Origin of the sequence: Streptomyces sp. NPDC049915 (assembly GCF_040656475.1) — a bacterium.
In the GTDB taxonomy this organism is placed as follows: domain Bacteria; phylum Actinomycetota; class Actinomycetes; order Streptomycetales; family Streptomycetaceae; genus Streptomyces.
On the sequence record NZ_JBFAMH010000006.1, the window covers coordinates 170,701 to 281,299 of the forward strand.

The window sequence follows — 110,599 nt, forward strand, 5'->3', positions numbered from 1 at the left end:
CCCGTCCTGCCTCGGGAGTGTGACGCAGCTCTCCGGTAAACGGTGACATGACGTTGTCGCGGACGGCTGCGAACCTGGGCGGCATGCTGATCACAGACGAGGACTGCCGCACCGAAACCCTCGTGTTCAACGAGAAGTTCGAGGCCCGTGCCGCGAGCCGGCCGAGCCGCGAAGGGGCTTGGGACGCGGCTCTGTCGGCCGCCCTGCGGCGCAACCGGCTCGGTGGTGACACGCCGCCGGTGAGACTGCCGTACGGCCGGGACCGGTACGTGGACGACGGCGTGAAGGTACGGGTCTTCGTACCGGACCACGTCGAGGGCGTGTACCTGCACCTGCACGGCGGGGGCTGGGCGTTCGGTTCCGCGGACGGGCAGGACGAGAAGCTGTGGCTGCTCGCCCGGCGGGCTCGGCTGGCCGTGATGAGCGTGGACTACCGGCTCGCCCCGGAACACCCCTTCCCCGCCGGCCCCGACGACTGCGCGGCGGCCGCGCGCTGGCTCGTACGGCACGCCGCGGTCGAGTTCGGCACCGAACGGCTGCTGATCGGCGGCGAGTCGGCCGGTGCCCACCTCGCCGTCCTGACCCTGCTGCGCCTGCGCGACCGGCACGGCATCACCGGCGCCTTCCGCGCGGCCCATCTGCTGTTCGGGCCATACGACCTGTCCATGACGCCGAGTCAGCGATCCTTCGGCTCCAGGCGGCTGCTGAGCAACACCGACTCGCTGCTGCGGACCTATGAGCTGTTCACCCCGGGCATGACGGCGGAGCAGCGCCGAGACCCCGAGATCTCCCCGCTGTTCGCCGACCTCACCGGTCTGCCGCCCGCACGCATCGTCGTCGGCACCGAGGATCCGCTGCTGGACGACTCGCTGTTCCTGGCGGCGCGGTGGCGGGCGGCCGGCGCGCCGGTGCGGCTGGGTGTCGTCGCCGGCGCGATGCACGGCTTCACCCTCTTCCCGCTGACCGTCACCGAACGCGAACAGCGCCGCGAGCTGGACTTCCTGGCCGCTGCGGGACGGTAGCGTCAGCCGTATGAACCGTACCGCCCGGCTCTACGCCCTGGTCGAGGAGTTGCGCGCGGCAGCGCCGCGACCGGTGACGGTCTCCGCGCTCGCCGCCCGGTTCGAGGTGAGCGCGCGCACGGTGCAGCGTGATCTGCAGGCACTCATGGAGTCCGGGGTCCCGGTACGCACCACGCCCGGGCGAGGCGGCGGCTGGTCGATCGACCCGCGGATGACCCTGCCCCCGATCCACCTCACCGCCGACGAGGCCGCGGCGCTGACCGCCGCGCTCGCCGCGGCCGACGCCCGGGCGCCGTACGCCGGTGCGGCCCGCACGGCGGCGCAGAAGATCGCGGCGGCGATGACCGGCCCGGCCGCGACGGCGGCACGGCACCTCGCCGAGCGGATCGTCACGCTGCCCTCGTCGGCCGACACCGCCGTCCGGACCGCGGTGGAACGGGCCCTGTCCACGCGCACGGCGCTGCGGCTGTCCTACGCCGACGCGGCCGGACGCCACAGCGAGCGTGTGGTGGAACCGGCCGGGCTGCTCACCGCCGACGGCCGGTGGTACCTCATCGCCTGGTGCCGCACGCGACAGGCCGGACGGGGTTTCCGGCTCGACCGCATCACAGCGGCGGCTACGACGTCCGAGCAGGCGGAGCCCCACGATGTGGGCGCACTGCTGCGCGGCTCGGCCGGGGCCGACGCCGTCCGGCCCACGACGCTGGCCGCCCTCGGCCGTCTGCCGTGACCGCCGGCGGCGCGCTTTCGCGGTGGCGTACGGGAGGAGGCCGGCCCGGTGCGGTAGAGACTCGCAGCGCTGAGGAACCGGCCGTACTCAGTGCGAAGAAGTCCGCGCTGTCGGGGGACAGCCCGTCGTCGACCATGGCGCACAGACGAGGGCTGCTTCTGCGCACCGCCGTCAGCCGTGCGCCGTGCTCACTGTCCCACGCGTCCGTCCACGCACTCGCGCAGCAGGTCCGCGTGGCCGCAGTGGCGGGCGTACTCCTCGATCCTGTGGACCAGTAGTTCCCGTACGGCGATCCGCTCCCTGCCCACGTGCTCGCCCAGGTTCGGATACTCGGCCAGCACGGCGTCGGTCGCGGCCTGCTCACGCTCCAGGTCGGCGAACGCGGCGTCGATCACGGCCTGTTCGCCGACCGCCTCGTCGAAGTCGGCGTCGCGCTTGCCGTACAGCTTGGGCAGCGGGTCACCGTCGGTGATCCAGTTGCGCCAGTCCCGTTCCACCTCGGCGACGTGCCGGACCAGGCCGAGCAGGGACATCGTCGACGGCGGAACGGAACGGCGGGCCTGCTGCTCCGGGCTGAGTCCCTCGCACTTCATGCGCAGGGTCAGGCGGTAGTTCGTCAGGAAGTCCTGCAGCGTCGGCAGCTCGCCGTCCGGGGTGGGACCTTCACTGTTGCGGGGATCGTCGTCGGGATTCGCCCACATGTCGGGGTAGACGGTCGCCTGGGTCCATCGCGCGGGTCGCTCAGTCATACGTGTCATGATCCTCGACAACTGCCCCGGATTGCCACCGAGTTGTCCCCTCCTCGCGATCGGCGCGGGCGCGCCGGCGGTCGGCTGGTTGCTGACCCCGGCTGAATCACCAGTCAGTGCGCACAGTCATTGACAGGGGGGCGCCCTCCGAATATTGACTGGTGATTCAGTAAGAGGTATCCCTTTGAGACCCTCGAGATCTTGAGACCTTGAGATGCTGAGACGTCCCCCCTTACTCGTGTCTGGAGAGGTCATGTCAGAGCTGCCCACCGAACTGCTCCCACTGACCCGGGAACAGCGGGACATCATCGATCTCGGCCACTACCGACCCCGGCGCGGGCTCCGACGCCGCCTCCATCACCTCCACGGCCACCCGCACCGCCGGCGGATACCACCTGAACGGCCAGAAGGCCTGGATCTCCAACGCGGGGGAGGCGGAGCGCTACGTCGTCTTCGCGAAGACCGACCCGGCGCAGCGCTCCCGCGGCGTGACCGCGTTCCTGCTGCGCAAGGGCACGGACGGGATGGAGTTCGACGAACCGATGCGGAAGATGGGCCAGCGCGCCATCGTCTGCCGGGAGATCTTCCTGAACGACGTCTCCGTACCCGAGGAGGGCCGGCTGGGGAGGAGGGGCGTGGCTTCCCTGGCCTGATGCGCACCTTTGACATCGGCGCACGCGCAGACACACCCGACGCACTCGCAGACGCACTGCGTCAAGCCCTGACCACCCCGGTCCCACCCTCATCACCGTCCCCCCAGGAGCCCTCGCGATGACCACGCCCCCCACCACCTCGCCGTCCGCAGCCGGAGACACGGCGGGCGGACCGCAGCGGCCGGGGCCGGACGCGCCCGCCCCACTCGTCTCGCTCACCTGGACCGACCATGTCACCGGCCGCCAGGGGTTCCTCGTCATCGACCGCCTGGTGCGCGGCGTCTCCAGCGGCGGCCTGCGCATGCGCCCCGGCTGCACCCTGACGGAGGTCACGGGCCTGGCCCGTGGCATGACGATGAAGGAGGCGCTGCACTACAACCCGCAGGGCTGCTACATCCCGCTCGGCGGCGCCAAGGGCGGCATCGACTGCGACCCGCGCGACCCCGCCGCCTACGCCGTCCTGGTCCGCTACCTGCGCGCCGTACGCCCCTACATCGAGCATTTCTGGGCCACCGGCGAGGACCTCGGCCTCACCCAGGACCTCGTCGACCGTGCCGCCTGTGACGCCGGGCTGGTCTCCTCCATCCAGGCCGTCTACCCCCTCCTCGACGACGAGGACGCCGCCCGCAAGCGGCTCGCCGACGCCTTCGCCATCGACGTCGACGGCATCGGCCTGGACGAACTGGTGGGCGGCTGCGGGGTCGCCGAATCGGTGCTCACCGCGCTGGACCGCGCCGGCGTCCCGCACCGGGGAACCCGGGTGGCGGTGCAGGGCCTGGGCACCATGGGCGGGGCCACCGCCCGCTTCCTGGCCCGCGCCGGACTGCGGGTCGTCGCGGTCGCCGACATCAAGGGCACCATCGCCAATCCGGACGGCCTCGACGTCGAGGAGTTGCTCGCCGCCCGCGACGGCCACGGCAGCGTGGACCGCGCCGCGCTGCGCCCCGAGGACCGCGAACTTCCGGCCGGCGCCTGGCTGACCACCGACGCCGAGGTGCTGGTGCCGGCCGCCGTCTCCCACGCCGTGGACACCACCAACCAGGCCGGCATCACCGCCCGCTGGATCGTCGAGGCCGCCAACATGCCGGTGCTGCCCGAGGCGGAGGCGCTGCTGGCCGAGCGGGGCATCACCGTGCTCCCGGACGTCGCCGTCAACTCCGGCACCAACGCCTGGTGGTGGTGGACGCTGTTCGGTGACATCGGTGCCGACGCGGACGAGGCGTTCGCCCACACCCGGCGCTCGATGCGCGCCCTGGTCGACCGGCTCCTGGCCCGTGCCGAATCCGAAGGCTGCACGCCCCGTGCCGCCGCGCACGCCCTGGCCGCCGACCGGCTGCCGGTCATCGCCGAGCGCTTCGGAGTCTTCCGATGACGGCCGCGGACATCGAGCCGGCCACCCGCTCCGGTGGGCTCGCCCCGCTCTCCGACCTGGCCCGCCCCACGCCGAGTGCCGCCACGGCCGAGCAGTGAGCGCGGTGCGACCGGACCCGCCCGTGCCGCCCCGAGTTACTCGTCACCGGGGCGGCGGGTAGACCAGGTGCCCGTCGCGGACCTGCACGTGCTCGTTCAGTACGGCCGGCTTCGCCGTCGTACGGGACATGATGTGCACCACCTGCGCGCCGGCGACGATCAGGGCGTCGGTGATGAGTCGCCGGTGGCAGCGCCAGGGCACCGCCTCGCTGCACATGATCGCCGGCCGTTCGTCCTCGGCCAGCCGGAGGAGTTCGTCGAGGCCCGCCGCGAACTCCTCACCGGCCATGTAGTCGGCGTAGTCGCGAAAGGCCTTGACCTGCCACGCGCCGTTCTCGCTCGGCACACCCTTGGGGGTGTGCCGGCGGCCGCCGAGCGAGCGGATCCAGCGGTATGCGATGCCGGACGGCAGGGACTCCTCGATCGCGGTCCGGTTCCACTGCGGGTACGTCCGGGACGACGGGAACGAACAGACGTCGACCAGGCAGGTGACGTCATGGGCCCGCAGCATCTCCATCACCTCGTCGAAGCCGCGCGTCGAATGCCCGACGGTACAGATTTGGTTGGTCATCCGGCCGCCACACCTTCGTCAGCGATCCTCGTGTCCTGACCTGACACAGGTACCCCATCGACCGGTGCCGCGAAGACCAGAGGATGCAGCGGCCGGGGGATGCGGATGCGTGCCGCGTCGGGTCCGGGGACGCGCGACCCTTGTCAGCGAACGTGGGTCCTCCCTCCGCCCTGCCGCCGGCCTGGGCCGAGACCCGCTTGACCGCGATCGGCCCGGGTACCGCACTCCGTGGAGACACACGCCGTACGAGCAAGGAGGCTGAATCGAGGCGGCCCCGGCCACGGCGGCGGACCTGGGCGACTGAGGCATGATGAGACCACCAGGTAATGGGGGGACTCGAGTGGCTTACGAGTTGCAGGCAGTGATCGCGCAGGACGACGCGCGTGTGCGCGTACGATGCCCACCGCCAAGCCCGGAGGGCAGTCACCCGGCGATGGTCGTGAGCCCCGCGATGCCGAGGGCGTACAGCACCAGGACCGCGAGACTGTCGATGCCCATCCGCAGGTACTGGCGCCGGGGCCTGAAGATCAGCCCGGCGATGTACACCGTGGTCAGCACGATGCCGAGGGCGGTGAGATAGATGTCGGTGTGGTGCGCGCCGGGCAGGACCGGCTTGCCCGAGATGACCGTGGCCAGCAGGAACAGCACCGGCAGGAAGGCGTTGCCGCCGAAGATGTCGCTGACGGCCAGCTGGTAGTCGCCCAGCCTCGTGGAGGTCAGCCCGGTACTGACCTCGGGTAGCGAGGTCGCCACAGCCAGCACCGTGGCGCCGAACAGAATGCCGCCGAGCCCCTGCCGGGCGAAGAACTCCTCCCCACTGCGCTCGATCACGACACCGGCCACCAGCGTCGCCACCGCCGCGCCCCCGAACACCAGGGCCGCACGAGCCGTACCGACACCCTGGTCGGTGGCCGCCTTCTCCTTCTTGCCCTTGGAATGGCCGCGCGGCTCCGGCTGGGCCCCCGGCGCGTCGCCGCCCTCCCGCCACGGCAGTCCCTTGCCCGCGCGGTCCAGCAGCACCAGGCCGATCACCCACAGCGCCGCGATCACCAGCGGCGCGGGTCCGAGCCGGGCGAAGGACAGATGACCCGGCAACTGGGTGCCCATGACCACGACCGCAAGTATCGCCACCACCAGCGCGCCCTCCAGGACGAGAACCAGACTGGCGGCCAGGCGGGTGAGCGGCGCGCGCGGCCGGACTCCGGCGGCGTCCAGGACCACCAGCACGACGGTCTGCACCGCGATGCCGCCCAGGATGTTGCCCACCGCCACATCGAGCTGCCCGGCCATGGCGGCGCTGGCCGTGATGGCGATCTCAGGGAGGTTCGTGGCGATGGCCAGCAGGATCAACCCGCCCAGGGCGCTGCCCAGATGCAGCCGTTCGGCCAGCACGTCGGTGGTGTCGGACAGCTTGACGCCTGCGTACCAGATCACCGCCGCGCTCCCGAGGAACAGCACCAGCAGCACAGGTGAACTCAAAGATCCCATGGCTCGCGTGGTACCCCGAGTGGCCGTGCGCAGACCCCGGAAGGCTGCCGCACAGCCGCTGCCGCCGCCGAGATCAGCCGAGTTCCGTGCCTGTCTCCTCGACCAGGGCCCGCAGGAGACGGTCCTGGAAGCCCACGTCGTGGACGGCGCGATGCGGCTGCCGGCGCTCACGGTGGTACCAGTATCCGCCGCTGGTCAGGGCCTCGGGTTCGTCGCTGACGGCGAGCCACTCCTGGGTCCGGTGGCCCAGCTCGAGATCGTCGGGGGCGCTCGGTCCGCCCATCTTCGTCGGCACCCAGCCCGGATCCACGGCGTTGCTCAGCACCCCGGGGCGCAGCCGGGCCACCGCGGCCATGAGCGTCGTGACGTACAGCTTGCTGTCGGCGTACGAGCCCGCGCTGCGGCCCTGCCAGTCGACTCGGGCCGTCGAGTCGCGCCCGCCGAAGTGTGAGCCGCTGCTGAGGTACACCAGGCGGCGCGGCCCCCGCAGCAGGGCCGTGAGCAGGTACGGCGCGATGATGTTGACCGGCATCACGGCCGGACCGCTCCACACGCCGGCGTTGTGGATGACTGCGTCGAAGGGTGGCGCGTCGTTCAGCTCGGCGGCCGACCGCCGTACGGCGTCACGCTCGGTGAAGTCGCACACCATCAGGCCCGCCCCGTGATCGACCAGCGCCCGAAGCCCCGCCGCCCGCGCCGGGTTCCGGGCGTGCACCACGACCTCGTGCCCGGCGGACAGAAGGGCGTCCGCGGCGGCACGACCGAGACCGTCCGCGGAACCGGTCACCAGGATCCGGCTCACGACCGCACCGCCTCCGACGTGGCGGCCAGGGAGGCCAGCAGACGCAGGCCCTCCTCGGAGGCGGATCCCGGCTCGGCGGTGTAGATCGTGAGGGTCAGCCCGGGCTCGGCGGCCATCTCCAGCCCCTCGAAGGCGAGCGTGAGGTCTCCGACGGCCGGATGGTGGAACCGCTTGATGCCCGTGCCGTGGTGCCGCACATTGTGCGCGCCCCAGCGGACGCGGAACTCCGCGCTGCGGGTGGACAGCTCCCCGACGAGGTCGTGCAGGTCCTTGTCGTGGGGGTTCCGGCCGGCCTCCGTGCGCAGGATGGCCACGGCCATGTCGGCGAACAACTCCCAGTCGGGGTAGAAGCGCCGGGAGGCGGGGTCCAGGAAGTTGAAACGGGCCAGGTTCTGCTGGTTGTCCGCGTTCGCGAGGAGGTCGGAGTAGAAGGCGCGGGCGAGCCGGTTCGCCGCGAGCAGGTCCGTCCGGCCGTTGCGGACGAAGGCGGGACCGGCGGTGATGGCGTCCAGGGTCCATTGCAGGCTGCGGTGCGGGGTCCACTGCCGTTCGGTGCGGCGGCGCCGGGGGCGGGTGAGGACGTCGGAGCCGTCGGCGGCCTGGGCCAGATGGAGGAGGTGGGCGCGTTCGGCGTCGTCCAGCTGGAGGGCGCGGGCGACGGCTTCGAGGACGGAGGGGGAGACACCGGCGAGGTTGCCCCGCTCGAGTTTCGCGTAGTACTCGACGCTCATGTCGGCCAGCGCCGCGACCTCGCTGCGGCGCAGCCCGGGGACACGCCGCCTGCTCCCGGACGGCAGCCCGGCCTGCTCGGGGGTGATCTTCGCTCGCCGCGAGGTGAGGAACTCGCGGACCTCGTCACGATTGTCCACACCTCGACCGTAAGCCCTGCGCGCCGCCGGAGGGGTGTACCAGCGGTACACCCCTCACCAGTGACTCGCTGCCCGCGCGGAAGGCCGGTCACCTGGAGGCGTGGCGCTCACCGGCCGCGGCTGGGCGTACGGCCTTCATACGGCGCGGACCGCCTTCCGGCACGGCAGCTCTGCCGCACGGGACCTCGCCGAGCTGCTTCCGCTCACACTCGACCTGGAGGATGTCCACCGCACCGAACGCATCGGCTACCCGCCGCGCGAGCTGGACACCTCCGGCGCACCCGAGGCGGCCAAACCCCGTGTCGGTGACCTCGCTTACTACTCCCCGTGAGGCAACCTGGCCTTCAATTACGGCGACTTCGGGGCCTCCCCGGGCCTGGTTCTCCTCGGCCACTTGACCGACAGCGACGACAACGATCGGCTCGCCATGGCAGAACGCGTCGGCATCGAAGCGGCCTGAGAAGCCGGTAGCGTGGCTGCCGTGAAGGTGGGCACCGAAGAGTCCCGGTTGGTCGTGCTGCGCGGCAACAGTGCGTCCGGGAAGTCGTCCGTCGCGGCCGGCCTGCGCGAGCGGTTCGGCCGCGGGCTTGCCTTGGTCGGGCAGGACAACTTGCGCCGCGTCGTGCTGCGCGAACGCGATCGGCCGGGAGCCGCGAACATCGGCCTGATCGAACTGACCGCCCGTTACGCGCTGGACGCGGGATTCCATGTGGTGGTGGAGGGCATTCTGTACGCCGACCACTACGGCGGCATGCTCGCCCGCTTGTGCGCCGACCACCGTGGAAGCACCCACGCCTACTACCTGGACGTCCCGTTCGCCGAAACGCTGGCCCGGCACGCGACCAAGCCACTGGCGAACGAGTTCGGCGAGACCGAGTTGCGTACCTGGTATCGGGAGAGGGATCTACTGCCCGGCGGCATCGAGACCGTCATCGGCGCCGAGAGCACGCTCACCGCGACGATCGAGCACATCATGCGCGACACCGGCCTGGCCCACCTTCCGCCCGCGGATCGCTGACCCGGACGCCTTCGAGACGCTGTCGGGGCGCAGCGCAGGTCGCATCCGCCGTCCCACAGCCAGCCGTGAGCCCGCGGCCGTACCTCACCTCAGCAGGCTCGCCCACTCCGCCAGGCGAGCGAAGTCGTCCCGGGTCAGTCCCGTCCTGGGATCGACATGGTGCAGGAGCGCCGGACCACGGTGGTGGGCACCCCGGCTTCCCCTGTCACATCTCGACGCAGCAGCGCGGGCGGTTTTGCCGCGCGCACCCTCCAGGGAACTGTGAATTCGCCCCTCCAACCGCTCGTAGAGGCCGGAGCGGCCCAAGGCGTGCCGCGTCCTCATCCGAGCAGCATAGAGTGCACGCGCCGTCGGGACCGTCCGAATTCCGGCCGCCACCGCGCCGATCAGCGCGAGTCGACCACAACTCGCCCCTGACGCAGTGCGCGAAGCCTGCCCGAGATGCATGGACGTCGGCTCTCGGTCACCCGCCGCAGTTCACGAGAGCGCCGTGAAGCCGGTGCAGAGCAGGCGGATGCTCCGTGCGAACTTCTCGTCCGGGTCCAGGCGGGGGATCAGGGGGCCCATCACCAGCGGGAACTGCGCGCACAGGTCGGCGTAGAGCTCGGCGGTCACGTCCGGCGGTGCCGTCGGCTGGTTCTGCTCCTGGAGCACGAATCCGGTGACGTGGCTGAGCAGGGTGTCGGCAGCGATGCCGCAGTGGCCGGCGGGCAGGCCTGCGTCGAGGAGGGTGCGCAGCAGGCGTTCCATCAGGGAGAGCGCGCCGGGGCTGAGCATGCCGGGGCTCTCGGCGAGGAGTTGGGCGCCTCCTCGATGCTCCTTGATGCTCAGGCGCAGGGCGGTGGCCTGGGCTTCGACGCGGTCCTGCCAGGCGGCGGTGGGCGGGAGGGCGGCGAGAGCGGCGGTTGCGGCGTCGTACGCCTGGCGGCAGACCCGGTCGGCCATCAGGGCGAGCAGCTCCTCCTTGCCGCGCACGTGGTAGTACAGGCTGCCCGCGTGGGCGTCCAGGCGGTCGGCGACCTGGCGCATGGACAGGTTTTGGTAGCCGACCTCGGCGAAGACGGCCATCCCCGCATCGACGATGCGCTCCCTGGTGAGCTTCATGCGTCCCACCGTACAACGCTTTCCAACACCGTTCGAAAACCGTGCTAGCTTTGCGCCATCAGATTTTCGAACGGTGTTGGAAACACCGCGAACGGGGGAAGGGCCAGACAATGGGGGCGATCGTCTTCAACGTGACCACGGCCGCGCTGATGGTCATGATGCTCAACTGCGGGCTGGGCGTCGTCGGGCGCGACACCTTGCGCGGACGGCCGCTGCCGTGGGCGGCGATCGCCCTGACCGCGCTCGCCGTCGTCGGCGTGGCGCTCCAACTGGCCTGGTCCGGCGCCATGGACGCGCTGGACGCGGACCCCGCCAGGTCGGGGTGGTGGCGCGAGTTCACCTCGGTCTTCATGCAGAACGGCGGCCTCTTCGGCGGTCTGTGGAACCTCGTCACCCTCGCCGCCGTCGCCGCACTCGCCCAGTGGTACTGGGGCGGCCCGCTCACTCTCGCCTTCTTCCTCGCCGGCATCCTGCTCCCGGGCCGCATCGACACGCTGCTCGGCTTCGGTGACGGACCCAGCACCGATCCCCGCAACTTCGCCGGCAGTTCCGGGGCCACCTACTTCCTCGGTGCCACCCTTGCGCTCGCCTTCCTCACCAGCACCCGCCTGCCCAAGGAGATCGCCCTGGCGATCGGCGTCCCGCTCCTCGGCCTCGGCATGTGGCTCGCCCAGGACAACGGCCACGGGCTGGTGTCCGTCTACGGGTTCGTCCTCGCGGCGATGGTGTGGGCCGTCCGCCGCCGGGCCCGCCGGTTCTGACCCGCAGCACTCCGCGACCGCCCGGGCTGTTCATGCACGCCCGACGGACATCATCAACGGCCGTACCTGCGACGCTTCTTCGCGTCCATCTCCTCGTTGGAGCGGCGTCGCAGCCCGGCGTAGAGCAGCGTCGCGGTGGTCACGCCGAACAGGGCACCGGTCGCCGACAGGCTCAGGGTGTCGAGGGTGCGGTCGTCCGTGGCCTCGATCCATGGGTCGAGACCACCGAGCGGGTCCTTGAACAAGACGACGTGTTGCCGGGGCTTGAACTGACCGCGGCAGTTGTCCACGTCGTCAAGGTCTTCGACCGCGCCCGAGGTGTCGACCACGCGGCAGAGGTACAGCTCGGTGCCCTTGCTGTTGACATGCTTGGCGGTGTCGACCACCAGCGCGTCGGCCTTGTCGCCGAACTGCTTGCCGTACGCCTCCTGCAGGGTGGGCCCCGAGAAGATCCCGAGTGCCATGGTGGTGGCGGTGGCGAGGACCGCGGCGCCCGCCCGGTTCCACACGCCGCCGGCCATGATGGCGGCCGCGGCGGCCGCGGCCAGGGTGAGGACGATGCCCAGCCAGACCCACAGGTAGAGGCCGATGACCGCGCTGAGGACCGTCACCAGCGGAACCATGACAGCCCGCACCAGAGTGCAGGATGCGGGGAGGGGACGGGGGAGCGGCTGCCCCATGACCGGTTCCGGTAGCCCCGTCCGCCGGGGCCGTCTCGATCGTACCCACGCAGGATCCCCCTCCTCACGCCTGACTGACATTAGCCGGCAAACCCTACGTGACGGTCGTGTGGCGCCGGCGGCCTGCCGGCCCGTCCCGCACCGGACCTAGCTCTGCGGTATGTCCTTGACGAACATCAGGCCGTCGATGTCGGCCAGGTGGGCCGGGTCGAGCGGGGCGTAGCCGAACCACGGGGAGGTGCGGTGCGGGGGTGCGGTGTCACGGAGGGCGATCGCCAGCCGCGGGGCGTCGATGACGTAGCGGTCCTCGGGGAGTGCGTACAGGAGCCCTTCGACGGTGTCCGGCGGGGGTGTGCCGACTCCGTGGTGCCGGATCGTGCCGAGCGCCGTGGCCACGAAGGCGTAATCCTCGCGGAGTCGCGCGCTCACCAGCGCGCCGGCGCTCCACCACTCCACCGGCCCCTCCCACATCTGCATCGTGCTCTTCGGCCGCTGGAGATGGCTGTTGTGGGCGTGGACGAGCACCGGGCCGCGTTCGGCCAGGGCGAGGAGGTTGTGGGCCATCATCTGATCGCGCGCGCTCACCAGCCGGGTCATGCGGGCCGGTGAGGTGTCGGCCATCCAGTGGTGGTAGCGCAGCAGGCCGGTCGCGGTACGCCCGTACAGGCGGGCCCGGTCCCATTCGTCCGGGGAGGCCGCCGCCATCAGGTGCGGCGTGTGCTCGTCCAGCAGCGCCACCAGATCGCCCGCGATCAGCCGCAGCTCACCGGCCTCGGCCGACTGCCCGACGGACTGCGCCGGGTCCATCATCCCGGCGGGGTTCGTCCACCGGTCGTCGGCGCCGAGCAGGCGGTCGAGTGTGTGCGCGGTGCACGGCAGGAGTGCCGCGTCGACGTGGGCCGAGAGGTAGTCGTGTAGGGCGGTGAGGGCCCGGCGGGGGCTCGCGGCGGCGGTGATCTCCAGGGGGCCGTCGAACCCTGCGAAGTGCAGCCGGTCGGAGGCCGGGCGGCCGTCGTTGTAGTCGCGCATCCAGCGCACCAGGTCACGGTTGGCCGCATGGGCGCCCCAGCCGTGACTGAACCCGTGCTCCATGACCTCGTCGAGCGTCCCCGTGCCCGAGGTGACGTAGGCATTCACGGCCAGGCCCATGAGGCAGTCGCTCTCGATCGCGATCGTGCGGTAGCCCTCCTGCTCGACGAGCTGCCGGAAGACCTCGTTGCGCAGGTCCAGCAGAGTCTCCTCACCGTGGGTGGGCTCGCCCAGGGCGAGCAGGCGGGGGCGTGCGGGCAGGAGCCTCATGAGAGCGGCAGCTTCGACGGTGTGGGTGATGTCCCCGATGTCAGTAGCCATGCCCTCAACGCTATCGTTGAACCTTCGATGCAAACCTTGTCGCGATACCGTCGGCTCCATGGGGCGAAACCTTCAAAGCGGCGAGAAACTCCGGCCGGTCGATCTGGCGCGCGGCCACGGTCTGTCCACGCAGGCGGTCAGAAACTACGAGGAGGCCGGCATCCTCCCGGCCGCCGCTCGCACACCCCACGGCTACCGCACCTACACCCCGCTGCACGCGGCAGCCCTCCGCGCCTTTCTCGCCCTTGTGCCCGCCCACGGCCATCGGACGGCGACGGCGATCATGCGGGCCGTGCATCATGGCGCAGCCGATGAGGCGTTCCGGCTGATCGATGAGAGCCACGCCCAACTCCTCGCCGACCGGCAGACCCTCAAAGCGGTGGAAAGCGCCCTGCGCGACCTCGCTCCGAGTCCCCCAACGGTGCCCGAGCCCGCCACGACGCCCCGGCCGGGCGGCACGTTCATCGGGCCGCTGGCGCGGCAGCTCGGGATCCGGCCCGCGACGCTGCGCAAATGGGAGCGCGCCGGGCTGGTACATCCCCGCCGCGATCCGCTCACCGGGTACCGCGTCTACGACGACGCCGACGTACGGGATGCCCGCCTGGCCCACCAACTCCGGCGCGGCGGGTACCTGTTGGAGCAGATCGCTTCGGTGATCGCGCAGGTGCGTTCGGCCGGCGGGCTGGAGCCGCTCCAGGGCACCCTGCGCGACTGGCACGATCGTCTGTCCGTCCGCGGTCGGGCGATGCTGGCCGGGGCGGCAGAGCTGGAGGCGTACCTGCGTCAGCGCGGTTGAGACGCTGCGCGCGGGCGGCGACGCGGTCGTCAGAGGACGTCGTAGAGCAGGTGTGTGGCCGTCGAGGTGGAGGTCACACTCCGCTGCACCAGCGTGCGCGGTGCTGTTCCGGTGAACAGCGGTGTCCCGGAGCCGAGCACGACGGGCGCGAGGTGCAGGCTCAGCACGTCGACCAGCCCGGCGTCGAACGCCGTGCCGACCGTGGTGCCGCCGCCCATGATGATCACGTCGAGGTCCTTTCCGACGGCGGCCGATGCCGCCTCGGCGCGCTCGCGGGCGGCGGCCAGGGCGTCGGCCATACCGGTGGTGACGAACGTCCAGTCGAAGTCGGTGAGCCGTACCGATTCCGGCGGCGAGCCCGTCACGACGACGAACGCGGGTTTGGCGGCCTCGCCGGCGCCGTAACCGGTCGTGTCGTCCCAGCCGTTGGGCCCGTCGACCAGGTCGAACAGACGGCGGCCGAGGACGACGGCGCCCGAGCGGGCGGTCGCCTCGTGCAGGAGCCGGCGGTCGTCGGGATCGTCGGAGAAGGCCCAGGTGTGCAGGGCCTCGCCGCCGGTGCCCAGACCTTTGTCCTGGCTCGGGTCGGGCCCGGTGACGAAGCCGTCGAGCGAGATCGAGATGTCAGCGATGATGCGGGTCATACCGGAGCAGACCCCGTACGCCGCCGAAAGTCATCGCTCCCGCGGGAGAAGGCGTGCCGGATGCGGTCGCGCCGGGGGAACGGGCGTCAAGAGGGCGGCGCAGGTGTTTCGGCGTCGAGGGCCGCTGCACGGAGCGCCGCTGCGACCCGGACGCTCGGGTCGGTCGGGGGGTGGAGAAGCCGGGCGAGGAGCAGGCGCCGCTGCTCCTGGGGGCCACCGCGCACGGGCAGGACACGGACGCCCGGCGGTACGGCGGACACGAGGACGGCGGGGACGGTGGTCAAGCCGCAGCCGGCGGCGACGAGCTGGAGTTTGGCGAGCCAGTCGCGGGCGGTGTGGGCGATCTCGGGCCGTTCCTCCAGGCCCGGCCACACGCCCATCAGCCGGTCTTCTCCCGAGGAGGGCCCGGTGATCCAGCGCTGCCCGCGCAGATCGGCCACGTCGACATAGGCACCGCGCGCCAGTGGGTGGGCCGCGGGCACCGCCAGGCGGAGAGGCCGCTCGGCGAGCGTCTGCAGCGCGAGCGGGGGTGACTCGGTGTCCGGCGGTCGGAACGGTGGCGCCGAGGCGAGCAGGGCGAGGTCGAGGCTGCCGGCCCGCAGGGCGCGCACCAGTGCCGGGGTGGTGCCCTCGCGGCCGACGACGTGCAGGCCGGGATCCGTGCGGCGCAGCGCGGCGAGGGCGCGCGGGATCAGGACGGCGCCAGCGCTGGGAAACCACCCCAGACGGACCGTGCCGGCCTGTCCGGGCAGGCCGGACAGCTCACGGGCCGTCGCCTCGATCTCGTCGAGCACGGTCGTCGCACGGCGCATGACGACGTGGCCGGCCGCGGTGAGCCGTACACCGTCGCGTCGCCGCTCCAGCAGCTGGGCGCCCGCGGCCCGTTCGATCGCGGCGATCTGCCGGGACACCGCCGACTGGGTGTAACCCAGTGACGCGGCGGCCGCGGTGAAGGTCCCCTGCTCGGCCACCGCCCGGAAGACGCGCAGCGCGGTGAGTGACACATCGGTGAAGTCCATGACGTTTGCGCATACTAGCCGTGCGGAACTTTCGTTGGACTCATGGGTGCCGGGTTCCTAGCGTGGCCTGCATGAACGCTTCTCGCATCGCCCTGGTCACGGGCGCCAACCAGGGTCTCGGCCGCGCTCTCGTCGAGGGGCTTGCGGCCCGCATGAACGCGGACGACCTGGTCCTGCTCACCGGCCGCAATCCGCAGCGCGTCACCGACGCCGTCCGTGAGGTCCGCCGGCTGCCCGGCACACGCGCCCGCGTCGAGGGACAGGTCCTCGATGTCACGGACACCGACGCGATCACCCGCCTCGCCGAGGACCTGCGGACCCGGCACGCGGGGGTGGACGTGGTCGTCTCCAACGCGGTCGCCCGCGTCCTGCCAGGAGACTCGCAGGCCGAGCGGGCCGACGAGTTCATCGACGTCTCGAACACCGCCACGCACGCGATTCTGCGCTCCTTCGGCCCCGTCCTGCGTCCGGGCGGCCGGCTGCTCGTCGTGGCCAGCAGTCTGGGCACCCTGGGCCACCTCGATCCGCGACTGCATGAGCTGTTCGACGGAGCGAGCCTGGAGCAGGTCGAGTACGCCGTGGAGTCATGGCGCAGCGCCATTCATCGCAAGACGGCGCAGGAAGCGGGCTGGCCGGTCTGGCTGAACGTGCCGTCCAAGGTGGCTCAGGTCGCCGCCGTCCGCGCCGTGGCCGCGCAGCGTCGTGAGGGCGACCTCGCCGTCGGGACTCTGATCGCGTCCGTGTGCCCGGGCATGGTCGACACCGCCACCTCGCGTCCCTGGTTCAGCGACTACAGCCAGGCACAGCCGCCGGCCGAGGCCGCGTCGGCCGTGCTCGACCTGGTCTTCGCCGAGGGAGTCGATCCGGCGCTGTACGGCGAGCTGGTCCGCTTCGGCGCGGCGCTGGACTGGCACGGTGGCACACCGCTGGTGGAGCAGGACCGGATGGTCACGCCCTGACGGGAACGAAGAACATCCGCGGGTGAGGGAAATCCGTTTGCATATATCTGCGCAGCCGGGGCAGCGGCGTATGCAGACGTGCTCGGGGGAGTTGGTCCCCCCCTCCAGCCCCGGGCACTCCGCGGTCCCGCCACCGATTCCCCCCGACGGTGGCGGGACCGCCTCACCCCTGCCTCGGGGAGCGGTGTCAGGCGGCCCCTCGGCGCTGCTGCCTGATGGGCTCACCCACCCGGTGCAGGTGGGTGAGGGCCTCCCGGTACGACTGGATCAGGCCGGTCTCGTGATAGGGGACGCCGATCTCTGCGCAGTGGGCGCGCACGACGAACTGCGCACGACGCAGATGGAGCGTGGGCATGCTGGGGAACAGGTGATGCTCGATCTGGTAGTTGAGCCCGCCGAGCAGCACGTCGGTCAGCCGGCTACCGCGCACGTTGCGTGAGGTGAGCACCTGGCGGCGCAGGAAGTCGGGCCGCTCATCGCCGCGGAACGTGGGCATGCCCTTGTGGTTCGGTGCGAAGGTGCAGCCGAGATAGACGCCGAAGAGACACTGGTGCACGGCGAGGAACGCCACCGCCTTGCCGGGGGAGAGCACCAGGAACAGCGCGGACAGATAGGCCGCGAGGTGGAGCATCAGCAGCGTCGCCTCCAGCGTCCGGTGCTTCAGGCCCGGCGAACGCAGCGCCCGCAGGCTCGCCACATGCAGGTTGAAGCCCTCCAGCGTCAGCAACGGGAAGAACAGCCCGGCCTGATGACCACCGATGAGACGGGCCAGCCCCCGGCTGCCACGGGCCTGGTCCGTTGACCACACCAGAATGTCCGGGGCGACGTCCGGGTCGAGTTCCTCGTGGTTGGGGTTGGCGTGGTGGCGGGTGTGCTTGTTCATCCACCAGCCGTAGCTCATGCCGATCCCGAGATTGCCGAAGAGGCGGCCCCACATCTCGCTCGGCCGGCGTCGCCGGAACACCTGACGGTGCGCCAGATCATGTGCCAGGAGGGCGATCTGCCCGAACATCAGCGCCAGGAAGGCGGCCGTCGCCATCTGCCACCACGTGTCTTCGAGCGCGACGAAGGCTCCCCATCCGCCCGCCGTCAGCGCGATCACCAGACTGAGCCGCGCCGCGTAGTAGCCGGGACGGCGTCTCATCAGTCCCGCCTCGGTGATACGACGCGACAGCCGGGCGAAGTCACTGCCGGCTCCGGAGTCGGACGGACGAGGTCGCGCTGCGGGCACGGTGGCCGCGACGGCGGCCTGCGGGGAAAACGTCATGCCACCGAGTCTCTCGGCGTCCGACCAGCCGAAACAGCCAGCCAGTCACCGTCTCGGAGAGGGGGTTTCCCCCAGGGCGGCGTGGGTGCTGTCACCAGGTCACGGGTGACCCGAGACCCTCCAGGGCCTTCAGCGTGGCCTCGACCTCCTCGATCAGCGCGACGGGGGCGGTCAATGTGTGATGGTCCCTTTTTTGGGGCATGGCTACGCTGTCCCGATGATCGCCAAGTTGCAATGTGTGGTCCTGGACTGTGCCGACGTCCTCGAGCTGTCCGGTTTCTATCAGGGGCTGCTCGGCGGCGTGGTGAACCAACCGGATCCACGGTGGTCGCTCGACGACGGCTGGGCAACGCTCCATTCCGACAGCGGGTTCGTGTTCGCGTTCCAGAGGGTGGCAGACCACCGGCCGCCGCAGTGGCCGGATCCTGCTCGGCCCCAGCAGTTCCACCTCGACCTGGAGGTCGAGGACCTCGACCAGGCCCAGGAAGAGGTGATCGCAAGGGGAGCCACACTGCTCGATGCGGGTGACGGAAAGCGGAGTTGGCGCATCTTCGCCGATCCCGCCGGCCACCCGTTCTGTCTCGTCCGGCACTGATCGGTGAGCATGGGGCTCGTCACCGTTCATGGCGCGCACGGCGGGCCCTCCGTGCGGCTTGACCGGTTCTCGTCGTAGGCACCGCAGACCAGTACCGCCTTCGGCTCGTCGCCGAGTTGGCGCAGGATCACCAGTGTCTTGTCGACGGGCGGTGCGTTGCCGCCCTGGCCGTAGGAGACCTCCCCCGTCGCGCCGTTGAAGTGGACACCGCCACTGAGCGCGACCAGTACCGAGCTTCGCTTGATCTCCTTGTCGCGCAGCCACGCCTGGGCCACCGCCTGCGACAGGACGTGGAAGGCGTCGTAGGACACCGCGGAGTGGCCGTCCTGCCGCCACGGGTCGATGCCGCGTGCACCGGCCCGTACGAAGTCGTCGTAGGCCGACACGAACAGGCGTGTCCTGTCGCTGGCGTACTCGCTGGTGACCGGCAGCCGGTGCGCCGAGTAGTACAGGCGCAGCCAGTTCTTGTTGGCGAAGGCGCCGGTCTGCGCCACGTTGGTCAGCTCGTTCCCGCCGAGCACGGTGATGGGACGGTCGATGCAGGTGCCGCGGGTGTCCATGGCGGTGATGAACGCGGCGAAGTCCTTGGCACGAGCCGACCAGTACACGACCGACTCCGGCTGCTCGGCGAGCGCCTGGCAGAGCTGCTCGGCGAGTACGTCGGCGCTGGACAGGTTGGGCGCGCCGCCCGGCGGCTGCGGGTCGAAGTCGCCGTCCTGGTTGAAGTTGAAGATCCGTGTGGTGCCGGGGAAGGCCGCCACGAACCGGCCGGCGAGACTGCGGCTGTACAGGTCGGCGGAGGCCTCGATGACGATGGCCTGCCGGGCGGGGGAGCAGCCGTCGCCGTCGTCGGGCCGGGCGATGATGTTGGCGCTGTGTGCGAAGTCCGCCTCGATACGGGCTTCGCGGCCGTTGTCCGGCGTGAAGGGCCAGTAGGTGACGCTCGCCGCTCCGTCCAGCATCTCGTTCGCCGTGGCCGTGGTGCCGACGGTCGGGATCCGGCCCTCGCCGAGCACCTGGAGGGCGGCCCGCGTCTCGTCGCGACTCTGGGCGTACGCGAGAACACCGACCACCTTCCTGTAATCCTCCGCCTTGCTTTCGGCGTCGGCCTCGGCGACCAGCTTCCGCGCCTCCGGCACGGCGTTGCGGTACCCCTCTCCCGTGGGGCGCACGTCGACGCGCAGCGGCACGAGGTTCTGGTCGGAGGAGGCGTCGGAGTTCAGCTTCTGCTGCCACATGGCGATCCCGCGCAGTTCCGGGATCGTGCCGTCGAACCGCGTCTCGTCCTCGGTGCGTGGCCGGCTCGAGACGAACGCGACGACGGTGCGCACTCTGCGGCCCTGTCGGGCGTAGCCCTCGGCGCGCTTGTTCTGCGCGGTGATCGCCTGGAGCGCGGCGTCGTACCAGCCCTCGGGGTCCAGCGGGACGGGGCTGGTGCGGGCCGCCGTGGCCACGGACTCGCTGCCGCCGAGACAGGTGCGGTCACCGCCGTCGCGGATGCGCTCCGCGGTGATGCCGCCCGCGATGAGGGCGAGGGCGGCCGTGGCGGCGAGGAGGGAGGCCGTGGTGCGCCAGCTGGTGCGGAAGGGGCGGTGCGGTTCGACGTGGGCGACGGGCAGGCCGGGGCCGGTCAGGGCGGGCTCGCGGAACACGACCGTGACGGGGCCGCCGTCCTGTGCCCCGAGCGCGCTCGCGGCTTGCGAGAGGGTGCACTCGCGTGGCTGCAGCTCGGCGAGCAGTTCGGGGGACGGCTTGCCCACCGCGACGACGAGCGGTCCCGGGCGCGGGGCGGTGGCCTGCAGCTGGTGCAGGGCGCGCAGGAAGCGCTCGGCGCGGCGGGCGCCCTCCGAGCCGGGCGGTGGCACCTCGACGAGCAGCACGGGCCGTGTGGTGCGGCGGCGCCGCTTGGGCAGGTACCTGCCGATCTTCGGAGTGGCCAGGTCTTCGAGGAGCGCCCGCAGCAGGATCCTCTCCAGGGCCTGCAGGGCCTCCTCGTGGCGCGGCTCGCCGGGTGTGCCGCGCAGCCGGGGGCCCTGCATGGTGGCGACGTGGGCCATCGCCCGGTACAGGTCCCTGCGGCCCCCGGCATCCGGCATGCCGCCGAACCAGCGCCGCATCACCTTCCGCGAGATCCAGCGGGACCAGGCCCAGCGCGGGAGATAGCAGGTGAAGGACAGCCAGAAGACCCTGACCAGCCAGCCCTTCAGGTCGGCACCGTCGGGGGAGAGGCTGGTGGAGGCAGGCCGCGGCAGGTGCCCCAGCAGGCCACGGCGCTCGGCCTGCTGCCGGTCGCAGGCGTGCCGGCGCAGCTCGTCGGCGAGCCCGCCGACCGGCTGCCGGGGATGGTCCAGGACATGGGTGACGAGCGACCGCACCACGTCGAAGTGCGGGTACCGGTCGGGCGTCATGTGGCGCGGGGCGCCGTCCGCCAGTGCCAGACCGGCCGCCTCGGTGAGCAGCACTGGCTCGTCGGCGGCATGGACCAGCGCGTACGGGACGAGCTTGCCCCGGTCGTCGAGGGGCCTGCGTAACGCCTCCAGGATGCGCGCGGTGCCGTCCTCGTACACGCTGCCCTCGGCGTCGACCCGGAAGACGAACAGGGGCGGCCGGGTGGTCAGCCGGGCGGGGTCGGAGGGCCCGATGGTGGTCGGGTACTCACTTACGAAGGCGTCCGCCCTCGCGTTGTCCGGGTCGGGAAAGAGCTCGTCGGAGTCAGTCCGGAATGGCGTCATGCGCACGGCCCCCGTTGCCAACTGCTGTCGCCGTCATAGCAGGGGGGACAGGTTACGCGCCCAACAGGACTGGTAACAACGGGTGTTCACAGGATGCTCGAACTGTAACAACGGTTGCCCGCGCGAGCAGGTGCCTTCCTCCGGTCACCGGGCTGCGTCTGTCGGCCCCGGAGCGAGGACGCCGAGCGCACGCCTTGCGGGAGAAGCTGCAGCCGTACGACGACCCGGCCCAAACCAACCCCGGCTCGCAGTGGTGATCCGCTGGCACACGTATCACGGGCCGGCTTGCTGTGTACGTTCAGAACGTCGCTCACGAACGGACCGAAAGGGCGAAGGTGCCGGAGAGGAATCTCGAGTTCGGGAGATACGGAGCTCGCGGCATCAAGGGGCACGAGGCCGTGGCCCGGCAGCTCGACGCTCTCGCCGGTTTCATCGCGCCCCCCGTCACGACGTGCCGCGGCCTCCTCGCACGTCTGCACTGCCTCACCCGCAGCGACCGCGCGCGTCGGGCGGCCCGAGAGGCCGGCCTGACCGTCACCGACCGCACCCTGAAGGCATGGCTGGACGGCAGGCGGGCCCGGTCGAAGAAGAACCTCGAGCGGATCGAGACGGCCTACCGGATCGTGCGCCGCCACAACGTCGCCCGCTCCCTGCTCGCCCGTCTCAACCGTGCCGGGCGCGGCACCCGGGTGGAGTTCCATCCGCTCAATCAGTCCCAGGTCGACCGGCCCCGCCAGCGCGCCGTCTCCTTCCGCACGCTCAACGTCCGCCATGGGGACCGCATCGTCGAGGCCTGGGCCGACGACGACCCGGCAGCCCTGGACGACGCCTGGATCAGTGACGCGGTGGTGGACCTCGGCTCCGAATGGAGCCAGGACGAGTACGTCACCAACATCGGCTTCGCCGCATGAGGCAACGGGCCGCAGCCCCTTGCACACAACCGACCACGTGTGGGTGGCCTTGCCGGCACGCTACGCCTGCTGTCCCGTAGCCACTCCCCGCGCCGCGGCCGAAGCCAGCAGGCGCAGGACGTCGCCGAGTGCCCGGCGCACCTCAGGATCGTTCACGACGCCGCTCTCGTCGACCGTTTTGCGGTCCACCGGAATCCTGGCGCAGGCCGACTCCACGATGTCAGCGCCGGTGTATCCCAGTACCGTCCGCAGCGTTGTCTGCGCGCCCTCACCCCGGCCCGGGGCCGCCGCGTTGACCCAGGCGACCGGCTTGTCGCAGATCTCCGTTCCGCCGACCGTCCAGTCGAGCAGGTTCTTGAACGAACCCGGCAGTGTGCCCGCGTACTCGGGCGTGCAGACGAGGATCCCGGCGGCGTTGTCGATCGCCGCACGCAGTTCGGCCACCGGCGCGGGCAATGGGTCGGTGTCGTCGTCGGGGTTGAAGTGCGGCAACCCCGCCAGGCCGTCGTACGGCAGCGCTTCCACCTTGGCGGACGGCGCGACGTCCTGCGCGGTGCGCAACACGGCCTCGTTCGTGGAGCCGCTGCGCAGGCTCCCCGACAGCAACAGAATCACCGGTAGTGCGGACATCCGTCCAAGCTACCGCCTCTGTGACGGGATCGGCCAAGGACTGCCGGCCACCACCGGCGCGCGGGCGGGCGGCACCCGGAGGAAGCCCCGGATGCCGCCCGTCACGCGTGCGCTGTCAGCTGACGTTGACGGCGGTCCAGGCGGCGGCGACCGCCTTGGACTCGGCGCTGTCGGCGCCGTAGAGATCGGCGGCCGCCGAGAGGGTGCCCTTGCGGGCGTCGGCGTAGCTGGTGGTCGACGTGAAGTACGTCGTCAGCGCCTTGTACCAGATCTGCAGCGCCTTGTCCCTGCCGATGCCGGTGACGGTGGAGCCGTCCTGGGTGGGGGAGTCGTAGTCGACCCCGTTGATCGTCTTCTTGCCGCTGCCCTCGGCCAGCAGGTAGAAGAAGTGGTTGGCGACGCCGGACGAGTAGTGCACGTCCTTGTCGCCCACGGTGGAGGACCAGTAGTCGGCCGAGCCGCCGTCCTTGCTGGGCTTGTCCATGTAGCGCAGCGGCGTGCCGTTGCCGTTGATGTCGATCTTCTCGCCGATGAGGTAGTCACCGACGTCGCTGGAGTTGTTCGCGGCGAACTCCACGCCGGTGCCGAAGATGTCGGAGGTGGCCTCGTTCAGGCCGCCGGACTCGCCGGAGTACTCCAGGCCGGCGGTGTTGGAGGTGACGCCGTGGCTCATCTCGTGGCCGGCGACGTCGAGCGAGGTCAGCGGGTCCTTGTCGGCTTCCCCGTCGCCGTAGGTCATGCAGAAGCAGCTGTCGTCCCAGAACGCGTTCACGTACGCGTTGCCGTAGTGGACGCGCGAGTAGGCGCCGACGCCGTCGTTCTTGATGCCGTTGCGGCCGAAGGTGTTCTTGTAGAAGTCCCAGGTCTGCTGCGCGCCGTAGGCGGCGTCCGCGGCGGCGGTCGCCGCGTTGGAGACGGTGCCGTCGCCCCAGGTGTCGTTGTCCTGGGACAACAGCGTGCCGGTGCCCGAGGAGCCGTGATTCAGGTTGTACGTCTTGTGACCGCCGCGGGTCGCGTCGGTGAGCGTGTACGACGAGCCGGACTGAGTGCTCGTCAGGTCGACCTTGCCGCTGTACTTGGTGTTTCCGACACCGGTCTCGATGCCCTGGTACTGGAAGAGCTTCTTCCCGGTGGCGGCGTCGGTGATGACGTGCAGCTCGTTGGGGGTGCCGTCGTCCTGGAGGCCGCCGACGACGGTCTCGTAGGCGAGGACGGGCGTGCCCGATCCGGCCCAGACCACCTTGCGGGGCGCCCGGTCCGCACGGGACTTCGCCGAGCCGGCGGCCTTGGCCAGGCCGAGCGCCTGCTGTTCGGCCTGGGCGGGGGCGATGTCCGGCGCCAGTGAGGCGAGCTTCAGCGCGCTCTTCGACGCTCTGGTCACGCCCTCGGTCCTGCCGGACTTCGCGGTGTGCACGATCAGGTCGCCGCCGAGCACGGGCAGGCCGGCGTAGGTGCGCTCGTAGCGCGTGTGCACGGTGCCGTCGGCGTCCCGGACGACGTCCTTGACGACCAGCTTCTCCTGGGCGCCGAGTCCTATCGCCTTCGCCGTACCGGCGGCCTCGGTCCTGGCCTGCTGGATGAGGGTGGTGCGGGCCGTCGCGGACAGGGCGGCCGGTGCGGCGCCGGACCGGTTTGTGCCGGTGGGCTGGGCCGTGGCGGCGGTGCTGAGCGTGGTGCTCATCAGCGCTCCGGCTGCGACGGCGGTGGCAACGGCCAGCAGGGTGTGCTGGTGACGCTTGGAACGGGAGTTCACGCAGACTCCTTGTGTATGTGTGGGGGGTGGTCCGGTCGGTATGGGGCCGACCGGTTGTTCGTGGGGGGTGGTGGAACCGCGCCGCAGCCTGACAGACGGTCAATGTCATGCGCATGACATGAAGCGCGCTGGGCTGCGGCGGCAGTGGACGCTGACGGAACAGCCCGTCGCGTACGCAAGGAATGCGGACGCCCGGCAGGTGCGGGCGGCGCGACTACGGTCTCCGGGCTGGGCCGAGGCTTTCCGCGAGCCGGGCAGGCACACGGGCGGCGGGCAGCCTGAAGGCGGCGCGGCACATGAAGTCTCCAAGAAGTGTGGGGGGTTGGAGAAGTGAACACGACAAAACCGCAGACGTGACACCGAGCGCCATGCCCGACTCCAAGATCCGACAACTCCCCCACGCCTCCTTCACCGACGGGACACAGAACGGCGGCCTGGACCGTACCTTTCGCCCTGCGACCGGCATGATCGGTCAGGCGGTGCTGAGCGGATGTGCCGCCGTGGTGGAGCGGGGCGGCCAGGAGTGCGGGGCGAGGATGCCGAGCACGTAGGCGCGGGCCACGAGTGCCGGTCGGGTGGCGGCTCCCAGGAGGCGCCTGAGGCGCGCGAGATGGTAGTCGACCGTCTGCCGCGACAGACGCAGTGCCTCGGCGATGCCGGCGTTGGTGTAGCCGGCGGCCAGCAGGGCGAGTATCCGTACCTGGGCGGCGGTCAGCGCGAGCTGCGGCTCGTGACTCAGGCCGGGCCGGGTGACGACCGCCCACACGCCCAGGTCCCGGCCCCGGGCGCGGCTGACGACGCTCAAGTGGACCCACACGCGGCGGCGGCGCCGGTCCCCGTCGACGAGCACGGCAGTGGACTGCGCGCTTCTGCGCCGGCCGCCGGTGAGGTCGTCCCAGATCGCGTGCAGCGCGGCGCGTTCCGGTGTCTCGGCCAGCAGGGCGTCGGCCGGGGATCCCAGCAGGTCGCGGAGCCGGACGCGCAGCAGTTCGGCGGCGGCGGTGCTCGCCTCCCCGACCACCCCGTCCGCGGACAGGCGCACGCAGGGCAGACCGCTGTGGTCGCGCAGGGCGCGCAGGTCCTCCTCGGCCCGGCGCCGCTGGTCGAGCGCGTGCGTGTACTCGCTGACGTCCACGTAGATGCCCGCCACGCAGCGCAGCGCGCCCCAGGTCACGGGGAAGCGGTAACCGGCTGCGTGACCGGGGGAGCCGTCCGTACGCCGGTAGACGAGCGTGTGCCGCACGGAGTGGCCGCCGGTGAGGACCTCGTCGTCCAGGGCCAGGAACCGGGCCGCGTCCTCGGGGCCGTCGAACTCCGTCAGATGACGGCCGATCAGACGGTCCCGCGTGGTCCCGTACAGGTGGGCATAGGCGTGGTTGGCCCAGACGTAACGCCCGGCTGGGTCGCGCACGAACAGCGCGGCCGGGCTCAGGTCGGCGAACGACGTGTACGCTCCGGTGCCCGCCGGGGCGCCGCCCACCTCGACCGCGACTCCACGGCTGCGGCGCCGCCGCTCGCCCTCGCCCGGGGCCCACCAGTTGACGTCGAAGGTGCGGCCTTCGAACCGCGCCTGGTAGGGGCCGTCGTCGAACCGGGCCGACGGGCCGCCGAGATCGGCCCGCAGCGCTTCCAGAAACCGACGGACGGCGCGCTCGTCGGCGAAAGCGCCACCCCCGCTCTCGACCGGTCCCGAGCCGTCGTCGGCCTCCCACCAGGACACCGGGAGAGTGGCGAGCAGCGTCTTGAAATCGGCCTCGTCCACGGCTCAACTCCTTCAATCTTCGACGAATGTCACTGTGCGTGACACCTCATGCGTGTCCGGTAGGTGCCGGGACATGCCGGGAGGGGCGATGTGGACCGACCGCCGAAGACGTGCTCACGAACCGGGCGCCGACGCATCACCGGACCTTCACAAGACGCCAACTCCCCTCCGGACTCAGGCATTCGCCTGATGGGTCCGTGGTCGGCACGGCGAGGGGCGGGCAACCGGACTGCTTCGCTGGAAGAGACCGCGAAACGGCGGGAGCGCCGGTGAACCCCGGGCGCCGCCGCTTCGCCTGCCGTGCGAACCCTGGCGCGGCATGGACAAGGACCCCCGGAGCAGAAGGAGTTGGAGTCCCGTGGCGAAGGTGCTGTACGTGCATGCCAAGGGCGGACCCCCGGTCGGGTACGCCCTGCCGAGGGTGGCCGCGAGGTCCGAGGTGCACCTGCTGGCACTCAGCGAGCTGCCCGCCGGCCATCCGTTCGCGGAACTGTGTGCCTCGGTCGTCGCACGCGGGGCCGCGGGCGAGGACGACCTGGTCGAACTCATCGTCTCCCGTGCCCGCGAGGTCGGTGCGGACGCGGTGGTCACCTTCTCGGAGTACGCGGTGGTCGCGGTCGCCGAGGCCTCGCACCGGCTCGGGCTGCGCGGCGCCGGTCCTGCCGCGGCCCTCGCCCGGGACAAGCGCCTCATGCGCGCGGCCTGGGAGCGCCGGGGAATACCGCAGCCCCGGTTCCGGCCCGTCGCGACGGCGGAACAACTCGCGACGGCAACACAGGAGTTACGGTGCCCACTGCTGCTGAAGGCGGCCTGGAGCGCCGGATCGACCGCGCACCAGATCATCGCCACGCCCGCGGACGCCCCCGCCGCCTGGGCCCGTTCGTACGCGGTGATGACCGAGTCGGCGCGCCTGGGATACGCCGAACTCCATGTCGCGGGCGCCGGCGAGGACTTCATCGTCGAGGAGATCGTCAGCGGCTGCGCCGAGGAGTGGTTCGAGGGACCGGGCTGGGGCGATTACGTCAGCGTCGAGGGCGTGGTCGTCGAGGGTGCCTTCCGGCCCGTCTGCCTGAGCGGCCGCATGCCGACCGTGGCTCCGTTCACCGAACGCGCCGGCATCACCCCGGCCGCGGTCGGGGACGAGGCGCAGGCCAGGATCGTGGAACTGGCCCGGCAGGCCGTGGACGCCCTCGGCCTGGACAACTGCGGCACCCACACCGAGATCAAGCTCGGTGCCCACGGCCGCATGTGGGTGATCGAGACGGCGGCGCGCTTCGGCGGCGCGATGACCGTGCCGCAGATCGAGGATGTCTTCGGACTCGACCTGGTCGGCACGTTCACCGACCAGTTGCTCGGCGGCTCGCCCGACTGGCCGTCCGAGGCGCTGACGCCCGCGGACGCCAAGGGCGCGGCCGGAGCCCTCGTCGTCCTCGCCGTGGACGGCTCGGGCGACCCGTGGCGCCACCGGCACGTGTGGGACTCCGCCTCGCTGGTCCGGTCCGCTCCGCTCGGCGCCGGCAGCACGCTGTCCGTCGTGGAGGAGAGCTCGCTGCCGGACGGCACACCCGTCCCGGTCTACGACCCGGCCGCGGGCGCCAACACCATGGCCGGGCTGTGCCGGCTCTCCGCCGACCGGCCGCAGACCGTCGTCCGCGACTTCACCGCCCTCGTGGACGCCCTGCCGGACATCCTGCCCGTGTACGCCGCGCAGGAGGTGCGGGCATGACCGTCACACTGGACCGGGCCGATGTGCCCGAGGCCGGCGGGGACCGCACCGTCGTCGGCGCCAACCTGTCGCTGCCGCTGTTCCGCACGCTGTCCGGGGTGCTCGCCGGACACCCGTACCTCAAGGTCGTGGTGGACCGGGTCGAGCACACCTGGCACCTGCTCGACACGCGGGTCCACCCCTTCCACGTCAACTACATCGCCACCCGCGTCCTCGGCATGACCCTCGACGAACTCGACGCCGACCTCGACGCGTTCAACGCCTCCGTGTACACGGACCCGGAACGCCGGTTCCTGCTGGGCGTGCTCTCCCTGCACACCGACCGGGCGGCGGACGGCTCCGAGTGCCCCTTCCTGGTGCTGGAGACCACCGAGGCGGACACCATGCACGGCGCTCTGCTGGAGGAGTTCTACCTCTATGTGCGCGGACGGGTGGACGGACGGCTGCCGCTGCTGCTGAAGCCCGCCAACCACAGCCAGGAACTGGAACTGGCCTCCATCAGCGAGGCGCACGTCCCCCGCATCCTCAGCCACACGCTGTTCGGCAACCGGACGCGCACCTGCCTGAACCCCGGCGAGGCCGAAGGCCGCCTGCGGCACTTCCGCACCCCGGCCGAGTACGAGGCCGCCGCCGCGGAGCTGTGCTGGTCGGACATCGTCGCGATGCCCCGTCTGCCCGACGACGTGCCCAGGGTCGCCGGCTTCGTCAACACCGCCCCCATCACGCCGCTCTCCCACACGAACGTGCTGGCGTCGGGCTGGGGCATCCCGAACGCGATCGTCCGCGACCTCGACGCCCTCGCGCGGCGCGAAGGCCTGGACGGCGCCTGGGTGCGCTACCGGGTGAGCGAGGATTCCATCACCCTGGAGCCGCTTGCCGCCGCACCGCACCTGCAGAAGCCCGCCTGGCACCAGCAGCGCATCCGCATCGAGACACCGCTGCTGGAGGAGGCACCCGTCCTGGCCCTGCACCGGCTGCGCCGCACCGACCGCGACAGTTACGGCACCAAGGCGGCCAACCTCGGAGAACTGCACCACGTCCTGGACAGCCGCACCGCCGACCTGACGGAGTTCTACGCCCGCCCGCGCCCGCCACGCCGCGACCTCCTCGGCCATCTGGGCGCTCGCCTCGGCGAGCAGGGGGCGTCACGGGAGCAGCTGCGAGCCGCCGCGGCCCGGTGCGTCGCTGAGACCGTCCGCGCCCCCGAGGGCGTGGCGCTGCCCTTCCGCCTGCACCACCTGTTCCTCACCTCCTCGCCCGCCCTCCAACAGGGCATCGGCAAGCTGAAGATGGCCTTGGAACTCGAGGCGTTCGACATCGTGGACCCGCTGTGCCTGAACCTCCAGCACCTCGTGCGCGCCACACCCATGCCCGAGGAGGTGGCCCGGGCGATCACGGCGTCGGTGCCGGGGCTGCCGGAAGGCGGGCACCGCATGGTGGTCCGCTCCTCCTCCAACGCCGAGGACCTGCCGGGCTTCTCCGCCGCGGGGATCTACGACTCGGTGACCACCGTCCACGGAACCGACCAACTCATGGACGCCGTGCGGCAGGTGTGGGCGTCGCTGCTGTCGCCGCGCAGTGTGCGCCTGCGCCACCAGTTCGGCATCTCCCTGGACGACACCTACATGGGCGTGATCGTCCAGGAGTACCTGCCCGCGAGCCTCGGAGGTGTGCTGGTGACCTGCAACCCGACCCGCCGCGAGGACTTCCGCAACGTGTACGTGAACTGCGCGCCCGGTTCGCCGGAGCGGGTCGTGGACGGCTCGGTGCTGCCGCACCAGTACCTCTACAACACCGTCGAGGGCGGCGGACGCACGCTCGACGTCGGCACCTCGGGCGAGGACCTGCCACCGCGGACCCGGGCGGCGCTGGCCCGACTGGCGCTCACCGGACGCCTGTTGCAGTCCCACTTCAGCGCGGACGACCCCGACGACGCCCTGGACATCGAGTGGCTGATGACCGACGAAGGGGCGTTCCGCCTCGTCCAGGTCCGCCCCTACGCCCGGTGAGCGGCCGTATGCGCCGCGGGCCGGCATACCGGCGTCGTCGCGCCGAGCGGGTCGGCTCCCCGGCGGCCCGCCGGATCATCCGCCTGAACAACGGCTTCCAGCTGCTGTTCAACCTGCTCTGGTGGATGCCCGTGTTCTACGCCTACCAGCGCGACGCAGGTCTGTCCGACGGCCAGATCTTCGGCATCCAGAGCATCTACTACATCGCGTTCTGCCTGTTCGAGATACCCACCGGTGTCATCGCCGACCGCATCGGCGCCCGCAACTGCCTGCGGGCGGGCGCGGTCGTCATGACGGCCGCGAACCTGGCACCGGTCCTGGCCCCGTCGTACACCGGCTTCCTCGTGCACTTCCTCGCCATCGCGGCCGGCCGCTCACTCGCCTCGGGCGCCGCGAGCGCCTATCTCTACGACGGCCTGCGCGCCGAGGGGGCGGAGGCGCACTACCTGAGGGCCGAGGGCACCGCGCGGTCACTCGGGCTGGCCGCGAAGGTCGTCTGCTGGCCGCTCGTCGGCCCGCTGATGGCGCTGGCCACGCCGACCCCGTACGTGCTCAGTGCGGCCGGCGCCGCCGGGTCGCTCGCCTGTGCCCTGGCGCTGCCCCGCCTCGCGGCGCGCCCGCGGGACACCGGGCCGCACGCGCGCGGGCGCCGCGGCGGCACCCTGCTGCGCGACACGGGTGCCGCCCTGCGGGCCCTGCGCGCCTCCCCGTGGCTGCTACTGCTCATGGTGCAGGGCGTGGCCGTGTTCACGCTGTCGCGCATCTGCCAGGTCAACCTCTTTCAGCCCGTGCTCTTGGACCACGGGATCGGGGAAAGCACCCACGGCAGCGTGCTCGCCGCCATGACGGTGGCCGAAGCGGTGGCCTCGGCGCGCCCGCAGTGGCTGAGCCGCCGGCTGTCGGCGGTCCAGTGGGTGTCCCTGCTGAGCGTGGCGCTCGCCGCCGTCCTCGCGGGCACCACCCTCGGCGGGCCCTGGCTCGTGGTGGTGTCGCTGTGCGCGTTCGCCGCGATCACCGGGTTCGTCTATCCCGTGCAGCGCAAGCTCGTCAACGACGCCGTCCCGCCGGACGCGCCGCGCGCCACGCTGCTGTCCGTGGAGAGCATCGTGGACCGCGGGGTGTGCGCCCTGGCCGCCGTCGCCGCGGGCGCCTACCTCGCGGCCGGCCGGCTCGACGCACTGCTGTGGCAGAGCGCGGCGGTCACGTGTGTTCTGATGCCGGTGCTGCACATGGCGCTGCGCCGGGCACCGGCACGCACCGAACGTGAGCCCCACGCCCAGGCCGGCGCCACAGCGGGGCACACGCAGGGCTCCGCGCCGCACCCCGCCCGCGAGCAGGAGCAGCCCGTGCCCCTGCCGGTCGACGAGTGCGCCGCCGCGCAACCGCCATCGGGACTCTCCCCCGGGACGGCGACGGGGGGCCGCTGACGACGACCGCGTCCCCTACCCTCGTACACGGAGACGCCGGACGGCGTGGGCATCCACTGCGGGGAGGCGATGGTGCTCGGTAGGGGCACGCGTCTGCTCGCGGGCGCCGTGATCATGGCGTGCTTGGTGCTCGTCGGCCCCAGCGCACCGGTCGGGTCGGTGCCCGCGGCGGTCGCCAGGGACGTCGTACCGAACCGGGTCATGACGTGGAACCTCTGCAACCCCTGCAAGGCGAGGAGCGTCGATCGGGCGGCGGAGATCGCCACGTATGCGCCGCAGGTCATCGGCCTGCAAGAAGCGTGCGTGCGGGACGTCGAGAGGATCCGGGCCGATCTGGCGCGCCACTTCGGGCTGCGTTACCACGTTGCGTACGGCTCCGTTCTGCGGAACTGGGGCCGCTGTGGGGGAGCGCCGTGGCATCCGGGGGCCTTCGGACAGGCGATCCTCTCGGCGGCACCGATCACCGACGTCGTCACCGCGGAATACCCCGACGGCGGGTCCGAAGACCGCGGCTACATGGCGGTCACCACCACGGTGGGCGGCCAGTTGGTCCGCGTGTTCGACACACACCTCGCCCAACGGCGTCAGGAGGCGGTCCGGGCGGAACAGACCCGTGTGCTCGCCGCCGCCGTCGCCCGGCACGACCGCGTGATCGTCCTCGGTGACTTCAACGCCGTGCCGGAGACCCCGGAACTCAGCGAGATGTGGGCGTTGGCAGCGGACGCGGACCCCGGGTGTCACCACGCGCCCACCAGTGACTGCGAGCCGACCACCGACTGGCAGAGCAAGTTCGACTACCTCTTCCTCCGGGGCATCGTCGCGCTCGAACACCGGGTGCAGCCGACCCCGTACTCGGACCACCACCTGCTGCTCGCCGACCTGCGGCTCGGCAGCGTTCACCCCTGACCGAACGCTCGGCTCCGGGCCGCGCCGGCGCCGCCGTCGGTGCCGAACACCGCCTCCAGGTGGCGGCCGAGGCGTGTGGTGTCGGGCCGTTCCAGCCGGGCGCCGAGGTATCCGTCCGGGCGCACCACGAGGGCCGTCGGCTCCTGCGCGGAGATCGCGTACCTCAAGGCGAACTCGCCGTTGCGGTCCCGGTAACAGGGAACCGGGATCGAAACGCCGTCGGGCGGCGCCCCGGCCGGACACACCGCGCACACGTCCACCCGCCCGCCGGACTTCAGCCGCGCCTGCTCCACCAGCTCCCCGTACGAGGCGACGCCACCGGCGCCGTACGACGACCCCGGCCCGTACAGCAGCAGTACGGTGCCGCGCTCGCGCAGGACGTCATGGAGACGCATCGGATAGGCGGCGATCGGGCCGGTGAGTCCGCCGCAGTCCGGTGCCCGGTCGCCGGGCCGTGGGCCGGGGCCGCCGCCCGGCGGGTCGACGACGGGGCTGCCCCGGTAGTTGACCAGGAGTTGGGCCTCGCGGAGCATCACCGTGCCGGGATCCTCCGGGTCGGTCTGCACACCGCCCGCGGTGGCGTGGCGCACGGTCCGGCCCACGACCTCCTCGCCGACCGGCCGTCGCTCGGCGTCGTAGCTCGCCGGCAGGCCGGCGGAGGCACGGCCGGCGAGGGCGAGGGCGAGCTTCCAGGCGAGGTTGCAGGCGTCCTGGATACCGGTGTTCATGCCCTGGGCGCCGGTGGGCGGGTGGATGTGGGCGGCGTCTCCGGCGACGAACACCCGCCCCTCGCCGTACCGGTCCACGATGCGGTGGCTGATCCGGAACACCGAGGACCAGCGCAGGGCCGACGCCGTGGTGCGCTGCGGGGAGAGCCGGTCCAGCACGGCCTGGATATCCGGGAGGCCGGGCACCCGCCGGCCCTCCAGACCGTGCGCGACTCCATCGCCACCGGAGGCTTCGGGTCCGCAGGAGCCCGGGTCCTCCGGCCGTACCGCCGACAGCTCCGGCGGCACCCGCATCGACATGCGGTACCGCTTCACACCCGGCAGCGGGATGCACACCAGGGCGTCGTCCACCGCACCGGCACCGTCCAGGTGCAGGGCGCGCAGGCCGTACCCCTCGGGCAGGTCCCAGTCGACCTCCACGTCCCCCAGCATGTACTCCTCCGGGAACGCCCCGCCCTCGAAGGCGAGCCCGAGGCCCTTGCGGACGATGCTGTGCGCGCCGTCGCAGCCCACCAGGAAACGCACCCGCAGCTCCTCCTCGGTACCGGGGGCGCGGGTCAGGCGGGCGGTCACTCCCTCCGCGTCCTGCTCGAAGGAGACCAGTTCCGTGCCGCGCTCGACGTGCGTGCCGTGGCGGGCCAGGGCCTCCTCGGTCAGACGCTCGGTCTCGTACTGGGGGAGCGCGGCGAACCCGTACGGCACGTCCGGCGGCAGAGCCAAGTCGTAACGGCCCTGCTCGGCACCGTTGACGTACACGAGCTGGCCGCGCAGGGGGACGGCCACCTCGAGCGCTGCCCGGACCAGACCCATCCGGTCCCAGATCTCGAGGGTACGGGGCTGGACGCCGACCGCCTTGGCGTAGGGGAGTCGTCCGGGCAGCCGGTCGACGATCCGGCAGGTCACCCCCTGCCTGCGCAGCTCCAGGGCCGCGGTGAGCCCGACCGGCCCGGCTCCGACGACGAGCACGTCCGTGTGGTTGCCGTGTGCCACTGACGCCTCCTGGGCGTGCGGCCCCCGAACGGGTCGTTTCCACCATGGTCACTCGGCTCGGCGAGCGCTCGCCACTCGGGGCGGCCCCCCCAGGGACGGCTATCCGCAGTCACCCGCTTTGTCGTGGGCCCCATACCCTTCGTCCACCGGGGCGCCTGATCCGTGGGCAGTCAGAAATGCTCAGTTGGTGGGGTGAGCGCCCGGCGCGGGCGTGGCAGGCGGCATCGGCGGCAGGCCGGCCGCGAGGTCCGGCAGCAGGACGGGCTCCAGCCGGACCCGCTCCTGAGCGGCGAGATACCGCCTGAGCTCCGGCGGCCGGTAGGCGGGGTCGCGGTCGTAGCGCTCCTTGGCCGGCACCGCCAGGAACTCGTTGCCGTCGGCCTCGTTCTTGTCGTTCACGGCGCTGCCCAAGGGCCGGTGGTAGTCCTTGGCCAGCCGGTACAGGCCCTTTCGGGACTCGTGCAGCAGGCCCGAACCGTTCGGCTCGACCCGGAAGTCGACACTGTCCTGCGGTCTCATCACCTGCGGCCCGGCCACGCTGAGCGCGACGCCGTCGAACTCCAGGCCGTACCGCCGCGCCTGGTCGACCATCCACAGCAAAGTGACGTCGGACAGCCCCGTCTCGCTGTACCCGCCGCCGACGTCGAGGTGCACCCCGGCGAACCACACCTGCTTCAGCTCCTGCCCCTGCCGGGAGGCGCCGGATCGCTGGTGCCACAGCGCCGGCCGGAACGCCGAGCGCCTCTCGTCGATGGCCAGCGCCTGGAAAGCCCCGTTGACCCAGCGGCTCAGCTCGGTGTCGTGGAACGCCCAGCGGTGGTTGAACCGGTTCACCGCCGGCTGCAGGGCAGCGGCATCCGGCAGAGGTATGCCCAGCGCACCGACGGTGTCCCACACACCGATGAAGCGGATCTCCGTCTCTCGCGCGTACGAACGGCGGAACAACGTGCAAGCCGCGCCGTTCGGCTGCTCGTTCCGATCGCGGTAGAGGGACCATGCCTCTTGCGTCCGCTCGGCGTGTTCCCGGCACAGGATGCCACTGTTGCGCACCAGCCCCGCGAGGCTGCGCGCGGTGAACGCTCCACGGCTGAAGCCGAAGAGAAACAGTTCGTCGTCTGGCTCGTACGTCTCGACGAGGAACCGGTAGGCGTCCGTGACGTTCCGCGACAGCCCCACACCGAAGGCCCCGCCGCGCAGCCGTTCCCGCCGCTGGGTACCGACGCCGCTGTGGTAGTAGATCCGCTGCTCCTTACCGGAGGCGGACCCCTGACGCACGGAAAGAGCGACCTTGGCCACGTTCGTCTTGCTGGGCTGATCGGCGAAGTTCCAAGTGCCGTCGCAGCAGACGACCAGACGCTTGGCCATGACCATCCCTCCTCGCCAGAGCGTGGAGTGGGCGGATAGCACCAGTTCCATGCTTCCACCACGTGACGGACCGCGCCATACGGGAGGGGGCCGACACCCGACACGATCCGCCGGGTCGCCGGCCGGCCCGCGACGCGGGGACCGGTGCCGCCTCCGAAGAGGGCCACGGCGGCCAACTCGGCGGCCTCCGTGGTACGTTCCCCGTTGCCGTGCGCCGCAGCGAACCGAGGAGGTGAGACCGATCAACACCACGACAGATCGGGCCTCCTTCTCCCGCATGGCCTGAGGAGTGCCCGCAGAGGCATCCCGAAAGGCTTGAACCTGCATGCGTTTCACCTCTGAGACGTCCTTCGACGACGTCCGCGAACAGCTCTTCGTCCTCGACGACATCCCCGGCGCGTTGTGGACGCCGGAAGATGCGTCCGGCCCTCGTCCCCTCATCGTGATGGGCCACGGCGGCGGTCAGCACAAGAAGGCCCCCGACGTCCTGAACACTGCGCGGCGTTTGGTGACCGAGTGCGGTTTCGCCGTCGTGGCAGTCGACGTGCCCGGCCATGGCGACCGGCCGGTGGACGAAAAGTACGACCGGATCGCCACCGAGAACCAGGCGCGTGTGGAAGCCGGCGAAGACATGGCGCCGCTGATCGCGGCTTTCCAGGCGCTGGTGGCCCGTCAGACCGTTCCGGAATGGCGGGCGGTCCTGGATGCGGTGCAGCAACTCGACCATGTCGGCGCCGGTCCGGTGGGCTACTGGGGGGTGTCGCTCGGGTGCGGCCTCGGCGTGCCGTTCGTCGCCGCCGAACCCCGGGTCCGCGCCGCTGTGTTGGGACTGGGCGGAGTCCTGGGCAAAGCCGCGGACGCCGCCCGGATCACCGTACCCGTCGAGTTCCTGGCGCAGTGGGACGACGAGCGCGTCCCACGGGAGCAGAGCCTGGCCTTGTTCGATGCCTTGGGGTCGGTCGACAAGACGCTCCACGCCAACCCCGGCAGGCACGGGCACATCCCGGGATTCGAGCTCGACAGCACCCTGAGGTTCTTCTCCCGGCACCTCGCCTGATCACCGCCTGATCACCCTACGGCCGTCTCCGAGGCGCCGGCCGGCATTCCCCGCCGGTCGGCGCCTCGAGTGACCTTCGACGATGTCGAGCCACGGGACACATTCGTTGCATTGCATACGATCCGGCTTCTGCCTGGTTCCAGGCTGCAGAAGGTCGAGGACTGCCCTTGGAGAAAATCTACCTCGGCGGCAGTAGACATTGGTTCGTCGTGCGGTTACTGTTTTGGTGTACTCAGGAAGTCGAAGAGGGCACGGCAGGCACGGACTGCCGCGCAAGCAGGTCAAGCAGGAAACGGCCCCACCGGGGCCGCGAGCAGTACCCGCCGTATCAGCAGTACGACCGAGTAATCGAAGGTAAGGAGCAGAACGCCATCAGGATCGCCCGGGCGAGGAAGCAGTCCGCCCGGGTACCGCAGGCCCCGGATTGGAAGGTGGTCCCCGGTCACGCATCCGCGATCCCCGCAGCCCCGCCCACTCAGGCGGAACCTGCGGAACCGAAAAGCCGGCGCGCAGTTTGCCGGTAGATGGTGTTGAAAGCTCGGGGCCCGGGTGCCAGTACGGCACCCGGGCCCCCCGACGCGTCCCTTGGAAGAAGAGGTTTATGCCCCCTCGCAGTACCCGCGCCGTCAGCCCTCTCGACGACGACGACTATCCGGCCTACACCATGGGCCGCGCCGCCGACATGCTCGGCACCACCCCCGCCTTCCTCCGAGCCCTCGGCGAACACCGCCTGATCAGCCCCCTGCGCTCCGAAGGCGGCCACCGTCGTTTCTCCCGCTACCAACTGCGCATCGCCGCCCGGGCCCGCGAACTCGTCGACCAGGGCACCCCCATCGAGGCCGCCTGCCGCATCGTCATCCTCGAGGACCAGCTCGAAGAAGCTCAGCGCATCAACGAGCAACTGCGCGCCGACCACGTCGGCGAGCTCCAGCCGAAGACGCCGACCTGATCAGTGCGCGCACGCATGGCGAGGGCGGTGGAGTGAGGGGCCGGACCTGGGGTACCTGCGGCTGGGTACGACGCACGCATCATCGCGGGAGGTATCCATGGGCAAGCTGGGAGACCTGGCGAACAAGGCCAAGGCGATGGCGAAGGGCCACCCGGACCAGGCCGACAAGGGTGTGCAGGGCGCCGAGCGGGTGATCGACGAGCGCACCGGCAACAAGTACGACGCCCAGACGGACAAGGCCGCGGATGCGGTGCGCCGCTCCTACGGAAGCGGCGGTACCGCAGAGCGCTGACTCGCACACCGGTCCCTGGCCCCCGGCGTTTCACGCGTGGGGGGTCAGGGACCATCTCATGTGGCCGAACTGGCGGATCAGTGTCCTTCCGGAAGTCCTGTGAGCCCCCTTCGCCCCCGGAGTCAGACGCTCCCGGGCGCGGCACCCTGGACGGACCACCCGCCCCCGCCCCCACCCGGCGCCGGCCGGGCACGGGAGGAGGCGCTTCCGATCACGGTCCGTAACGCCGACACCGCCTGCCTGCCCGGCATTTACGACCGCGCCGTCACCGTCCCGCTCACGCAGGCCTGTGAATGACGCGATCCAGCAGTTCGGCGTCCAGAGGCGGACGGCTGAAGGTGATGTGCGGGTTCCTCAAGCCCGCCACGACGACATCGAGGTGCCGTTCCCAGGCATCCGGCGCGAGGGTGTCGGCCGTGGCGATGACGCCTCGCAGCCCCCAGACGGCGGCGGCGATGTCGGACAGGGCGACGTCGGCGGCCACCACTCCGGCTTGTTTGCCCTGCTCCAGCAGGTCGGCGGTCAAGGCGTAGATCCGTTCACGCTGGGCGGGGGACGCCATCTCGCCGAACGCATCCGGCAGGACACTGTGGCTGAGCGCCAGATGCAGGCCGACCGTGCGCAGAAAGTGCTCCAGCTGCTGGTCGACCGGCAGGCTGGGGATCTGCTCGGCATGGCTCAGGAGGCGGTCGTAAAAGGCCTCCGCCAGCCTGCTGCGCAGGACGTCGGGTGTGGGGAAGCGCTGGTACAGCGCGGCCGGTGTAAGCCCCGCCTCGCGGGCGACCTGGGCCATGCTCGCAAGCGGACCGAGTTTGCGCATCGCTGTGGCGATGTCCCACAGCGTCTTGTCCTCACCGGTTTGTGCGAACCCCTCGTCCGAGGTGCCCGCCGTCATACCGCCGTCATCCGATTGCTCACGCACACCGACTCCGCTCGACACGCATCTCGTCCCCGTGACCCTAGGAGAAATCATCACAGATCTGACATAGGCCAGGATCCGCCGTTCGGTGGCGATCCATGGTCACGGCGACCGCCGAGGACGTTCAGCACCCGTGTGAGACGCGATCCTCGGTGGACGCCAGGGAGGCCAGCAGACGCAGGCCCTCCTCGGAGGCGGATCCCGGCTCGGCGGTGTAGATCGTGGGGGTCCGTCTTCGCTCGCCGCGAGGTGAGGAATTCGCGGACCTCCTCACGGTGTCGATGGTCTCGACCGTACGGCCTGCCCGCCGTGGGAGGGATGTACTGGCGGTACACCTTTGCCTGGTAACTCGCCAGCCGCCGGAATCAGCGATTGGCTGGAGTGGAAAGGCACTCCCGAGCGGGGGCAGCCGCCGTTCCAGGCCTCGCCCCCGTCGACGAACGTTAGGACTCCTCATGCGCGGAGCTGTGATCCACGCCCCCGGCGATGTCCGCTTCGAGACCCTCGACGATCCCAAGATCCTCAAGCCGACGGATGCGATCATCCGCACGGCGGTGACCTGTGTGTGCGGCTCGGACCTGTGGCCGTGGCGCGGTCTGGACGCGACCGGGGCGGCGCATCCGATGGGCCACGAGTACGTCGGCTTCGTGGAGGAGGTCGGAGCCGAGGTCACCGCGATCCGGCCGGGCCAGTTCGTGGTCGGCTCCTTCGCCACCTCGGACAACACCTGCGCGAACTGCCGGAACGGCTGGCAGTCCAGCTGCCTGAACCGGGAGTTCATGAGCACCTGCCAGGCCGAGTACGTGCGCATCCCCAACGCGCAGGGCACCCTGGTCGCGACCAGGGAGGTGCCGGGGGAGGACCTGTGGCCCGCTCTGCTGGCCGTATCCGATGTGATGGGCACCGGCTGGTACGCCGCCGACGCGGCTCAGGTCGGGCCCGGCTCGACCGCGGTGGTCGTCGGTGACGGGGCGGTCGGCCTCTGCGCGGTGATCGCGGCGAAGGAGATGGGCGCGGAGCGGATCATCGCGATGAGCCGTCACGCATCCCGTCAGCAGCTCGCGCGCGAGTTCGGCGCGACGGACATCGTCACCGAGCGCGGCGACGAGGGCGTCGCCCTGATCAAGGAGATGACCGGCGGCATCGGTGCCGACGCGGTGCTGGAGTGCGTGGGCACGGCCCAGGCCATGCGGCAGGCGCTGCAGGCGACGCGGCCGGGCGGCAATGTCGGCTTCGTCGGCATGCCGCACGAGGTCGCCATCGACGGGCAGGAGCTGTTCTTCTCCCACGTCGGCCTGCGCGGCGGCCCCGCGCCGGTGCGCCGCTACCTGCCCGACCTGATCGACGCCGTCCTCAGCGGCCGTATCGACCCGGGCAAGGTCTTCGACCTCACCCTGCCCCTGGCGCAGGTCGCCGAGGGCTACAAGGCCATGGACGAACGCCGCGCCATCAAGGCACTCCTCAAGCCCTGACCCCCCGCCGCAGGACAGCCGGACCACGCCGCCGCCCACGGGACCCGTGGGTCAGTGGCCCGGCCGGCATGCCCCTCCACCCCATGACATTCACCGAGAAGGAAACGACCTTGCAGATCACCCGGAGCTCGATCAACACCGTCAAGGGCCCCGCCGACTGGTTCACCGGCGACGTCTACATCGACGCCGTCGCCGCCGCGCCCGAGCCCTCCCGGGTCAGCGCCGCCCTGGTGCACTTCATGCCCGGCGCACGCACCCACTGGCACCGCCACCCGCTGAGCCAGACCGTCTTCGTCACCGAGGGGGTAGGGCTGTGCCAGCGCCGGGGCGGGCCGGTCGAGGTCATCCGGCCCGGCGACCGGGTGCTGTTCGCAGCGGACGAGGAGCACTGGCACGGCGCCGCGCCGAACCGGCTGATGGTCCACCTGGCCATCAACGAGAGCGACGCCGACCACGACGTCGTGCACTGGCTGACCCCCGTCACCGACGAGGAGTACGCCGCCGCCCCGGCCACCGACTGACGCCTGGCCCGCACCGGCCACCACCCTGAACGAGGAAACACCTGCGTCTACGAGCCGGTGACCGGGTCGGTCGCCCTCAGGTGCGGAAGCCGACGTGCACGTGGTCGTGATGGGTGGCGTCGCTGAAGAACTGGTCGGGGCGGCCGCCCGACAGCAGCATCGGACCGCCCACGTTGTACGAACCGGCCGCCGCCGCGTCCCGCATGAACCGCTCGATCAGGCGCCGCGGTGTCGCCGGGTCGACGACCGGGTGTCCGTCGATCCGCCACACGTCGAAGGCACGGCCGCGCGGATGGTCACTGGGCCTGGTGGTGCCGAACACGTCCAGTGGGTGTCCGGAGCGCACGACGCTCACCTCCAGCCGGTACGTCCGCGCCAGCGCGAGCATCGCCTTCGCCACGCTGGTGTGCACCTGACCACTGCGCAGGTCCGCCGCCGCGGCCGGCGGCAACACGATCCGGTCGTCGGACAGCACGGCCTGGAAATCCCGTGCCGGGGACCGGACGGCCGGTCCGGGGTGCGCCGGATGCAGCGCGTCGACCGTCCAAACGGACCCCGAGCGGGTCAGACGTACATCGACCGTCGTCCCGCCGGCGCTCACCGTGCTGCCGCGCCGGGTCCACTGCCGGCACACCACCAGCACGCTGGCCGACCGTGACAAGATGCCGCCGTACTGTGCGTCCACGACCTGCAGCGCGGCCTGGTCGGCCGTCGGCAGCAGCGGTCCCGCCTGATCGGCGAGGGCCGCCGGCAGCCCGAGCCCGGCCACTCTCGCCCGTGCCGCAGCCGTCCCGCCCTGTCCCTCGCCCCAGGCGCCGATCGCCTCCACCACCTGCACGGCCCGCAGCTTCACCGCCGGCTGCACTTCGGCGGACGTGGGCTTCCAGGGTGTCGTGCGCGGCAGAGTGGGGGAGGGCGATGGCGACCCGGCGCCGGTCGAAGACATCTGGGACGGGTGCGCGGCCGGGACCGTACGGGCGGAACAGCCCTCGATGCCGAGCACGACACCGGCGAGGGCCGCCAGCACGGCGCGGCGGCCCGGTGGGGGAGCGGCGGGCGCACGAGTGTGGGTCATGAGGCCCAGTGTCCGCCGCGCGGCGCGGGCGCGCCGAGCGCCGGACCTGCAGCCGACCCGGTCGCATCTGCCCGGCTGGGGACCGCCGCGCCCGCGCCCGGGCTCCCTCGGCCGATCGCTTCACCATCGGAGCCGGGGTGCCTGGTGCCCATTCGCCTCCGCCGGTCGGAGGCGGTTGGCAAGTCAGGCCATTTCTGCACGAGTTGGACGTTCGAACCCTGCTCCGGCGGCCGCCGGCAGCCGAGTTGTCGGCGACCTTTCCCGGAATTGTCCGTGATCGGTAACAGACGGATCCGGCGGCAACTTTTCCTCGTCCTGTCAGGTGGTCGCACAGCGGCCGACGGCAGGTGAGGAACGCAGGGGAAGCAGGGGGCGGACATGGCACGTCACGGTGGCGGGCGGGGCTGGTACGGCAGGACGGTCGGGGCGGCACTCGGGGTGACGCTGCTGGCTGCCGGTGCCGCGGTGTGGACGGCGCAGGCCGATACCGCGGACCGCACTCCGCCCCGGGCGTCCGCGTCGGCCAAGCCGGGCAGTGCCCTCCAGTCGGTGGCGGCGAGCATCGCGCATTCCTCGGACAAGGGCCCCCGTGGCGTGAACATCACCATCGACGACGGCCCCGACCCCGTGTGGACCCCTCAGGTGCTCGAAGTGCTCGCGAAATACGGGGTGAAGGCCACGTTCTGCATGGTGGGCACCCAGGCGCAGGCCCACCCGGACCTCGTGAAGCAGGTGGTCGCGGCCGGGCACCGGTTGTGCGACCACTCGGTGTCGCACGACACCACCATGGACAAGAAGCCCCAGGCCTACCAGTCGCAGGAGATCCTCGACGCCGAACGCATGATCACCGAGGCTTCCGGCGGCGTGAAGCCGATGTACTACCGGGCGCCCGGCGGGGCGTTCACCCCGTACAGCCGCACCCTGGCCGCCTCGCGGGGGATGCGCCCGCTGGGCTGGAACGTGGACTCCAAGGACTTCGAGCGGCCGGGTGCGAACGCGATCGTCGCCACCGTCGAGCGGGAGGTGCCCAACGGCCCGACGCTCCTCTTCCACGACGCGGGCGGGGACCGCTCCCAGACCGTCGAAGCCCTGCGCCAGATCCTGCCGTGGCTCAAGGAGCAGGGCTATTCCTTCGGCTTCCCGGTGCGCTGATCCTCAGGTCGGCTCGGGCTGTTCCGCCGGGAGGTCCCGGACGCCCAGGCGCAGGTGCTCGACGTGGTACAGGGCTTGGTCGAGGAGTTGTGCGACGTGGTCGTCGTAGAGCGAGTAGACGACCGAACGCCCCTGTCGTTCGCCGGTGACGAGGCCGAGGTTGCGCAGGAGCCGCAGCTGGTGCGAGCAGGCGGAGGTCTCCATGTCGACGGCATCGGCGAGTTCCCCGACCGGGCAGGGGCCTTCCTGCAGCCGGGCCAGGATGTGCAGCCGAGACGGCGTGGCGAGCGCCTGAAGGGTGGCGGCGACGTCGGCGGTGCCGACCGCGTCGAGGCGCTCGCGGGTGGTGGCGCTGCTGGTGGTGACGCGTCCATGGCCCATGTGACCAGCATACCGACGACACTTGAAGACCTGTTCACATATTCATGTACGGTGGAGGTGTTGCCCAGCCCCGCCCGTGAAGGGTCGCTTCGTCATGTCTTCAGCCCTCGCCCAGAGGTCTGCCCCGCCCGCCGGTGATCTGCGGCCTGTCCCGCCGCGGCGCCGTACCCATGTGCTGGCCCTGCCGGAGGCCCGCTGGGCGCTGGCGGCTCTGATGCTGTTCCTGCTCGCCCTGCCCGTCCACCTGCTGGGCGGTCCGACGTGGCTGTGGGGGCCGCTGTTCGCCGCCACCTATGTCACCGGGGGGTGGGAGCCGGGCTGGGAAGGGTGCAAGGCCCTGAAGGACAAGACGCTGGACGTGGACCTGCTGATGGTCGTCGCGGCGCTCGGGGCGGCCGCGATCGGGCAGGTTCTCGACGGTGCCCTGCTGATCGTCATCTTCGCCACCTCAGGGGCGCTGGAGGCCATCGCCACGGCGCGGACCGCGGACTCGGTGCGCGGCCTGCTCGACCTCGCACCCACCACCGCCACCCGCCTCCTGCCGGACGGCACGGAGGAGACCATCGGCACCGAGCGTCTCGAGGTCGGCGACACCATCCTCGTCCGCCCCGGCGAGCGGATCGGCGCCGACGGCCAGGTGCTCTCCGGGATCAGCGACGTCGACCAGGCCACCATCACCGGCGAACCACTGCCGGCGGCCAAACAGGCGGGGGACGAGGTCTTCGCCGGCACCGTCAACGGCACCGGCTCGCTGCGGGTGCGTGTCCAGCGCGACCCGTCGGACTCGGTCATCGCCCGGATCGTGAAGATGGTCGAGGAAGCCTCCGAGACCAAGGCTCCCACCCAGTTGTTCATCGAGAAGATCGAGCAGCGCTACTCGATCGGCATGGTCCTCGCGACCCTAGCCGTCTTCGCCGTCCCGCTCGCCCTCGGCGACACCCTGCAGTCCGCCCTGCTGCGGGCGATGACGTTCATGATCGTCGCCTCACCGTGCGCGGTCGTGCTCTCCACCATGCCGCCATTGCTGTCCGCCATCGCCAACGCCGGCCGCCACGGCGTCCTGGTCAAGTCGGCCGTGGTCATGGAGCGCCTCGGACAGGTCGACGCGGTTGCCCTGGACAAGACGGGCACCCTGACCGAGGGCACCCCGCACGTGACCGACATCCGGCCCGTGGACGCCTCCACCCTGACCGAGGAGGAACTGCTGCGCCTTGCGGCGGCGGCCGAGCACCCCAGCGAGCACCCGCTGGCCCGCGCGATCATGGACGCCGCCCGCGCCCGCGACCTCACCGTCCCACCCGCGGAGGACTTCGACTCCACCCCCGGCATCGGCGTGACGGCCACTGTCGAGGGCGAGACGGTCGCGGTCGGCAGCCCCGCACGGTTGCTGCAGGGGCGTCCCGACCAGTCGGCAGCCGCGGTGATCACCCGGCTCGAGGACGAGGGCCGTACCGCGGTCCTGGTCATGGTCGGCGACACTCCCGCCGGGGTGCTGGGAATCGCCGACCGGCCACGCGAGGAGGCCGCCGCCACCGTCGCCGCTCTCACCTGCCTGACCGGCAACACCCCGGTGCTGGTCACCGGCGACAACCAGCGCGCCGCCGCCCGCCTCGCCGAAGAGATCGCCGTCACCGATGTCCGCGCCGGCCTGCTCCCGCAGGACAAGGCCAGGGCGGTGCAGGAGATGGAGCGGGCCGGGCGGAAGGTTCTGGTGGTCGGCGACGGCGTCAACGACGCGCCCGCGCTCGCCGCCGCCCACACCGGAATCGCCATGGGCCGTGCCGGATCCGACCTCGCCCTGGAGACCGCCGACGCCGTCGTGGTCCGCGACGAACTGGCCGCCATCCCCGCCGTCATCCGCCTCTCGCGCCGTGCGCGACGCCTGGTCGTACAGAACCTCGTCGTCGCAGCGCTGTTCATCACCGGCCTGGTCATCTGGGACCTGGCCGGCAGCCTGCCCCTGCCCCTGGGTGTCGCGGGCCATGAGGGTTCCACGGTCATCGTCGGCCTCAACGGGCTGCGCCTGCTCGCCGACGGCGCCTGGCACCGGGCCGGCAGCGGACGGTAAGGTCTTGCCGGCGGCGCGCGCACCGGCCCACCTGACTGGGCCCGCCTCCGACGAACAGTAGGGCGCCGCCCGCCCGTCGCGGGGACCCAGTGGCACCCCAATCGGTGGGCGCTGCGTGAGGAACTCCAACCGCCGGGCGCCGACTTGGTGGTTTCTCCCAATGAGGGCTGCCGTCGGCGGCTGGCTAGCGTCGAGACCAGGAGTCGCCGGGCGGGCGGCCGACCGGGAGCGCTGTGCCGCGCGATCCTGCCCGGCCCGGCGGAATGAGAGTGGGCGTGAGGAGCACAGCGGGCAAGCTGGGACACGCCGTGCGGGCGGGCGGGGTGACGCCGGTGCTGGCGGCCGCTGTCCTCTGGGGCACGGTCGGACCGGCCCAGATGCTGGCCGACAGCGGCGCGGCGCCGGCGGCGATCGGCGCCTGCCGGATGCTCCTGGGAGGTCTGGTCCTGGGGGCGATCACGGCCCGGCCGGCCGGAGTCCGTTCCCTGTGGCAGCCGGGCAGCCGTGGATGGACGGTGGTGAGCGTCCTGGTCACCGCGGCCTTCCAGGTGTGCTTCCTGGAAGCGGTGGACCGTGAGGGCGCTGCCCTGGCCACAGCCGTCACCTTCGGCACCGTACCGGCCGTGTCGGGGCTGTGCGGGCGGGTGTTCACCGGCGAACGGCTCGGCAGGGTATGGACTCGCGGCACCGTGTGCGCCGTCGCCGGCATCGCCCTGCTCCTGTTACCGGCCGACGGGGGACCGGTCGACAGAACCGGTGTGCCGCTCGGGGCGGTCGCCGGAGTCAGTTGCGGCGTGTACATCGCGGCGACCAAACAGCTCGCGCGACGGGGGGCGGACACCGCTGCCGCGGCCCCGGTGAGTGTGTTCGGGGCCGGAATCCTGGTCCTGCCGTGGGTGTTCGCGCGTCCGGACGGGCTCGCCGAGCCGCGGGCGCTGGTCCTCATCGGCTGGCTGGCCCTGGCCACGACGACACTGGGCTATCTGCTGTTCACCTTGGGAGTGACGCGCATCAGCGCCGCGACCGTCGGCACGCTCAGCCTGGCCGAACCGCTGGTCGCCACCGTGCTCGGAGTCCTGCTGCTGGGGGAACGACCGGGCGCCCTCACAGCGGCCGGCTCGCTGCTCCTGCTCGGCGGGCTGGTCCTGGTCTCACTGCCTGGCCGGCGGTCTGTCCCTGTCCCGGCGCAGCAACCCTGACGTCAGCGACCCGTTCCGGGAGCGGCTCCGTGCCGCCCCCGAGAGCGCCCGGGAGGACTACCTGACGGTGCGGTATGTCGTGACACACCGCCGTTGCCGGTCCCGCTCAACGTGAAGCCCACCCGTCATCGCACGCTGAGCGGGGTTTCGGTGACGAGGCGGGTCAGCTTGTCCGGGGTGCGCACGTAGTAGAGGCCGGAGATGCGCTGGTTCTCGACGCGGGCCGCCACAGCCAGGTTTCCTGAAGAACGTCTTCGGCGTCGGCCGCCGATCCCAGTATTCGTAGGCGACGGTGAAGAGCAGGTTGCGATGGGCGACGAAAGCATCGGTGGCCGGGTCGGTGGCGTGGTTGCTCGTGCCTCGAATCCTCTCCCGCACGGGCCGCCCAGGCCGACCGTTCGGCCGTGGTCGGCGCCTCGGCACGCTTGGTCTCCAGCAGCTGCCGGCGCTTGTCGCCCTTCGGTCAACGGTGCGAACCCGGCTTGCGCGCCTCGACCGCCAGATGCCTGACGCTGAAGTTGCAGGAGACCTCCTTGAGTTTCGCGCCCGCCCGGCCGCCGATATACGCGCTGATCGCGATGTCGTCCTTGTTGGCGAGCTGGAAGACACCGGCCCGACGCCCCAGGCTGATGCACATGGCGGGGAACGACAGGTCGACGGGCGCGGGTGTCACCTCCGCGATCCGGCTGAGCACCGTGTCGGCGGCGTGCGCGCCCAGGCACCCCGCGCCGTATGCACTCATCCTGAACGGCAGGTCCGACGGCGCCGACGAATCCCCGGCCGCGAGGATGCGCTCGTCGTCGATGCTGGTCTGCGACGTGCTTCCCCGGATCCGGCAGGACGCGCGAGTCACCGGTGTCGCGGGATCCGTCGCGGGCGACCACTCCGATGCCTACCGATGTGATCGATGACCGGTTCTGGATCTGGGTTCACCACGGTGCGACGAAACTCGGCCGTGGTGAACTCTTCGTAGTCATCGGCTTCCTCAATTACCTGCGCGAGACCGTGCTGGGCCCCCTCGCCGCTCACCACGCCGGTGCAGGGCGACATCGCGATCGGCGGCGCGACGCTCGCCGCCGAGGCGGCCGCATTGGGCCTGATCGACGAGTACCGGGCCAGGATCTACCCGGTGCTGGTCGGCGGTGGCATTCCGTTCTTTCCCCAGCGCGAGCGCCGGGTCGATCTCGAACTCGTCGAGACCCGCACCTTCAGCGCGGGTGTCGTCTACCTTCGCTACCGCGTGGCGCGCCAGCCGATTTCTGCAACGTCGCCGATAGCCAAGTAGGGTGCGCGAGTTGTCGTGGCGAGAGGTGGCTCGGAACGTGGCCCTGAGTGCAGTGAGACGGGACCAGCTGGCAGCGGCGGCGCGGGCCGCGCTCGGCCGCGGGCGGCGGTTGGAGGGGATTGAGCGACTTGCGGGTGGCAGTAAGAAGGGTGTCCATCGCTTGGTGATGGACGACGCGACGACTGCAGTCGCGTATCTGTGGGATGACGACGAGAACTACTGGCCGGCGGCCGAGGGCGACGACGACCTCGCCGACCCGTTCTCCCCCGGCCTCGGGCTCGACTTGTTCGAGGCAGCTCACGCGCGGCTCGACGCGCTCGGAGTCCGCGTCCCGGCGCTCTGTCTCGTGGACCGCGACGGCACCCACTGCCCGGCCGATCTTGCTATCGTCGAGGATCTCCAGGGGGAGAGCCTGGAAGCACTGCTCGTCCGAGACCCGTGCGCAGCGGCCCCCGTCATGGAGCGACTCAGTGAGGCTCTGGAGGCGATGCGGCAGCATAGGGCTTTCGCCTACGGCAAGGTGGCTGTGGTCGATGCAGGAGCGACGTCGCGTGGGACATCGTGCGAAGAAGTCGTTCTGGAACGTGCACAGCGGGACCTTGCCGAGGCGGCGTCGCGTGATCCGCGGATCGACGCTGCCCGTGACCGGCTGGAAGAGCGACTGCACTGGTTGGCAGGGGCGGTGCGGCCACGGGCGGAGTACTCGGTGGTGCACGGCGAACTGGGGCCCGACCACGTGCTGGTGGACGCGGCGCAGAGGCCCGTTCTGATCGATATCGAGGGTGCGATGTACTTCGATGCCGAGTGGGAGCACGTGTTTCTGCGCATCCGGTTCGACGGCATGTACGACGCTTTGGCGGCGGACGGACTGGACGAGAGCCGGCTTGTGTTTTACACGCTGGCGCAGCGACTCTCGCTGACGGCGGGTCCGTTGAGGCTGCTCGACGGGGAGTTTCCGGACAGAGCGTTCATGGCGGGCATCGCCGAGTACAACTTGAAGGAGTCGCTGGAGTTTGCCCGCTGGTGAAGTCGGCTGGCCGTGCCGTGCGTTGGCGCCGGACGGCGGCCCCCCATCACGTCTCAGGGGGTGAACTCCTCGTCCAGACGGTCGATCACCCCGTCTGCGCCCAGGTGGTACTTGAACACCAGCCCGCTGTTCGGGTGGGCTTCCAGCCAGTCGAGGAACTCCTGGACACCGATGTGCTGGTTCTCGGTGCTTGCCACGATGGGGTTGGTGACGGTGACGTACGCCGCCTGGTCCATGGGGATGTACGTCTCTTTGCCCACGGTCTCGAAGGGCGCGCCGTCGGAGTCGGCGGGGGCGCAGCCCCAGGTGCCGTGCTTGACGATGAGACTGAGCGAGCCCCCTTCCGGGGTGTAGCGGAGGACCGCCACCTCGTCAGGTGAGATGGGCGTCTTGTGGTCGCAGCCGTCGACGCCGCTCGTGCCGCCCGAGGCGGCGGGTGTCGGTGCCGATGCCGATGCCGGTGGCGTGGCCGTCGCGCCGGGCGAAGGAACCTTGGAAGACGAGGATGCGCCGCCGCCCGTGCCCGTCGTGTGCTTACTGGCCTGCTTGGCACCGGCAGTTGGGGAACCGGGCTTCGCAGGGCCGCCACCAGGCTGGGTCGTCGCGGTGCTGCCGCCGGCAGGTGTCGCCGAGTTGGTTCCGCCCCCGTCACAGGCCGTGAGTACCACCGCGAGGACGGCGGCGGACGCGCTCATCGCGGCCGCGCGGAGAACGGTGCCGGGTCTGTGGCGATCGGACTTCGTGGACGGTGCCATGGCGATCCTGTCTGTCGAGGAGCAGCGGGCTGTGCCTGTCGCAGGCACAAACGATTTCCGGCCGATCCGCGGTTGCCGTGGTCACCAGGTCGTTGCCGGGTCGTGACACGGACACGGACACGGACACGGACACGGGATCGGACGGACACCTCAAGGATGGAGCGCCGCCAGGATCCGCTCGAATCGCGCGGTCATGTCGTCGGCGCTCTGCTCGGGGTGATGCCGCCACCAGGTGACCGCGGCACTCACGGTTCCGTACCAAAGGTGCGTGGCGAGGTCGGCGTCGAGTGGTTCGTCGGTCTGGGAGGAGTGAAGGAAATCAGCCACACCGACCGCGCCCATGCGGTTGAGTTTTCCCCGGTACACGGCGGCCGCGGAATGGAGGGCTCCGTCCGGCGGCAGAGTCGAGTCGTACACGAGGTTCCAGTCGTGCGTGCGTGACTCGAGCGCCCGGAAGATGGCTTGCAGCGTACGCACCGCGCGGGTGAGGTCAGACGGCCCCTCCTGGGCGGACTCAACGGCTGCGACGAGCCGGGCGCCGGCGAAGTCGAGACAGGCCAGGTAGAGGCCGTCCTTGGACCCGAAGTACTCGTAGATCATCGGCTTGCTGATACCTGCTCGCGCGGCCACGACGGCCGTCGACCCGCGCGCGTGGCCCTTCTTGCCGAATTCCTCGGCCGCCGCGTCCAGGATCAGCCGTTCCCGCTCTCTTCGCGGCATCCCCTTGGTGCCCACCGTGTGCGTGGCGTTCTGTTGCTTGCTCATGCTGCTCTCCCCATGCCAATGTGACCACACGGTAACTTACTCTGCGTTCAGATAGGTGGTGTGCCAGTGCCCGGCAAGACGCGCTCATGGTGGGGATGGGGAAACGTCGAGGACGCCGTGACGGCCCCGGAACGCGAAGAGCTCACACGACGGACCGCGGAACTCCTGCCCGGCGCGGACCTCACCGTGCACGAGGCCCCTCCGGTCGAGTCGCTCGGCGTGGGCGCGAGCAGGGTCCAGGCACCGTCGGCACTGGCGTCGATCGTCTCTCAGGACGTCCGCGACCGGCTCGCACACAGCCACGGTCAGGCATTCCGCGATGTCGTGCGGGCCCTGCTGGGAAGGCTGCCCCACGTACCCGACCTCGTCGTGCGCCCGACCTCGGAAGGTCAGGTCGTCGACGTCCTCGACTGGTGCAACGACGCCGGCATCGCCGTCATACCCTTCGGCGGCGGATCCTCGGTGGTCGGCGGCGTCGAACCACGCGTGGGCGACGAGTACGCCGGCGTGGTCAGCCTGGACCTCACCTCGATGGACCAGGTTCTCGAAGTGGACACCACCAGCCGCGCCGCGCTCGTCCAGGCCGGGGTCCTCGGCCCGCATCTGGAAGAGCAGTTGAGGCCCACGGGACACACCCTTCGCTTCTTCCCGCAGTCTTTCGAGTTCTCCACCCTCGGTGGCTGGCTGGCCACCCGCGCGGGTGGCCACTTCGCCACGCACCTCACCCACATCGACGACCTGACCGAAGCCATGCGGATCATTACTCCTGCCGGTGTCGTCACCACCCGCCGGCTCCCGGGCTCCGGCGCCGGACCGTCCCCCGACCGGATGTTCCTCGGGTCCGAAGGATCGCTCGGTGTGATCACCCAAGCCTGGGTCCGCCTCCAGGAACGGCCCCGGTGGAGGGCAGGCGTCTCGGTGAACTTCGCCGACTACGACGCAGGTGTGCGGGCGGTGCGCGCCCTGTCCCAGTCCGGACTGAACCCGGCGAACTGCCGGCTCCTGGACCCGGTGGAAGCATTGATCAACGCGGGCTCATCAACCGCTGTCCTGGTGCTCGGCTTCGAATCAGCGGACCACCCGGTCCACGCAGGGATGGAACGCGCGCTGGAGCTGTGCCGGGACCATGGCGGCACCCTGCCCGAACCGCCGCGCTACACCGAGACCGCGGACCGGGCCGCGCGCACCGCGGCCGCCGACACCTGGCGCTCCTCCTTCATGCGCATGCCCTATCGCCGCGACGCACTGGCCGCCCAGGGCATGATCGTGGAGACCTTCGAGACGGCCTGCACCTGGGACCGCTTCGACAGTCTGCGCGCGGCTGTCAACGCGGCAGCCCAGGACGCCATGCTTCAGACCGGCGCCATGGGCGTGGTCACCTGCCGGTTCACCCACCTCTATCCCGACGGTCCAGCACCGTACTTCGGCATCTACGCCGCGGGAGAGTGGGGCAAGACAGTGGAGCAGTGGGACGAGATCAAGCAGGCGGTCTCCGAAGCGCTGATCTCGAGCGGTGCCACCATCACCCATCATCACGCGGTGGGCCGCGACCACCGGCCCTGGTACGACCAACAGCGCCCCGACCTCTTCGGCTCGGCTCTCCAGGCGGCCAAGACGGTGTTCGATCCCGCGGGGATCCTGAACCCCGGGGTGCTGATCGACCCTCTACGCGACCGCTGACTCAGCGCCGCCGCCCGGACCCCGGCTCAGGAGCCACCGCGCCTCCGGCGAGGCCGCAAGACCCCGGCGGGGGCGCCGCCCACCGGGGCCAGGGGCCGGCAGGCACGGTGGTGCCGCCGGCAGGAGCAAGGAGCCGTTCGCGAGGATTGCTACCAGCTACCAGCTCCCCCCAGCCACCAGCTGGTGGCGGTGGCCGCGCTCACGCCCCGTGAACCGCCGGCTTGAGAACCTCCTCGCACCATGCCCGGAACGTCGTGCGGCCCGCGTTCGCCGGGGTGCGTGGCACGCCGTCGTCCAGGCCCTCGCCCTTGGCGCGCACCATGTCGACAAACGCCTGCGCGAGCTCGGGGCTGGCCCCGTGGGCGACCAGGCCGGCGCGTACCTCCTCGAGCGACTGGCGCTCGTAGCGGATCGGGCGGCCGAGCACCTCGGACATGACGCGCGCCATGTCGTCGGCCGACAGGTCCTCGGGACCGAGCACCGGGACCTCGCCCGTGCCGGTCCACGAGCGGTCGAGGAGGAGGCCGGCCGCGGCTTCGGCGATGTCCCGGGTGGCGGCGAGGGGTGCCTTCCGGTCGGCGGGGAGGGGGCCGGTGAACACGCCGTCGTCGCGGATCGGCGCGGTCTGCCGCAGCAGGTTGTCCATGAAGGTGGGATTGGCCAGCGCGCGGTAGGCCACGCCCGTGCTCGCGATGAGGTCGTCCATGGCGAGCGAGGCCGTCACCTGCCCGGCGCGGTCCGCGAAGGGAGTGCCGCGACCGAGCGCCGAGACACCGACGACGTGTCCGATCCCGTGGGCCGCGAACGCCTTCGCGGCGGGACGGGTGAAGTCGAGGTACACAGTGTCCAGGCTCGATGCCCGCAGATTCGGCGGGGCGAGCCAGAACACGGCGTGCGCGCCGGAGAAGGCCCGGTCGACGACGTCGGCGTCGCCGTGCGAGCCGGTGACGACGTCGACGCGTGACCTGACCTCGACGGGGAGGCGCGCGGGATCGCGCACGATGACGCGCAGTTCTTCGCCGTGATCGGGAGCCCGGTCGAGCAGGATGCGCAGGAGCCGGGCGCCGATCTGTCCAGTGGGTGCGGTGATGACGATCATGTGTCGAGTCTCCGGGCGGCACCCGGCGGCGGTCCAATACCTTCCCCGTCGATTGATACCGTGAAGGTATGGATCTGGATCTGCGCAAGCTCCGCTACTTCGCCGCGGTCGCCGAGCACCGACACTTCGGCCGGGCGGCGGAACAGCTCTACATCGCTCAGCCGGTGCTCAGCCGCCAGATCAGGGCGTTCGAGCAGGAGCTGGGGTGCGCACTGCTGGTGCGTACCACCCGCAGCGTTGAGCTGACCGCGGCCGGTCGCCAGCTCTACGAGGAGGCGCAGGGGATCCTCGCGGCGGTCACCGCGGCGGTGCGGCGCGTTCACGACGCGGACCGGGGCGTGCAGCGGCTGGTCGTCGCCTTCTCTCCCGGACTGCAGGTCTCGGACGCGATCAGGGCGTTCGGTGCGCGCCACCCGAAGGTGGAGACCGACGTCGTACCGGCGCGCTGGTGGGAGCAGGACGCGCCGCTGAGGGACGGCCGGGCCCAGGTCGGGTACCTGCGGCGGCCGTTCGACGACACGGGGCTGCGCACGATCCCGATCGGCTGCGAGCCGAGGGTCGCCTGCGTGCCGAAGGCGCACCCGCTGGCATCCCGCCAGGAGGTCACCCTCGACGATCTCGACGGCGAGCGGATGCTGGACGCGCCGACGCGGCGGACGTCCTCGCTGGAGGAGAAGTTCGAGCTGATCGCCGTCGGTCGCGGCATCGCGCTCGTCCCGCTGAGCGTCGCGCGTTCCTACTCCCGCGAAGGCCTCGTCCACCTCCCGGTCACGGATGCCCCGGCCCTGGAAACCTGCCTGGCCGTCTGCGCGGACCGCCGCGAGAAGCTGCTGCGCGACTTCCTGGACATCGCGACCGCGACCCTGCGGGGCGATCAGGAGGGCCGGCACCTGGGCGCGCCGCACCAGCCGTCGCTGCCGGTTCCCCTGAATGCTCGGCTTGCGCTGGAGTGCGCTCCAAGTCGTAGCGTCGCAGACATCGAGCGCGAGGCCGGTGTCGCCCGGTGCCTTCACGGGATGCCGGGCGGTGGAATCCGTTGCTAGATGGATGAGGGGCTTCGCGTGGTCCGAACGATGAACGAGTGTGCAGGAAGGCTGGGACACGGCATGCGTAAGCGCAGTCTGCGGGAGCTTGAGGTATCGGCCATCGGCCTGGGGTGCATGGGGATGTCCGCCTTCTATGGATCAACCGACCAGGACGAGGGGATCGCGACCATCCGGCGCGCCCTCGACCTCGGCATGAACTTTCTCGACACCGCCCAGATGTACGGGCCGCTCACCAACGAGTCGCTCGTCGGCGAGGCGATCCGGGGGCGCCGCGACGAGTACGTGATCGCGACGAAGTTCAACTACCGGATGGACAACGCCGTGCCCGGCGACATCAGCACGGTCGGCCCGCAGGACGGCTCGGCCGAGCACGTCCGCAGCTCGGTCCACGGCTCGCTGCAGCGTCTGGGAACCGATCACATCGACCTCTACTACCAGCACCGGGTCGACCCGAACGTGCCCATCGAGGAGACGGTCGGAGCACTCGCGGAACTGGTCGCCGAAGGCAAGGTGCGGTACATCGGCCTGAGCGAGGCGAGCGCCCAGACCATCAGGCGCGCCAACGCCGTGCACCCGGTCACCGCGGTGCAGAGCGAGTACTCACTGTGGTCACGGGATGTGGAGGCCGAGGTGCTGCCCACCTGCCGTGAGCTGGGGATCGGCTTCGTGCCGTACTCGCCGCTCGGCCGCGGTTTCCTCGCCGGGCGGTTCACCTCGCCGGACGATCTGGACGCGAACGACTGGCGCCGCCAGAACCCGCGCTTCCAGGACGACAACCTGGAGGCGAACCAGCGGCTCGCGGAGAAGGTGAAGGAGATCGCGGCGGAGAAGGACGTGACTCCGGCCCAGCTGGCCATCGCCTGGGTGCTGGCCCAGGGCGAGGACCTGGTCCCGATCCCCGGCACCAAGCGCCGCACCTACCTGGAACAGAACGCCGCCGCGGTTGACATCACGCTGAGCGACGACGACCTGGCCCGCATCGACGCGGAGCTGCCCAAGGCGGCGGGGGAGCGGTACGACGAGGCGGGGATGCGCTCCGTGAATCGCTGACCGCAGCAACTCTGGTCACCGCCCCCATGCTCTCAGCCGGCGTGCAGAACCCGGAAGCGGCCGGGGTTCGCAGGGTCTCGGTCGACGACTTGGACGGGTGGCCAGGCCCATTGCCACACGCTGATGCCTGCTGCGCGGGAGAACTCGATCCGCCCCCGGGTGCCGTCGACGGCAACATGCGGCCAGGCTTCGGCCAGACGCGCCCGGTCCGTGCCGTGCGTGCGCAGGACGTCGGCGAGGACGGCGATCGTGTCGTAGCCCTCGAAGGCGACGAACGAGGGTGCCTGGCCGAGCCGTTCGCGCAACATCTTCTCGACTCGCGCGCCCAGGGAGGTGAGGCGTTCGGGCAGGTAGCGCAGGAACGGGATCGCGGTGCCGTCGTCGCCCAGCAATGCCGCCCACTCGGCGAACTCCGGCTGCCCGGCCGGTGCACCGATCATGATCTCGGCGAGGCGCGGGTCGCGGCGGACGGACCTGACGAGAGGTACGGCAGGCTCGGGGTGGCCGACCAGAAGCAGCAGGGCCGTCGCGCGGTGGGCGACAAGTTCGTCGCAGACCGCTGCGGGGGTGAGCTCGCTCATGTCGAGTTCGGTGACGGTACAGCCGTGTGGAGCGAGGTACTCCCGCATAAGGCGGGTGCCGCTCGCCCAGTAGACACTGGGCTGAGCTGCCACGGCGATCCGGCTGTGGCCCGCCCCGAGGAGGAAGTCCGCGTAGATCCGCCAGCCGTGCGACTGCGCCGGGCACAGGCGTGCGACCCGGTCCGTCGGCTCGTCGGTGAGCGCGTCGAGAACCGCTGAGGAGCACAGGTACGGCAGGCCGAGGGCGTCGGCCCTGGCGGCAGCGGCGCGTGCGACGACGCTGTGATACTCCCCGGCCAGGGCGGCCACGCCCAGCTGCGCCAATTCGTCCACGGCCGCCGCGGCCCGTTGCGGATCAGCCGCGGTGTCTCGTACGACCAGTTCCAGTGGCCGGCCGTCGACGCCGCCGGCGTCATTGACGTCCCGCGCCGCCAACTCCATTCCGGAGAGCAGCTGTTGGCCTGCCTCGACCCAGCCGGGACGGGTCAACGGTGCGAGGGTACCGATCCGGACGGATGAACCGTCGGTGCGCGTTTCTGCCACTGTGATCATGCAGCGGCAGCGTAGCCACACCACTTGGAAAAACCAAGTGAGTGGTCGGAAGCAGGCTGAGCGGCGCTGGGCAGGCCCGTGGGGCCTTCATGGCCGCTGCTTTCTCCCCTCGGACAGGGAGGGTCGGTGACGGCCCGGCTCCGTCCCCGCGGGAGGAGTGGCGTCCCAACGTCGGCCGTTCTCCCAGTAGGTCTGAATCTCGCCGAGTGTCCTGTTGCTGGTGTCGGGGACACGGAAGTACACGTAGCACCAGGCCATGACATTGACCGCGAGAAGAAGGGCGAACGTGAGGGTGCCGCCCAAGGAGGACAGGGCGCTGAGGAAGAACTGAGCGATGATCAGGTTGGCGACGAGGTTGGAAAGGAGCATCGCCGACGCGCCGGGGCCGCGCAGCCGGTCGGGGAATCCTTCGGCGGCAAACACCCAGATCAAGGCGCCGAACCCGGCGTTGAAGCCGACCGCGAAGACGGCAAGTCCCAGCAGACCGACCGAGGAGGGGGCGAGACCGGCGAAGACCGGGACGAGCAGGAGATGGCCGGCCGTCATCAGACCCGCGCCGGTGAGCAGAGCGGCCCTGCGACCGACACGGTCAATGGCCAGGGCACACAGCAGCGCGGCGATGGCGGACAGCAGCTGGATGACCCCGGGCAGCACCAGGAGGCTGAAGTCTCCCGCATAGCCCATGCCTTGGAAGATCCGCGGGCTGAAGTAGCCGATGGCGCTGATGCCGGTGATCTGGACGAAGAAGCCCAGGGTGATGACGAAGAACGCCAGCTGCCGGTACTTCGGACCGAACAGTTCCGTATAGCGGCCTCTGGCGTGGGGCGCGGGGAGCGGAACGGTACCCGTGGTCAGATCCTTCTCCGGGATGCCCAAGGTACGCATGACCTCGGCGGCGTACTCGCTCTGCCCCTTCATGAGGTACCAGCTCGCCGTCTCCGGAAGCCTCAGCAGTGCGATGGCGGCAGCGGCTGCGCAGAGTGCCGGTACGGCCAGCATGGCCCGCCAGTGTCCGCCGCCCGCCAGCACGTAGCTGACGAAGTACGTCGCGGCACAGCCGAAGGCCGTGGCGCACTGGTAAAGCACAGCGGTACGTCCGCGGATCGTCGCCCGTACGGATTCGGCGATGAAGACGGGCGCCACGACGATGATGACGCCCATGGTGATCCCGAGGACGGCGCGGGTTCCCACCAGCATCAGCGTGTTCACCGACGAAGCCGAGACGACGGTGGCGGCCGCGCAGATCGCCGAGGCCAGGACGAGTGCTCCCCGCCGGCCGGCGAGGTTGGAAAGACGGCCGGCCAGGAGCGTTCCTGCGATGAGCCCCACCACGGGACCGGCGTACAGCGTTCCTTGTTCGAAAGGCGACAGGTGGAATGCCTCGCTGACGAGGATCTGGGCCCCTGCCATCGCTGTGCCGTCATAACCATAGGCCAGCCCGAGCAGGACGGCGGCCATGCCGACCGCCGCTCCTGGTCTGCGCACGGGGCGTCCATGAGGCTGGGGCATCGGGGCAACCCCCTACTTTCCGCTCGGTCGAAGGCTGTAGGAACGCTCTGTTCCGTTGTGTTCAGGTGCTCGGCAGGTCGGCGGCTCAGCCGGGCGAGAGGGGCGAGCGCACCGCCGGCTCCAAGAATGAACTCACCCGTCAGCCAGTTCCCAGCAGGGCCGGCCTGTAGCCGCGGGCAGTCCGCGCCGCTGTGGGGCCCGCGCGTCGGCCCGTGGAACGGCACCGGGCCCCACGGAGTGGTCAGCTGCGCCAGGCCGGCGGCGCCGGCAGCGGCCCGGGTGGGTCGACGGTCAGTGCCCTGCCGTCGGACCGCCCGGTGAGCCAGCCCAGCAGCTCCGCCGCCGGTCCCGTCACCCGCGGCCCCTGTCCGCCTCCGACGACCCGCACGACGCGGTCCTCGTCCGCGCACAGCGTCATGGACGGAGCGTCGCGGTCGCCGCGCAGTTTCCCCACGGTCGTCTCCAGCTCCCGGGCGACGAAGAGGGCGGGCCAGTCGGCCGGGCCATGGCCGGTGGCCAGGTCGGTATGGTGCACTTCCACCTCGCGCAGCATGCTCCCGACGGTCCCGCGCACCGGCCGAAGGCCGCCGCCGAGCCAGCGCACCGGCACATCCCAGGCGTCGTGCGGGTGGTCGGCGACCGCGGTGAGGAAGCGGTGCAGTGCGGTGTCCATGTCGTTGAGGAGGACAGCGGCGGACCGGCCGGCGCCCTCCTCGATCTCCCGCTCCCGCTGGGCCTCGTCGGCGTACTGGGGCAGGTCGATGCCCGTACGGGCGGAGGTGAGCAGCCGGCTGCGGGAGTCGGCACTGCGGGCCAGGTGTGTCAGGACATGGGCGCGAGTCCAGCCGGGTAGCAGGGAGGGTGCCCGCACCTCCTCGTCCGACAGCGCGGCCGCGGTCGCGAGCAGCCGGTTGACGGAGGTGTCGAGCAGGGGGACGAGCGCGGCGGGGCTGTCATGTGTTTCGTCGTGCGGCATGGGACTCCGATCGGTGATGACGCGTCACCTCACCGGTTCCCCTTGTGCGAGGAATGCACGTCGCTCATCCGGCGCGATACGCCACGCCACGCCGCACGGCAACCGCCGTCAGCCGCGCGAAGCGGTCAGATGCGGGTCCGGGCCTCCATGGGGAGGAGTCCTCTCCCTAGGTGCGCGGTACGGCGGTCAACCCTGGGTGCCATCGACAGCGGGGACCCCTGCGGCCGCCCGCCCGCACAGCAGCGGCTCGGGAGGACCATCCCTCCAACATGGAGACGTCTACTGGGAGATGAACCACAGAACTCCCTTGCTATGGTGCGCGGATGTCATCGATCAAGCAGTTCCAAGTCACCTTCGACTGCGCAGAACCTGAGCGCGTAGCTCGCTTTTGGTGCGAGGTGCTGGGATACGTCGTACCGCCTCCCCCGGAGGGGTTTGCTACCTGGGACGATTTCGACCACTCGCGGCCGCCTGAGGACCGGGGTTCGTCGTTCGCCTGCAGTGATCCGTCAGGCGTCGGCCCGCGACTGTACTTTCAGCGCGTTCCCGAAGGCAAGGTCGTCAAGAATCGCGTGCATCTCGACGTGCGGGTCGGCACCGGGCTCGCCGGCGAAGAGCGCCTGGCCAAACTTGAGGCCGAATGCGCACGACTGGTCGCGCTCGGCGCGGCACGCGAGCGGCTTCTGTATGACGGCCATGATTCGTGCATCGTGATGCAGGACATCGAGGGCAACGAGTTCTGCCTCGACTGAGCATGCTGGGAGTTTGACCGCTTGCGGGCCGCCGAACTGAAAGGCACGTGCGCTCGCATCCGGCGGTGTGCCACCCTCGGGGCCATGCCGTCCCGTAACCGTCGTCTGCCGCGTGATGTGTCGTGGCCGCTCACTCCGACCGACATCCGCGCTGCCCTCGGAGAGCAGGAGTCAGACCTCACGCATCTGAACTTCTGGGACCGCCCGCACGGCGACGGGACTCTGCTGCACGCTGAGTGGTTGCCGCCCGTCTCTGCCAACTACGGCAACGGCATACACCCTGACCTGTGGTCCAGCGTGCACATCGGCGTCACCCCGCTTCCGGCCGCTGAACGTGCCGGTGCCCGCCAGTTGCTGCGCCAGCACGCCCTTCCGGAACTCGTCGCCTGGATCGACGCCGCCCGAAGCGCGCCCGAGACCTGGGCTCTGGCCCCGCACAGTCGCTCCTGGCGACTTGCCGGCAGCGCGACCATCCACCGCGATGACTGGCAGCCCTACCGCTGTCCCTCCATGTGACGTCTGCCGGGCCCGCCCGTCTGCGTCCGCACCTATGCAGTGCGGGGCGGCTCCATCGGCGGATCGGTTCTCGCCTAACCTCGCGCTTTCACGGGGCGGACTGTCCGAGGCCTGTCACGGAAGTGCTCCTGACCTGCAACGATAGGACTTGCTGAGGGTCCTGTTGGCTTCGAGGAAAGGAGCACTTCCCAGCTGAAGAAGCGTATCGGGTCGTATCCGCGTGTCCGTGTGGAGGGCGGTGGTTGCGGGGTCGTCTCGCAGGCCGGTGTGGTGCTGCTGGTCGAGACGGTCCGCAAGTCCGGTCTGATACGACGGTATCCACGGCCCCGGTGCCGTGGCGCAAGCCGCGGGCGGTGCACGATCCGGGCAAGATCCTTCTGGATGTCGCGCTCGCCGTCGCGCTGGGCGGGGCTGCCTGGCCGATGTGGGCATGCTGCGGGCCGAGCCGGCCGTGTCCGGGCCGGTGGCCTCCGACCCCCCGGTCTCCCGACTGATCAGCAAACTGGTGCTGACGGACCCTCATGAACGATCGAGGCTAACGCATCAGACACTCACATTCCAAGGCATTTTGCGGAATTCCATTATGAATTCCTAGGTCAGATCGACCCTGAGCGCATCCTGCGTCGCTATCGACATCAGCCGCTTTCAAAGATCCTCACCATCCTGGGTGGGCCCGACTTAAGACGTCATCGCGTGCCTGCCAAGATGTCCCCGCTCTGGGCATACAGCCATGCGGCTTCACCCGGCGCCGTGGGCGTGCCGCGGATTATGTCAGTCTCCCCAATTTTCATCCTTACCATCTAAATAGTCTTATAATGAGGCATTCTGGTCCCGCTCTGGTCTGGCGACCCTTCGGACCGGTGCTGGATGGATGATCATCGCCCGCCGGGCCATCATCCGTCACGGCTGCACCGGAACCGGTCACCACCGGACAGGGGGTGCACGGCCATGACGGCGCCCATAGAGGTCACCGGCTCAGCTGCCGGAGCACAGCCGGAGTCCGTGCTGTCCGGGATGGGCGAGAGGATCGAGGGCCGGTCGCTCGGGCAGATCGCATGGATACGGTTCAAGCGTGACAAGGTCGCAGTCGCAGGCGGCATCGTCGTTCTCTGCCTGATGGTGCTGGCAGTCTTCGCCAAAGTCATCGAATCCGTCTTCAAGCTTGATCCGAACGCCTTCCACCAGAATCTGATCGACCCGGTGCAGCTCAGGCCCAAGGGGACCTGGGGCGGGATCAGCTGGGGCCATCCCCTCGGCGTCGAGCCGCAGTTCGGCCGCGACCTGCTCGCCCGGATCATCGAAGGTGCGTGGGTGTCGCTGGCAGTCGCATTCGGCGCGACTTTGCTGTCGGTGACCCTCGGCACGGTGCTGGGCGTGGCCGCCGGCTACTACGGGGGCTGGGTCGACACCGTGATCAGCCGCCTCATGGACATATTCCTGGCCTTCCCACTGCTGCTCTTCGCGATCGCGCTGTCCGCATCGCTGCAGGGCGGTGCCTTCGGACTCCACGGGCTGACGCTCCACATCAGCGTGCTGATCTTCGTGATCGGTTTCTTCAGCTGGCCCTATATGGGCCGCATCATTCGGGGCCAGACGCTTTCGCTGCGCGAGCGCGAGTTCGTCGACGCGGCACGCACCCTGGGCGCCCGGGGGCCGCACATCCTGTTCAAGCAACTGCTGCCGAACCTCGTCGCGCCGATCATCGTCTACTCGACGCTGCTGATCCCGACGAACATCCTCTTCGAGGCCGGCCTGAGCTTCCTCGGCGTCGGCATCCAGCCGCCGCAGGCGTCCTGGGGCGGCATGCTCAACCAGGCCATCAGCCTCTACCAGGCGGATCCGTGGTTCATGCTCGTCCCGGGTCTGGCGATCTTCATCACTGTTCTGGCATTCAACCTGCTCGGCGACGGACTCCGGGACGCCCTGGACCCGCGGAGCAAATGATGCGCGTACCGATTCCCGTCTCAGGCGAGGGGAGAGCGTCATGAGGAGATCAAGGATCACTTTCGTTCTCGCGGGGGCCGCAACCGCGGCGCTGGTCGTGTCCGGGTGCGGCGGCAACGGCGGCAACGGCGGCAGCTCCGGTGGCGGAACGACGGGGAAGGCCCCCGCCTACAACGCCGGCATCACCGGCGTGGTCAATCCCTCGGACCACAAGGGCGGGACAGTGGTGTACCAGCTGTCGAGCACACCGGACTCGATGGACCCCGGCAACACCTATTACGCCTTCATGTGGAACTTCTCGCGGGTTTACGCGCGGGCTCTGACCACCTACCAGCCGGCCCCCGGCAAGGCTGGTCTCAAGCTCGTACCGGACCTCGCTGCGGGGCTCGGCAAGCCCAGTGACAACGGCAGGACCTGGACGTACCACATCCGTCCCGGCCTGAAGTTCTCCGACGGCACACCGATCACGACCAAGGACGTCAAGTACGCCATCGAGCGCAGCAACTACGCGCCCGAGGTGATGTCCAACGGGCCCACGTACTTCAACGCGTATCTGGTGGACAACACTCCCAAGTACCAGGGGCCGTACAAGGACAAGAGCGGCGACCTGAAGTCCATCGAGACGCCTGACGACACCACCATCGTCTTCCACCTCAAGCAGCCGTTCGCGGACTTCGACTACCTGGTCAGCAGTCCGCAGACGGCGCCGGTGCCCAAGGCCAAGGACACCGGCTCGGACTACGTGAAGAACGTGATCTCGTCCGGCTCGTACAAGTTCCAGAGCTACCAGGACGGCAAGGGGGCGACGCTGGTGAGGAACCCGCAGTGGAGTGCGTCCTCCGACCCGATCCGCAGGCAGCTCCCGGACAAGATCACCGTCCAGTTCAACATCGCCCAGACCACGGTCGACCAGAACCTGATCGCGGGTAACGCGACGCTCGACATCGCAGGCGCGGGCATCGCGGCGCAGAGCCAGGCCGCCACTTTGAACAATGCGACGCAGAAGGGACACCTCGACGACGCGCAGAGCGGCGCGCTCGCCTATATGGCGATCTCGAGCGCCGTCAAGCCGTTCGACAATGTGCACTGCCGTAAGGCGGTGGAGTACGCGGTCGACAAGGTCTCCGCGCAGACCGCGACCGGTGGCGACATCCACGGCGACATCGCCACGACGATCCTGCCGCCCACCGTGTCCGGCCACGTCAAGTACGACGACCTGTACAAGACCCCTGGCTACAAGGGAGTGAACTCGCCGGAGGGCCTCGCCGCGGCCAAGAATGAGCTCGGCCGGTGCGGCCACCCGGGCGGCTTCTCCACCAACCTCTCGGCCCGGTCCGACCGGCCCAACGAGATCGCGATCGCCCAGGCCGTCCAGGCCTCGCTGAAGAAGGTCGGGATCAACGTCGGCATCCAGCAGTACCCGTCGGGCAAGTACTTCACGGACAGCGCCGGCGCGCCGGCCTTCGTCCACTCCCACGGTCTCGGTCTGATGATGACGGCGTGGGCCGCCGACTGGCCGGACGGCTACGGCTTCCTCCAGCAGATCATCGACGGCAGGGCCATCAAGGCCTCGGGCAACAGCAACCTGTCCGAGCTCAACGATCCCGCCATCAACAAGATGCTCGACGCGGCCATCGGCAACACCGACGCCGCGGCCCGCACCAAGGCGTGGGGGGACATCGACAAGGCCGCGCTGGTGCAGGCCCCCTTGGTGCCCCTGCTGTACCGGAAGGACCCGCTGTACCGCCCGGACCAAGCGACCAACGTGTTTGTCACCGAGGCCTACGGCATGTACGACTACCTGAACGTCGGCATGAAGTAGCCCTCACAGACGCGCGGGCCGTACCGGAACGCAGGAGCTGAGGAGGTGAAGGGCGAGACGCCGGCCGACCGGGCCGAGCTCCGGCCGGCCGGGGCCCCGCCGCCCGACCGTGGGTGCGTACATCATTCGCCGCATAGCGGCTGCGGTGATCCTGCTGTTCGTCGTGACGGCCATCACCTTTGCGATCTTCTTCCTGGTGCCCCGGCTGGCCGGCGAGACCAGCACCCAGCTGGCGGCTCAGTACGTCGGCCGCGACCCCAGTCCTGGGGCACTGACCGCCGTCCAGAAGAACCTGGGCTTCGACCAGCCGCTGTATACGCAGTACTGGCAGTTCGTGCATGGGATCTTCGCCGGCCGCACGTTCCACTTCGGACCGGACGCCTCCTACTGCCAGGTGCCGTGCTTCGGTTACTCGTTCAAGAGCCACCTGCCGGTCTGGCCACAGATCACCGAACGCATCCCCGTGACGCTGTCACTGGCCGTGGGGGCGGCGATCATCTGGCTGGTCAGCGGCGTGTCGATCGGCGTGCTGTCGGCGGTCAAGCGCGGCTCGATCTTCGACCGGCTCTCCATGGGGATCGCGCTGGCCGGCGTCTCGCTTCCGATCTTCTTCACCGCACTGGTTTCCCTCGCACTGTTCAGCTACAAGTGGGCGATCTTTCCGAACCTGCAGTACGTGTCCTTCACCACGGACCCTCTGATGTGGGCGAAGAATCTGGTACTGCCGTGGGTCACTCTCGCTTTCTTGTACTCGGCGCTGTACGCCCGGCTCACCCGGGCAGGCATGTTGGAGACGATGAGCGAGGACTACATCCGCACTGCCCGGGCCAAGGGCCTCAGCGAACGGACGGTGGTCGTCAAGCACGGTCTGCGCTCCGCGCTCACCCCGATCCTCACGATCTTCGGCCTCGACATCGGTCTGCTACTCGGCGGCGCCGTACTCACCGAGACCGCCTTCTCGCTGCCCGGAGTCGGGCAGTACGCGGTACAGGCGATCACCGACAACGACCTACCGAAGATCATGGCCGTGACCACGCTGGCCGCCTTCTTCATCGTCGTGGCCAACCTCGTGGTGGATGTGCTCTACGTCGCCGTCGACCCCCGGGTGAGGTACTGATGAGCCGGAAAGCTCGCGAAAATCCGCCGGTGAGGGCGCCCATCGCCGGGGTGGAGGCCGGCCGCGGAGCGCCTCCTGGTATCGGATTTCTCCAGATACGCGACCTGCGCGTCCACTTTGACACCGACGACGGCCTGGTCAGGGCCGTGGACGGTATCTCCTTCGAGCTCGAGCGCGGCCGGACACTGGGCATCGTGGGCGAGTCGGGCTCCGGGAAATCGGTGACCTCGCTGGGAATCATGGGCCTTCACCGCACCGTCAAGGCCAAGATCTCCGGCGAGATCTGGCTGGACGGCGAAGAGCTCATCTCCGCCCCTCCCGACCGGGTACAGCACCTGCGGGGCCACAAGATGGCGATGATCTTCCAGGACCCGCTGACCGCCATGCACCCCTTCTATACCATCGGCGCCCAGATCACTGAGGCCTACCGGGTGCACCACCCGAAAGCGAGCCGCAAGGAGGCCCGCCTACGGGCGGTGGAGATGCTCGAACGGGTGGGCATCCCGCAACCCGCCACCCGTGTCGACGACTATCCGCACCAGTTCTCCGGCGGCATGCGCCAACGCGCCATGATCGCCATGGCTCTGGTCAACGACCCCTCGCTGCTGATCGCGGACGAGCCGACGACAGCACTCGACGTCACAGTCCAGGCGCAGATCCTGGACCTCATCCGCGAGCTCCAGCAGGAGTTCGGTTCCGCAGTGATCATCATCACTCACGACCTGGGGGTGGTGGCCGAGTTGGCCGACGACATCCTGGTGATGTACGCCGGCAAATGCGTGGAGAAGGGCGAGGCCAAGCAACTGTTCACGGCGCCCGAGCATCCGTACACCTGGGGCCTGCTGGGCTCCATGCCGCGCATGGACCGTGAAATGCAGGCGCGGCTGATCCCGATCGCCGGGAACCCGCCGAGCCTGATCAGACTGCCGCGGGGATGCGCGTTCCACCCGCGCTGCCCCTTTGCCGACCGCAATGGTGACAAGTCCCGCACGGAGGTCCCCGAGCTGACCGACGCGTCAGGCACCGGCCATCTCGTGGCCTGCCATCTGCTGCCCGCGGAACGGCGCCGGATCTTCGCCGAGGAAGTGGCGCCCCGGCTGTGAGGCCGGACCAAGGAGGTGGAGGACTCATGGGACCGACGCAGACCACCGATCAGGAGGCCCTGCTGAACGTCCAGGGGCTGGTGAAGCACTTTCCCATCACCCAGGGCCTGCTGCGCCGTCAGGTCGGCGCGGTGCGGGCGGTCGACGGCATCGACTTCAGCGTGCTGCCCGGGGAGACACTGGGCGTGGTCGGCGAGTCGGGCTGCGGCAAGACCACGACCGGGCGGCTGATCATCCGGCTCCTCGAACCCACGGCAGGGAAGATCGAGTTCGAGGGGCACGACATCACGCACCTGTCGCCCGGTGCGATGCGGCCCCTGCGCAAAGACATTCAGATGATCTTCCAGGACCCGTACTCCTCCCTCAACCCCCGGCACACCGTAGGCACGATCGTCGGCGACCCCTTCCGGCTGCAGAAGGTGAAGACCGAGGGGGGAGTGAAGCGCGCCGTCCAGGACCTGCTGGAACTGTGCGGGCTCAGCCCCGAGCACTACAACCGCTACCCGCACGAGTTCTCCGGCGGCCAGCGGCAACGCATCGGCGTGGCCAGGGCGCTGGCGCTGCGGCCGAAGATGATCGTGGCAGACGAGCCCGTTTCGGCGCTGGACGTCTCCATCCAGGCCCAGGTGGTCAACCTGCTGGACGATCTTCAGGAGGAGCTGGGCCTCACCTACGTGATCATCGCGCACGACCTGTCGGTGATCCGGCACGTCTCCACGCGGGTGGCGGTGATGTATCTGGGAAAGGTGGTGGAGATCGGCGGCAAGGAGTCGCTGTACAGAGGGCCCATGCACCCCTACACGGTGGCACTGATGTCTGCGGTCCCCGTCCCGAACCCCGAGCGCCGCACCACACGCGAACGGATCCTCCTCACGGGCGACGTGCCCTCGCCGGTGAACCCACCTCCCGCGTGCCGCTTCCACACCCGCTGCTGGAAGGCGCAGGACATCTGCAGGATGCAGGAACCGCCGCTGAGAGAGCTCAAGCGGGGACACCTTGTGGCCTGCCACTTCCCGGAGAACATGTCTGGCGAAGCAGAATAGTACTCCAGCGGCACTTTGACGGTTTCCCTGTTCAGGGGCCGTTTTGGTGAGTGTGGTGGGCGGGTGGACGGCCCGTGTTCTCGACCGCACCTCGCAAACACAGAGTCCCCGTCAGCACACCGACGAGGACTCATGAACGATCGAGGCTAACCTTGTGGGTCAGCGAGGTTGCCTGGATCCTCGCAGGGATCCGCAGGCTGCGGTGGCGGCTGCGGTTGCGCGGGAGGGATGGCAGGACGCGTGGAATCGGGAAAGGGTGACTTCGGGAAGCCCGACCGGTTGGGTGGCCTGATCGCCGGCGTGGCCGGGCCCGGTCTCCTCCTGCTGGCTCATCTGGCGGCCCCGCACATCTCCCTGTGGCTGCTCCTTCTTCCCTCGATAGTGGTCGCGGCACTGCTCGCGGTGGCGTTGCGCCGAGGGCGACGGCTCGGGTAGCAGCGACTGGTACGTCAACGCCCGGTTCGAGAGCCCCGTGATCACGCAAGGCCACTGAGCGTTCTGAGAGCCCAGTCCCCTCGCCAGGGCGCAGTCAACGACTTCTTGGTCGGTTCACCGGCTTCGGATTGTCCATGATGGAACAAGCTGTTGGTTCTGCACGCTCCCTAGTCTCGGTGCTTCACGGCCATCGACCAGTGTCGTCCCACGGTCACCCGAAGCATGATCGAGGAGTTCACCGCCGATATCACCGCACACGCCCGGCTGTGAGCGCCGGGTCTGACTCACACTCCGCAACGAGATCGGTCGGGAGGTAGCGGGAACCTCCGGCTGAGGCTTGGGTGCTTGACGTGGTTGGCGCATGCGCTCAGGTATGCAGGGGGCCCGGGCCGCTGCAGAGCGCACCCGACGCCGGGCTGGTACTCCAGCGCGAGTGGGCCGTCCCGAGTGGTTCCGTGAAGATCGTCTACTCCGGCCGGGGCAGCCGGAACGAGCTTCCGAGCAAGCCTGCCGGCCAGACCTGATCTCGGCCACGACACCGGGTCTGACGGGTCAAGGTTGCCGAGGCCGCTGTCATGGGGCGGCGCTGTCCGTCCCGCCGGCACGGCCGACGCCCAGGACCGCGGCCACCGCTGCACCTGCCAGAACAGCCCCAGCCCGGCCACCGCTTCCCACTCACTGGAGGGCGCCCTGCCCAGAGGCTGCGCGGCCCGGGGCGGTGCCGGTGCCGCGGTGGTCGGAGGCGGTCAGGTGGCCTGGCGCGCGCCACCGTGTCGGAGCCGGTCGACGAGGGCGAGGAAGAGGAAGAAGTTCGGGATCTTCTGGACCGGCACCCTCGCCCAGGGAAGCTTCTTACCCGCCTTGCGCAGCACCAGTACGCCCTGGGAGACCTCGACCTTCTCGATTTCCCGCCAGGTCAGACTGTCCCTTGCCGTGGCCACACCGCCCAGGTTCACGAAGAGGTCCCCGTAGGCCAGGGTTCCGCCCTGCTCCAGCCCGGCGAGCAGGGCGGGCAACTGCGCCCGGGTGATTTCCTGCTGGATCGCCGGACCCCACTGCTCGGGCTGGGAGTAGAAGCCGGTCACCTTGAGCGTCGTACCGTCCTCGCGGTGGACCGTGTAGAGGTAGGTGGTCCCGACGTAGATGCCGTTGGCGTACCGCTCGGTGATCTCCTGGAGCACCGTCATGGAGTCCCAACGGAAGACGGAGACCTCGCCGTTCCTTCCGACCTCGGCCAGGCCGTACTCGAACAGGTGCAGTCGGCGTGCAGCCTGCTTGCGTGAGAGATTGGGCGTTTGGGCAGCGAGCCAGAAGAAGTAGAGGCCCAGGGGAGGAAGGATCAGGGAGACGGTTCCCATGAGCAGGAGGGCGGCCAGCCGCACCGCGCCGGCACGCTGCGGCAGGAACGTCTCCCGCAGATGTCCGAGCCCTTCGGTCCCGGGGAGCGCCGCCTGATGGTCCGCTGCCTGCCTCGGGTCCGGCTGAGCGATAGGTCCTGCCATGAGCTGTGCTCCTCGCGCGATAGTTCAGGAATCGGCGACCATTGTGCGGTCGGGGCCGACACCTGTACGCGTCGGGGGCCTCTCGGCGGACAGCACGACTGTCCCCGCTTGGCTGCTGCCAGGTCACTGCGGCCAGGGAGCATCGTTGATGCGGTCGACCATCGAGGTACGGCGGTAGCCGGGGAGGAAGTGTTCCAGGACATCCGCATTGACGGTCCCGTAGGTGGTGTCGGGGCGGTCCTTCAGGCCGTCGACGAATGCCTGCAGGAATTCCTTCTTGAATTCTCCGCGCGGATGAGCGGCGACGATCTCGTCCAGTTGGTCGCTTTCGACGTCGTCCAGCCCCCAGCCGATCGCATCGGTCAGCACGCCGTAATTCGTCGCAGCGATCTCGGCGTCCATCCGGCCCGGAATCCCCGGCGTCGAGTGCAGAGCGATCGCCAACCAGACCACCTCGGTGGCGTGCTTGGAGAACCCGCGGTCGAGCAGGAACTTCCGGGCGTGGTCGGCGCCGTCCAGCTCGAAACGCTGCTGCGTGTCGGAGAACGGGACAAAAAGGCCCGCGTCATGGAACATCGCCGAGATGTAGAGCAACTCGGGGTCGGGCCGGAGGTCCAGCTTTCGCGCGTGCAGGGAACCGAAGAGGAAGACACGTCGGGAGTGGTGGAAGATCAGGGGACTCGTCCTCTCCCGAAGAAAGTCGGTGGCCTCCGCTGCAGCCGAGGTCTCGGGTACTTCCACCCCTGCGATGATGTCGGTCATGATGTCCGTGCTTTCCGATGTGATGTGCTCCGAGTGGACCGTGCGTCCCATCTCCACGGTGCCGACCGTGCGGCCTTCGGCGCCGCCTCGGTCCGGCCACGAATCACTCGAATCCAGTCACCTCAGGATGGGTCTGTGAGCTCCGGCACGCATCGGGTGGCGATTCTCGTCTACGACGGGGTCAAGCTGCTGGACGTCGCCGGACCCGCCGAAGTGTTCGGGGAGGCGAATCTGCTCGGTGCCGACTACCGGATCGACCTGGTGTCGACGACCGGTGCCGACGTCGCCTCCTCGATCGGCATGCGGATCGCCGTCGACGGCAGAGCCGCAAGGGAGCCGGACCCCGACACGTTCCTGATGCCGGGCGGCGACGTCTATCCCCGGACCCCCGTCACGCGCGACCTGGCCGAAGCGGCCGGGGATCTGGCAGCCCGGGCCGGCCGGACCGCCTCCGTGTGCTCCGGTGCGTTCGTCCTCGGCGTGACGGGCCTCCTGGACGGCAAGCGGGCGACCACCCATTGGAAGATCGCGAGTGAACTCGCCGCCCGGCACCCGAAGACCCGCGTCGAACCCGACGCCATCTACGTGCGCGACGGCACGACGTACACCTCGGCCGGTGTCACCGCCGGCATCGACCTCGCGCTCGCTCTCGTCGAGGAGGACCACGGTCCCGACGTCAGCCGGGAGGTGGCCCGTTCTCTGGTCGTCTACCTGCAACGCGCGGGCGGCCAGTCACAGTTCTCCGCCCCCCTGCAGGGGCCGCCGCCCCGGTCGCCCGCTCTGCGTACGATCGTCGACCTGGTCACGGCGGATCCCGCCGGCAACTACTCCCTCGCCGAACTCGCCGGGCGTCTCAACCTCAGTACGCGTCACCTCACCAGGCTGTTCCGGGAGGAACTCGGGACCACGCCGGCCCGGTACGTCGAGTCCATCCGCTTCGGCATCGCGAAGTCGCTGCTCGACCGGGGATACACCGCGACGCAGACGGCGTCGTTGGCCGGTTTCCCGAGTTACGAGAGTCTGCGCCGTGTCTTCGCACGGGAGTTGTCCATCTCTCCGGCCGCCTACCAGCGCCGGTTCGCCACCGCCCGCCGCGCGCAGGCCGAGTAGCGTGCGACGGGGCGCGAACGACGACTCCGACCCGGACCTGCAGCGCTCCCCGCGCCCGCGGGACGGGCCCCCGCGGTGGTATGTCATCAGCCGCTTCGGCCAGGCGTAGGCGGTGATCGAGCCGTTGCCTGGCCCGCCGGGCATGCATGAGTGGCTTTTATGGTTTTCTGTTGGCCCAGCGCCCATGCCGAAGGAGCAGCCCATGACGAGTGCCCCCGTCCCTTTCCAGGTGTACAAGGCAGGAACGTACCTGCACGGCACGAAGGCGGACCTTGTTCCGGGGGATCTGCTGGTCCCCGGGTACGCATCCAACTATGAGGAAGGGCGCACGTCCCGCCACGTGTACTTTTCCGAGACCCTGGATGCCGCCGTCTGGGGCGCCGAGCTCGCAGCCGGCGACGGGCCGGGGCGGATCTATGTGGTGGAGCCGATCGGCGTTCTGGAGGACGATCCCAACGTCACCGACAAGAAGTTCCCGGGCAACCCGACCCGCTCCTATCGCACGAGCGAGCCCGTGCGCGTCGTGTCGGAACTCAAGGGCTGGGTCGGACATTCCCCGGAGCAGATCAAGGCCATGCTGGACGGCCTGGACGACCTTCGCCGCCGCGGTATCGCCACGATCCTGGACTGACGACGGTCGACCCTCTGTCACCGTTGATCGGCCCAGTTACGGGCCTCGAATGCCGAGCGGTGGGAACCTGGGCGGCATGGGCAAGACCGCACTGATCGTCATTGACATGATCAACACGTACGATCACGCTGACGCCGAGCTGCTGATTCCCTCGGTCGAGTCGGTAGTGCCCGTGCTGACCGATCTGCTGGACCGGGCGCGGCGCAGCGGCATCACTGTGATCTACGTCAACGACAACTTCGGAGAATGGCGCTCCCACCACGGCGAACTCCTCGAAGAAGCCCTCTCCGGGCCGCACGCCGGGCTCGTGCGGCCACTGCGGCCCGATGACTCCTCCCTCTTCGTGGTCAAGGCCCGCCACTCCGCCTTCTTCGAGACTCCACTGGACTATCTGCTCCGTGTCCAGGGCTTCGAACAGCTGGTGCTGTGCGGTCAGGTGACGGAGCAATGCGTGCTCTACTCCGCCCTGGACGCCCACATCCGCGGCTTCCAGGTCGTAGTTCCCCGCGACGCCGTGGCTCACATCCACGCCGACCTCGCCAACGCCGCGCTGCGCATGATGGAGCGGAACATGAGCGCCCAGGTGTGCGACAGCAATGAGCTGTGGGCATAGCGGCACTCATCAGGTCCGGGCCGCCCTGGCGCCGATGCCTACATGTTCCCCGGCGCCTGACCCGCCGCGGCGGAAGCCGTCTGCGCGGCGGCCGTCGAAAGAGCCTGGGCGGTCGCCGCGTCGGCGGGCAGGAACGCCTCCAGCTTCAGCTCGGCGAGTGTGACGTCGACGGCGGTCGCGAAGGTCGTGACGGTGGTCATCAGGTGCAGCTCACCATGGGAGGACTGCAACTGGAGCGGAACCGCGAAACCGAGCTGCCCGGCGGACGGTTCCAGCTCGGGAACGTACCCGGTGAGCTCGTCGCGCAGCTCCGCCAGATGGTGGAGGCGGGCCAGGATGTGGCGCGCCCACTCGGCGAGATTGCGGATGCGGGGAGCCACGCCGTCGGGATGCAGGGCAAGGCGGTAGACGTTCGTGCCCGGGCCCGTCAGCTCGGGTGCCGCTCCCTCGGTGATCAGGTCGAAGGCGGTGTTCGCGGCGATCAGGTCGCCACGGCGGTCCACCACGATCGCCGGATACGGCAGATGCCCGCGCAGGATGTGGTCGATCGCCGTGCGCACGGGAGCCAGTACCGGGGCGTCGAGTGAGCTCTCCGGGTAGGCGGGCGCGTACCCAGCGGCCAGCAGCAGTTCGTTGCGCTCCCGCAGCGGTAGTTCCAGCGACTCGGCCAGGCGCACGACCATGTCCCGTCCGGGCACGGACCTGCCGGACTCGATGAAACTGAGATGGCGCTGGGTCGTGCCGGCCCGCAGGGCGAGGTCGAGCTGGCTGAGCCGACGGCGGATACGGCTTTCGCGAAGTGCACCAGGGAAGTCCACGGACCTGTTGTATCGGCGGCAGGGGGAGCCGGGCCATTCCCCGGAGGGAATTGTCGCCACACCGCCCGGTCATGAGCATCGTCGGCATGGACATCGGTGTACTGCTTCCGACCGGAACCGCCCAGTGGGGCCCGGCCGACGACCCACGCGAACTGATCGCCTTCGGTCGCCGGGCCGAACTCCTGGGCTTTTCCTCGCTGTTCGTCAACGACTCCCTGGTCAGCCCCCGCATCGAGGCCCTCACGATGCTGGCCGCTCTCGCCCCGGCGACCGAGGCCGTGACGCTCGGCACGGGGGCACTGCTGCCGTTCCTCCGCCGGCCGGTCCAGACCGCGCAGTCACTCGCATCGATCGACCTGCTGTCCGGAGGCCGGCTCACCGTGGCCGTGGGTGCCGGGTTCCCCGGCCGCTTCGGACGGCCCCTCTACACGCTGTCCGAGCTGCCGTGGGAACGGCGCTTCGCCCGCCTGGACGAGACCGTCGCCCTGTGGCGGGCCGTGTGGGACGGCGCCGCCTCCTTCCACGGCGAGATCCTCCGGTTCTCCGGGATCCCGCCCATGACCCGCCCGTTCCGGGCCGGCGGCCCACCCGTCTGGCTCGGCGGCGCAGCCCCCGCGGCGCTGGCCCGTACCGGCCGGATGTACGACGGCTGGCTGCCCTACCCGCCGGACCCGGCCGAGTACACCTCCGGCCTTCGTGATGTCCGTGAAGCGGCGGCCGCCGCCGGACGTTCGGCCGGGGACATCACCCCGGCCCTGTTCGTCTCCGTGCACATCGCCGACGACATCGACAGCGGCCGTCAGGCACTCGACGCCTACGCACGGGCCACCTACGGCATGCCGCTGGAGGAACTGGAGAAGATCCAGGCCGTGGTGACCGGTACCGCCGACCAGGTGGGCGAGCGCCTGGCACAGTACGTGGCCGCCGGCGCCCGGCACATCGTCGGCCGGCTCGGCGCCCTGGACCTGCGTTCACAGCGCGAGCAGCTCGAACGGTTCGCGGAGCTGATCCCCGCCCTCCGGACGGCAGCGGGCCGGGCTGAAGCTCCTGACCGTGAGGCCGGCCGACCCTGAAGGACGGATCACGGTGCACCTGAGTACGGCCGCTCTTCGCCTCTCACGGGCTGCTGGTGTCCGCATCACTTGGCAGCAGAGTGAAGTCCGCCCAGTCGAAACCGGGCGCCACTACGCAGGTGACAAGCGCCGGTTCGCTGCCGAGGGGGCGGGCGGTTTGCCACCGCCCGGCGGGCACAACGGCCCACAGCGTCTGCCCAGCAGCCTGTTGAGGGCCGAGAAACACGGGGGAGGCTTGATCATCCGGCTCAGTGCTGTGCGTGAGGGCCAGTGCACCGCCCCTTTGCCACAGCCACAGCTCGTCGCTGGCGACGCGGTGCCAGCGGGAGTGCTCTCCGGGCGCCAGGAGGAAGTGGATGGCAGTAGCGGCCGCACGCCGTCCGCGAGCGGTGTCGACTTGCTCACCTGTCCACAGTCTCCGATACCAGCCGCCTTCCGGGTGCGGCTCGAGACCGAGTTCTGCGATGAGCGTGTGCGAGGCGCTGTCGCCGGCACCTTCTCGACCCATGGTTCGTTGTCCTTCTCCAGGCGGTCACGCAACGCTAGTGGCATCACACGGACCTTGTCTCCCTGGCAGCGGAGACGAGGCTCGCATGGTGCTCTCCGCACCCGCCGCCACCGGACCGAGATCGAGAAACCCTGGGCTTCTCAAGAGTCGGTGTGCGGCATGATGAGTCTGTGGATTTCGAGCCGTACCGGGGTGAGTTGGTGGCGTTCTGCTACCGGATGCTGGGTTCGTTCCATGAGGCCGAGGATCTGGTGCAGGAGACCTTGCTGCGCGCCTGGAAGGCCAGTGAGCGCTACGACCCGGCGCGCGCGTCGGTGCGGACCTGGCTGTACCGGATCGCGACGAACGTGTGCCTGACCGCACTGGAGGGACGCGCACGGCGCCCCCTGCCGTCCGGGCTGGGGGTGCCGAGCGAGGATCCCGGGGCGCCGCTGGTGCCGGCGCACGATGTGCCCTGGCTGGAGCCGTTCCCCGACGCGCGGTTCGATGTGGAGATCAGGGCCGATCTGCGGCTCGCGTGGGTGGCGGCGGTGCAGGTTCTGCCGGCGCGGCAGCGGGCGGTGCTGGTGCTGCGTGAGGTGCTGGCGTTCAGCGCCGCGGAGGTGGCCGAGCAGTTGGGGACCACGGTCGCGGCGGTCAACAGTGCGCTGCAGCGTGCCCGCGTCGCCCTGGCCGGTGTGGCCGATGCCGGGGCGGTCAGCGAGCCCGATGATCCTCAGGTGCGGGCGGTCGTCCAGCGTTACATGCAGGCGTTCGAGGCTGCGGACGTCCCCGCCTTGGTGCGGTTGCTGGCCGAGGACGCGGTGCTGGAGATGCCGCCGGTGCCGCTGTGGTACCGGGGCAGCCGGGACTACGGCCCGTTCATGGAGCGGGTGTTCGCGATGCGCGGCACGGGCTGGAGCGTGCGGGAGCTGACCGCGAACGGGCAGCCCGCGCTCGCCGCGTACGCGCCGGAGCCCGGTGGTGGGCATCGTCTGCACACCCTGCAGGTGTTCGGTGTCACCGACGGCCGCATCGTGCGCAACGTCGTGTTCGCCGATCCGCGGGTCTTCGACGCCTTCGAGCTGCCGCGGGAGATTTCCGCAGGCGATTTCCGCCGGGAGCGATGAGTCGGGGCGGTGCGGCCGGTACGTACCGGTGAGCACTGAACCGAAGGGAATCTCATCGTGAGTGTCATCGTCATCGAGTTCATCACCCTGGACGGGATCGTGTCCGACCCGGACGGGTCCGCGGGCACGCCGCTGGGCGGCTGGGCGTTCCGGTACGGCCCCGAGGCGGTCGCCGGGGACAAGTTCCGGCTCGGCCGCACATTGGACGAGGGGGCGCTGCTGCTCGGGCGCGCCACCTGGCAGCTGTTCTCGCGGCTGTGGCCGGGCCGCGACGATCCGTTCGCCGCGCGGATGAACGCCGTGCCGAAGCTGGTCGCCTCCCGCACCCTGACCCACGCCGACACCTCGGTGTGGCAGAACTCCCAGGTCGTCGACGGCGACCTGGTCGACGTCGTCAGTCGCGAGCGGCGCGATGTGGTCGTCACCGGGAGCCTGAGCGTCGTGGACCGGCTGATGGCCGCGGACCTGGTCGACGAGTACCGGCTGCTGACCTTCCCCACCGTCCTCGGCACGGGCCGGCGTCTCTTCCCGGCCGAGGGCCCTCACACCGAGCTGGAGTGCCTGGCTGTCGAGCAGGTCGGCGCCGCCGTCCTCACCCGCTACCGCAGGGCCACCCCATGACCGCCCGCTTCGTCGCCCGGAACGAGACACGAGCCGACCCCGCGTCATGTGTGTGGCGCAGCCGACAGAAGATCTCAGGCGTCATTCGCACAGAAGCGGGTATGTGCGGGCCGTGAACGGGTCAGTGAGCGCGATGTGGACGGATGCAGCACCTGTGGGCGAAGACGGCACCATGCCCGACAAACGGAGCATGCAGACCACGGCAGCTCTTGACGGCGACGGCACGGACATCGCCCACGCCCGCCGCCTCGCCGTCGACTTCCTCACCCGCGTCCAGACCGGGCACGGCCTGCCGGTCTCCCAGCGTGCCATGGACCTCGCGCAGCTTGTGGTGAGTGAGCTGGTCACCAACGCCCGCAAGTACGCCCCCGGCCCAGTGCTGCTGGATCTGCGCATCCTCGGCGACCTGGTCGAGATCGTGGTGTGGGACTCCGAACCGGTGCTTCCGGTGGCGCGGGCCGCGGATGTCGGCCGGGTCGGTCAGCACGGCCTGGAGATCGTGATGGCCGTCGCCCAGGGTTTCGAGGTCCAGCGGGAACCGGTCGGCAAGCGCGTCACTGCCCGCCTCGCCCTGGCCGACGACCCCGGCGGTGCCGTCTCCGGACGCCCGCCCCTGTAAAGAACGACGCGGCCGTCACGAGACGACGGCGTCGTCGAGTGTGTCCCGGATCTCCAGGAGGTTGTCGACTCCGGTGATCTCGCAGACCCGCCGGACCGGAGCGGACGGCGCGACCAGGCGCAAGGTGCCCGTCCGATGGGCGAGGATCAGCAGATTCAAGAATGTCGAGTCCGCGAAGGTGACGCCGGAAGCCTCCAGGACCACTCTGGAGTGCTCCTTCGCCGCCGCCTCGAGCGCCTCCGCCAACGGCGTGATCGACTCCATGTCGTAGGCGCCGCGAGCAGCGATCACCCAGGCCCCTCGCCATTCGTACTGCAGCACGCCGGCCTCCTGCGAGGCACGCCCCGTGGCCTGTTCCGGCAGCGGCGTGCCGCCGGAGTCGCTCATGAGGGTCGGCCCCACAGCCTCGTCCCGCAGCACCTTCGGGCTCCTCCCTGTGCTCTCCCTGACGGAGCACACGTCATCCGTTGCATGAAAACTATGTCATGTAACTGGGTTCCTGCAACAACGCCCTCTAAGATGCCGGACATGGTTGGAGCACCTGAGTCACACACCGGATGGACGTTCATCACCAGCCACGCGCGCGTGCTTGCGGCCATCGCGGACAACCCGAACGCCCGCATCCGCGACCTCGCCGCCCATTGCCGGCTCACGGAGCGCGCCGTCGCGCGGATCATCTCCGATCTCGAGCAGGACGGTTACCTCTCCCGCACCCGGGAGGGCCGCACGAACACCTACCGCATCGAGCCGGACAAAGTGCTGCGCCACCCGGCCGAGGCGGGCCTGGCCGTGGCCTCCCTGCTCTCCCTGCTCGTGCAGGACGAGACCGAACGCACCACGACCCCGGCCGCGACCGCTGCCACGCGGTAAGGCGTCGTTCCACGGCATCGCTGCCCGCCGGCCGGAGGCCAGTACGGTCATGGACGTACTGCGGGGCAGGATGCCGCTCAGGTGACCGGACTGGCCGACGACGCATCGCTACTTTCGCTGGGCTGCTACCCGGACTTGCTGGGCGATGTCCTCCAGCACGGTCTTCGGGTCGGCGGAGGGTGCGACGGCCTTGCCGATGTTGCGCTTGATGGTGTTGCTGACCTGCAGCCATGACGGTTCGTTGACCGGGTAGAGCTGGGCTGTGCGCAGTGCGGTGAGGAACTGCTCGGTGCCGGGGTCCGTCGCCGTGCCCTGGGAGGCCTGGGTGGCGGTCACCGTCGAGGGCAGCAGGTGGTAGCGCCCGGCGAAGTCGTTGAGGTTCTTGTCCTGGTAGACGAAGTTGAGGAATGCGCCGACCAGTTCACGATTGCCGTCGTGCTTGAAGGCCATCATCCAGTCGGCGACGCCCACCGACGGCGGGGTCTCGCCTTCGCGCAGCGTGTCCGACACCGGCATGGTCAGCGTGCCGACCTTCATGCCCTTGTCTCGCGCTTCGTCGAGGAGTGAGGGGTAGCCGTTGACCATGCCGACGTCGCCGCGCAGGAAGGCGGTGAAGGCGTCCTGCCGGTTGAGCTCGGCAGGCGGGACCGGGCCGGTCAGGCCCGGTGCAACCAGGTTGTCCTTGATCCAGCGGAAGGTCTGGGTGTTCTGCTCCGACGCGATGTTGTAGCCGCCGCTGTGGTCGGTGTACCCGCCGCCGTTGCTCAGTTCCCAGATGAGGGCTTCGGCGTGCGCTTCCTCGGGACCGAGCGGCAGGGCGTACGGATAGAGCACACCCTCATGCTTCAGTGCCTTGGCCGCGTGCTTCAGGTCCGACCAGGTCTTCGGCGGCTCCGCTCCGGCCTTGTCGAACAACTCCTCGTTGTAGAAGAGGAGCCGGCTGCTGGCCACGAAGGGCAGGCCGTAGAGCGTGTCGTCGACCGAGCCGGCCTCTGCGAGTGGCGGCAGGAAGTTCGCCTCGGCCTTGATCGGCAGCAGCTGATCGGCGGCGTAAAGGCGGCCTTGGGCGGCGAAATCGGAGTACGCGCCCATAAGAGCCACGTCCGGGGCATTGTCCTCCTGGACCATGCGGGTGACCTCGCGGTCGATGTCGGCCCACGGATAGAGCGTCACGTCGACCTTCTTGCCGGGGTGGGCGGCGGTGAAGGCGGCGGTCAGCTTGTCCCAGTACGCCTTGGAGCTGGTCGCCGGGCTGTCGCCGTACTCGGGGACCACCAGGCGCAACTTGGTCCCGCCTCTTTCGGACGAGCCGCAGGCGGTGAGGGCGGAGCCCAGCAGTCCGAATGCGGCCACGCAGGCGGTCATGCCGAAGAGTCTTGGTCGCACGGATGTTTCCTCTTGATCTTTCCAGCAGTGCAACCGGAATCCTCTCCCGGCGCGGGGGGAAAAGCGCCCCCTCCCGGACAACTGTGGCCATAGCTCCAACTGAGCCGATTCCGAATGGTGTCTTCCGATATGCCGCCGCTGATTCCGACGCGCGTAGAACCCTGCGTGACGGATCGGCACCTGGCGTACACGGCCCGCGAGCCGGCGGAGTTCACCCTGTCCGAGGGGCAGCGCGTTCGCTCGTCACCACCAGTAGACGGGGTAGCGAGGTGCATGCTTGGGCAGCCCGGTGATGGTCCCGGCGCTGACCAGAAGCAGAGTTGCGGTGAGCAGAAGGGTGAGGAACCTCAGGGGGGCGGGTGACTGCAGGACGACGATGACGGCGGTGGCCGCTGCCGGGGAGTGAGGCGTCCTGGTGATCATCATGGTGCCGAGAGCGAGGCCGCCTGCCAGGGCGGCAGCCCACGTCGAGCTCCCGAAGCAGGCCAGCACCAGGTAGCCGCCGAGTGCGGACAGCAGGTGGCCGCCGATCAGGCTGCGCGGCTGCGCGAGAGGCAGCTGCGGGGTGCTGTGCACGAGGGCAGCGCTGGCGGCGAGGGGCGGGATGAGCAGCGGTTCGTGCAACACAGCGCCCGTAGCGGCCAACAGCAGCAGCACGGAGATGACGGAGGTCGTGGCGTGAAGGGCGTGACGGTGTCCGGCGGGGGCGGGAGCGCGGCCGGCGAGCAAGCGCCGGGCAGCCGGGCGCGGGGTGGTATCGGTACTCACGTGTCTCTCGGGACCTTGGCCTGGGGCCTGGAATGCGGGCAGGGGGGAACGGTCCCGTGCTGATGTGCAACGCGCCCCGTGGTCGACGTGGGCTGACCTTGCGCCGAGCTTCCGATCGGGGCGGCGCAGTCCTGGTCCTTATCTAACCAGCAGGTGGCAGCGGTGTTGCGGGCGGCCCCCGCCCATGCTCAGGGACCTCTACGGTGCCCCGCGACAACGAGGCCGGCCGTGCTGTCCGAGGCGCTTCTTCCTGGCCCATGGGCAGGGCAGGGCGGGTCTGGGAGGATGTCGCGGTGACCGGCATCGATGACATCGCCCGCCAGATGCTCGTCCGTCGCGGCTTCGTTCTGGAGTCCGCCACCCTCGGCTGGAACGTCATCGGCATCGTGGTGCTCACCGTGGCCGCGATCTCGGCGCGGTCCGTGGCACTGGCCGGGTTCGGTCTTGACTCCCTGATCGAGATCGGCGCCTCCACCGTGGTGATCTGGGAGCTGTCCGGTACAGGCGAGGAGCGCCGACGCCGTGCGCTGAAGCTGATCGGTGTCGGCTTCGGCCTGCTGGCGGCCTATTTGCTGGTCCAGTCCACATGGGTGCTGGCCAGTGGCTTCCGGCCCCACCACTCGCGGCTTGGAGTCGGCTGGACCGCGGTCACCGCCGCCGTGATGTTCGCGCTCGCCGCCGGCAAGGCACGTACCGGTACGGCGCTGGACAACCCGGTGCTGAAGACCGAGGGGCGGGTGACCCTGATCGACGGCCTGCTGGCAGTCGCCGTGCTGCTGGGCCTCCTGCTGAATTCTCTGGCCGGCCTTTGGTGGGCCGACCCGGCCGCCGGATACGTGCTGGTCTACTATGCGCTGCGGGAGACCAAGGAGATCTTCGGCGACCGCTGACGCAGGGTCGGTGAGCGCGCTTCGTGGCCGACGGTGTCGTTCCCCGGCATGGCCTGGACGTGAGCGAACCGAGGTGACGCACTGCGGGAGCCCTGAGGTGACGCACTGCGGGCGCCCAGGGTGTGTCACCTCACGCTGACAGATCAAGGCCTCATCTCCCGCTCCGCGCCGTGCGGGTCGGGGTGAGAAGAGTACGCAGGTCGATGACGCGGTAACCGCGGGCCGTGAACGCGTCGAGGATCCGGGGAAGTGCCTGCGGGTCGATCACCTCATCACGTCCCTGGGACGCGCCGACGTGCATCTGCAGGATCGCCCCTGGACGAAGAGCGTCCAGCGCCCGGCGTACCGCGCGGTCCACGGTCATGCCCCCCTCGGTGCCCTTCCACCCGTTGGTGTCGGTGGTGAATTCGATGTCCGCGAATCCCAGTTCGTTGACCTGTCCGATCTGGGCAGGGGTGGTCTCGCCGTAGGGGAACCGGAAGAACGGGGTCAGGGCGCGCCCTGCTCCGGCGGCGCGCAGGGCCCGGTCCGCTGCCCGGACCTCCCGGCTCCTTCCGGCAGCGGTCAGGTCGTTGAAGTAGGGATGGCTGTAGGAGTGGTTGCCCAGCCCGTGCCCCGCAGCGGCGATCCTCTTGACCACCTCACGGTAGCGGTCGGCGAAGTCGCCGGTCAGGAAGAACGTGGCCGGTGTGCGCCGGTGGGCGAGCTCACCGAGGACGCGTTCCAGGCCGGCGTCGTTCCAGGCCGCGTTGAACGTCACCGCGACCACCTGTTCGCGCGTGGCCATCACACGGTTCTCGGACCCGAACAGAGCCCGAAGGCCCTCGTCCGCAATCGCCGCCGACCCTGGCGAAAAGGGCCTGGCCGTCGCGCGGGCGGCTACGGGTGTCGCCCCCCACGCCGCGGCGAGGAGCCCGGCGGACACCAGGCGGCGGGAGACAGACCGGCGTGCGGGGACAGAGCGTGCTTCCATGCCACCGTCATCGGCAGGCCCTCGTCCGCCCTTGAGCGACCTTCCGCGGGCGTGTCCCCTGCGGCGGCCCCAGCCTGCCCGGTGCGGCCTCGGGGGCGTGGCCGGCCTGCCGGTGTCCCGTCCGGTCCGGACGGGGCTCCACCGGAGGTGGTGGGCCGCGCCCGACGGTCGGATGATGGCTGATGTGCCGCCACCTCCTTCCGCCCCGGCTCTCGGCTCCCCCCCCGGCGGTCGGCGCCGGGACGGACGTATCCGCGCGGGCGGGTCGGCCGTGCCGCGCGGACGGGACCGCGAAGGAGTGACCCCGCAGATGGATGTCTACCGTGAGCTCTACCGGCGCAGCATCGCCGAGCCCGAGGCTTTCTGGGCTGAGGCCGCCACATCCGTGACCTGGGACCGGGACCCGGTGCGGGTCCTGGACTCGGGGCGCCCGCCGTTCCACCGCTGGTTTCCCGACGCCGCGATCAACACCTGCCGCAACGCCCTCGACCGCCACGTCGAGGCCGGCCACGGCGCCCGCACCGCCCTGATCCACGACAGCCCCGTCACCGGCACCACGAGCAGCGTCAGCTACGCCCAACTCCTGGACGTGACCGCACGGTTCGCCGGTGTGCTGCGCGGCCTCGGCGTCGGCAAGGGCGACCGCGTGGTCATCTCCATGCCGATGGTGCCGCAGGCCGTGATCGCGATGCTGGCCTGCGCCCGGATCGGAGCGGTCCACTCCGTCGTCTTCGGCGGCTTCGCCGCGAAGGAACTCGCCGTGCGTATCGACGACGCCCGGCCCAAGGTCGTCGTGTCCGCGTCCTGCGGCATCGAGGCCAGCCGTGTGATCCCGTACAAGCCGATGCTCGACGAGGCACTGCGGCTGGCCCACCACACGCCTGAGCGCTGTGTGATCCTGCAGCGGCCGCAGGCCCCGGCCGACCTCGGCGACCGCGACCTCGACTGGGACGAGGCGACGGCGGCCGCCGAACCCGCCGACTGCGTGACGGTGGCCGCGGCCGACCCGCTGTACATCCTGTACACCTCGGGCACCACCGGACGGCCCAAGGGTGTCGTCCGTGACAACGGCGGTCACGCCGTCGCCCTCGCCTGGAGCATGCGCCACATCTACGGCATCGACCCCGGTGACGTGTGGTGGGCCGCCTCCGACGTCGGCTGGGTCGTCGGCCACTCCTACATCGTCTACGCCCCGCTGATCGCCGGTGCCACGACCGTCATCTACGAGGGCAAGCCCGTCGGCACCCCGGACGCCGGAGCCTTCTGGCGGGTGATCGCCGAGCATGACGTGAAGGCCCTGTTCACCGCGCCCACCGCGATCCGCGCGATCAAGAAGGAGGACCCGGAAGGCGCCCTCTTCGCCCAGTACGGTGTGAGCAGCCTGCGCAGCCTCTTCCTCGCCGGCGAGCGGCTCGACACCGACACGTACGCGTGGGCGACGGGCGTCCTCGGGGTGCCCGTCGTCGACAACTGGTGGCAGACGGAAACGGGCTGGCCGATCACCGCTGCGCCTCGCGGTGTCGACGGCGTCGCCCTCCGGCCCGGCTCGCCCGGTGTGCCGATGCCGGGCTACGACCTGCGCATCCTCGACCCGGCCGGCAACGAGTGCGCCCCGGGCCAGGACGGCGCGGTGGTCCTGGGCCTGCCGCTGCCGCCGGGCGCCCTGCCGACACTGTGGCAGGACGACGAGCGGTACGTGGCCTCGTACCTGTCGCAGTATCCGGGGTACTACCTCACCGGTGACGGCGGGCACGTCGACGAGGACGGCTACGTCTTCGTCACCGGCCGCATCGACGACGTCATCAACGTCGCCGGGCACCGGCTGTCCACCGGCGTCATCGAGGAGGTGGTGGCCTCCCATCCGGACGTCGCGGAGTGCGCGGTGATCGCCGTGCCGGACGAGCTGAAGGGACAGGTGCCGCGCGCCTTGGCCGTCCTCAAGGCCGGCGCCGAAACAACGCCGGACCGGCTGGAGCGCGAGATCGTCGCAGAGGTACGTGGCCAGGTCGGCGCCGTCGCCTCCTTGAAGCAGGTCACCGTGGTGCCCGCGCTGCCCAAGACCCGTTCGGGCAAGATCCTCCGGGCGGCCATGCGCGACATCGCCGACGGCCGTGACACCCCGACTCCCGCCACGGTCGAGGACCCGGCCGTACTCGACGCACTGCGCCGAACCCTCCGCCCGCAGCCCTGAGGCGAACATCGCACGTCGTCCCCCGGGCCCCTTCCCGTCGGAGGTGGTAGGCGTCGGCCCTGACCACTCACCTCCCGGCGTGCCTTACGCACACAGCCTCGGCCCAGGTCGGGCCGAGGCTGTGGGGCGGTCGGGGGAGTGCGTTCGCGATGCGGGAATCAGTGGCGGAGCCGCAACCGCTCTCGCCAGGAGGGGCGGCCCGTGTCACCGTCGTCGGCGTCCGGAGCCCGGTGGGAAGGGTCGGGCTCGGTGAAGTAGGCGCTGTCCTTGGGACGTTGTCGGTCCGCGGCCGGGCGGGGGCGCGGCGCCGGCTCCAGGTGGGGGATGTACTTGGAGCAGTGTATGTAGGCTTCGTCGACGGTGAGATGGACCCACAGCTGGGGCTGGCGACCGGGCGCTGCTTCGGTCGGCAGATGCGGGTACCACGTGCGCAGTTCGCTGTCGGTGTACAGCCGCACTGTGCCGTTGACGTGAAGCCCGATGTGATCGTGGGTGAAGTCCATGAACAGCATGCCGAGGTGGGGATTCTCGGTCATGTTGCCCGCACTGGCGAGGACGCCGTTGCCCCGGTACTCGGGATAGGTCAGCGTGCGGTCGTCGAGACAGACGCAGAATCCTGGCGGTCCCGAGCGGAAGCTGGTGTCGCAGGCTCCCCGGGAGTCCGCCGTCGACAGGAACACCATGTTCTGGCGGGCTATGAACTCCCGCATGGCGGGCGTCAGGTAGGGGTGTACCTGGCGGTCGTAGAAGGCGTCCGCTCGGTCGGTGGTGCCGAGTTGTTGCTGCAGCAGTCGTTCACCGAGGGAGCCGGTCGTCTCGGGGCCGTTCACAGCTGGTCGGTCTCCTGTTCGGGCGCGGGCGGCCCCAGAGGGGCGGTCAGGACGGGGACGTCCCAGGGGTCGTAATGGATGTGATGCGGCGGGACACCATGACGCCGCAGGGCCTGCACGGCTTCGCCGAGCATCTGCGGGGGGCCGCACAGGTACGCCTCGTGCCGGTACCAGGGGCCGAATTCCGCCAGCACCTCGGGCAGGGTGCCCTCCAGGCCCACGATCCGCTCGTGGGAGACCGCGGCGCGGACGCGGAGCCAGTGGTAGCGCTGGGACATCCGCAGCATGTCGTTGAGTCCGTACAGTTCGTCCGCGGTTCTGGCGCCGATGAACAGACTGACTTCCTGGGCGTTGCCGATGCCGTCCTGTGCCGCCTGCTCGATCAGGGCGCGGATCGGAGCCAGGCCGGTGCCGCCGGCGACGAAGAGCAGGTCCCGCCCGGTGGTCGGGCGGAGCACCATGTCGCCTTCCGGCGGGCCCAGCCGGACGGGATCTCCTGGACGGGCATGGTGGACCAGCGCGTTGCTGACCTTGCCTCCGGACACGGCACGGACGTGGAAGGTCAGCTGCGAGTTGGGCCGTGGGGCGTGCGCGGGGGAGTAGTGCCGCCACAGTCTCGGCGCCCAGGGTGTCTCGATGCTCACGTACTGGCCCGCCACGAAGGGGTACGGCTGCTGGGGCTGGACGGTGATCTCCGCGATTCCGGGACCGCGGTGCACGTGCTCGACGATGTGCGCCTGCCACACGGCCGGCCGGTGACGCGCGTCTTCGTCGGCGGCACCGGCCATGACGTTCGCGGCAGCGGTGTAGGCCCGGTGCCACGCCCCGGCCAACGCCGGGCTCCAGGCCGGTCCCGCGTAGTGGGAGAGGGCTTGCAGGAGGCATTCGCCGACGGCCGGGTAATGAGCGCTCTGCGTGCCGAACTTGCGGTGGCCGCGCCCCAGACGCGAGCAGAACGCGACGAGATTCGCGGGATCGTCGACCAGTTCGACGATGCGCAGCAGACCGCGCACCAGACGTTCCCGCTGGACGTCGAGTTCGGCCGGGAACATCTCCCTGAGCTGTGGGTAACGGGTGAACAGGATGTCGTAGAAGTACCCGGCCATCTCGGCGACGTGAGGCCCGACAACCGCCAGGCTGGACCGCACCAGCGCGACGTCCTCCGCGCTGACGGGAGGCTGGGCGGCTGCGGTGAGGTGGGCCATCGAGGCGGGAGACGGGCCGGGTGGGACGGTTTCGCTCCATCCGTCCGCCGGCCCCGGTGACGTATCCGGATTCCAGGTGTGTTGCATGGATCCGAACCTGCCCGTCACCGTTGATCCCAGGCGTGCCCCGCCGCCGATGTGGCACTGCCGTGTGGGCGCAACCTCTTCTGCAGCTCTTTGATGCGCGCAAGACACCTCGGCTGAGACGGAATCACCGCAAGGCGGAACGGTCCGACCACGTCGCTCGCTCGATTCCCCGCGGAGAGGCCGAAACCCAGCCCGGACGAGTCACGGCCCTCCCGCCGGACCACCCCCAGCGCCGGGCGACGCCGAACGGACCCGTTCCGGGTCGGGGACGGGCGCCGCAGGGAATGGCTTCCGGCATGGACTTGACCAAGGTGCGGTTTGGGTGCGACATGCGTGATGCCAGTGCGCTGGCGAGCGCTGCACATGGAACACACGGACCTTTCTCTCACCGCGTCGGCGTGCTCGGCAGGAGCAGGGCGACGTCGTCGTCGGGCGCTGGACCGAAGCTGCCGGGAGCCCCCGCCCATGTGTGAACAGGTCCTGTGCCGACAGCCCGGCCGCCTGGGGCGGCGACCGCCAGGCGCCCGTCACCCTAGCGTTCGAGGGAGCCGACATGTGTTCGGGGGAGTCCGTTGAACCGGTTCAAAGGGTTACCGAGCAGTAGGAGTTGGCCTGCGGTCTGCCGGGCCGGGTGGGGCTGCGGCCACGTTCACCAGCGGGAACCCATACCGTGCCGACGGGGCGTCATGCCGACTGCGCGCCGCCTCTGCGAGGATCGCATCGCGCTGTCAGGCCGTCGGGATGTCGGGCCGTCGCGGCGGGAAGGTGGAGATGTGGTGAGGGAGAGTTTGCAGGATCTGCCCATGTCGGCCGCGGAGTCGGACGGCTCCGTGATCGTGCGTGTGCTGAGTTACAACATCCGCTCGATGCGGGACGACGTCGCGGCCCTCGCTCGGGTGATCCGGGCCTGCCGGCCCGACGTCGTCTGCGTTCAGGAGGCACCGCGGTTCTTCCGCTGGCGCCAGGCCGCCGCCCGCCTCGCGCGTTCGTCCGGACTCGTGTACGTCTCCGGCGGCGCCACTGCCTCCGGTCCCATGATCCTCTCCTCGCTCCGCGCCCACGTGGAGCGCACCGAGGATGTCCTGCTGCCCCGCACTCCCGGCCTGCATCAGCGTGGCTTCGCGACGGCCGTGCTGCGGTTCGGCCGGGCCCGGCTCGGGGTGCTCAGCTGTCACCTGAGCATCGATGAGCAGGAGCGCTACGAGCAAGGCCGACTGCTCCTCGACCGGCTGACCGCCCTGGATGCGGCGTACGCCGTCGCCGCGGGCGATCTCAACGACCGGCCCGACGGCCGCACCTTCGGCCTCCTCGCGGACGCCTTGCAGGACGGCTGGGTGACGAAGCCGTGGGGGCGCGAGCACACCACCCGGCTGGGCGATCCGCTGCAGCGGATCGATGCGGTCTTCGTGACGCGGGGGGTTCAGGTGCTCGGGTGCGGGGTGCCGATGGGGCTTGCCGGCGTCGCGGAACGAGACCTCCGGGCAGCCACGGATCACCTACCGGTGCTGGCCGCTCTGCGCGTGCCCGCCGCGTAGCGGAGGGGCTCCGCCCGCACTCCGGTCCGCGACGGGGACTGATGGCGCCAGGGAAGCCTCCGCTCGCTCCCGTGGCTATGGGCGGTGCGGCTCCGGTCCCTCGGGAGCACGTCCCCCTGCCGAGATCCTGGCTTCGATGCCGTCGAGCAGGAAGTCGAGGCCGATCCGGAAGGTGTGGTCGGCGTCCAGGTGGGCGGCATCCCGCACCACCGTGGCCAGCGCGGGGAACCGGCCGGTGGCGAAGGTCCGCTCCAGATAGGGCCCGAGGGAGGCCTGCCAGCGCTTCTCGTCCATGCCGGTGGCCCGTTCGGCACGCCGCTCAGCGATCTCCCGGCGCACCGCGCCCATCACATACGCGTCGACCGCGGTGACCACCGGCATGACGGCGTCGACATCAAAGTCGCCCAGCGCAGCCACCACAGCCTCCCCCCTGGCCAGCGCGTGCGGCCCCAACTGCGGTCGCCCGCCGAGCAGATCGGCCAGCCACTCGTGCATGTGAACGGCCTGCCGGGTGGTTTCGGCCAGAGAGCGAAGCACCTCCCGCCAGCCGTTTCCGGCCGGCCGGATCTCCGCATGGACGGCGTCGACCATCAGGTCGAGCAACTCCTCCTTGCCGGCGATGTAGCTGTAGAGACGCATCGGCCCGACGCCCAGCGCGGCGGCGACTTTGCGCAGTGACACGGCCTCCAGGCCGTCCGCGTCGGCCAACCGGATCGCCGCTCGCACGATCAGCTCCCGGTTCAGCGGGGCCGGCACGGGTCGATTCGAAGGCTCCGGCCTCTCCCACACCAACATGCCGCTCACGATACATCGCATGGGGCGATACAGTGTATCGACCGATACGGTGTATCCAAGGGGAGGAACCATGACCATCGCCATCATCGGAGGCGGCTTAGGCGGCCTTGCGCTCGCCCGTGTGCTGCACGTGAACGGCATCGACGCCGTCGTCTACGAACGCGAACCGTCCCGCGGCGCGCGCGGTCAGGGCGGCATGCTCGACCTGCACTCCGGGACCGGGCAGCGGGCGCTGCGCGAGGCCGGCCTGATCGACCGGTTCCACGCGATCGCCCGTGGCGCAGGCCAGGATCTGCGGCTTCTCGAGCCGGACGGCACCCTCCTCTTCCAGGAGGACACGCCCGACGACGCTCCGCTCGAGCGACCCGAGGTCGACCGAGCCGACCTGCGGAACCTGCTGCTCGACTCCCTCCCCGCCCAGGCAGTGCGCTGGGGCCACGCGTTCGAAGGTGCCGACCACGGCCTGCTCCACTTCACCAACGGCAGCAGCGCGCCGTATGACCTGCTGGTCGGAGCCGACGGTGCGAACTCCAAGGTCCGTCCACTGCTCACCGACGCCCGCCCGGCGCACACCGGCCACAACATCGTCGAACTCGGCATTCCCGACGTCGACCACACCCACCCCGACCTCGCGGCAATGGTCGGACGAGGCAACTACTGGGTGCTCGGCAATGGCCAATCCCTGTCGGCGCAGCGCAACGGTGACGGCCGCGTACGCGTCTATCTCAGCTTCTACAACACCACCGAGGACTGGTTCACCACCAGCGGGATCCCTTTCGGCGACCCAGCCGCCGCGCGGGCACGGCTGATCGACCTCTTCACCGGCTGGCACTCACGGATCACCGCACTGATCGCCGCCTGCGACGACACGATCCTGCCGCGGCCGATCACAACACTCCCGGTCGGCCTGACCTGGCCGACCACACCAGGCGTCACGCTGCTCGGCGATGCCGCGCACCTGATGCCACCGGTCGGGCAGGGCGCCAACATGGCGCTGCTCGACGGCGCACTGCTCGGCCTCGCGCTGGCCGCGCACCCGGACGACTTTCCCGCCGCCGTCGAGAAGTACGAACGCGAGATGTTCGAACGCACCGGTGCCGCCGCCCGGCAGTCCGCGCAGATGCAGGAGATCCTGGCATCCCCGGACGCCAGCCAGAAGATGCTCGCATTCTTCCAACCTGGATGACTGCAGGCGGACACGACCAGGCGACCGGCCGTCGAGGAGGAGGAACGGCTTCGCCCGGGCGCCTCCACGGCACGCTTCAGCGCTGCCGGGCGGAGCGGTCGGTGGTGGCGGGGTACCGCTTCCCGCCCTCCGGTCAGCCGGTGGCGAGGAGTTCGAGCGTGTCGATCACGCGGTTCGAGAAGCCCCACTCGTTGTCGTACCAGGCGACCACCTTGATGTGGCGGCCGTCGACGCGGGTGAGGGCCGAGTCGAAGATCGACGAGGCGGGATTGCCGGTGATGTCGGACGACACGAGCGGGTCGTCGGAGTACTCGAGGATGCCGGCGAGCGGCCCCTCCGCCGCGGCGCGGTACGCCGCCAGCACGTCGTCGCGCGTCACGTCACGGGCGACGGCCGTGTTGAGTTCGACGATCGAGCCCACCGGCACCGGTACGCGGATCGAGTCGCCCGACAGCTTGCCGTCGAGGTTCGGCAGCACCAGGCCGATCGCCTTGGCGGCGCCGGTCGTGGTCGGCACGATGTTGACGCCGGCGGCCCGGGCGCGACGGGCGTCGCGGTGCGGACCGTCCTGCAGGTTCTGCTCCTGCGTGTAGGCGTGCACCGTCGTCATGAACCCGTGCTCGATGCCGGCGAGTTCGTCGAGAACCGCTGCCAGCGGGGCGAGCGCGTTGGTGGTGCAGGAGGCGTTCGAGACGATCGTGTGGACGGCCGGGTCGTAGGCGTCGGTGTTGACACCGAACGCGAGCGTGACGTCGGCGCCGTCCGACGGCGCGCTGACGAGGACCTTCTTCGCACCGGCGTCGAGGTGGGCGCGGGCAGCCTTGGCCGAGGTGAAGCGGCCGGTGGCTTCCAGGACGATGTCGACGCCGAGTTCGGCCCACGGCAGCTGTGCCGGTTCGCGCTCGGCCAGCACCGTGATCCGACGGCCGTCGACAACGAGCGCGTCCCCGTCGGCGGTCACCGGACGCCCGAGCCGGCCGGCCGTGCTGTCGAAGGCGAGCAGCCGGGCGAGCGTGGCGGGCTCCGTCAGGTCGTTGACGGCGACGATCTCGAGGGTGCTGTCGCGTTCGAGCAGTGCGCGCAGCACATTGCGTCCGATGCGGCCGAATCCATTGATGGCGATGCGAGTCATGAGTGATGTCCCTTCCCTTCCCCACCAGGCTCGCCCGCGGCTCGCGCCGGTGACAGTGGCGGAATCGCCATGGTTCAAAAGGATCTCGCCAAGGACGCTTCCCGCCAGGGGCCCTGCCACGAGGATCCCGCCATGGTGCTATTCGCCCCGGGTGAAGGTGCGCCGGTACTCGCTCGGTGTGGTGCCGAGGATGCGCTGGAAGTGCAGGCGCAGGTTCGCGCCAGTGCCGAGGCCGACGTCGGCGGCGATCTGTTCGACACTGCGCTCCGACCGCTCGAGCAGCTCGCGGGCCAGGTCGATGCGGGCGCGCATGACCCACTGCATCGGCGTGTAGCCGGTCTCCTCGACGAAGCGCCGGGAGAACGTGCGCGGCGAGACCTCGGCCTGCCGCGCCAGTATGTCGAGGGTGAGGGGCTCGCCGAGCCGGTGCAGCGCCCACTCGCGGGTGGCGGCGAAGCGCTCGCCGAGCGGCTCGGGGACGCTGCGCGGCACGTACTGGGCCTGTCCGCCGCTGCGGTAGGGGGCCGCGACGAGGCGGCGGGCCGCGTGGTTGGACGCGGCCACCCCGAGGTCGCCGCGCAGGATGTGCAGGCACAGGTCGATGCCGGAGGCGGCGCCGGCCGAGGTGAGCACGCTGCCCTCGTCGACGAACAGCACGTTCTCGTCGACCTGGACGAGCGGATGCCTGACCATGAGTTGCCGCGTGTAGTGCCAGTGCGTCGTGGCGCGTTTGCCGTCGAGCAGGCCCGTGGCGGCGAGCGCGAAGGCGCCCGTCGAGATGGCGGCGAGCCGCGCGCCCCGGGCGTGGGCGGCGATCAGTGCGTCGACGACGGCCTGCGGCGGGTCGTCGCGGTCCGGGAACCGGTAGCCGGGGACGAAGACGATGTCGGCCCACACAAGCGCGTCGAGGCCGTGGGCGACGTAGTACGACAGGCCGTCGCCGCCGGTCACGAGACCGGGTGTCGCACCGCACACCCGCACCTCGTACGGCATGCTCGCGCGGGTCGTGAACACCTGCGCGGGAATTCCGACGTCGAGCGGCTTCGCACCCTCGAGCACAAGGACGGCGACGCGATGCAGGCGGGAGGCTGGCATGGGAAAGAGGCTACGTGCGGCGCCGGCGTCCGCGCCGCTCTCCCGTCACCACCCCGTCCACAGCAGGTGGTTGAGCAGCAGTGCGAGCACCGCTTGAGCGGCGAGCCAGGCCCGTGGGGAAGGCAGGAGCGCGCCCGTCGGCAGGAGCCATACCGCGAACGGCAACCAGATACGCTCCGTCTCCGCCTTGCTCATGCCGGACAGGTCGGCGGCGAGGAGGGCGAGCAGGGCGGCGGTCACGAGCAGCGCCAGCCGCAGCTGCGGCGACCGGTCCGGGCCGGCCCCGGCGGGACGCAGAAGCCCGCGCTCGCCGATCACCACCGCGCCCGCCCGGCGCAGCCCCGCCACGGTCGCCATCCCGACGACCAGGACGGTGCAGGCCAGGTTCGCCCACACCCAGTAGCCGTAGGGACGCACGCCCCCCGCACCCTGGTAGTAGCGCTCGACCAGCAACCGGTACGCCTCCCACCAGTGGAACCCGGCGAGAGAGAACAACAGCGGCACGATCGCGAAACCGGCGAGCGAGAAGGCGAGCCCGTGCAGCAGCCGGCGGGCAGGCGGCCGCGCGAGCAGCACCACGGCAGCTCCGACCAGCGCGATCAGCGTCAGCCCGTACGACAGGTAGCAGGTCAGCCCGAACAGCAGTCCCGCCCCGAACGCCGCCGGCCTGGACCGCCGGGTCACCGCCACCGCGAGGAGCGCCACCGACCAGGCGGCGACGGCGGCGAAATAGGCGTCCGGGGACGTGCCCATCCACACCGCCGCCGGGGCGAGCACCACGAACGGTGCCGCGCGCCGGGCCGTCGTCTCCCCGGCCAGCAGGCGCACCGTCACCAGCACCGCCACGCACGCCGTGGCGCCGAGCGTGATGCACCAGGCCCCGGCCCAGCCGCCGCCGCGAAGGCCTGCCCGGTCCAGCAGCACGAAGGTGAGCGTCGCGGCCGGCGGATGCCCGGCCACATGGGCGGGCCAGTTGCCGGGGGAGTGCAGCAGGATGTGGTGGGTGAAGTCGCGCAGGGCGGCCGGGATGTCGTGGAAGCGGTCGACGACCTGGAGGTATTCGTAGCGGGTGGTGAGCCGGTCGACGACACCCCGGCGCCAGCCGTCGATCAGGGCCAGCGACCAGATCCAGGCCAGCGCCGAGGCCCAGACCGCGAAGAGCAGCGCCCGCCAGGGCAGCCGGGCCGCCGCCACCGGGCCGTACCCGACGACCAGGACCGCCACCGTCAGGGCGGCCGGAGTGCCCGGACCGGTGTGCGGGCCCCAGAACCCCACGAGCGGCGGCCAGTCGACGAACAGGATGTGCGGGAAGTCCCGGATGCTGCGGCCGACGAGCACCGCCGCCGCGACGAGCAGGGCGGCGGCAGCGGTGGCGCACAGGTCGCGCAGGAAGGCTCGGTTCACACCGGCACGCTAGGGCGAACGGCTCTCCGGCAGGTGCCCCGACGGCACGACGTCAGCATTTCGTCATGGGTCGCAGCCCGGCCGTCACCCCGATCGCGGCCTACGGTCGGCACATGCGCGAACAACAGCTTCCCACTTCCCCCGGTTTCTGGCGCAGCCCGCTGCGCGGACCGTGGTTCACCTCGGTGCTCGGTCTGGTGCTGCTCGTCGGTATCACCGTGCTGTTCGTGACCGGACTGGTGTCCTACGCCGCCTACAACCCGGGGCTGTCCCCGGTGAACGACAAGACGCCCGGCAAGGGCATCCTGGGCTTCTACCTCTTCGCCTGGCCGACGAACCCGGTGTGGCTGTACCGGCTCACCCAGGGTGTGCACGTCACGCTCGGCATCACTCTGATTCCGGTGCTGCTGGCGAAGCTGTGGTCGGTGGTGCCCAAGCTGTTCGCGCTGCCGCCGGCGCGGTCGCTGGCGCACGCTCTGGAACGCGTCTCCTTGCTGCTGCTGGTCGGGGGAGCGCTGTTCGAGTTCACCACCGGCGTGCTCAACGTCCAGCTCGACTACATCTTCCCCGGCTCCTTCTACCCGCTGCACTTCTACGGCGCCTGGGTCTTCTTCGCCGCGTTCGTCGTGCACGCGGCGCTGCGGGTGCCCGCGGCGGTGCGCAACGTAAGGAGGCGGGCGTCGGACCAGCCGGAGGGTGCGATGGGCGCGGACCTCGTCTCACCGCGCCCCGATCCGCCCAGCGTGTCCCGCCGCGGCGCGCTGTGGCTGGTCGGCGGCGGTTCGCTGCTGCTGTTCGCCACCAGCGTCGGCCGCAGCTTCGACGGGCCGCTGCGGCGCACCGCACTGCTCTCTCCACACGGCTGGGAGGATCCGGGCGGCGGGCCGGGCGGCTTCCAGATCAACAAGACCGCCGCGTACGCCGGCATCCGTGCCGTGGAGACCGGGGACGAGGCGTGGCAGCTGGCCGTTACCGGCCGCACCGGAACCGTCCGCCTCACCCGCGGCGATCTGCTGAGCCTGCCGCAGCACAGCGCCGCGCTGCCGATCGCGTGCGTGGAGGGCTGGTCGACGTCGAACCAGTGGTGGCGCGGAGTGCGGCTGCGCGACCTCGCCGCTCTCGTCGGACATGACGACCCGGCCGACGTGCTCGTCGAGTCGCTGCAGCGGCACGGCGCGTTCCGCCGGGCCGCGCTGAGCGCCGACCAGGTCGCCGACGTACGCAGTCTGCTCGCGCTGTCCGTCAACGGCGAGGCCCTCACCCTTGATCACGGCTATCCGGCCCGCGTCATCGTCCCCGCCGCCCCCGGCGTGCTGAACACCAAGTGGGTGGCCCGTCTGACCTTCGGAGCCCTGTGATGCGCCACCGGATCCCCCACGGCAGCCACCGGATCCCCCTCGGCAGCCCGCTCCAGCTGCTGCTTCTGGCCTGTTCGTTCGCGCTCGCCGGGTACGCCGGGGTGCGGTTGCTGGCGGGCGACTGGTTCGGCGTCGCGCTGTGGTTCGTCGGCGCGGCGCTGCTGCACGACCTGGTGCTGCTGCCGCTGTACGCCGCCTTGGACCGCGCCCTGCTGCGGGCGTGCGGCGCGGTCGGCGGCCGCGCGTGGGCGCTCTACGTACGCGTGCCGGCCGTGCTGTCCGGCTTGCTGCTGCTCGTGTGGTTCCCGCTGATCAGCGGCCGGGTGGCCCAACCCTACGAGCGGGGCGCCGGGCTGTCGACGGACGGCTTCCTGACCCGCTGGCTGCTGATCAGCGCCGCCCTCTTCGGTGGTTCCGCCGTGCTGTTGGTGTGGCGGTTGCGCAGGGCGACGAAGCACCGGCCGCCCGCCGTCCACTGAGCGACGGTCCGCCAGCCCGCGTGCCGGGCGTGACGCACCAGCGCCGGCGTGCCCAGGCGCGCCCACGGAAACGGGCTCCCGGCCGCACCGCCCGCACCGGTGAGGCGGACCGTGGCCCTTTCGTCGACGTCGACCGGCGCGGTCTCGACCAGCACCAGGCCGCGGGGCACGAGCACGCGGGCCAGCCGGCCGAGCAGGGCGGAGGGATCGCCGCCGATGCCGATATTGCCGTCCAGCAGCAACGCCGTGCCCCAGTGGCCCTCGTCCGGCAACGGCGCGAACACCGAGCCAGGCAGCGCGGCGGCCCTCCGATGCGATGACTCCCAGCCTCCGCCGGACCGCGGGGCGAAGGCTTTGCCGAGCGGTAGCACCTGGGGTTCGCCCTTCGGCGGGGCGAAGGAGTCACCGCGCCGTGACCGGCGGGGCCGGATGTGCGGTGCTGCCGAGGCTGCTCCGGGTGATGGCTCCGCGGCCTTCCCGGACAGTCCGGATGGTGGCTTTGCGGCCTTCCCGGACAGTAGGGGGTCCAGCCGCCGCCGGGTGTGTGCCACGGCTGCCTCGCTGACGTCGAGGCCGAGCACCTGCCGCCCCCGTGCCGCGAGCGCGGCGACCAGCCGGCCCGGCCCGCAGCCGACATCGAGGACGGTGCCCTCGCAGCGGTCCAGGACGTCGAGGTCCACTGCGTCGGCGTCGGCACACCACCGCTCCACCTCCAGCGGAAGCAGCCATCCGTCGGGCCGCTGCAGAAACAGCGGCCCGCGCCCGGCACGCAGGACGCCGGCGTACGTCTCGTCCCCGGCCCAGGCCGGCAGGCCGCATGCCCCGTACTCACCGGCCGGGACGCGGCGGGCCGGCGGCGGAGCCTCGTACGTGGCGCTCACCGGGCGCGGCTCCCGGTGAGGCGGGCCAGTTGCGCGGCGAAGCGGCCATGGGGTGCCTGCGCGGCGACCGCAGCCGCGTCATCGGCCGTGTCGACATCCCGCAGCCGCGGCATGTCGCGCACGCGCAGTCCCGCGGCGACCAGACGCCGGCGCTGCACGGCCCCGGTCGTGGGAGTCGACATGGGCACGCCGCGCACCAGCCGGGGATCCGGCGAGGCCAGGCCGAGGGCCCAGAAGCCGCCGTCCTCGGCCGGGCCGAACCACGCGTCACAACCCGTGAAGTCCACATCGAGCAGCCGTGGTGTCACCTGGGGAGTGTCCATGCCGATGAGCAGTGCCGGGCCGTCACAGCCGGCGAAGACGTCGGCGAGCCGCTCGTCCAGCCCGCCGGCGCACTGCGGTACGACGTCGAAACCGGGCGGCAGCCACGGCCCGGGGCTGCCGTCCAGGACGAGAAGCCGCCGGGCGGCGGGTGCCGCGGCGACGGCGGCCAGAGTATCCGCGAGCGCGGCCTCGGCGAGGGCGGCCGCCTGGTGCGGTGTGAACGGCGGTGTGAGCCGCGTCTTGACGCGGCCGGGCCGGGGTTCCTTGGCGATGACGAGCAGTGTGGTCACTGTGGCCGTCCTCCGTCCGCGACCGGCTCTGCCAGTGTCCGGCTCATGTCCCGGACGGCCTGCCAGGTGCCGCGCCAGGTGCCGGTCACCTTGGAGGCGCCGGTGCGCGGCAGGTAGAGCACGTCGTGCTCGGTGATGCGCCAGCCGGCGTCGGCGGCCCGCACGACCATCTGCAGGGGGTAACCGCTGCGCCGGTCCGTCAGGCCGAGAGAGAGCAGCGACTCGCGGCGGGCGGCCCGCAGCGGGCCGAGGTCGCGCAGCCGCAGCCCGGTGCGCCGGCGCAGCAGCAGGGCGAGGGCGAGGTTGCCGGCGCGGGCGTGCGCCGGCCATGCGCCCCGGCCCTGTGGCCGGCGCCGGCCGAGGACCAGATCCGCCGTGCCGGAGCGGACCTCGTCGACGAACGGCACCAGCAGCGCCGGGTCGAGCGAGCCGTCGCAGTCGCAGAAGCAGACGATGTCGGCGCTCGCCGCGGTCAGTCCCGCATGGCAGGCGGCTCCGAACCCGCGGCGCGGTTCGCGCACCACGGTGGCGCCGAGCTCCCGGGCCAGCTCGGCGGAGCCGTCGCTGGAGCCGTTGTCCACGACGAGGGCCCGCCAGCCGTGCGGGATACGGGCCAGAACCCAGGGGAGCGCCTCGGCTTCATCGAGGCAAGGCAGGATCACGTCCACGCCAGAAAGAGGGGGAGAGGTCGTCACGGCACTCACCCTACGGACGCAAAACCGGCATTCCGGGCCACGGCACCTTACGAAACACGGACGTCGGCCCTGACCGAGGCTCCGCACGCCGCACCGGCGCGGGGGTGGTGCGAGGCTGGAGCCATGCAGCAGCCGCATCCCTTCGCGCAGTCCCCAGCCGCCGACCGGGCGCCCGCCTCCGTCCGGGTCCTCGTCGTCGACGACGACCCCACCGTCGCCGAGGTCGTGGCCGGCTATCTGGCCCGCGCCGGATGCACCGTGGACCGCGCGGAGGACGGGCCCACCGCGCTGGAGCAGGCCGCCCGCAACCGTCCCGACCTGGTGGTGCTCGACCTGATGCTGCCCGGCATGGACGGCCTGGACGTGTGCCGCCGCATACGGGAGAGCGCACCCGTCCCCGTGATCATGCTCACCGCACGCGGCGACGAGGACGACCGCATCCTCGGCCTCGAGGTGGGCGCCGACGACTACGTCACCAAGCCGTTCAGCCCCCGCGAACTGGTCCTGCGGGTGCAGTCGGTGCTGCGCCGCACCCGGCCCGGACCCGCGACGCAGCCGCTGGCCGCGGGCGGCCTCACCCTCGACCCGGCCTCCCGCCGCGTCACCCGCAACGGCGTCGAACTCGCCCTGACGCTGCGCGAGTTCGACCTGCTCGCCTTCTTCCTCCAGCACCCTGGCCGCGCCTGCAGCCGCGAGGACCTCATGCGCGAGGTGTGGGGGTGGGACTTCGGTGACCTGTCCACCGTCACCGTGCACGTGCGGAGGCTGCGCGCCAAGGTCGAGGACGACCCGGCCCGCCCGCGTCTGATCCAGACGGTGTGGGGCGTCGGCTACCGGTTCGACCTGGCCGCCGGCAAGGAGGGATGACATGAGCGACGTCGTATTGATCGCCCTGTATGCCTTCTGCGGCGCCGCCGCCACCGGCCTGGTAGGCGCGGGTGTCCTGCGGCTGATCCGCCGGCGTTCCCTCACCGCCTCGCTGACCGTGGTCGCGGCGGTGGCCGTGGGCGCGATGCTGGCCGGCACCCTGGCGGTGGCGCAGGCGATGTTCCTGTCCGCGCACGACCTGAGCGTCGTCACCACCGTCGTCGCGATGGCCGCCGTCGTGTCCCTGGCGACCGCGTTGCTGCTGGGCCGCTGGGTGGTGGCCCGCAGCCGTGAACTCGCCCTGGCCGCCCGCTCCTTCGGCGAGGGCGGCTCCTTCGCCGCGCCCGACGGTCCGACGACGGCCGAACTGAACGAGCTGAGCCGGGAGCTGGCGGCCACCAGCGCCCGGCTCGCGGAGTCCCGGGAGCGCGAGCGCGCCCTGGAGGCCTCCCGCCGCGAGCTGGTCGCGTGGATCTCACACGATCTGCGGACCCCACTGGCCGGCCTGCGCGCCATGGCGGAGGCTCTGGAGGACGGGGTGGCCGCCGATCCCGACCGCTATCTGCGGCAGATCCGCACCGAGGTGGAACGCCTCAACGACATGGTCGGCGACCTGTTCGAGCTGTCTCGCATCCACGCCGGCACGCTCGCCCTGACCCGCTCCCGCATCTCCCTGTACGACCTGGTCAGCGACGCCCTCGCCGGGGCCGGCCCGCTGGCCCGCGAGCACGGCGTACGGCTGGTGGGCGACCGCGTCGAGCCGGTGCCCGTGGAAGTGGACGGCAAGGAGATGAACCGGGTGCTGGGCAATCTGCTGATCAACGCGATCCGCCGCACCCCGGCCGACGGTACCGTGGCGGTCGCCGCCGAACGCGCACCGGACGGCGTGGTGCTGTCCGTGACGGATGGCTGCGGGGGCATCGCCATGGAGGATCTGCCGAGGGTGTTCGACACCGGCTGGCGCGGCTCCGACGCGCGCACTCCGCCGGCCGGCGCGGGCCTGGGCCTGGCGATCGTCCGCGGCATCGTCGAGGCCCACCAGGGCCGGGCCGCGGTACGCAACGTCGCGGGCGGCTGCCGCTTCGAGGTCGTCCTTCCGGTCGCCGAGGCCTGACACCTCGCGCCGTCGTCCTTCCGGCCGCCGGGGCGAACCGGTTCACGCCCCGGCGGCGAACTCCCGCATTCCCTCTTCGAATGCCACCCGCGGCCGCCAGCCCAGCTCCGCCCGCAGCCGCGAGGAGTCCGCCGTGATGTGGCGGACGTCGCCCAGCCGGTACTCGCCGGTCACCACAGGCTGCGGTCCCCCGTGCGCGGAGGCGAGCGCACACGCCAACTCGCCCACGGTGCGCGGCTCGCCGCTGCCCGTGTTGTACGCCGTCAGCGTGCCCTCGGCCGAACCGGCCTCCAGGGCTGCCACATTGGCCGCGGCCACGTCCCGCACATGGACGAAATCCCGCCGCTGACCCCCGTCCTCGTACACCCGGGGTGCCTCGCCTCGGGCGAGCGAGGAGCGGAAGAAGGACGCGACCCCGGCGTACGGAGTGTCCCGTGGCATCCGCGGACCGTACACATTGTGATACCGCAGCGCGACCACGCCGGCACCCGTGGACCGGGCCCAGGCGGCCGCCAGGTGCTCCTGGGTCAGTTTGGTCGCCGCATAGACGTTGCGCGGATCGGCGGGGGCGTCCTCACCGACCAGGCCGGGCACGAGGTCCCCGCCGCACTCCGGGCACCGCGGCTCGAACCGGCCCGCCGCGAGGTCCGGGACGGCCCGGGGTCCCGGTCTGACCGCACCGTGCGAAGGACACGCGTACCGTCCCTCCCCGTAGACGACCATCGACCCGGCCAGCACCAGGTGCCGCACCTCGGCCCGGGCCATCGCCGCGAGCAGTACGGCGGTTCCCAGATCATTGTGGGAGACATAGTCCGGGGCGTCCTCGAAGCCGGTGCCGAGACCGACCATCGCGGCCTGATGGCATACGGCGTCGACTCCCACCAGCGCCCGCCCGACCGCCTCGGCATCGCGCACGTCCGCGGTCGGATCCACGCGCACGTCGAAGACCACGGCCTTGTGGCCGCGCTCGGTCAGTGCCTCGACGACATGGGAACCGATGAAGCCGGCACCGCCGGTAACCAGTACACGCATGAACGCAGACTAGGTCCGGGTCGGCCCTGCCCAGAGGTCATGGGTGGGCACGTCACGATTCCGTAAGGGGAGGAGCAACCACCGCGCCCGCTCGCGCGTTCGACTGCCTGTCGAGAAGCCGATCGCCTGGGACGAGCCCGAGCTCGTCGGCGACGGCCGAACCAGCTAGGTCGTCACCGGTTCGAGCCGCAGTCGCCGGGTCGGCCAGGGCGGTGGCTCCGCCGGGCCGAACCAGACCCGGACGTCTTCCCCGGTGCGGACCGGCAGTTGGGGATAGTCGTTCTCGGCGTGCTCGGTGCGGTGCAGCGCGTGGCGCGGGGCCAGGTGCCGGGCGGCGTACGCGTCGAAGCCGGGCGCCCCGGTCGGGTGGCAGACGGTCGCGAGTACCTCACGGGTGCCGGGCGCAGGTGTGAAGCCCGGGCCGCGCAGCAGCAGGACGTCGTCGCTGTCGGTCATGGTGGCGTTGGCCGCGTCGCGGTGTTCCCGCCAGACGGGGCCGGAGTAGAAGGACTGCAGCGACCGCCGGCGGCGCGCCATGTCGGGGAACGAGCGCAGCCAGACGAACCGGTTCGGGTCGTCCAGGTCGCGGAACCGGCCGCCGACGGTGATGCCGACCGCCTGCTGAGCGGTCACGAACTCGCGCTCGAACAGCGCGATCAGCGTTTCCCGGGCTCCGGGACGCAGCGTGTACTGCCGCAGTTCCACGATGCTCATGCGCCGGCCTGCCCGGTGCGGGTGAGGCCCATGGTCCAGTTGTGCTCCCACGTGCGGCCCTCGTCGGCGGAGAACTCCTGCTCCCAGCGGGCGTTGTCCGGACCGAGGCGGTACCAGGTGAAGTGCACCCGGATCGGGCGCCCGCCGTAGGTGTCGTCACCGTAGAAGTCACCGCGGTCGCGGGTGAAGCCACCGACCACGGGCGGGTCCAGTCGGCCCGTGCGGCTGTCGGACCAGTGGATCGACCAGCGCCCCGTCTCGCGGTCGAGCAGCCGCAGGCTCACCCCCTGACGGCCGAGCGTCGGGAAGGTGATCTCGTCGATGTTGCCGGCGCCCCCGAACAGCGGTCGGACCACCGCATGCCCGGGGAACTCCACCCAGGTTCCGGATCCGGGTTCGAGCGGTGCGGCCAGACGGCGGTTGGCCACGTCCCAGGAGCCGTGCAGGAAGTCGAAATCGTTCATGCGCCGCAGAGTAGGGACGGTCCCCTGACATCCAGTGTCAGTGAAGGTGGATACTGGTCGGCATGCGCGCGAGCCGGCTGGTCACCCTGCTCCTGCTGCTGCAGAACCGGGGCCGGATGACGGCCCAGCAGCTTGCCGAGGAGCTGGAGGTCTCCGTCCGTACGGTCTACCGGGACGTCGAGGCGCTCGGCGCCGCCGGCATCCCGCTGTACGGCGCCGCCGGACACGCGGGCGGCTACCGGCTGGTCGACGGCTACCGGACCCGGCTCACCGGACTGACCGCCAACGAGGCGCAGGCGGCGTTCCTCGCCGCGCTCCCCGGCGCCGCCGCCGACCTCGGCCTCGGCGAGGCGCTCGCCACCGCCCAGCTCAAGCTGCGAGCCGCCCTTCCGGCACAGCTGCGCGAGCAGGCCGGGCGGATAAGGGAACGCTTCCTGCTCGACGCCCCGGGTTGGTACAGCGACGCCGACCGCACGCCCCACCTGGCCCAGGTCGCCGCCGCGGTGTGGGAGGGGCGGGCGACGGTGCTGCGCTACCGCCGCTGGCGTGCGCCGGAGGAGATCGAGCGGAGGGTCGAGCCGTACGGGCTCGTACTGAAGGCGGGCCGCTGGTACCTGGTCGCGGGCGGGCCGTCCGGGATCCGCACCTACCGGGTCGATCAGATCCTCGGCCTTCGGCCGCTGGAGGAATTCGCCGTTCCGGACGGGTTCGACCTGGCCACGTACTGGAACGGCTATGTGGCCGACTTCCGGGCCCGGCTGCAGACCGGGGAAGCCCTGGTGCGGCTCACCCCGGAGGGTGCCCGCCGTCTCGGAGTGACGCCCGCCAGCGAGGGATGGACGGAAGCCCGGGTTCCGATCGAGTTGATCGACCACGCCCACGGGGAGTTCCTGCGGCTGGGCACGGACATCGAGGTCGTGGCACCGGCCGAACTCCGCGATCGCATAGCGGCGACCGTACGGACCTTGGCCGCCCGTTACGGGGACTGACCGACCTCGGGCGCAAGGGCCGAAGCCGGCTGCCGACGGCGCCGTCCTCCTGCGGTTGCGTGCCGCTCCAGCAGGCCCGGGATCTCTGCGGGGACGACCCCGGGAGGCTCGTGAAGTCGGTCAACGACGGGTGGGATGGGCGATGCCGCGCCGGCAGGAACGGTTCATTGGCCCGCGCCGTCCTCGGGCTCCCAGCGCAGCAGGTCGCCCGGCTGGCACTCGAGTACCTCGCAGAGCGCGGCGAGCGTCGCGAAGCGTACCGCCTTGGCGCGGCCGTTCTTCAGTACCGCCAGGTTGGCGGGTGTGATCCCTACGCGTTCCGCGAGCTCGCCCACGGACATCTTGCGCCTGGCCAGCATGACGTCGACGTCGACGGCGATCGGCATCAGATCACCTCGTCCAACTCGGCCTGCAGCTGCGCCGCTTCGACGTCGCGCGCGACGGCCTGGGCGAGCAGCATCCGCAGTACGAGCACGATGAGTGCGACCCCCAGGATGGCCACGCCGACCCCGCCCATGATGACGGTGACGCCCGGGTCGTCGCGCTGGCCCGGCGCGTTGAGGGCGGTGACCGCGAACCAGAGGAGGGCTGCCGCCACGATCGCGCCGATCATCCCGTCCACGTACCGGAAGGCTGCGTGGGAGAACACGGTTGCGCGTCGCACCATCGTCACCAGTCGCCATACGCAGACCAGGGCGACCTGGGCCGCCACCATGCCGAGGATCGTGATCACGCGCAACGGGGTCAGCGGGAGCGACCCGTTCTCCGGGTCGGTGGCCAATGCCCACACCATCGAGGCCTGTACGAAGACGGTGCCGGCGAGCACCACCACCAGCACGGCGCGCAGCGCATGCACGGTCAGCTTTCCCATGCCCCATCCTTCCAACGAATTGCGATAGAAATCTATCGAATTTCGATAGGTGGGGCAAGGGTCGGGGCGGAGAGTATCGGCGCACTGATGCGACGGTCCGGGACAGGCTGCTTCCCCTTCGGCGGGGGCGGTGTCATCGGGCGGCGCGGGTGTGGTCAACCGGGGCGGTGGGCGTGGGCGCAGATCTGTGGTGCTTGCGGCGACGCCTGCCGACGCCGGGCAGGGCGTCGCTGTAGTGGTGGGAGGCGATGCGCATGTCGTGCTGAGCGTTGAGCAGATGGATCAGGCGCATGCCCAGGGCGATCGCGATGAGGAACGCTGCGATGAGGACGATGGTCTCCATGCCTGTCACCTCTTGACGTTCCCGGGCTCTGGCTCGGGCATGACGGGCAGCCCGATGTACCCGTAGGGCGACATGCAGGCCCCGCCCTCGGCCTCCCAGGCGTCTTCCCGGTCCCGGCCGTGCCGTATGTCGCGCCCGGTGGCGGCGTCGTTGGCCAAAAGGGGACCCGCCTTCAGGACGCTGCCGGGGATCGCGGCCGCGGCCATCAGCCGGGCCGCCGCAGTGGGCTCGGTCTCCGGCGGGATCACCAAGAGGTCCCAGCGGCCGACGGTGAAGGAGAGCAGGATCAGTTTGTCCGGGTCCTGTTCGGTGAACCATCCGACATGCACGCTGTGGCCGCCGACAGGCACCCGGCGGGGGATGACGGGCCAGCGGCTGGGGTTCACGGTGACGCGGGTGATGCGACCCCAGGCTCCGTCGAGGGCGGTCGCCAGCTGCGGAAGCTCCGCGTTCAGATCGCGGCTGTAGGGCCACCAGGCGCCGTCGAGCTGGCCGGCGAGGGTGGTCTTCGGCGTGAGCGACAGACGAACCGGAAGACTCGGGGCGAGGTCGCGCGGCGTGATGCGGTCGAGGGTCGTGGTCATGGTGCGACCTGCCCCCGGGCTGCCCGACGGCAGCCCGGTGTTCGTTGATCGCCGGGAACGGCACCTGCGTGGAAGCCGGTGTTCGAAATGCTCCCTGCCCTTCGACTCTACTCCTGCCGGAGGCCTCCAACCGTTTTGCCACCGGGTACTTTCCGGACCGTGGGATCAGCTCGTACGTCGACGTGGTTGATGAGCAGGTCGAGGTGGTTCGTCGTGCCGGGTGGGATCGATGGGGGCGTGGTTCGATCACCTGTCCTCCGTCCGCGGGACAGCGGACGAGGATGTCGGCCACGGCACCCTGGCCTGTGCCGGTGTGTCGACCTTGCCTCGCGGGCGTGGGCACGTCAAGATTGATCAATCGCTCCGCCGACCACGGGCGACAAACAGACGGGGGTCTTCCTTTATGCTGCGCAAGATCACGAGCGCTTTGGCGACGGGTACGTTGCTCGCCGGACTGGGGCTGGCAACCAGCGGCACAGCCCACGCCGCACCGGCGGCCTACCCGAAGGTCTACCTGCATACCACTGTGACGCAGTGGACGCACTGGACGCCGGACGCGAACAACAGCAGCCACGCCGGCACCCTGTATGCGGGCTCCAACTACTTCTACTGCCATGTCCAGGGCGCGTTGTACAGCGTCAACGGCAGGTACAGCCGCGAATGGCTCCTGACCGACGACGATTCGGGGAACCGGAAGGTCTACGTGAGTGACCTGAACCTCACTCATGACGACTGGGAAAGGGAGTATCTGGTCCTGGGTCCGTGCTGAGGATGCCTTATGGCCTCACAGCTTCGGTGACATGCTCGCTCCGTAGCCCACGGAGCGAGCATGTCGCCGTTTCGGCGCGGCTCTCGGCGATCAGCCTTCGCTGCGGGCATGCCGGTCGAGCACTGCGCGTGCGCCGTGCCGGCCGCCGTCCGGAGGCGGAGCGGGGCCGACACGGCAGGGGGTCCGTGCGCCTACGGCCTCATGCAGTGTGCAAGGTGAAGCCGTAACGGCTGAGGATTTCGTTGATCGGTTGAAACCAGGTCTCGCCCCCGCTGCTGCAGTTGCCCCAGCCGCCGGAGGTGACGCCCTGGGCCTGGTCCCCGCTGATGAACGAGCCGCCGGAATCGCCGGGTTCGGCGCACACGTTCGTCTTTGTCATCTGGTGGACGGCGCCCTGGCTGTAGTTGACGGTCTCGTTCTTGGCGAGGACGGTGCCGCAGTGCCAGTGCGACGTCGAGCCCGAGCGGCAGATGGAGGCGCCGATCGGCGCCTCCGCCGAGCCGCGCACGAGCTGGTCGGACACCGTGCCCCAGCCGAGCACGACGGGTACGGTCCACCAGCCGCTGCCCACGTTGACCCAGGCGTAGTCGTTGTCGGGGAAGGAGGAACCCTGGAAGTTGCCGATGTAGGTGTGGTCCCAGCCGCTGACGGCGGCGCCGGGCTGGGCGCAGTGTCCGGCGGTGACGAAGCCGCCGTACACGGAGAAGCCTATGGAGCAGCGCACGTTGCCCGTGTAGTAGGGGTCGCCTCCGACGGTGCCCGCGGCGAGGGTGCGAGGTGCCTGGTCAGTCCGGGCCACGGTGACGGGGCCCGCCTTCAGGGCACGCGTCACGAAGGATCTGACATCGTTGTCGTCCTGGTGCTGAGCGAGCACGTCGACAGTGACGGAGTTCGACTTCGGGTCGACGCGCCAGCCGGCCACGCCGGCAGGAGCCTGCAGGGCGTTGACGCGCTGCATCGCCGCGTTCAGTTCTCGCTCGCTGTGCTTGACGAGCCTGACTTGGGCGCCGGTCGATTCAACGGCCTTCCGGAGGCCGGCGTCAGTGAGAGCCACGACGAGTTTTCCGCTCGTCGCGTCGAACCATGAACCGCCATACGAGTCGCCCGCGGCGCGTTGGGCGCTGCGTTCGACCTGGCGAGCCGCCGTCTCGGCGGCGAGGCGGTCGACCGCCTCGCTCCGTGTGAGGCCGAAGTCGTGCTGCATGGCCGTCAGCAGGCTGTCGGATGCGGGAGCCTGAGGGGTGGTTGCGACAGCGGGAGATGTGGGGGCACCGTCGGCGGCCGCGTCGGTGAGCCCGGCGGACACGGCGGTCATGAGCAGCCCTGCGGACAGAATTGCGCGGAGAACGTTTTTTCGCCTCAAGGTAGTTGCCTCTCGTCGATCCGGAGGTCGGGGGAGTGCAAGGTGTGGGGATTGAGAGCGCTCTCAGGTTCTGGCGGATCCAAGGTAGCGGCTTCTGGATAGCAGGTCCATGCCAAGGGATTGGTCGGCTGCCGTCACGAGATCGCCCCGGACGTCCGCCTTCGCCGACACGAAGCCGACGAAGCGACTGGCGGCGCGATCGTCCTCTTGCGCTTCACCTCACACGGCCGTCCTGCCTGCGGTGCCGGCAGAGAGGGAGAAGGTGGTGCCGAGCCTCTGGTTCCAGTGGGATGGGCGGCTGGGCCGGGATCTCAAGTGGACGAAAACGGGATGCGGTACCCGTGTCACGTCTTCGGCAACTGTCGGACGGTCCGACCGGCGTGCGTCAGGGATCGGCGTGGCCGGCCGCAGGCAAGCGCCCCGGGTCCCACCCCCGTCGGGGCCCGGGGCGCTCCGCCGCTCGGGGCGTCGTGGCCGCGGCGCTGACGGCGGCCCTGTCGGCACGGTCCCCCGACTCCGGCCGTACGGCGCTTCAGTCCCCGGCGCTGGATCCGGCCCCCGGCTGCCACGGGAAGGTGTGCGAGGGGAAGGACCCCTTGCACATGGCGTGCGGACTGCCGGGCCGCGCCGACGCGTTGGGGCCGCCGCACCACACCGGCACCGGCGCGAGCGTAGAGATCCGTTACAGCCCGGTCTGCGCCGCCGCCTGGGGCCGCATCTGGCACTCCCGCGTCGGAGACGCCCTGGAGATCTCCGCCCCCGGTGCACCGCCACGCCGCGTAGTCATCACCGACGAAGCGGATACGAACGCCTACCGGTTCACCCCGATGCTCGGCGGCCCGGAACAGGACGACGTACTCCTGTGCTTCATCCCGACCGGCGACATGGCGCGGGAGTGCTTCCGCCCCTGAGTCGTACGGCTCAGTGCGCGGGGCAAGCCGAACGGTGCAGACCTTCCACATGGAGCCCGGCGACCGACTCGTCGCCGTCAGCACGGGGGTGCACAAACACACGCTCCGCCCTCGGCGACTTCTTCGGCAAGCAAGCCCTACGGCAGGTTCTCAGCGCGACGCGCTCGCCCGCGCACGCGACCGCGGGTGCAGTTCGTCTCCGCAGGAACGTTCTGCCGACTGAGGTAAGTCCATTATCCCCGTACGGGGCGGCGCCTGTCGCCGTACTCCGGAATGATCTCTACGCCCGTTTTACGCCTTTAGGCTTTCGAGCAATGGTCACAACACGCCAATTTCACCTGGGAGTTGAAAGTGACGCACGACGTTGCCGCACTGGCGGCGGAACTCACGGACATGGCCACGGCCGATCACCAGCCGGACCGTTGAGCCGCACCGTCCTTGGCATCCGCACCGTCCTTGGGACCCGCACCGTCCTTGGCCCCCGCGCCGACCGCCGGTGCGGCGCGCTCGTGGGGTGAGGCTGCGGTCGGTCCCGGTCTGCACCCCGCGTGCGCCGCATCCGGAAGAGGAGACATGACCCGCAGGGAACGTCCGTCGGCCGTGATCCGCCGCGCTGCGCCCTTTCAGGGCTGGTGCGTCCGGGGCGGGCGGTGGTGGTGGGATGAGCCACAACGGGGTGCCGTTGGCGTATCTGTCTGCGGCGTTCGGGCTGTGTGCGGTCGTCGGCCTGTAGCGCGAGTTCCGGCGCAAGTCGGCGGGCCTGCGCACGCATGCGCTGGTGGGTCTGGGTGCGGCGTTGTTCATGCTGGTGTCGAAGTACGGCTTCGCGGACATGCTGGGCCGGCCCGGGGTGGCGTTGGACCCGTCCCGGGTGGCTGCTCAGATCGTGTCCGGGATCGGGTTCATCGGCGGCGGGCTGATCTTCGTGCGCCGGGATGCGGTGCGTGGTCTGACGACGGCGGCCAGCGGGTGGCTGGCGGCCTCGATCGGCGCGGCGGCGGGTGCGGGGCTGCTGGTGCTGGCGTGCGGGGGTGACGGTGGCGTATCTGGTGGTGGCGTTCGTCTTCCCGGTTCTGGCCGGGTGGCTGCCGCGGTCGCCGGCGGAGACGGTGCTGCTGCGCATCAGCTGTCTCGATGGGCGCGGACTGCTGCGCGACATCGTCAGCGAGTGCACCGGGGCGGGCTTCCAATGGCGGGTCTGCGCACGGCGGGTTCCCTGCCGACACAGGTGGCGCCCACCGAGGTGGGAGTGCTGCTGGAGTTGTCCGGCAGCGGCACCCGTGAAGAGCTGGGACCTCGCCTGACGAACCCGCGAGGGCATCACCGAGGTGACGTTCCTGGAGGACGAGACGGAATGAAAACGAGGCGAGGCTGCGCCGCACGCCCTCGTCCAGGCTGGCGCCCGCTTCAAGAACGGCCAGCTCGTCGAACGACCCGACGAATCAGGAGGTGATCGGCAAGCCGCGTGACCAGGGTGGCCCTGCGACCGATCGGCATGCCGCTCCTGGGGAACTTCCAGGTCGGGTTCGGCTGCTTCGAGGGGCGGGTGCATGGGTCGACTCAGACATGCAGGGAAGGCAGGTAGATGAGCTCTTGGGTGTGGCCGTCGAGCGTCCGGCTCTCGATCAGCTCGAGATCGAAGTCGGCCGCGCCCTGGAAGACAGGGTCTACTCCGGTCTGGCCGTTGATCACGGGGAAGAGCGTCACCTGGACGCGGTCGACCAGACCGGCGGCCAGCAGCGTCCGGTTCAGCGACAGGCTGCCGTGCGACCGCAAAGGTACGTCGGATTCCTCCTTGAGCCGGGCGACGATGTCGACGGGGTCGCCGCTCACCACGGTTGCGTGCGGCCAGTCGAGGGGTTCTTTCAGCGTGGTCGACACCACCGTCGCCGGCATGTTTCTCATCCGGGTGACCCATGGATCACTCAGCTCGGACTCCTCGATGCCCGAGGCCAGCATCTGCGTGTGCGCCCGATATGTGTTGGCCCCGAAAACCATCCGCTGCTCCTGGTTGTACAGGGCGAGGCGTCGGTCGAGGAACTCGGGACCTTGCTTGCCCCAGTAGCCGCCCCAGCTGCCGACGTGAGCGCCGTAGCCGTCGAGGGTGGAAAAGACGTCGAAGGTGTAGGTGGCGGTCACGGTGCTCTCCTCGAATGCGGTTGACCGGGTTGAAGAGACAGACCGGGAACGACGACGAAACTCATCGCCGCTGGTCTTTTGGAGCCGGAGCCGTTGCGCCGACGCAACGCCCGTACGCGCTCGCCCCTACCGGGATACCGCGCGGAAGACGCCCCTGGGGCCAAACTCGAAGGGACCGGCCGCCCAGGGCGTCACCCACCGCTGAGCCGATGACCACCATCGGCCCGCCTACGTCACCCCACCGCTGAGCAGCCACACTCGGGAGTCGAGCTGTCCAACGAAGGCGCGGCTTGGTGGTGGTGGCCGTCCAGGGGGCAACCCTCGCCTCATCGACGGCTGCGCATGCGGTGTGTTGTCCTCGTAGATATGGGTCTGGTGGTGGCTACAGGCCGGGAGCGGCGAATCCGTTGAGGGCCCACAGCGCGGCCGAGTACCACGCCAGCCCGATGACGCCGAACAGCAGGCTCCCGGCGGCCGGGAGCAGCCAGCCGGGCAGGCTCCGGCTGCGCACCACGAGGATCTTGGCGACGAAGGCCCCGTACAGCGCGCAGCCGGCGACCGAGTGCAGGAAGACCCGGGTGGTCGTGGTTTCCACGCCGTAGGTGCGAACGCAGTGGTAGGCGATGGGCACCGACAGCAGGAAGGCGACCCAGCCCACGATGCGGTGCGAGGTACGAACGCGGCGGGGCGCCGCTTCGAGGCCGGGCAGCCGTCCGTACATCCACAGGGCCAGCAGAAGCTGGACGAGCGCGAGGCCGAAGAGGGCGCTGCCGAGGCGCGCCTTGAGGGTGACCGCCGCGGCGCCGTGCGCGCCGAACAAGCCCGTCGTGTACTGCGGGGTGTGGTGCCGGCCGATCACCCAGACAGCCACCGCCACACACACTGGCACGGCAGCGCCCAGCGCGATGGCGGCAACCCTGGCAGTAGAAGGCCGCCGAGGGGCTCGGTGATCGGTCCTGGCTGTCACGTCGGCTGACCCATCGTGCGGTCGTCGCCGGTCAGCTCAGGTCAACCTTGTTGCCACTGACGCCCAGTACGTACCACTCGGCACCGAACTGGTTGAGCGCCTGG

111 protein-coding genes and 3 pseudogenes (2 of these 114 running past the window's edge) are annotated in these 110,599 nt (G+C 70.5%); 58 read left to right on the forward strand and 56 right to left on the reverse strand.

Annotation, left to right across the window (positions count from 1 at the left end; all coding sequences use genetic code 11):
• The 3 genes in view from AB0J12_RS12900 to AB0J12_RS12910 are tightly spaced (at most 44 nt apart) and all read left to right on the forward strand, a layout consistent with a single transcriptional unit that may run on beyond the window.
• Window positions 1-39, forward strand: the 3' end of a protein-coding gene (locus AB0J12_RS12900; protein WP_363264321.1) for a helix-turn-helix domain-containing protein. The gene continues 978 nt to the left of window position 1, outside the view; only the last 39 of its 1,017 coding nucleotides appear in the window; its start codon lies off the left edge, out of view; it ends in the stop codon at window positions 37-39.
• A 44-nt stretch (window positions 40-83) separates the two neighbouring features.
• The gene (locus AB0J12_RS12905) at window positions 84-1,022 is read left to right on the forward strand and encodes an alpha/beta hydrolase (protein ID WP_363264322.1); all 939 of its coding nucleotides are present in this window, start codon (window positions 84-86) and stop codon (window positions 1,020-1,022) included.
• A 10-nt stretch (window positions 1,023-1,032) separates the two neighbouring features.
• The gene (locus AB0J12_RS12910; protein WP_363264323.1) at window positions 1,033-1,752 is read left to right on the forward strand and encodes a WYL domain-containing protein; all 720 of its coding nucleotides are present in this window, start codon (window positions 1,033-1,035) and stop codon (window positions 1,750-1,752) included.
• A 188-nt stretch (window positions 1,753-1,940) separates the two neighbouring features.
• Here AB0J12_RS12910 and AB0J12_RS12915 read toward each other — a convergent pair whose 3' ends face one another.
• Complete coding sequence (locus tag AB0J12_RS12915) at window positions 1,941-2,501, reverse strand: DinB family protein (protein WP_363264324.1); 561 nt, start codon at window positions 2,499-2,501, stop codon at window positions 1,941-1,943.
• 356 nt (window positions 2,502-2,857) lie between these two features.
• On the opposite strand from AB0J12_RS12915, the gene AB0J12_RS12920 reads away from it, so the two are divergent.
• Together AB0J12_RS12920 and AB0J12_RS12925 are read left to right on the forward strand one after the other, a co-directional pair.
• Window positions 2,858-3,154: an acyl-CoA dehydrogenase family protein gene (locus AB0J12_RS12920; protein WP_363264573.1), complete on the forward strand. Its 297-nt coding sequence runs from the start codon at window positions 2,858-2,860 to the stop codon at window positions 3,152-3,154.
• Window positions 3,155-3,272: 118 nt separating this feature from the next.
• Complete coding sequence (locus AB0J12_RS12925; protein ID WP_363264325.1) at window positions 3,273-4,526, forward strand: Glu/Leu/Phe/Val dehydrogenase dimerization domain-containing protein; 1,254 nt, start codon at window positions 3,273-3,275, stop codon at window positions 4,524-4,526.
• A gap of 141 nt (window positions 4,527-4,667) precedes the next feature.
• Here the strand turns inward: AB0J12_RS12925 and AB0J12_RS12930 are convergent, their stop codons facing one another.
• The 4 genes from AB0J12_RS12930 to AB0J12_RS12945 form a co-directional block, all read right to left on the reverse strand.
• The gene (locus AB0J12_RS12930; protein WP_363264326.1) at window positions 4,668-5,195 is read right to left on the reverse strand and encodes a DUF488 domain-containing protein; all 528 of its coding nucleotides are present in this window, start codon (window positions 5,193-5,195) and stop codon (window positions 4,668-4,670) included.
• Between the two features lie 423 nt (window positions 5,196-5,618).
• Complete coding sequence (locus AB0J12_RS12935) at window positions 5,619-6,683, reverse strand: hypothetical protein (protein ID WP_363264327.1); 1,065 nt, start codon at window positions 6,681-6,683, stop codon at window positions 5,619-5,621.
• A 73-nt stretch (window positions 6,684-6,756) separates the two neighbouring features.
• On the reverse strand, window positions 6,757-7,485 hold the full coding sequence (locus tag AB0J12_RS12940; RefSeq protein WP_363264328.1) for an SDR family NAD(P)-dependent oxidoreductase: 729 nt from the start codon (window positions 7,483-7,485) through the stop codon (window positions 6,757-6,759).
• Window positions 7,482-8,354 carry a helix-turn-helix transcriptional regulator gene (locus tag AB0J12_RS12945; protein WP_363264329.1) on the reverse strand — a complete coding sequence of 291 codons (873 nt, stop codon included), beginning with the start codon at window positions 8,352-8,354 and terminating at the stop codon, window positions 7,482-7,484. Before AB0J12_RS12945 ends, AB0J12_RS12940 begins: the two co-directional genes overlap by 4 nt.
• 100 nt (window positions 8,355-8,454) lie before the next feature.
• On the opposite strand from AB0J12_RS12945, the gene AB0J12_RS12950 reads away from it, so the two are divergent.
• A complete protein-coding gene (locus AB0J12_RS12950; protein WP_363264330.1) occupies window positions 8,455-8,685 on the forward strand; it encodes a cyclophilin-like fold protein in 231 nt (76 codons plus the stop codon).
• Window positions 8,686-8,826: 141 nt separating this feature from the next.
• Complete coding sequence (locus AB0J12_RS12955; RefSeq protein ID WP_363264331.1) at window positions 8,827-9,372, forward strand: AAA family ATPase; 546 nt, start codon at window positions 8,827-8,829, stop codon at window positions 9,370-9,372.
• 477 nt (window positions 9,373-9,849) lie between these two features.
• On the opposite strand, the gene AB0J12_RS12960 is transcribed toward AB0J12_RS12955, so the two are convergent.
• Window positions 9,850-10,476 (reverse strand): TetR/AcrR family transcriptional regulator, encoded by a 627-nt coding sequence (locus AB0J12_RS12960; RefSeq protein ID WP_363264332.1) that lies wholly within the window; start codon window positions 10,474-10,476, stop codon window positions 9,850-9,852.
• Window positions 10,477-10,586: 110 nt separating this feature from the next.
• On the opposite strand from AB0J12_RS12960, the gene AB0J12_RS12965 reads away from it, so the two are divergent.
• A complete protein-coding gene (locus AB0J12_RS12965; protein ID WP_363264333.1) occupies window positions 10,587-11,237 on the forward strand; it encodes a hypothetical protein in 651 nt (216 codons plus the stop codon).
• A 53-nt stretch (window positions 11,238-11,290) separates the two neighbouring features.
• Here the strand turns inward: AB0J12_RS12965 and AB0J12_RS12970 are convergent, their stop codons facing one another.
• Entirely contained in the window at window positions 11,291-11,848 is a 558-nt protein-coding gene (locus AB0J12_RS12970; protein ID WP_363264334.1) for a hypothetical protein, read from the reverse strand.
• A 216-nt stretch (window positions 11,849-12,064) separates the two neighbouring features.
• Window positions 12,065-13,267 carry an erythromycin esterase family protein gene (locus AB0J12_RS12975; protein ID WP_363264335.1) on the reverse strand — a complete coding sequence of 401 codons (1,203 nt, stop codon included), beginning with the start codon at window positions 13,265-13,267 and terminating at the stop codon, window positions 12,065-12,067.
• A 58-nt stretch (window positions 13,268-13,325) separates the two neighbouring features.
• Here AB0J12_RS12975 and AB0J12_RS12980 point away from each other — a divergent pair, with 58 nt between their 5' ends.
• Complete coding sequence (locus AB0J12_RS12980) at window positions 13,326-14,063, forward strand: TioE family transcriptional regulator (protein WP_363264336.1); 738 nt, start codon at window positions 13,326-13,328, stop codon at window positions 14,061-14,063.
• 29 nt (window positions 14,064-14,092) lie between these two features.
• Here the strand turns inward: AB0J12_RS12980 and AB0J12_RS12985 are convergent, their stop codons facing one another.
• On the reverse strand, window positions 14,093-14,707 hold the full coding sequence (locus tag AB0J12_RS12985) for a dihydrofolate reductase family protein (RefSeq protein WP_363264337.1): 615 nt from the start codon (window positions 14,705-14,707) through the stop codon (window positions 14,093-14,095).
• An 86-nt stretch (window positions 14,708-14,793) separates the two neighbouring features.
• Window positions 14,794-15,726 (reverse strand): LysR family transcriptional regulator, encoded by a 933-nt coding sequence (locus tag AB0J12_RS12990; protein ID WP_363264338.1) that lies wholly within the window; start codon window positions 15,724-15,726, stop codon window positions 14,794-14,796.
• A gap of 71 nt (window positions 15,727-15,797) precedes the next feature.
• Here AB0J12_RS12990 and AB0J12_RS12995 point away from each other — a divergent pair, with 71 nt between their 5' ends.
• Window positions 15,798-16,685 carry an SDR family NAD(P)-dependent oxidoreductase gene (locus tag AB0J12_RS12995; RefSeq protein ID WP_363264339.1) on the forward strand — a complete coding sequence of 296 codons (888 nt, stop codon included), beginning with the start codon at window positions 15,798-15,800 and terminating at the stop codon, window positions 16,683-16,685.
• A 187-nt stretch (window positions 16,686-16,872) separates the two neighbouring features.
• Here the strand turns inward: AB0J12_RS12995 and AB0J12_RS13000 are convergent, their stop codons facing one another.
• Entirely contained in the window at window positions 16,873-17,952 is a 1,080-nt protein-coding gene (locus AB0J12_RS13000; protein ID WP_363264340.1) for an acyl-CoA desaturase, read from the reverse strand.
• Window positions 17,953-18,169: 217 nt separating this feature from the next.
• Here AB0J12_RS13000 and AB0J12_RS13005 point away from each other — a divergent pair, with 217 nt between their 5' ends.
• Window positions 18,170-18,547, forward strand: coding sequence for a VOC family protein (locus tag AB0J12_RS13005; RefSeq protein WP_363264341.1), 378 nt, complete (start codon window positions 18,170-18,172; stop codon window positions 18,545-18,547).
• 26 nt (window positions 18,548-18,573) lie between these two features.
• On the opposite strand, the gene AB0J12_RS13010 is transcribed toward AB0J12_RS13005, so the two are convergent.
• Window positions 18,574-21,279, reverse strand: a complete 2,706-nt coding sequence (locus tag AB0J12_RS13010) for an ABC transporter substrate-binding protein (RefSeq protein ID WP_363264342.1) — start codon at window positions 21,277-21,279, stop codon at window positions 18,574-18,576.
• A gap of 335 nt (window positions 21,280-21,614) precedes the next feature.
• Between AB0J12_RS13010 and AB0J12_RS13015 the strand changes: the two genes are divergently transcribed.
• The gene (locus AB0J12_RS13015; RefSeq protein WP_363264343.1) at window positions 21,615-22,190 is read left to right on the forward strand and encodes a transcriptional regulator; all 576 of its coding nucleotides are present in this window, start codon (window positions 21,615-21,617) and stop codon (window positions 22,188-22,190) included.
• A gap of 60 nt (window positions 22,191-22,250) precedes the next feature.
• Here AB0J12_RS13015 and AB0J12_RS13020 read toward each other — a convergent pair whose 3' ends face one another.
• The 3 genes from AB0J12_RS13020 to AB0J12_RS13030 all read right to left on the reverse strand — a co-directional run bounded on the left by AB0J12_RS13020 (window position 22,251) and on the right by AB0J12_RS13030 (window position 26,335).
• Window positions 22,251-22,820, reverse strand: coding sequence for an NADPH-dependent FMN reductase (locus AB0J12_RS13020; RefSeq protein ID WP_363264344.1), 570 nt, complete (start codon window positions 22,818-22,820; stop codon window positions 22,251-22,253).
• A 115-nt stretch (window positions 22,821-22,935) separates the two neighbouring features.
• Window positions 22,936-24,573 carry a M4 family metallopeptidase gene (locus tag AB0J12_RS13025; RefSeq protein ID WP_363264345.1) on the reverse strand — a complete coding sequence of 546 codons (1,638 nt, stop codon included), beginning with the start codon at window positions 24,571-24,573 and terminating at the stop codon, window positions 22,936-22,938.
• A 472-nt stretch (window positions 24,574-25,045) separates the two neighbouring features.
• The gene (locus AB0J12_RS13030; protein ID WP_363264346.1) at window positions 25,046-26,335 is read right to left on the reverse strand and encodes a PAS domain-containing protein; all 1,290 of its coding nucleotides are present in this window, start codon (window positions 26,333-26,335) and stop codon (window positions 25,046-25,048) included.
• A 358-nt stretch (window positions 26,336-26,693) separates the two neighbouring features.
• Here AB0J12_RS13030 and AB0J12_RS13035 point away from each other — a divergent pair, with 358 nt between their 5' ends.
• The 4 genes from AB0J12_RS13035 (at window position 26,694) to AB0J12_RS13050 (ending at window position 32,403) form a co-directional block, all read left to right on the forward strand.
• A complete protein-coding gene (locus AB0J12_RS13035) occupies window positions 26,694-28,061 on the forward strand; it encodes an ATP-grasp domain-containing protein (protein WP_363264347.1) in 1,368 nt (455 codons plus the stop codon).
• Window positions 28,058-30,070: a PEP/pyruvate-binding domain-containing protein gene (locus AB0J12_RS13040; RefSeq protein WP_363264348.1), complete on the forward strand. Its 2,013-nt coding sequence runs from the start codon at window positions 28,058-28,060 to the stop codon at window positions 30,068-30,070. Before AB0J12_RS13035 ends, AB0J12_RS13040 begins: the two co-directional genes overlap by 4 nt.
• Window positions 30,071-30,078: 8 nt before the next feature.
• Window positions 30,079-31,497 carry an MFS transporter gene (locus AB0J12_RS13045; protein WP_363264349.1) on the forward strand — a complete coding sequence of 473 codons (1,419 nt, stop codon included), beginning with the start codon at window positions 30,079-30,081 and terminating at the stop codon, window positions 31,495-31,497.
• Between the two features lie 69 nt (window positions 31,498-31,566).
• Complete coding sequence (locus AB0J12_RS13050) at window positions 31,567-32,403, forward strand: endonuclease/exonuclease/phosphatase family protein (protein WP_363264350.1); 837 nt, start codon at window positions 31,567-31,569, stop codon at window positions 32,401-32,403.
• Here the strand turns inward: AB0J12_RS13050 and AB0J12_RS13055 are convergent.
• Entirely contained in the window at window positions 32,394-34,121 is a 1,728-nt protein-coding gene (locus tag AB0J12_RS13055; protein WP_363264351.1) for an FAD-dependent monooxygenase, read from the reverse strand. The two genes, AB0J12_RS13050 and AB0J12_RS13055, sit on opposite strands and share 10 nt — an antisense overlap.
• 180 nt (window positions 34,122-34,301) lie before the next feature.
• Window positions 34,302-35,486 (reverse strand): DUF2235 domain-containing protein, encoded by a 1,185-nt coding sequence (locus AB0J12_RS13060; protein WP_363264352.1) that lies wholly within the window; start codon window positions 35,484-35,486, stop codon window positions 34,302-34,304.
• Window positions 35,487-35,811: 325 nt separating this feature from the next.
• On the opposite strand from AB0J12_RS13060, the gene AB0J12_RS13065 reads away from it, so the two are divergent.
• From AB0J12_RS13065 to AB0J12_RS13075, 3 genes are all read left to right on the forward strand, one after another.
• The gene (locus AB0J12_RS13065) at window positions 35,812-36,543 is read left to right on the forward strand and encodes an alpha/beta hydrolase (protein WP_363264353.1); all 732 of its coding nucleotides are present in this window, start codon (window positions 35,812-35,814) and stop codon (window positions 36,541-36,543) included.
• A 601-nt stretch (window positions 36,544-37,144) separates the two neighbouring features.
• Window positions 37,145-37,492 carry a MerR family transcriptional regulator gene (locus tag AB0J12_RS13070; protein WP_363264354.1) on the forward strand — a complete coding sequence of 116 codons (348 nt, stop codon included), beginning with the start codon at window positions 37,145-37,147 and terminating at the stop codon, window positions 37,490-37,492.
• 97 nt (window positions 37,493-37,589) lie between these two features.
• A complete protein-coding gene (locus AB0J12_RS13075; RefSeq protein ID WP_363264355.1) occupies window positions 37,590-37,784 on the forward strand; it encodes an antitoxin in 195 nt (64 codons plus the stop codon).
• Between the two features lie 277 nt (window positions 37,785-38,061).
• Here the strand turns inward: AB0J12_RS13075 and AB0J12_RS13080 are convergent, their stop codons facing one another.
• Complete coding sequence (locus AB0J12_RS13080; protein WP_363264356.1) at window positions 38,062-38,724, reverse strand: TetR/AcrR family transcriptional regulator; 663 nt, start codon at window positions 38,722-38,724, stop codon at window positions 38,062-38,064.
• Between the two features lie 434 nt (window positions 38,725-39,158).
• On the opposite strand from AB0J12_RS13080, the gene AB0J12_RS13085 reads away from it, so the two are divergent.
• On the forward strand, window positions 39,159-40,175 hold the full coding sequence (locus AB0J12_RS13085; protein WP_363264357.1) for a zinc-dependent alcohol dehydrogenase family protein: 1,017 nt from the start codon (window positions 39,159-39,161) through the stop codon (window positions 40,173-40,175).
• 110 nt (window positions 40,176-40,285) lie between these two features.
• Window positions 40,286-40,696, forward strand: coding sequence for a cupin domain-containing protein (locus tag AB0J12_RS13090; RefSeq protein WP_363264358.1), 411 nt, complete (start codon window positions 40,286-40,288; stop codon window positions 40,694-40,696).
• Between the two features lie 76 nt (window positions 40,697-40,772).
• On the opposite strand, the gene AB0J12_RS13095 is transcribed toward AB0J12_RS13090, so the two are convergent.
• Window positions 40,773-41,771, reverse strand: coding sequence for a hypothetical protein (locus tag AB0J12_RS13095; RefSeq protein WP_363264359.1), 999 nt, complete (start codon window positions 41,769-41,771; stop codon window positions 40,773-40,775).
• 378 nt (window positions 41,772-42,149) lie between these two features.
• Between AB0J12_RS13095 and AB0J12_RS13100 the strand changes: the two genes are divergently transcribed.
• Entirely contained in the window at window positions 42,150-42,923 is a 774-nt protein-coding gene (locus AB0J12_RS13100; protein WP_363264360.1) for a polysaccharide deacetylase family protein, read from the forward strand.
• 3 nt (window positions 42,924-42,926) lie between these two features.
• On the opposite strand, the gene AB0J12_RS13105 is transcribed toward AB0J12_RS13100, so the two are convergent.
• Window positions 42,927-43,304 (reverse strand): metalloregulator ArsR/SmtB family transcription factor, encoded by a 378-nt coding sequence (locus AB0J12_RS13105; protein WP_363264361.1) that lies wholly within the window; start codon window positions 43,302-43,304, stop codon window positions 42,927-42,929.
• A 94-nt stretch (window positions 43,305-43,398) separates the two neighbouring features.
• Here AB0J12_RS13105 and AB0J12_RS13110 point away from each other — a divergent pair, with 94 nt between their 5' ends.
• On the forward strand, window positions 43,399-45,372 hold the full coding sequence (locus tag AB0J12_RS13110; protein WP_363264362.1) for a heavy metal translocating P-type ATPase: 1,974 nt from the start codon (window positions 43,399-43,401) through the stop codon (window positions 45,370-45,372).
• A gap of 275 nt (window positions 45,373-45,647) precedes the next feature.
• Window positions 45,648-46,571 carry a DMT family transporter gene (locus AB0J12_RS13115; protein ID WP_363264363.1) on the forward strand — a complete coding sequence of 308 codons (924 nt, stop codon included), beginning with the start codon at window positions 45,648-45,650 and terminating at the stop codon, window positions 46,569-46,571.
• Window positions 46,572-46,797: 226 nt separating this feature from the next.
• On the opposite strand, the pseudogene AB0J12_RS13120 reads toward AB0J12_RS13115, so the two are convergent.
• Window positions 46,798-46,937 (reverse strand): annotated as a pseudogene (locus tag AB0J12_RS13120) (sigma factor); the annotation flags it as partial.
• 97 nt (window positions 46,938-47,034) lie between these two features.
• Window positions 47,035-47,424, reverse strand: coding sequence for a hypothetical protein (locus AB0J12_RS13125; RefSeq protein ID WP_363264364.1), 390 nt, complete (start codon window positions 47,422-47,424; stop codon window positions 47,035-47,037).
• Between the two features lie 186 nt (window positions 47,425-47,610).
• On the opposite strand from AB0J12_RS13125, the pseudogene AB0J12_RS13130 reads away from it, so the two are divergent.
• Both AB0J12_RS13130 and AB0J12_RS13135 read left to right on the forward strand, forming a co-directional pair.
• Window positions 47,611-47,856: pseudogene (locus AB0J12_RS13130) on the forward strand (dihydrofolate reductase family protein); the annotation flags it as partial.
• Window positions 47,857-47,908: 52 nt separating this feature from the next.
• Entirely contained in the window at window positions 47,909-48,883 is a 975-nt protein-coding gene (locus AB0J12_RS13135; protein ID WP_363264574.1) for a phosphotransferase, read from the forward strand.
• A 53-nt stretch (window positions 48,884-48,936) separates the two neighbouring features.
• Here AB0J12_RS13135 and AB0J12_RS13140 read toward each other — a convergent pair whose 3' ends face one another.
• Window positions 48,937-49,251, reverse strand: a complete 315-nt coding sequence (locus AB0J12_RS13140) for a hypothetical protein (protein ID WP_363264365.1) — start codon at window positions 49,249-49,251, stop codon at window positions 48,937-48,939.
• Window positions 49,252-49,264: 13 nt separating this feature from the next.
• On the opposite strand from AB0J12_RS13140, the gene AB0J12_RS13145 reads away from it, so the two are divergent.
• The gene (locus AB0J12_RS13145; protein WP_363264366.1) at window positions 49,265-49,744 is read left to right on the forward strand and encodes a hypothetical protein; all 480 of its coding nucleotides are present in this window, start codon (window positions 49,265-49,267) and stop codon (window positions 49,742-49,744) included.
• A 44-nt stretch (window positions 49,745-49,788) separates the two neighbouring features.
• Here AB0J12_RS13145 and AB0J12_RS13150 read toward each other — a convergent pair whose 3' ends face one another.
• Window positions 49,789-50,403, reverse strand: a complete 615-nt coding sequence (locus tag AB0J12_RS13150) for a TetR/AcrR family transcriptional regulator (protein ID WP_363264367.1) — start codon at window positions 50,401-50,403, stop codon at window positions 49,789-49,791.
• Window positions 50,404-50,520: 117 nt separating this feature from the next.
• On the opposite strand from AB0J12_RS13150, the gene AB0J12_RS13155 reads away from it, so the two are divergent.
• Window positions 50,521-52,083 carry an FAD-binding oxidoreductase gene (locus tag AB0J12_RS13155; protein WP_363264368.1) on the forward strand — a complete coding sequence of 521 codons (1,563 nt, stop codon included), beginning with the start codon at window positions 50,521-50,523 and terminating at the stop codon, window positions 52,081-52,083.
• Between the two features lie 199 nt (window positions 52,084-52,282).
• Here the strand turns inward: AB0J12_RS13155 and AB0J12_RS13160 are convergent, their stop codons facing one another.
• Window positions 52,283-53,182 carry an NAD(P)H-binding protein gene (locus AB0J12_RS13160; RefSeq protein ID WP_363264369.1) on the reverse strand — a complete coding sequence of 300 codons (900 nt, stop codon included), beginning with the start codon at window positions 53,180-53,182 and terminating at the stop codon, window positions 52,283-52,285.
• Window positions 53,183-53,250: 68 nt separating this feature from the next.
• Between AB0J12_RS13160 and AB0J12_RS13165 the strand changes: the two genes are divergently transcribed.
• On the forward strand, window positions 53,251-54,225 hold the full coding sequence (locus AB0J12_RS13165; protein ID WP_363264370.1) for a LysR substrate-binding domain-containing protein: 975 nt from the start codon (window positions 53,251-53,253) through the stop codon (window positions 54,223-54,225).
• A gap of 63 nt (window positions 54,226-54,288) precedes the next feature.
• On the forward strand, window positions 54,289-55,278 hold the full coding sequence (locus tag AB0J12_RS13170; protein WP_363264371.1) for an aldo/keto reductase: 990 nt from the start codon (window positions 54,289-54,291) through the stop codon (window positions 55,276-55,278).
• 32 nt (window positions 55,279-55,310) lie between these two features.
• Here the strand turns inward: AB0J12_RS13170 and AB0J12_RS13175 are convergent, their stop codons facing one another.
• The 3 genes from AB0J12_RS13175 to AB0J12_RS13185 form a co-directional block, all read right to left on the reverse strand.
• Entirely contained in the window at window positions 55,311-56,411 is a 1,101-nt protein-coding gene (locus AB0J12_RS13175; protein WP_363264372.1) for an ABC transporter substrate-binding protein, read from the reverse strand.
• Window positions 56,412-56,498: 87 nt separating this feature from the next.
• Window positions 56,499-57,896 carry an MFS transporter gene (locus AB0J12_RS13180; protein ID WP_363264373.1) on the reverse strand — a complete coding sequence of 466 codons (1,398 nt, stop codon included), beginning with the start codon at window positions 57,894-57,896 and terminating at the stop codon, window positions 56,499-56,501.
• A 265-nt stretch (window positions 57,897-58,161) separates the two neighbouring features.
• On the reverse strand, window positions 58,162-58,896 hold the full coding sequence (locus AB0J12_RS13185; RefSeq protein ID WP_363264374.1) for a maleylpyruvate isomerase family mycothiol-dependent enzyme: 735 nt from the start codon (window positions 58,894-58,896) through the stop codon (window positions 58,162-58,164).
• A gap of 323 nt (window positions 58,897-59,219) precedes the next feature.
• On the opposite strand from AB0J12_RS13185, the gene AB0J12_RS13190 reads away from it, so the two are divergent.
• The 9 genes and pseudogenes from AB0J12_RS13190 (at window position 59,220) to AB0J12_RS13230 (ending at window position 67,628) form a co-directional block, all read left to right on the forward strand.
• Window positions 59,220-59,648: a VOC family protein gene (locus AB0J12_RS13190; RefSeq protein WP_363264375.1), complete on the forward strand. Its 429-nt coding sequence runs from the start codon at window positions 59,220-59,222 to the stop codon at window positions 59,646-59,648.
• Between the two features lie 84 nt (window positions 59,649-59,732).
• Window positions 59,733-60,164, forward strand: coding sequence for a hypothetical protein (locus AB0J12_RS13195; protein ID WP_363264376.1), 432 nt, complete (start codon window positions 59,733-59,735; stop codon window positions 60,162-60,164).
• Window positions 60,165-60,356: 192 nt separating this feature from the next.
• Window positions 60,357-60,660 (forward strand): annotated as a pseudogene (locus AB0J12_RS13200) (transposase); the annotation flags it as partial.
• A 452-nt stretch (window positions 60,661-61,112) separates the two neighbouring features.
• Complete coding sequence (locus tag AB0J12_RS13205) at window positions 61,113-62,108, forward strand: ABC transporter permease (protein ID WP_363264377.1); 996 nt, start codon at window positions 61,113-61,115, stop codon at window positions 62,106-62,108.
• Window positions 62,109-62,148: 40 nt separating this feature from the next.
• Complete coding sequence (locus AB0J12_RS13210; protein WP_363264378.1) at window positions 62,149-63,930, forward strand: ABC transporter substrate-binding protein; 1,782 nt, start codon at window positions 62,149-62,151, stop codon at window positions 63,928-63,930.
• Window positions 63,931-64,039: 109 nt separating this feature from the next.
• Window positions 64,040-65,047 carry an ABC transporter permease gene (locus tag AB0J12_RS13215; RefSeq protein ID WP_363264379.1) on the forward strand — a complete coding sequence of 336 codons (1,008 nt, stop codon included), beginning with the start codon at window positions 64,040-64,042 and terminating at the stop codon, window positions 65,045-65,047.
• A gap of 50 nt (window positions 65,048-65,097) precedes the next feature.
• Window positions 65,098-66,150, forward strand: coding sequence for an ABC transporter ATP-binding protein (locus AB0J12_RS13220; protein WP_363264380.1), 1,053 nt, complete (start codon window positions 65,098-65,100; stop codon window positions 66,148-66,150).
• 26 nt (window positions 66,151-66,176) lie between these two features.
• Entirely contained in the window at window positions 66,177-67,193 is a 1,017-nt protein-coding gene (locus AB0J12_RS13225) for a dipeptide ABC transporter ATP-binding protein (RefSeq protein WP_363264381.1), read from the forward strand.
• 240 nt (window positions 67,194-67,433) lie between these two features.
• Complete coding sequence (locus tag AB0J12_RS13230) at window positions 67,434-67,628, forward strand: hypothetical protein (RefSeq protein WP_363264382.1); 195 nt, start codon at window positions 67,434-67,436, stop codon at window positions 67,626-67,628.
• A gap of 746 nt (window positions 67,629-68,374) precedes the next feature.
• Here the strand turns inward: AB0J12_RS13230 and AB0J12_RS13235 are convergent.
• Together AB0J12_RS13235 and AB0J12_RS13240 are read right to left on the reverse strand one after the other, a co-directional pair.
• Window positions 68,375-69,130, reverse strand: coding sequence for a DUF6585 family protein (locus AB0J12_RS13235; protein ID WP_363264383.1), 756 nt, complete (start codon window positions 69,128-69,130; stop codon window positions 68,375-68,377).
• Between the two features lie 123 nt (window positions 69,131-69,253).
• Window positions 69,254-69,892, reverse strand: coding sequence for an HD domain-containing protein (locus AB0J12_RS13240; RefSeq protein WP_363264384.1), 639 nt, complete (start codon window positions 69,890-69,892; stop codon window positions 69,254-69,256).
• A 135-nt stretch (window positions 69,893-70,027) separates the two neighbouring features.
• Here AB0J12_RS13240 and AB0J12_RS13245 point away from each other — a divergent pair, with 135 nt between their 5' ends.
• The 3 genes from AB0J12_RS13245 to AB0J12_RS13255 all read left to right on the forward strand — a co-directional run bounded on the left by AB0J12_RS13245 (window position 70,028) and on the right by AB0J12_RS13255 (window position 72,246).
• Window positions 70,028-71,002, forward strand: coding sequence for a DJ-1/PfpI family protein (locus tag AB0J12_RS13245; protein WP_363264385.1), 975 nt, complete (start codon window positions 70,028-70,030; stop codon window positions 71,000-71,002).
• A gap of 202 nt (window positions 71,003-71,204) precedes the next feature.
• Window positions 71,205-71,633 (forward strand): NAD(+)--rifampin ADP-ribosyltransferase, encoded by a 429-nt coding sequence (gene arr / locus AB0J12_RS13250; protein WP_363264386.1) that lies wholly within the window; start codon window positions 71,205-71,207, stop codon window positions 71,631-71,633.
• A gap of 76 nt (window positions 71,634-71,709) precedes the next feature.
• Complete coding sequence (locus AB0J12_RS13255; RefSeq protein WP_363264387.1) at window positions 71,710-72,246, forward strand: isochorismatase family cysteine hydrolase; 537 nt, start codon at window positions 71,710-71,712, stop codon at window positions 72,244-72,246.
• A gap of 38 nt (window positions 72,247-72,284) precedes the next feature.
• On the opposite strand, the gene AB0J12_RS13260 is transcribed toward AB0J12_RS13255, so the two are convergent.
• Window positions 72,285-73,064 carry a helix-turn-helix domain-containing protein gene (locus tag AB0J12_RS13260; protein WP_363264388.1) on the reverse strand — a complete coding sequence of 260 codons (780 nt, stop codon included), beginning with the start codon at window positions 73,062-73,064 and terminating at the stop codon, window positions 72,285-72,287.
• 71 nt (window positions 73,065-73,135) lie between these two features.
• On the opposite strand from AB0J12_RS13260, the gene AB0J12_RS13265 reads away from it, so the two are divergent.
• Window positions 73,136-74,137, forward strand: coding sequence for an LLM class flavin-dependent oxidoreductase (locus AB0J12_RS13265; protein ID WP_363264389.1), 1,002 nt, complete (start codon window positions 73,136-73,138; stop codon window positions 74,135-74,137).
• A 43-nt stretch (window positions 74,138-74,180) separates the two neighbouring features.
• Here AB0J12_RS13265 and AB0J12_RS13270 read toward each other — a convergent pair whose 3' ends face one another.
• Complete coding sequence (locus AB0J12_RS13270; protein WP_363264390.1) at window positions 74,181-74,645, reverse strand: cupin domain-containing protein; 465 nt, start codon at window positions 74,643-74,645, stop codon at window positions 74,181-74,183.
• A gap of 152 nt (window positions 74,646-74,797) precedes the next feature.
• On the opposite strand from AB0J12_RS13270, the gene AB0J12_RS13275 reads away from it, so the two are divergent.
• The 3 genes from AB0J12_RS13275 to AB0J12_RS13285 all read left to right on the forward strand — a co-directional run bounded on the left by AB0J12_RS13275 (window position 74,798) and on the right by AB0J12_RS13285 (window position 76,994).
• Window positions 74,798-75,754, forward strand: coding sequence for a sigma-70 family RNA polymerase sigma factor (locus AB0J12_RS13275; protein ID WP_363264391.1), 957 nt, complete (start codon window positions 74,798-74,800; stop codon window positions 75,752-75,754).
• A 57-nt stretch (window positions 75,755-75,811) separates the two neighbouring features.
• Window positions 75,812-76,375 (forward strand): dihydrofolate reductase family protein, encoded by a 564-nt coding sequence (locus AB0J12_RS13280; protein ID WP_363264392.1) that lies wholly within the window; start codon window positions 75,812-75,814, stop codon window positions 76,373-76,375.
• 190 nt (window positions 76,376-76,565) lie between these two features.
• Entirely contained in the window at window positions 76,566-76,994 is a 429-nt protein-coding gene (locus tag AB0J12_RS13285) for an ATP-binding protein (RefSeq protein WP_363264393.1), read from the forward strand.
• Between the two features lie 15 nt (window positions 76,995-77,009).
• Here the strand turns inward: AB0J12_RS13285 and AB0J12_RS13290 are convergent, their stop codons facing one another.
• Window positions 77,010-77,414 carry an STAS domain-containing protein gene (locus AB0J12_RS13290; protein WP_363264394.1) on the reverse strand — a complete coding sequence of 135 codons (405 nt, stop codon included), beginning with the start codon at window positions 77,412-77,414 and terminating at the stop codon, window positions 77,010-77,012.
• Between the two features lie 108 nt (window positions 77,415-77,522).
• On the opposite strand from AB0J12_RS13290, the gene AB0J12_RS13295 reads away from it, so the two are divergent.
• A complete protein-coding gene (locus AB0J12_RS13295) occupies window positions 77,523-77,864 on the forward strand; it encodes a helix-turn-helix domain-containing protein (RefSeq protein ID WP_363264395.1) in 342 nt (113 codons plus the stop codon).
• Window positions 77,865-77,972: 108 nt separating this feature from the next.
• On the opposite strand, the gene AB0J12_RS13300 is transcribed toward AB0J12_RS13295, so the two are convergent.
• Both AB0J12_RS13300 and AB0J12_RS13305 read right to left on the reverse strand, forming a co-directional pair.
• Window positions 77,973-79,229 carry an extracellular solute-binding protein gene (locus AB0J12_RS13300; RefSeq protein ID WP_363264575.1) on the reverse strand — a complete coding sequence of 419 codons (1,257 nt, stop codon included), beginning with the start codon at window positions 79,227-79,229 and terminating at the stop codon, window positions 77,973-77,975.
• Between the two features lie 264 nt (window positions 79,230-79,493).
• Complete coding sequence (locus tag AB0J12_RS13305; protein ID WP_363264396.1) at window positions 79,494-80,018, reverse strand: HPP family protein; 525 nt, start codon at window positions 80,016-80,018, stop codon at window positions 79,494-79,496.
• A gap of 293 nt (window positions 80,019-80,311) precedes the next feature.
• On the opposite strand from AB0J12_RS13305, the gene AB0J12_RS13310 reads away from it, so the two are divergent.
• Window positions 80,312-80,908, forward strand: a complete 597-nt coding sequence (locus tag AB0J12_RS13310) for a cation transporter (RefSeq protein WP_363264397.1) — start codon at window positions 80,312-80,314, stop codon at window positions 80,906-80,908.
• 151 nt (window positions 80,909-81,059) lie between these two features.
• Here AB0J12_RS13310 and AB0J12_RS13315 read toward each other — a convergent pair whose 3' ends face one another.
• Complete coding sequence (locus AB0J12_RS13315) at window positions 81,060-81,695, reverse strand: polysaccharide deacetylase family protein (RefSeq protein WP_363264398.1); 636 nt, start codon at window positions 81,693-81,695, stop codon at window positions 81,060-81,062.
• Window positions 81,696-82,191: 496 nt separating this feature from the next.
• On the opposite strand from AB0J12_RS13315, the gene AB0J12_RS13320 reads away from it, so the two are divergent.
• Window positions 82,192-84,072, forward strand: a complete 1,881-nt coding sequence (locus tag AB0J12_RS13320) for a propionyl-CoA synthetase (protein ID WP_363264399.1) — start codon at window positions 82,192-82,194, stop codon at window positions 84,070-84,072.
• 158 nt (window positions 84,073-84,230) lie between these two features.
• Here AB0J12_RS13320 and AB0J12_RS13325 read toward each other — a convergent pair whose 3' ends face one another.
• Both AB0J12_RS13325 and AB0J12_RS13330 read right to left on the reverse strand, forming a co-directional pair.
• A complete protein-coding gene (locus tag AB0J12_RS13325; protein ID WP_363264400.1) occupies window positions 84,231-84,902 on the reverse strand; it encodes a pyridoxamine 5'-phosphate oxidase family protein in 672 nt (223 codons plus the stop codon).
• A complete protein-coding gene (locus AB0J12_RS13330; protein ID WP_363264401.1) occupies window positions 84,899-86,107 on the reverse strand; it encodes a globin domain-containing protein in 1,209 nt (402 codons plus the stop codon). Before AB0J12_RS13330 ends, AB0J12_RS13325 begins: the two co-directional genes overlap by 4 nt.
• 890 nt (window positions 86,108-86,997) lie before the next feature.
• On the opposite strand from AB0J12_RS13330, the gene AB0J12_RS13335 reads away from it, so the two are divergent.
• A complete protein-coding gene (locus tag AB0J12_RS13335; RefSeq protein WP_363264576.1) occupies window positions 86,998-87,729 on the forward strand; it encodes an endonuclease/exonuclease/phosphatase family protein in 732 nt (243 codons plus the stop codon).
• Between the two features lie 75 nt (window positions 87,730-87,804).
• Here AB0J12_RS13335 and AB0J12_RS13340 read toward each other — a convergent pair whose 3' ends face one another.
• Window positions 87,805-88,524: a TetR/AcrR family transcriptional regulator gene (locus AB0J12_RS13340; RefSeq protein ID WP_363264577.1), complete on the reverse strand. Its 720-nt coding sequence runs from the start codon at window positions 88,522-88,524 to the stop codon at window positions 87,805-87,807.
• Window positions 88,525-88,594: 70 nt separating this feature from the next.
• On the opposite strand from AB0J12_RS13340, the gene AB0J12_RS13345 reads away from it, so the two are divergent.
• Window positions 88,595-89,710, forward strand: coding sequence for an FAD-dependent monooxygenase (locus tag AB0J12_RS13345; RefSeq protein ID WP_363264402.1), 1,116 nt, complete (start codon window positions 88,595-88,597; stop codon window positions 89,708-89,710).
• 133 nt (window positions 89,711-89,843) lie between these two features.
• On the opposite strand, the gene gap is transcribed toward AB0J12_RS13345, so the two are convergent.
• The 3 genes from gap to AB0J12_RS13360 all read right to left on the reverse strand — a co-directional run bounded on the left by gap (window position 89,844) and on the right by AB0J12_RS13360 (window position 93,341).
• A complete protein-coding gene (gap, locus tag AB0J12_RS13350; protein WP_363264403.1) occupies window positions 89,844-90,842 on the reverse strand; it encodes a type I glyceraldehyde-3-phosphate dehydrogenase in 999 nt (332 codons plus the stop codon).
• A gap of 138 nt (window positions 90,843-90,980) precedes the next feature.
• Window positions 90,981-91,937: a helix-turn-helix domain-containing protein gene (locus AB0J12_RS13355; RefSeq protein ID WP_363264404.1), complete on the reverse strand. Its 957-nt coding sequence runs from the start codon at window positions 91,935-91,937 to the stop codon at window positions 90,981-90,983.
• Between the two features lie 45 nt (window positions 91,938-91,982).
• The gene (locus AB0J12_RS13360; RefSeq protein WP_363264405.1) at window positions 91,983-93,341 is read right to left on the reverse strand and encodes a hypothetical protein; all 1,359 of its coding nucleotides are present in this window, start codon (window positions 93,339-93,341) and stop codon (window positions 91,983-91,985) included.
• 113 nt (window positions 93,342-93,454) lie between these two features.
• On the opposite strand from AB0J12_RS13360, the gene AB0J12_RS13365 reads away from it, so the two are divergent.
• Window positions 93,455-94,699, forward strand: coding sequence for a molybdopterin-dependent oxidoreductase (locus AB0J12_RS13365; RefSeq protein WP_363264406.1), 1,245 nt, complete (start codon window positions 93,455-93,457; stop codon window positions 94,697-94,699).
• A 334-nt stretch (window positions 94,700-95,033) separates the two neighbouring features.
• Here AB0J12_RS13365 and AB0J12_RS13370 read toward each other — a convergent pair whose 3' ends face one another.
• The 3 genes from AB0J12_RS13370 to AB0J12_RS13380 form a co-directional block, all read right to left on the reverse strand.
• On the reverse strand, window positions 95,034-95,990 hold the full coding sequence (locus tag AB0J12_RS13370) for a methyltransferase domain-containing protein (RefSeq protein ID WP_363264578.1): 957 nt from the start codon (window positions 95,988-95,990) through the stop codon (window positions 95,034-95,036).
• A gap of 65 nt (window positions 95,991-96,055) precedes the next feature.
• Window positions 96,056-96,673: a DUF2064 domain-containing protein gene (locus tag AB0J12_RS13375; RefSeq protein WP_363264407.1), complete on the reverse strand. Its 618-nt coding sequence runs from the start codon at window positions 96,671-96,673 to the stop codon at window positions 96,056-96,058.
• Complete coding sequence (locus AB0J12_RS13380; protein WP_363264408.1) at window positions 96,670-97,377, reverse strand: glycosyltransferase family 2 protein; 708 nt, start codon at window positions 97,375-97,377, stop codon at window positions 96,670-96,672. Before AB0J12_RS13380 ends, AB0J12_RS13375 begins: the two co-directional genes overlap by 4 nt.
• Before the next feature lie 114 nt (window positions 97,378-97,491).
• Between AB0J12_RS13380 and AB0J12_RS13385 the strand changes: the two genes are divergently transcribed.
• Window positions 97,492-98,235, forward strand: coding sequence for a response regulator transcription factor (locus AB0J12_RS13385; protein WP_363264409.1), 744 nt, complete (start codon window positions 97,492-97,494; stop codon window positions 98,233-98,235).
• Window position 98,236: 1 nt separating this feature from the next.
• On the forward strand, window positions 98,237-99,349 hold the full coding sequence (locus AB0J12_RS13390; RefSeq protein WP_363264410.1) for a HAMP domain-containing sensor histidine kinase: 1,113 nt from the start codon (window positions 98,237-98,239) through the stop codon (window positions 99,347-99,349).
• A 42-nt stretch (window positions 99,350-99,391) separates the two neighbouring features.
• Here the strand turns inward: AB0J12_RS13390 and AB0J12_RS13395 are convergent, their stop codons facing one another.
• The 3 genes from AB0J12_RS13395 to AB0J12_RS13405 form a co-directional block, all read right to left on the reverse strand.
• Window positions 99,392-100,381, reverse strand: a complete 990-nt coding sequence (locus tag AB0J12_RS13395; RefSeq protein WP_363264411.1) for an NAD-dependent epimerase/dehydratase family protein — start codon at window positions 100,379-100,381, stop codon at window positions 99,392-99,394.
• A gap of 165 nt (window positions 100,382-100,546) precedes the next feature.
• Window positions 100,547-101,095: an NIPSNAP family protein gene (locus tag AB0J12_RS13400; protein WP_363264412.1), complete on the reverse strand. Its 549-nt coding sequence runs from the start codon at window positions 101,093-101,095 to the stop codon at window positions 100,547-100,549.
• Window positions 101,092-101,559, reverse strand: coding sequence for a hypothetical protein (locus AB0J12_RS13405; protein WP_363264413.1), 468 nt, complete (start codon window positions 101,557-101,559; stop codon window positions 101,092-101,094). Before AB0J12_RS13405 ends, AB0J12_RS13400 begins: the two co-directional genes overlap by 4 nt.
• A 62-nt stretch (window positions 101,560-101,621) precedes the next feature.
• Here AB0J12_RS13405 and AB0J12_RS13410 point away from each other — a divergent pair, with 62 nt between their 5' ends.
• The gene (locus AB0J12_RS13410; RefSeq protein WP_363264414.1) at window positions 101,622-102,548 is read left to right on the forward strand and encodes a YafY family protein; all 927 of its coding nucleotides are present in this window, start codon (window positions 101,622-101,624) and stop codon (window positions 102,546-102,548) included.
• Window positions 102,549-102,712: 164 nt separating this feature from the next.
• Here AB0J12_RS13410 and AB0J12_RS13415 read toward each other — a convergent pair whose 3' ends face one another.
• The 4 genes from AB0J12_RS13415 to AB0J12_RS13430 form a co-directional block, all read right to left on the reverse strand.
• Window positions 102,713-102,934, reverse strand: coding sequence for a helix-turn-helix transcriptional regulator (locus tag AB0J12_RS13415; protein ID WP_363264415.1), 222 nt, complete (start codon window positions 102,932-102,934; stop codon window positions 102,713-102,715).
• Window positions 102,934-103,419, reverse strand: coding sequence for a DUF2975 domain-containing protein (locus AB0J12_RS13420; RefSeq protein ID WP_363264416.1), 486 nt, complete (start codon window positions 103,417-103,419; stop codon window positions 102,934-102,936). Before AB0J12_RS13420 ends, AB0J12_RS13415 begins: the two co-directional genes overlap by 1 nt.
• Window positions 103,420-103,552: 133 nt before the next feature.
• Entirely contained in the window at window positions 103,553-103,762 is a 210-nt protein-coding gene (locus AB0J12_RS13425; RefSeq protein WP_363264417.1) for a hypothetical protein, read from the reverse strand.
• A 5-nt stretch (window positions 103,763-103,767) separates the two neighbouring features.
• Window positions 103,768-104,346 carry a DUF5994 family protein gene (locus tag AB0J12_RS13430; protein ID WP_363264418.1) on the reverse strand — a complete coding sequence of 193 codons (579 nt, stop codon included), beginning with the start codon at window positions 104,344-104,346 and terminating at the stop codon, window positions 103,768-103,770.
• Window positions 104,347-104,749: 403 nt separating this feature from the next.
• On the opposite strand from AB0J12_RS13430, the gene AB0J12_RS13435 reads away from it, so the two are divergent.
• The gene (locus AB0J12_RS13435) at window positions 104,750-105,115 is read left to right on the forward strand and encodes a hypothetical protein (RefSeq protein ID WP_363264419.1); all 366 of its coding nucleotides are present in this window, start codon (window positions 104,750-104,752) and stop codon (window positions 105,113-105,115) included.
• 199 nt (window positions 105,116-105,314) lie between these two features.
• Here the strand turns inward: AB0J12_RS13435 and AB0J12_RS13440 are convergent, their stop codons facing one another.
• Window positions 105,315-106,478 carry a S1 family peptidase gene (locus AB0J12_RS13440; protein ID WP_363264420.1) on the reverse strand — a complete coding sequence of 388 codons (1,164 nt, stop codon included), beginning with the start codon at window positions 106,476-106,478 and terminating at the stop codon, window positions 105,315-105,317.
• Window positions 106,479-106,768: 290 nt separating this feature from the next.
• On the opposite strand from AB0J12_RS13440, the gene AB0J12_RS13445 reads away from it, so the two are divergent.
• Window positions 106,769-107,389 (forward strand): DUF2690 domain-containing protein, encoded by a 621-nt coding sequence (locus AB0J12_RS13445; protein ID WP_363264421.1) that lies wholly within the window; start codon window positions 106,769-106,771, stop codon window positions 107,387-107,389.
• 778 nt (window positions 107,390-108,167) lie between these two features.
• Window positions 108,168-108,842: an MgtC/SapB family protein gene (locus tag AB0J12_RS13450; protein WP_363264422.1), complete on the forward strand. Its 675-nt coding sequence runs from the start codon at window positions 108,168-108,170 to the stop codon at window positions 108,840-108,842.
• A 107-nt stretch (window positions 108,843-108,949) separates the two neighbouring features.
• Here the strand turns inward: AB0J12_RS13450 and AB0J12_RS13455 are convergent, their stop codons facing one another.
• From AB0J12_RS13455 to AB0J12_RS13465, 3 genes are all read right to left on the reverse strand, one after another.
• Window positions 108,950-109,528, reverse strand: coding sequence for a dihydrofolate reductase family protein (locus tag AB0J12_RS13455; protein WP_363264423.1), 579 nt, complete (start codon window positions 109,526-109,528; stop codon window positions 108,950-108,952).
• Window positions 109,529-109,910: 382 nt separating this feature from the next.
• Window positions 109,911-110,435: a DUF6529 family protein gene (locus AB0J12_RS13460; protein ID WP_363264579.1), complete on the reverse strand. Its 525-nt coding sequence runs from the start codon at window positions 110,433-110,435 to the stop codon at window positions 109,911-109,913.
• Between the two features lie 91 nt (window positions 110,436-110,526).
• Window positions 110,527-110,599, reverse strand: partial view of a hypothetical protein gene (locus tag AB0J12_RS13465; protein WP_363264424.1) — the end only. The gene runs 317 nt beyond the window's last position; 73 of the gene's 390 nt are visible here — the last part of the coding sequence; its start codon lies beyond the right edge, outside the window — the gene reads right to left on this strand; its stop codon occupies window positions 110,527-110,529.

Coding starts and splice junctions, on each gene's coding strand:
- AB0J12_RS13395 (WP_363264411.1), bottom strand. CDS start 100,381: ATGCGTGTACTGGTTACCGGCGGTGCCGGCTTCATCGGTTCCCATGTC.
- AB0J12_RS13285 (WP_363264393.1), top strand. CDS start 76,566: ATGCAGACCACGGCAGCTCTTGACGGCGACGGCACGGACATCGCCCAC.
- AB0J12_RS12990 (WP_363264338.1), bottom strand. CDS start 15,726: ATGGACTTCACCGATGTGTCACTCACCGCGCTGCGCGTCTTCCGGGCG.
- AB0J12_RS12985 (WP_363264337.1), bottom strand. CDS start 14,707: ATGACCCGCATCATCGCTGACATCTCGATCTCGCTCGACGGCTTCGTC.
- AB0J12_RS13010 (WP_363264342.1), bottom strand. CDS start 21,279: ATGACGCCATTCCGGACTGACTCCGACGAGCTCTTTCCCGACCCGGAC.
- AB0J12_RS13225 (WP_363264381.1), top strand. CDS start 66,177: ATGGGACCGACGCAGACCACCGATCAGGAGGCCCTGCTGAACGTCCAG.
- AB0J12_RS13100 (WP_363264360.1), top strand. CDS start 42,150: ATGGCACGTCACGGTGGCGGGCGGGGCTGGTACGGCAGGACGGTCGGG.
- AB0J12_RS13430 (WP_363264418.1), bottom strand. CDS start 104,346: ATGACCACGACCCTCGACCGCATCACGCCGCGCGACCTCGCCCCGAGT.
- AB0J12_RS13295 (WP_363264395.1), top strand. CDS start 77,523: ATGGTTGGAGCACCTGAGTCACACACCGGATGGACGTTCATCACCAGC.
- AB0J12_RS13270 (WP_363264390.1), bottom strand. CDS start 74,645: ATGGGTCGAGAAGGTGCCGGCGACAGCGCCTCGCACACGCTCATCGCA.
- AB0J12_RS13240 (WP_363264384.1), bottom strand. CDS start 69,892: ATGACCGACATCATCGCAGGGGTGGAAGTACCCGAGACCTCGGCTGCA.
- AB0J12_RS13410 (WP_363264414.1), top strand. CDS start 101,622: ATGCGCGCGAGCCGGCTGGTCACCCTGCTCCTGCTGCTGCAGAACCGG.
- AB0J12_RS13390 (WP_363264410.1), top strand. CDS start 98,237: ATGAGCGACGTCGTATTGATCGCCCTGTATGCCTTCTGCGGCGCCGCC.
- AB0J12_RS13385 (WP_363264409.1), top strand. CDS start 97,492: ATGCAGCAGCCGCATCCCTTCGCGCAGTCCCCAGCCGCCGACCGGGCG.
- AB0J12_RS13330 (WP_363264401.1), bottom strand. CDS start 86,107: ATGGCCCACCTCACCGCAGCCGCCCAGCCTCCCGTCAGCGCGGAGGAC.
- AB0J12_RS13150 (WP_363264367.1), bottom strand. CDS start 50,403: ATGAGCAAGCAACAGAACGCCACGCACACGGTGGGCACCAAGGGGATG.
- AB0J12_RS13415 (WP_363264415.1), bottom strand. CDS start 102,934: ATGCCGATCGCCGTCGACGTCGACGTCATGCTGGCCAGGCGCAAGATG.
- AB0J12_RS13045 (WP_363264349.1), top strand. CDS start 30,079: ATGCGCCGCGGGCCGGCATACCGGCGTCGTCGCGCCGAGCGGGTCGGC.
- AB0J12_RS12905 (WP_363264322.1), top strand. CDS start 84: ATGCTGATCACAGACGAGGACTGCCGCACCGAAACCCTCGTGTTCAAC.
- arr (WP_363264386.1), top strand. CDS start 71,205: ATGACGAGTGCCCCCGTCCCTTTCCAGGTGTACAAGGCAGGAACGTAC.
- AB0J12_RS13075 (WP_363264355.1), top strand. CDS start 37,590: ATGGGCAAGCTGGGAGACCTGGCGAACAAGGCCAAGGCGATGGCGAAG.
- AB0J12_RS13235 (WP_363264383.1), bottom strand. CDS start 69,130: ATGGCAGGACCTATCGCTCAGCCGGACCCGAGGCAGGCAGCGGACCAT.
- AB0J12_RS13085 (WP_363264357.1), top strand. CDS start 39,159: ATGCGCGGAGCTGTGATCCACGCCCCCGGCGATGTCCGCTTCGAGACC.
- AB0J12_RS13020 (WP_363264344.1), bottom strand. CDS start 22,820: ATGTCCGCACTACCGGTGATTCTGTTGCTGTCGGGGAGCCTGCGCAGC.
- AB0J12_RS13165 (WP_363264370.1), top strand. CDS start 53,251: ATGGATCTGGATCTGCGCAAGCTCCGCTACTTCGCCGCGGTCGCCGAG.
- AB0J12_RS13435 (WP_363264419.1), top strand. CDS start 104,750: ATGCTGCGCAAGATCACGAGCGCTTTGGCGACGGGTACGTTGCTCGCC.
- AB0J12_RS13355 (WP_363264404.1), bottom strand. CDS start 91,937: ATGCCAGCCTCCCGCCTGCATCGCGTCGCCGTCCTTGTGCTCGAGGGT.
- AB0J12_RS13255 (WP_363264387.1), top strand. CDS start 71,710: ATGGGCAAGACCGCACTGATCGTCATTGACATGATCAACACGTACGAT.
- AB0J12_RS13050 (WP_363264350.1), top strand. CDS start 31,567: ATGGTGCTCGGTAGGGGCACGCGTCTGCTCGCGGGCGCCGTGATCATG.
- AB0J12_RS12930 (WP_363264326.1), bottom strand. CDS start 5,195: ATGACCAACCAAATCTGTACCGTCGGGCATTCGACGCGCGGCTTCGAC.
- AB0J12_RS13105 (WP_363264361.1), bottom strand. CDS start 43,304: ATGGGCCATGGACGCGTCACCACCAGCAGCGCCACCACCCGCGAGCGC.
- AB0J12_RS13060 (WP_363264352.1), bottom strand. CDS start 35,486: ATGGCCAAGCGTCTGGTCGTCTGCTGCGACGGCACTTGGAACTTCGCC.
- AB0J12_RS13365 (WP_363264406.1), top strand. CDS start 93,455: ATGCGCGAACAACAGCTTCCCACTTCCCCCGGTTTCTGGCGCAGCCCG.
- AB0J12_RS13000 (WP_363264340.1), bottom strand. CDS start 17,952: ATGACGTTTTCCCCGCAGGCCGCCGTCGCGGCCACCGTGCCCGCAGCG.
- AB0J12_RS13110 (WP_363264362.1), top strand. CDS start 43,399: ATGTCTTCAGCCCTCGCCCAGAGGTCTGCCCCGCCCGCCGGTGATCTG.
- gap (WP_363264403.1), bottom strand. CDS start 90,842: ATGACTCGCATCGCCATCAATGGATTCGGCCGCATCGGACGCAATGTG.
- AB0J12_RS12910 (WP_363264323.1), top strand. CDS start 1,033: ATGAACCGTACCGCCCGGCTCTACGCCCTGGTCGAGGAGTTGCGCGCG.
- AB0J12_RS13340 (WP_363264577.1), bottom strand. CDS start 88,524: ATGTTGGTGTGGGAGAGGCCGGAGCCTTCGAATCGACCCGTGCCGGCC.
- AB0J12_RS13005 (WP_363264341.1), top strand. CDS start 18,170: ATGATCGCCAAGTTGCAATGTGTGGTCCTGGACTGTGCCGACGTCCTC.
- AB0J12_RS13445 (WP_363264421.1), top strand. CDS start 106,769: ATGGGCGGCTGGGCCGGGATCTCAAGTGGACGAAAACGGGATGCGGTA.
- AB0J12_RS13320 (WP_363264399.1), top strand. CDS start 82,192: ATGGATGTCTACCGTGAGCTCTACCGGCGCAGCATCGCCGAGCCCGAG.
- AB0J12_RS13195 (WP_363264376.1), top strand. CDS start 59,733: ATGCCGTCCCGTAACCGTCGTCTGCCGCGTGATGTGTCGTGGCCGCTC.
- AB0J12_RS12980 (WP_363264336.1), top strand. CDS start 13,326: ATGGGGCGAAACCTTCAAAGCGGCGAGAAACTCCGGCCGGTCGATCTG.
- AB0J12_RS13160 (WP_363264369.1), bottom strand. CDS start 53,182: ATGATCGTCATCACCGCACCCACTGGACAGATCGGCGCCCGGCTCCTG.
- AB0J12_RS12925 (WP_363264325.1), top strand. CDS start 3,273: ATGACCACGCCCCCCACCACCTCGCCGTCCGCAGCCGGAGACACGGCG.
- AB0J12_RS13145 (WP_363264366.1), top strand. CDS start 49,265: ATGGGCGTCTTGTGGTCGCAGCCGTCGACGCCGCTCGTGCCGCCCGAG.
- AB0J12_RS13405 (WP_363264413.1), bottom strand. CDS start 101,559: ATGAACGATTTCGACTTCCTGCACGGCTCCTGGGACGTGGCCAACCGC.
- AB0J12_RS12935 (WP_363264327.1), bottom strand. CDS start 6,683: ATGGGATCTTTGAGTTCACCTGTGCTGCTGGTGCTGTTCCTCGGGAGC.
- AB0J12_RS12915 (WP_363264324.1), bottom strand. CDS start 2,501: ATGACTGAGCGACCCGCGCGATGGACCCAGGCGACCGTCTACCCCGAC.
- AB0J12_RS13420 (WP_363264416.1), bottom strand. CDS start 103,419: ATGGGAAAGCTGACCGTGCATGCGCTGCGCGCCGTGCTGGTGGTGGTG.
- AB0J12_RS13095 (WP_363264359.1), bottom strand. CDS start 41,771: ATGACCCACACTCGTGCGCCCGCCGCTCCCCCACCGGGCCGCCGCGCC.
- AB0J12_RS13265 (WP_363264389.1), top strand. CDS start 73,136: ATGAGCATCGTCGGCATGGACATCGGTGTACTGCTTCCGACCGGAACC.
- AB0J12_RS13040 (WP_363264348.1), top strand. CDS start 28,058: ATGACCGTCACACTGGACCGGGCCGATGTGCCCGAGGCCGGCGGGGAC.
- AB0J12_RS13300 (WP_363264575.1), bottom strand. CDS start 79,229: ATGACCGCCTGCGTGGCCGCATTCGGACTGCTGGGCTCCGCCCTCACC.
- AB0J12_RS13315 (WP_363264398.1), bottom strand. CDS start 81,695: ATGGCCACGCGCGAACAGGTGGTCGCGGTGACGTTCAACGCGGCCTGG.
- AB0J12_RS13190 (WP_363264375.1), top strand. CDS start 59,220: ATGTCATCGATCAAGCAGTTCCAAGTCACCTTCGACTGCGCAGAACCT.
- AB0J12_RS13335 (WP_363264576.1), top strand. CDS start 86,998: ATGTCGGCCGCGGAGTCGGACGGCTCCGTGATCGTGCGTGTGCTGAGT.
- AB0J12_RS12995 (WP_363264339.1), top strand. CDS start 15,798: ATGAACGCTTCTCGCATCGCCCTGGTCACGGGCGCCAACCAGGGTCTC.
- AB0J12_RS13070 (WP_363264354.1), top strand. CDS start 37,145: ATGCCCCCTCGCAGTACCCGCGCCGTCAGCCCTCTCGACGACGACGAC.
- AB0J12_RS13425 (WP_363264417.1), bottom strand. CDS start 103,762: ATGGAGACCATCGTCCTCATCGCAGCGTTCCTCATCGCGATCGCCCTG.
- AB0J12_RS12975 (WP_363264335.1), bottom strand. CDS start 13,267: ATGGCTACTGACATCGGGGACATCACCCACACCGTCGAAGCTGCCGCT.
- AB0J12_RS13065 (WP_363264353.1), top strand. CDS start 35,812: ATGCGTTTCACCTCTGAGACGTCCTTCGACGACGTCCGCGAACAGCTC.
- AB0J12_RS13400 (WP_363264412.1), bottom strand. CDS start 101,095: ATGAGCATCGTGGAACTGCGGCAGTACACGCTGCGTCCCGGAGCCCGG.
- AB0J12_RS13205 (WP_363264377.1), top strand. CDS start 61,113: ATGACGGCGCCCATAGAGGTCACCGGCTCAGCTGCCGGAGCACAGCCG.
- AB0J12_RS12960 (WP_363264332.1), bottom strand. CDS start 10,476: ATGAAGCTCACCAGGGAGCGCATCGTCGATGCGGGGATGGCCGTCTTC.
- AB0J12_RS13210 (WP_363264378.1), top strand. CDS start 62,149: ATGAGGAGATCAAGGATCACTTTCGTTCTCGCGGGGGCCGCAACCGCG.
- AB0J12_RS13345 (WP_363264402.1), top strand. CDS start 88,595: ATGACCATCGCCATCATCGGAGGCGGCTTAGGCGGCCTTGCGCTCGCC.
- AB0J12_RS13175 (WP_363264372.1), bottom strand. CDS start 56,411: ATGATCACAGTGGCAGAAACGCGCACCGACGGTTCATCCGTCCGGATC.
- AB0J12_RS13170 (WP_363264371.1), top strand. CDS start 54,289: ATGCGTAAGCGCAGTCTGCGGGAGCTTGAGGTATCGGCCATCGGCCTG.
- AB0J12_RS12965 (WP_363264333.1), top strand. CDS start 10,587: ATGGGGGCGATCGTCTTCAACGTGACCACGGCCGCGCTGATGGTCATG.
- AB0J12_RS13185 (WP_363264374.1), bottom strand. CDS start 58,896: ATGCCGCACGACGAAACACATGACAGCCCCGCCGCGCTCGTCCCCCTG.